The 112,711-nt window shown below is 75.3% G+C and carries 108 protein-coding genes (2 of these 108 running past the window's edge); 59 read left to right on the plus strand and 49 right to left on the minus strand.

The features are described 5' to 3' along the window. Nucleotides 1–550, plus strand: partial view of a glycosyltransferase gene (locus tag M3673_RS15295; RefSeq protein WP_308196158.1) — the 3' portion only. Its footprint begins 1,139 nt before the window's first position; the window shows 550 of its 1,689 coding nt (coding positions 1,140–1,689); its start codon lies off the left edge, out of view; the stop codon is at nt 548–550. Between the two features lie 237 nt (nt 551–787). Here the strand turns inward: M3673_RS15295 and M3673_RS15300 are convergent, their stop codons facing one another. Genes M3673_RS15300 through M3673_RS15320 form a run of 5 tightly spaced genes read right to left on the minus strand, consistent with a single transcriptional unit; the run spans nt 788 to nt 5,322 of the window. Beyond that, nucleotides 788–1,600 carry a galactosyltransferase-related protein gene (locus tag M3673_RS15300; RefSeq protein ID WP_251534664.1) on the minus strand — a complete coding sequence of 271 codons (813 nt, stop codon included), beginning with the start codon at nt 1,598–1,600 and terminating at the stop codon, nt 788–790. Beyond that, nucleotides 1,597–2,625 (minus strand): glycosyltransferase, encoded by a 1,029-nt coding sequence (locus M3673_RS19715; protein ID WP_251534666.1) that lies wholly within the window; start codon nt 2,623–2,625, stop codon nt 1,597–1,599. The genes M3673_RS15300 and M3673_RS19715 overlap by 4 nt, the downstream gene beginning before the upstream one ends. Beyond that, nucleotides 2,622–3,701 (minus strand): glycosyltransferase, encoded by a 1,080-nt coding sequence (locus M3673_RS15310; RefSeq protein ID WP_056863024.1) that lies wholly within the window; start codon nt 3,699–3,701, stop codon nt 2,622–2,624. Before M3673_RS15310 ends, M3673_RS19715 begins: the two co-directional genes overlap by 4 nt. Next, on the minus strand, nt 3,698–4,876 hold the full coding sequence (locus M3673_RS15315; protein WP_251534667.1) for a glycosyltransferase family 1 protein: 1,179 nt from the start codon (nt 4,874–4,876) through the stop codon (nt 3,698–3,700). Before M3673_RS15315 ends, M3673_RS15310 begins: the two co-directional genes overlap by 4 nt. Then, nucleotides 4,873–5,322 carry an SRPBCC family protein gene (locus tag M3673_RS15320; RefSeq protein ID WP_056903106.1) on the minus strand — a complete coding sequence of 150 codons (450 nt, stop codon included), beginning with the start codon at nt 5,320–5,322 and terminating at the stop codon, nt 4,873–4,875. The genes M3673_RS15315 and M3673_RS15320 overlap by 4 nt, the downstream gene beginning before the upstream one ends. A gap of 229 nt (nt 5,323–5,551) precedes the next feature. Between M3673_RS15320 and M3673_RS15325 the strand changes: the two genes are divergently transcribed. After that, complete coding sequence (locus M3673_RS15325; RefSeq protein WP_056903107.1) at nt 5,552–6,574, plus strand: SDR family oxidoreductase; 1,023 nt, start codon at nt 5,552–5,554, stop codon at nt 6,572–6,574. Continuing rightward, nucleotides 6,571–7,083: a hypothetical protein gene (locus M3673_RS15330; protein ID WP_227489588.1), complete on the plus strand. Its 513-nt coding sequence runs from the start codon at nt 6,571–6,573 to the stop codon at nt 7,081–7,083. Before M3673_RS15325 ends, M3673_RS15330 begins: the two co-directional genes overlap by 4 nt. A gap of 145 nt (nt 7,084–7,228) precedes the next feature. Here M3673_RS15330 and M3673_RS15335 read toward each other — a convergent pair whose 3' ends face one another. From M3673_RS15335 to M3673_RS15355, 5 genes are all read right to left on the minus strand, one after another. Continuing rightward, nucleotides 7,229–8,116, minus strand: coding sequence for a CoA ester lyase (locus tag M3673_RS15335; protein ID WP_251534669.1), 888 nt, complete (start codon nt 8,114–8,116; stop codon nt 7,229–7,231). Then, on the minus strand, nt 8,113–9,420 hold the full coding sequence (locus tag M3673_RS15340) for a CaiB/BaiF CoA-transferase family protein (RefSeq protein ID WP_251534672.1): 1,308 nt from the start codon (nt 9,418–9,420) through the stop codon (nt 8,113–8,115). Before M3673_RS15340 ends, M3673_RS15335 begins: the two co-directional genes overlap by 4 nt. Nucleotides 9,421–9,518: 98 nt before the next feature. Beyond that, on the minus strand, nt 9,519–10,502 hold the full coding sequence (locus M3673_RS15345) for a LysR substrate-binding domain-containing protein (RefSeq protein WP_251534674.1): 984 nt from the start codon (nt 10,500–10,502) through the stop codon (nt 9,519–9,521). 1 nt (nt 10,503) lies between these two features. Then, nucleotides 10,504–11,874 carry a GntP family permease gene (locus M3673_RS15350; RefSeq protein WP_193666343.1) on the minus strand — a complete coding sequence of 457 codons (1,371 nt, stop codon included), beginning with the start codon at nt 11,872–11,874 and terminating at the stop codon, nt 10,504–10,506. A gap of 188 nt (nt 11,875–12,062) precedes the next feature. Beyond that, nucleotides 12,063–13,082, minus strand: coding sequence for an AraC family transcriptional regulator (locus tag M3673_RS15355; RefSeq protein ID WP_251534676.1), 1,020 nt, complete (start codon nt 13,080–13,082; stop codon nt 12,063–12,065). Between the two features lie 69 nt (nt 13,083–13,151). On the opposite strand from M3673_RS15355, the gene M3673_RS15360 reads away from it, so the two are divergent. Together M3673_RS15360 and M3673_RS15365 are read left to right on the plus strand one after the other, a co-directional pair. Then, nucleotides 13,152–14,750: an NAD(P)/FAD-dependent oxidoreductase gene (locus M3673_RS15360; protein ID WP_251534678.1), complete on the plus strand. Its 1,599-nt coding sequence runs from the start codon at nt 13,152–13,154 to the stop codon at nt 14,748–14,750. 11 nt (nt 14,751–14,761) lie between these two features. Continuing rightward, nucleotides 14,762–15,796: a zinc-binding dehydrogenase gene (locus tag M3673_RS15365; RefSeq protein WP_251535278.1), complete on the plus strand. Its 1,035-nt coding sequence runs from the start codon at nt 14,762–14,764 to the stop codon at nt 15,794–15,796. Nucleotides 15,797–16,181: 385 nt separating this feature from the next. On the opposite strand, the gene M3673_RS15370 is transcribed toward M3673_RS15365, so the two are convergent. The 3 genes from M3673_RS15370 to M3673_RS15380 all read right to left on the minus strand — a co-directional run bounded on the left by M3673_RS15370 (nt 16,182) and on the right by M3673_RS15380 (nt 20,556). Further along, entirely contained in the window at nt 16,182–16,550 is a 369-nt protein-coding gene (locus tag M3673_RS15370) for a response regulator (RefSeq protein WP_228941306.1), read from the minus strand. Between the two features lie 31 nt (nt 16,551–16,581). Further along, nucleotides 16,582–17,991 carry a pyruvoyl-dependent arginine decarboxylase gene (locus tag M3673_RS15375; protein ID WP_251534680.1) on the minus strand — a complete coding sequence of 470 codons (1,410 nt, stop codon included), beginning with the start codon at nt 17,989–17,991 and terminating at the stop codon, nt 16,582–16,584. Between the two features lie 405 nt (nt 17,992–18,396). Further along, nucleotides 18,397–20,556 carry an ATP-binding protein gene (locus M3673_RS15380; RefSeq protein ID WP_251534682.1) on the minus strand — a complete coding sequence of 720 codons (2,160 nt, stop codon included), beginning with the start codon at nt 20,554–20,556 and terminating at the stop codon, nt 18,397–18,399. Between the two features lie 158 nt (nt 20,557–20,714). On the opposite strand from M3673_RS15380, the gene M3673_RS15385 reads away from it, so the two are divergent. Both M3673_RS15385 and M3673_RS15390 read left to right on the plus strand, forming a co-directional pair. Then, nucleotides 20,715–20,882 carry a hypothetical protein gene (locus M3673_RS15385; RefSeq protein ID WP_193666348.1) on the plus strand — a complete coding sequence of 56 codons (168 nt, stop codon included), beginning with the start codon at nt 20,715–20,717 and terminating at the stop codon, nt 20,880–20,882. A 380-nt stretch (nt 20,883–21,262) separates the two neighbouring features. Beyond that, nucleotides 21,263–22,051: a siderophore-interacting protein gene (locus M3673_RS15390; protein ID WP_251534684.1), complete on the plus strand. Its 789-nt coding sequence runs from the start codon at nt 21,263–21,265 to the stop codon at nt 22,049–22,051. Nucleotides 22,052–22,169: 118 nt separating this feature from the next. Here M3673_RS15390 and mftR read toward each other — a convergent pair whose 3' ends face one another. Further along, a complete protein-coding gene (mftR, locus tag M3673_RS15395; RefSeq protein ID WP_251534685.1) occupies nt 22,170–22,769 on the minus strand; it encodes a mycofactocin system transcriptional regulator in 600 nt (199 codons plus the stop codon). 188 nt (nt 22,770–22,957) lie between these two features. Here mftR and mftA point away from each other — a divergent pair, with 188 nt between their 5' ends. The 15 genes from mftA (at nt 22,958) to M3673_RS15470 (ending at nt 38,676) form a co-directional block, all read left to right on the plus strand. Beyond that, nucleotides 22,958–23,077: a mycofactocin precursor MftA gene (mftA, locus tag M3673_RS15400; protein WP_082502570.1), complete on the plus strand. Its 120-nt coding sequence runs from the start codon at nt 22,958–22,960 to the stop codon at nt 23,075–23,077. Continuing rightward, the gene (mftB, locus tag M3673_RS15405) at nt 23,062–23,352 is read left to right on the plus strand and encodes a mycofactocin biosynthesis chaperone MftB (protein ID WP_056863032.1); all 291 of its coding nucleotides are present in this window, start codon (nt 23,062–23,064) and stop codon (nt 23,350–23,352) included. Before mftA ends, mftB begins: the two co-directional genes overlap by 16 nt. Then, complete coding sequence (gene mftC / locus M3673_RS15410; protein ID WP_251534687.1) at nt 23,349–24,773, plus strand: mycofactocin radical SAM maturase; 1,425 nt, start codon at nt 23,349–23,351, stop codon at nt 24,771–24,773. Before mftB ends, mftC begins: the two co-directional genes overlap by 4 nt. Nucleotides 24,774–24,782: 9 nt before the next feature. Further along, nucleotides 24,783–26,072, plus strand: coding sequence for a pre-mycofactocin synthase MftD (gene mftD, locus M3673_RS15415; protein ID WP_251534688.1), 1,290 nt, complete (start codon nt 24,783–24,785; stop codon nt 26,070–26,072). Between the two features lie 8 nt (nt 26,073–26,080). Next, nucleotides 26,081–26,842: a mycofactocin biosynthesis peptidyl-dipeptidase MftE gene (gene mftE, locus M3673_RS15420; protein ID WP_251534690.1), complete on the plus strand. Its 762-nt coding sequence runs from the start codon at nt 26,081–26,083 to the stop codon at nt 26,840–26,842. Then, a complete protein-coding gene (locus M3673_RS15425; protein WP_251534692.1) occupies nt 26,839–27,612 on the plus strand; it encodes a mycofactocin-coupled SDR family oxidoreductase in 774 nt (257 codons plus the stop codon). The genes mftE and M3673_RS15425 overlap by 4 nt, the downstream gene beginning before the upstream one ends. 13 nt (nt 27,613–27,625) lie before the next feature. Further along, a complete protein-coding gene (gene mftF / locus M3673_RS15430; RefSeq protein WP_251534694.1) occupies nt 27,626–29,077 on the plus strand; it encodes a mycofactocin biosynthesis glycosyltransferase MftF in 1,452 nt (483 codons plus the stop codon). 166 nt (nt 29,078–29,243) lie between these two features. Further along, nucleotides 29,244–30,122 (plus strand): 3-hydroxyacyl-CoA dehydrogenase family protein, encoded by an 879-nt coding sequence (locus M3673_RS15435; protein WP_251534696.1) that lies wholly within the window; start codon nt 29,244–29,246, stop codon nt 30,120–30,122. Nucleotides 30,123–30,185: 63 nt separating this feature from the next. Next, nucleotides 30,186–31,331, plus strand: a complete 1,146-nt coding sequence (locus M3673_RS15440) for a thiolase family protein (protein ID WP_251534698.1) — start codon at nt 30,186–30,188, stop codon at nt 31,329–31,331. 52 nt (nt 31,332–31,383) lie between these two features. Beyond that, nucleotides 31,384–32,571 carry an acyl-CoA dehydrogenase family protein gene (locus M3673_RS15445; RefSeq protein ID WP_251534700.1) on the plus strand — a complete coding sequence of 396 codons (1,188 nt, stop codon included), beginning with the start codon at nt 31,384–31,386 and terminating at the stop codon, nt 32,569–32,571. A gap of 10 nt (nt 32,572–32,581) precedes the next feature. Then, nucleotides 32,582–34,102, plus strand: coding sequence for an AMP-binding protein (locus tag M3673_RS15450; protein WP_056863038.1), 1,521 nt, complete (start codon nt 32,582–32,584; stop codon nt 34,100–34,102). Then, nucleotides 34,099–34,956: a nuclear transport factor 2 family protein gene (locus M3673_RS15455; RefSeq protein ID WP_251534702.1), complete on the plus strand. Its 858-nt coding sequence runs from the start codon at nt 34,099–34,101 to the stop codon at nt 34,954–34,956. The genes M3673_RS15450 and M3673_RS15455 overlap by 4 nt, the downstream gene beginning before the upstream one ends. Beyond that, nucleotides 34,956–35,720: a crotonase/enoyl-CoA hydratase family protein gene (locus M3673_RS15460; RefSeq protein WP_251534704.1), complete on the plus strand. Its 765-nt coding sequence runs from the start codon at nt 34,956–34,958 to the stop codon at nt 35,718–35,720. Before M3673_RS15455 ends, M3673_RS15460 begins: the two co-directional genes overlap by 1 nt. A 239-nt stretch (nt 35,721–35,959) precedes the next feature. After that, nucleotides 35,960–37,441, plus strand: a complete 1,482-nt coding sequence (locus tag M3673_RS15465) for an aldehyde dehydrogenase family protein (protein ID WP_251534706.1) — start codon at nt 35,960–35,962, stop codon at nt 37,439–37,441. A gap of 98 nt (nt 37,442–37,539) precedes the next feature. Then, entirely contained in the window at nt 37,540–38,676 is a 1,137-nt protein-coding gene (locus M3673_RS15470; protein WP_056903115.1) for an NDMA-dependent alcohol dehydrogenase, read from the plus strand. An 87-nt stretch (nt 38,677–38,763) separates the two neighbouring features. Here the strand turns inward: M3673_RS15470 and M3673_RS15475 are convergent, their stop codons facing one another. From M3673_RS15475 to M3673_RS15485, 3 genes are read right to left on the minus strand one after another with little or no spacing between them, the layout of a single operon-like run. Next, on the minus strand, nt 38,764–39,546 hold the full coding sequence (locus tag M3673_RS15475; RefSeq protein WP_251534708.1) for an SDR family oxidoreductase: 783 nt from the start codon (nt 39,544–39,546) through the stop codon (nt 38,764–38,766). Then, nucleotides 39,543–41,261 carry a class I adenylate-forming enzyme family protein gene (locus M3673_RS15480; protein ID WP_251534710.1) on the minus strand — a complete coding sequence of 573 codons (1,719 nt, stop codon included), beginning with the start codon at nt 41,259–41,261 and terminating at the stop codon, nt 39,543–39,545. The genes M3673_RS15475 and M3673_RS15480 overlap by 4 nt, the downstream gene beginning before the upstream one ends. 4 nt (nt 41,262–41,265) lie before the next feature. Further along, nucleotides 41,266–42,240: an enoyl-CoA hydratase-related protein gene (locus M3673_RS15485; RefSeq protein ID WP_251534712.1), complete on the minus strand. Its 975-nt coding sequence runs from the start codon at nt 42,238–42,240 to the stop codon at nt 41,266–41,268. 194 nt (nt 42,241–42,434) lie between these two features. On the opposite strand from M3673_RS15485, the gene M3673_RS15490 reads away from it, so the two are divergent. Beyond that, nucleotides 42,435–44,081 (plus strand): NAD(P)/FAD-dependent oxidoreductase, encoded by a 1,647-nt coding sequence (locus tag M3673_RS15490; protein ID WP_251534714.1) that lies wholly within the window; start codon nt 42,435–42,437, stop codon nt 44,079–44,081. Here the strand turns inward: M3673_RS15490 and M3673_RS15495 are convergent. From M3673_RS15495 to M3673_RS15505, 3 genes are read right to left on the minus strand one after another with little or no spacing between them, the layout of a single operon-like run. Next, nucleotides 44,072–45,037 carry an alpha/beta hydrolase gene (locus M3673_RS15495; protein WP_251534716.1) on the minus strand — a complete coding sequence of 322 codons (966 nt, stop codon included), beginning with the start codon at nt 45,035–45,037 and terminating at the stop codon, nt 44,072–44,074. The genes M3673_RS15490 and M3673_RS15495 overlap by 10 nt on opposite strands. A gap of 2 nt (nt 45,038–45,039) precedes the next feature. Then, nucleotides 45,040–45,762 (minus strand): TetR/AcrR family transcriptional regulator, encoded by a 723-nt coding sequence (locus M3673_RS15500; protein ID WP_251534718.1) that lies wholly within the window; start codon nt 45,760–45,762, stop codon nt 45,040–45,042. A gap of 32 nt (nt 45,763–45,794) precedes the next feature. Then, nucleotides 45,795–46,556 (minus strand): SDR family NAD(P)-dependent oxidoreductase, encoded by a 762-nt coding sequence (locus tag M3673_RS15505; RefSeq protein ID WP_056863047.1) that lies wholly within the window; start codon nt 46,554–46,556, stop codon nt 45,795–45,797. 190 nt (nt 46,557–46,746) lie between these two features. Between M3673_RS15505 and M3673_RS15510 the strand changes: the two genes are divergently transcribed. From M3673_RS15510 to M3673_RS15520, 3 genes are read left to right on the plus strand one after another with little or no spacing between them, the layout of a single operon-like run. Beyond that, nucleotides 46,747–47,904: a substrate-binding domain-containing protein gene (locus M3673_RS15510; RefSeq protein ID WP_056863048.1), complete on the plus strand. Its 1,158-nt coding sequence runs from the start codon at nt 46,747–46,749 to the stop codon at nt 47,902–47,904. Further along, complete coding sequence (locus M3673_RS15515; RefSeq protein WP_251534720.1) at nt 47,901–49,601, plus strand: sugar ABC transporter ATP-binding protein; 1,701 nt, start codon at nt 47,901–47,903, stop codon at nt 49,599–49,601. Before M3673_RS15510 ends, M3673_RS15515 begins: the two co-directional genes overlap by 4 nt. Then, nucleotides 49,598–50,611 (plus strand): ABC transporter permease, encoded by a 1,014-nt coding sequence (locus M3673_RS15520; protein ID WP_251534722.1) that lies wholly within the window; start codon nt 49,598–49,600, stop codon nt 50,609–50,611. Before M3673_RS15515 ends, M3673_RS15520 begins: the two co-directional genes overlap by 4 nt. Nucleotides 50,612–50,791: 180 nt before the next feature. On the opposite strand, the gene M3673_RS15525 is transcribed toward M3673_RS15520, so the two are convergent. From M3673_RS15525 to M3673_RS15535, 3 genes are all read right to left on the minus strand, one after another. Then, complete coding sequence (locus M3673_RS15525) at nt 50,792–51,604, minus strand: vWA domain-containing protein (protein WP_251534724.1); 813 nt, start codon at nt 51,602–51,604, stop codon at nt 50,792–50,794. A 146-nt stretch (nt 51,605–51,750) separates the two neighbouring features. Further along, a complete protein-coding gene (locus M3673_RS15530; RefSeq protein WP_251534727.1) occupies nt 51,751–52,725 on the minus strand; it encodes a MoxR family ATPase in 975 nt (324 codons plus the stop codon). A gap of 7 nt (nt 52,726–52,732) precedes the next feature. Then, a complete protein-coding gene (locus M3673_RS15535) occupies nt 52,733–53,845 on the minus strand; it encodes an NDMA-dependent alcohol dehydrogenase (protein WP_056863050.1) in 1,113 nt (370 codons plus the stop codon). 279 nt (nt 53,846–54,124) lie between these two features. Between M3673_RS15535 and M3673_RS15540 the strand changes: the two genes are divergently transcribed. Continuing rightward, on the plus strand, nt 54,125–55,810 hold the full coding sequence (locus M3673_RS15540) for a sigma-54-dependent Fis family transcriptional regulator (RefSeq protein ID WP_251534729.1): 1,686 nt from the start codon (nt 54,125–54,127) through the stop codon (nt 55,808–55,810). Nucleotides 55,811–55,853: 43 nt separating this feature from the next. Here M3673_RS15540 and M3673_RS15545 read toward each other — a convergent pair whose 3' ends face one another. The 3 genes from M3673_RS15545 to M3673_RS15555 all read right to left on the minus strand — a co-directional run bounded on the left by M3673_RS15545 (nt 55,854) and on the right by M3673_RS15555 (nt 59,914). After that, nucleotides 55,854–57,164, minus strand: coding sequence for a hypothetical protein (locus M3673_RS15545; RefSeq protein ID WP_251534731.1), 1,311 nt, complete (start codon nt 57,162–57,164; stop codon nt 55,854–55,856). 14 nt (nt 57,165–57,178) lie between these two features. Then, nucleotides 57,179–58,300, minus strand: a complete 1,122-nt coding sequence (locus M3673_RS15550; RefSeq protein ID WP_251534733.1) for an SPFH domain-containing protein — start codon at nt 58,298–58,300, stop codon at nt 57,179–57,181. Nucleotides 58,301–58,438: 138 nt separating this feature from the next. After that, nucleotides 58,439–59,914: a YdiU family protein gene (locus tag M3673_RS15555; protein WP_251534734.1), complete on the minus strand. Its 1,476-nt coding sequence runs from the start codon at nt 59,912–59,914 to the stop codon at nt 58,439–58,441. Between the two features lie 121 nt (nt 59,915–60,035). Here M3673_RS15555 and M3673_RS15560 point away from each other — a divergent pair, with 121 nt between their 5' ends. From M3673_RS15560 to M3673_RS15590, 7 genes are all read left to right on the plus strand, one after another. Further along, complete coding sequence (locus tag M3673_RS15560) at nt 60,036–60,929, plus strand: aldo/keto reductase (RefSeq protein WP_056863053.1); 894 nt, start codon at nt 60,036–60,038, stop codon at nt 60,927–60,929. 82 nt (nt 60,930–61,011) lie between these two features. After that, nucleotides 61,012–63,051 (plus strand): alpha-amylase family protein, encoded by a 2,040-nt coding sequence (locus M3673_RS15565; protein WP_251534736.1) that lies wholly within the window; start codon nt 61,012–61,014, stop codon nt 63,049–63,051. Beyond that, on the plus strand, nt 63,048–64,148 hold the full coding sequence (locus M3673_RS15570) for a PLP-dependent cysteine synthase family protein (protein WP_251535279.1): 1,101 nt from the start codon (nt 63,048–63,050) through the stop codon (nt 64,146–64,148). The genes M3673_RS15565 and M3673_RS15570 overlap by 4 nt, the downstream gene beginning before the upstream one ends. A 56-nt stretch (nt 64,149–64,204) precedes the next feature. After that, a complete protein-coding gene (locus tag M3673_RS15575) occupies nt 64,205–65,284 on the plus strand; it encodes a hypothetical protein (RefSeq protein ID WP_251534738.1) in 1,080 nt (359 codons plus the stop codon). Nucleotides 65,285–65,340: 56 nt separating this feature from the next. After that, nucleotides 65,341–65,697: a hypothetical protein gene (locus M3673_RS15580; protein ID WP_193666371.1), complete on the plus strand. Its 357-nt coding sequence runs from the start codon at nt 65,341–65,343 to the stop codon at nt 65,695–65,697. Next, entirely contained in the window at nt 65,697–66,638 is a 942-nt protein-coding gene (locus M3673_RS15585; protein ID WP_251534740.1) for a hypothetical protein, read from the plus strand. Before M3673_RS15580 ends, M3673_RS15585 begins: the two co-directional genes overlap by 1 nt. A 1-nt stretch (nt 66,639) precedes the next feature. Beyond that, a complete protein-coding gene (locus M3673_RS15590; protein ID WP_193666373.1) occupies nt 66,640–67,164 on the plus strand; it encodes a hypothetical protein in 525 nt (174 codons plus the stop codon). Nucleotides 67,165–67,234: 70 nt separating this feature from the next. Here the strand turns inward: M3673_RS15590 and M3673_RS15595 are convergent, their stop codons facing one another. Continuing rightward, complete coding sequence (locus tag M3673_RS15595; protein ID WP_251534742.1) at nt 67,235–68,440, minus strand: homogentisate 1,2-dioxygenase; 1,206 nt, start codon at nt 68,438–68,440, stop codon at nt 67,235–67,237. 354 nt (nt 68,441–68,794) lie between these two features. On the opposite strand from M3673_RS15595, the gene M3673_RS15600 reads away from it, so the two are divergent. After that, entirely contained in the window at nt 68,795–69,208 is a 414-nt protein-coding gene (locus M3673_RS15600) for an STAS domain-containing protein (protein WP_193666375.1), read from the plus strand. A gap of 22 nt (nt 69,209–69,230) precedes the next feature. Here the strand turns inward: M3673_RS15600 and M3673_RS15605 are convergent, their stop codons facing one another. Then, the gene (locus tag M3673_RS15605) at nt 69,231–70,265 is read right to left on the minus strand and encodes a PIG-L deacetylase family protein (RefSeq protein WP_251534745.1); all 1,035 of its coding nucleotides are present in this window, start codon (nt 70,263–70,265) and stop codon (nt 69,231–69,233) included. Nucleotides 70,266–70,608: 343 nt separating this feature from the next. Between M3673_RS15605 and M3673_RS15610 the strand changes: the two genes are divergently transcribed. From M3673_RS15610 to M3673_RS15625, 4 genes are all read left to right on the plus strand, one after another. Beyond that, entirely contained in the window at nt 70,609–71,853 is a 1,245-nt protein-coding gene (locus M3673_RS15610) for a GAF domain-containing sensor histidine kinase (protein WP_251534747.1), read from the plus strand. Nucleotides 71,854–72,014: 161 nt separating this feature from the next. Then, on the plus strand, nt 72,015–72,434 hold the full coding sequence (locus M3673_RS15615; RefSeq protein WP_251534749.1) for a hypothetical protein: 420 nt from the start codon (nt 72,015–72,017) through the stop codon (nt 72,432–72,434). 113 nt (nt 72,435–72,547) lie between these two features. After that, nucleotides 72,548–73,759, plus strand: a complete 1,212-nt coding sequence (locus tag M3673_RS19720; protein ID WP_251534751.1) for an ATP-binding protein — start codon at nt 72,548–72,550, stop codon at nt 73,757–73,759. Then, nucleotides 73,756–74,451, plus strand: a complete 696-nt coding sequence (locus M3673_RS15625) for a response regulator transcription factor (protein ID WP_251534753.1) — start codon at nt 73,756–73,758, stop codon at nt 74,449–74,451. The genes M3673_RS19720 and M3673_RS15625 overlap by 4 nt, the downstream gene beginning before the upstream one ends. Nucleotides 74,452–74,539: 88 nt before the next feature. Here M3673_RS15625 and M3673_RS15630 read toward each other — a convergent pair whose 3' ends face one another. Beyond that, a complete protein-coding gene (locus M3673_RS15630; RefSeq protein ID WP_251534755.1) occupies nt 74,540–74,956 on the minus strand; it encodes a VOC family protein in 417 nt (138 codons plus the stop codon). Nucleotides 74,957–75,105: 149 nt separating this feature from the next. Here M3673_RS15630 and M3673_RS15635 point away from each other — a divergent pair, with 149 nt between their 5' ends. Beyond that, complete coding sequence (locus M3673_RS15635) at nt 75,106–76,161, plus strand: SMP-30/gluconolactonase/LRE family protein (protein ID WP_251534757.1); 1,056 nt, start codon at nt 75,106–75,108, stop codon at nt 76,159–76,161. Nucleotides 76,162–76,304: 143 nt separating this feature from the next. Beyond that, nucleotides 76,305–76,457 carry a hypothetical protein gene (locus M3673_RS15640; RefSeq protein WP_251534759.1) on the plus strand — a complete coding sequence of 51 codons (153 nt, stop codon included), beginning with the start codon at nt 76,305–76,307 and terminating at the stop codon, nt 76,455–76,457. Nucleotides 76,458–76,545: 88 nt separating this feature from the next. Here M3673_RS15640 and rraA read toward each other — a convergent pair whose 3' ends face one another. Continuing rightward, nucleotides 76,546–77,052, minus strand: a complete 507-nt coding sequence (gene rraA / locus M3673_RS15645; protein WP_251534761.1) for a ribonuclease E activity regulator RraA — start codon at nt 77,050–77,052, stop codon at nt 76,546–76,548. Between the two features lie 113 nt (nt 77,053–77,165). On the opposite strand from rraA, the gene mmuM reads away from it, so the two are divergent. Then, nucleotides 77,166–78,182, plus strand: coding sequence for a homocysteine S-methyltransferase (gene mmuM / locus M3673_RS15650; RefSeq protein WP_251534764.1), 1,017 nt, complete (start codon nt 77,166–77,168; stop codon nt 78,180–78,182). A gap of 39 nt (nt 78,183–78,221) precedes the next feature. Here mmuM and M3673_RS15655 read toward each other — a convergent pair whose 3' ends face one another. Then, a complete protein-coding gene (locus tag M3673_RS15655) occupies nt 78,222–78,917 on the minus strand; it encodes an SDR family oxidoreductase (protein ID WP_251534766.1) in 696 nt (231 codons plus the stop codon). Between the two features lie 244 nt (nt 78,918–79,161). Here M3673_RS15655 and M3673_RS15660 point away from each other — a divergent pair, with 244 nt between their 5' ends. After that, nucleotides 79,162–80,139: an iron-containing redox enzyme family protein gene (locus M3673_RS15660; RefSeq protein WP_251534768.1), complete on the plus strand. Its 978-nt coding sequence runs from the start codon at nt 79,162–79,164 to the stop codon at nt 80,137–80,139. Further along, entirely contained in the window at nt 80,136–80,444 is a 309-nt protein-coding gene (locus tag M3673_RS19725) for a CDGSH iron-sulfur domain-containing protein (RefSeq protein WP_251534770.1), read from the plus strand. Before M3673_RS15660 ends, M3673_RS19725 begins: the two co-directional genes overlap by 4 nt. A gap of 33 nt (nt 80,445–80,477) precedes the next feature. Here M3673_RS19725 and M3673_RS15670 read toward each other — a convergent pair whose 3' ends face one another. From M3673_RS15670 to M3673_RS15685, 4 genes are all read right to left on the minus strand, one after another. Next, nucleotides 80,478–81,164, minus strand: coding sequence for a methyltransferase (locus tag M3673_RS15670; RefSeq protein WP_251534772.1), 687 nt, complete (start codon nt 81,162–81,164; stop codon nt 80,478–80,480). Further along, nucleotides 81,161–82,849, minus strand: a complete 1,689-nt coding sequence (locus M3673_RS15675; protein ID WP_251534774.1) for an NAD(P)/FAD-dependent oxidoreductase — start codon at nt 82,847–82,849, stop codon at nt 81,161–81,163. Before M3673_RS15675 ends, M3673_RS15670 begins: the two co-directional genes overlap by 4 nt. Next, entirely contained in the window at nt 82,846–83,280 is a 435-nt protein-coding gene (locus M3673_RS15680) for an SRPBCC family protein (protein ID WP_251534776.1), read from the minus strand. Before M3673_RS15680 ends, M3673_RS15675 begins: the two co-directional genes overlap by 4 nt. Nucleotides 83,281–83,446: 166 nt before the next feature. Then, complete coding sequence (locus tag M3673_RS15685; RefSeq protein ID WP_193666387.1) at nt 83,447–83,803, minus strand: helix-turn-helix domain-containing protein; 357 nt, start codon at nt 83,801–83,803, stop codon at nt 83,447–83,449. A gap of 155 nt (nt 83,804–83,958) precedes the next feature. On the opposite strand from M3673_RS15685, the gene M3673_RS15690 reads away from it, so the two are divergent. Continuing rightward, a complete protein-coding gene (locus M3673_RS15690) occupies nt 83,959–84,834 on the plus strand; it encodes an NAD(P)H-binding protein (RefSeq protein ID WP_251534778.1) in 876 nt (291 codons plus the stop codon). A 193-nt stretch (nt 84,835–85,027) separates the two neighbouring features. Next, nucleotides 85,028–87,304, plus strand: a complete 2,277-nt coding sequence (locus M3673_RS15695; RefSeq protein WP_251534780.1) for a SpoIIE family protein phosphatase — start codon at nt 85,028–85,030, stop codon at nt 87,302–87,304. A gap of 59 nt (nt 87,305–87,363) precedes the next feature. On the opposite strand, the gene M3673_RS15700 is transcribed toward M3673_RS15695, so the two are convergent. The 7 genes from M3673_RS15700 to M3673_RS15730 form a co-directional block, all read right to left on the minus strand. Then, entirely contained in the window at nt 87,364–87,831 is a 468-nt protein-coding gene (locus M3673_RS15700) for a hypothetical protein (RefSeq protein ID WP_251534782.1), read from the minus strand. Nucleotides 87,832–87,841: 10 nt separating this feature from the next. Next, a complete protein-coding gene (locus M3673_RS15705) occupies nt 87,842–89,164 on the minus strand; it encodes an NAD(P)/FAD-dependent oxidoreductase (protein WP_251534784.1) in 1,323 nt (440 codons plus the stop codon). 1 nt (nt 89,165) lies between these two features. Beyond that, nucleotides 89,166–90,158 carry a DICT sensory domain-containing protein gene (locus M3673_RS15710; protein ID WP_251534786.1) on the minus strand — a complete coding sequence of 331 codons (993 nt, stop codon included), beginning with the start codon at nt 90,156–90,158 and terminating at the stop codon, nt 89,166–89,168. Nucleotides 90,159–90,363: 205 nt separating this feature from the next. Beyond that, on the minus strand, nt 90,364–90,969 hold the full coding sequence (locus tag M3673_RS15715; RefSeq protein WP_193666392.1) for a class F sortase: 606 nt from the start codon (nt 90,967–90,969) through the stop codon (nt 90,364–90,366). 3 nt (nt 90,970–90,972) lie between these two features. Then, the gene (locus M3673_RS15720; protein ID WP_251534788.1) at nt 90,973–92,280 is read right to left on the minus strand and encodes a hypothetical protein; all 1,308 of its coding nucleotides are present in this window, start codon (nt 92,278–92,280) and stop codon (nt 90,973–90,975) included. A 187-nt stretch (nt 92,281–92,467) separates the two neighbouring features. Then, the gene (locus M3673_RS15725) at nt 92,468–93,214 is read right to left on the minus strand and encodes an IclR family transcriptional regulator (RefSeq protein WP_193666394.1); all 747 of its coding nucleotides are present in this window, start codon (nt 93,212–93,214) and stop codon (nt 92,468–92,470) included. Nucleotides 93,215–93,268: 54 nt separating this feature from the next. Beyond that, nucleotides 93,269–94,669: an aromatic acid/H+ symport family MFS transporter gene (locus M3673_RS15730; protein ID WP_251534790.1), complete on the minus strand. Its 1,401-nt coding sequence runs from the start codon at nt 94,667–94,669 to the stop codon at nt 93,269–93,271. Between the two features lie 103 nt (nt 94,670–94,772). On the opposite strand from M3673_RS15730, the gene pcaH reads away from it, so the two are divergent. The 5 genes from pcaH to M3673_RS15755 all read left to right on the plus strand — a co-directional run bounded on the left by pcaH (nt 94,773) and on the right by M3673_RS15755 (nt 99,611). Continuing rightward, nucleotides 94,773–95,585 (plus strand): protocatechuate 3,4-dioxygenase subunit beta, encoded by an 813-nt coding sequence (gene pcaH, locus M3673_RS15735; protein WP_251534793.1) that lies wholly within the window; start codon nt 94,773–94,775, stop codon nt 95,583–95,585. Then, nucleotides 95,585–96,175 carry a protocatechuate 3,4-dioxygenase subunit alpha gene (pcaG, locus tag M3673_RS15740; RefSeq protein ID WP_251534795.1) on the plus strand — a complete coding sequence of 197 codons (591 nt, stop codon included), beginning with the start codon at nt 95,585–95,587 and terminating at the stop codon, nt 96,173–96,175. The genes pcaH and pcaG overlap by 1 nt, the downstream gene beginning before the upstream one ends. Nucleotides 96,176–96,179: 4 nt before the next feature. Further along, complete coding sequence (locus M3673_RS15745) at nt 96,180–97,388, plus strand: lyase family protein (protein ID WP_251534797.1); 1,209 nt, start codon at nt 96,180–96,182, stop codon at nt 97,386–97,388. Further along, nucleotides 97,385–98,761 (plus strand): 4-carboxymuconolactone decarboxylase, encoded by a 1,377-nt coding sequence (gene pcaC / locus M3673_RS15750; RefSeq protein ID WP_251534799.1) that lies wholly within the window; start codon nt 97,385–97,387, stop codon nt 98,759–98,761. Before M3673_RS15745 ends, pcaC begins: the two co-directional genes overlap by 4 nt. A gap of 190 nt (nt 98,762–98,951) precedes the next feature. Then, nucleotides 98,952–99,611 (plus strand): SCO family protein, encoded by a 660-nt coding sequence (locus tag M3673_RS15755; RefSeq protein WP_162242264.1) that lies wholly within the window; start codon nt 98,952–98,954, stop codon nt 99,609–99,611. Between the two features lie 135 nt (nt 99,612–99,746). Here the strand turns inward: M3673_RS15755 and M3673_RS15760 are convergent, their stop codons facing one another. From M3673_RS15760 to M3673_RS15770, 3 genes are read right to left on the minus strand one after another with little or no spacing between them, the layout of a single operon-like run. Beyond that, nucleotides 99,747–100,007, minus strand: a complete 261-nt coding sequence (locus tag M3673_RS15760; RefSeq protein WP_251534801.1) for a hypothetical protein — start codon at nt 100,005–100,007, stop codon at nt 99,747–99,749. A gap of 49 nt (nt 100,008–100,056) precedes the next feature. Continuing rightward, complete coding sequence (locus M3673_RS15765; RefSeq protein WP_251534803.1) at nt 100,057–100,647, minus strand: TlpA family protein disulfide reductase; 591 nt, start codon at nt 100,645–100,647, stop codon at nt 100,057–100,059. Further along, nucleotides 100,647–101,207 (minus strand): TlpA family protein disulfide reductase, encoded by a 561-nt coding sequence (locus M3673_RS15770; protein ID WP_056863083.1) that lies wholly within the window; start codon nt 101,205–101,207, stop codon nt 100,647–100,649. Before M3673_RS15770 ends, M3673_RS15765 begins: the two co-directional genes overlap by 1 nt. Nucleotides 101,208–101,469: 262 nt before the next feature. Between M3673_RS15770 and M3673_RS15775 the strand changes: the two genes are divergently transcribed. Further along, the gene (locus M3673_RS15775; protein ID WP_193666402.1) at nt 101,470–102,279 is read left to right on the plus strand and encodes an IclR family transcriptional regulator C-terminal domain-containing protein; all 810 of its coding nucleotides are present in this window, start codon (nt 101,470–101,472) and stop codon (nt 102,277–102,279) included. Between the two features lie 66 nt (nt 102,280–102,345). On the opposite strand, the gene M3673_RS15780 is transcribed toward M3673_RS15775, so the two are convergent. Beyond that, the gene (locus M3673_RS15780) at nt 102,346–102,849 is read right to left on the minus strand and encodes a VOC family protein (protein WP_056903146.1); all 504 of its coding nucleotides are present in this window, start codon (nt 102,847–102,849) and stop codon (nt 102,346–102,348) included. A gap of 78 nt (nt 102,850–102,927) precedes the next feature. After that, nucleotides 102,928–103,719, minus strand: coding sequence for a pirin-like bicupin family protein (locus tag M3673_RS15785; RefSeq protein ID WP_251534804.1), 792 nt, complete (start codon nt 103,717–103,719; stop codon nt 102,928–102,930). A 91-nt stretch (nt 103,720–103,810) separates the two neighbouring features. Here M3673_RS15785 and M3673_RS15790 point away from each other — a divergent pair, with 91 nt between their 5' ends. From M3673_RS15790 to M3673_RS15815, 6 genes are all read left to right on the plus strand, one after another. Next, nucleotides 103,811–104,332 carry a MarR family winged helix-turn-helix transcriptional regulator gene (locus M3673_RS15790; protein WP_251534806.1) on the plus strand — a complete coding sequence of 174 codons (522 nt, stop codon included), beginning with the start codon at nt 103,811–103,813 and terminating at the stop codon, nt 104,330–104,332. A gap of 71 nt (nt 104,333–104,403) precedes the next feature. Next, nucleotides 104,404–105,654, plus strand: a complete 1,251-nt coding sequence (locus M3673_RS15795) for a thiolase family protein (RefSeq protein ID WP_251534808.1) — start codon at nt 104,404–104,406, stop codon at nt 105,652–105,654. Next, nucleotides 105,651–106,367 (plus strand): 3-oxoacid CoA-transferase subunit A, encoded by a 717-nt coding sequence (locus M3673_RS15800; RefSeq protein WP_251534810.1) that lies wholly within the window; start codon nt 105,651–105,653, stop codon nt 106,365–106,367. The genes M3673_RS15795 and M3673_RS15800 overlap by 4 nt, the downstream gene beginning before the upstream one ends. Next, nucleotides 106,364–107,041, plus strand: a complete 678-nt coding sequence (locus M3673_RS15805; protein ID WP_251534812.1) for a 3-oxoacid CoA-transferase subunit B — start codon at nt 106,364–106,366, stop codon at nt 107,039–107,041. Before M3673_RS15800 ends, M3673_RS15805 begins: the two co-directional genes overlap by 4 nt. 94 nt (nt 107,042–107,135) lie before the next feature. Beyond that, nucleotides 107,136–107,594 carry an STAS domain-containing protein gene (locus tag M3673_RS15810; protein ID WP_193666408.1) on the plus strand — a complete coding sequence of 153 codons (459 nt, stop codon included), beginning with the start codon at nt 107,136–107,138 and terminating at the stop codon, nt 107,592–107,594. A 68-nt stretch (nt 107,595–107,662) separates the two neighbouring features. Then, nucleotides 107,663–111,553, plus strand: coding sequence for a SpoIIE family protein phosphatase (locus tag M3673_RS15815; RefSeq protein ID WP_251534814.1), 3,891 nt, complete (start codon nt 107,663–107,665; stop codon nt 111,551–111,553). A gap of 42 nt (nt 111,554–111,595) precedes the next feature. On the opposite strand, the gene M3673_RS15820 is transcribed toward M3673_RS15815, so the two are convergent. Next, entirely contained in the window at nt 111,596–111,943 is a 348-nt protein-coding gene (locus tag M3673_RS15820) for a hypothetical protein (protein WP_193666410.1), read from the minus strand. 109 nt (nt 111,944–112,052) lie between these two features. On the opposite strand from M3673_RS15820, the gene M3673_RS15825 reads away from it, so the two are divergent. Beyond that, nucleotides 112,053–112,280, plus strand: a complete 228-nt coding sequence (locus M3673_RS15825; protein ID WP_251534816.1) for a hypothetical protein — start codon at nt 112,053–112,055, stop codon at nt 112,278–112,280. Between the two features lie 52 nt (nt 112,281–112,332). Here M3673_RS15825 and M3673_RS15830 read toward each other — a convergent pair whose 3' ends face one another. Next, on the minus strand, nt 112,333–112,711 hold the 3' end of the coding sequence (locus M3673_RS15830; RefSeq protein WP_251534818.1) for a 4-hydroxybenzoate 3-monooxygenase. The gene runs 821 nt beyond the window's last position; 379 of the gene's 1,200 nt are visible here — the last part of the coding sequence; the start codon falls outside the window, past its right edge; the stop codon is at nt 112,333–112,335.

Raw genomic sequence — 112,711 nt, forward strand, 5'->3', positions numbered from 1 at the left:
GCGCCGCCTCGACGGCCCCGGCGCCACGACCACCGGCCTGCGCCTCGGCCCGCCTGACCCGGTGGTCGTCGTGGCCGAGGGCCTCGACCCCACCGGCGTCGCCGTCTGCGTCGACAGCCTGCTCGCCGCGCTCCCGCGGGCCCGGGTGCACCTCTCCCGCGCCGACCACGCCCGGCTGGGCGGCGCCGACGACCGGCTGCGGCTGGGCCGCCCCGACCTGCGCACCGCCTCCCGCCTGCTCGAGGTACGCCGACCCGTGCGCGGCCCCGCCGCGGGCTGGCGCGCGGTGCTCGACGCCGTCGGCGGCGTCGACGCCCCCGGGGTGGTCCGGGTGGGCGGGGAGGTCGGGTCGGGCGGGGGCACCGGCGACGGTGCCGCGGAGTGGCTGCGGCTCACCGACCTGCGCACGGTGCGTCGCCGGCGGCGCTGGGCCCGCGCCGGCGCCGAGGGCGTCGACGCGCTCTTCGGCGAGACCACCCTGACCGGCCTCGACCTGCGGCCGGTCGCGCCCGACGCCTCGTTCGAGTCCTACCTCGGCGGCTGGGGCTGACCGAGCGGCCGGTCACCGCCGGCCGGCACGCGTCGGTGGTGCTGGGACGGTCGCCGGCGCGGTCTCTCCTCAACCGTCGTGGCCAGGTGGTTTCGAGACGGTCGCTGGCGCTCCCTCCTCAACCACCGTGGCCAGGTGGTTTCGAGACGGTCGCTGGCGCTCTCTCTGCAACCACCGTGGCTGGGTGGTTTCCTGACGGTCGCCGGCGCCCCCGCCTCGACCACCGGGCGGTGCGGGTCAGGCGCGGGCCCAGCCGCCGTCGACCCGGCGGACCAGGCCGCGGGCCTCGAAGGCCTCGAGCCAGCCCTCCATGGGCCAGCGACCCCAGCGGCGGGCGAAGAGCGCGCCGTTGCGCAGGATGTCGTCGACGTGCTGCACCGGGGGGTCGGTGGTGGGGTGGTGCTGGTGGTAGGCGCGGGCGCCGCCGACCCAGCCGAGCCCGACGCCTGCGGCGGCGACCTGGTGACCGAAGTCGGTGTCCTCGCCGCCGTAGCCGACGTACTCCTCGCAGAACGCGCCGGCGCGGCTCCACGCCTCGCGCGAGAGCGCGAACGACAGCGACCAGAAGAGGTCGGGCCGCCCGCCCACGTGCTCCTCGCCGGGCGCGGGGTCGGGGCGTGCGGGGTGGGGGTCGTCGAGCGCGGGCAGCCGGGAGAGGTCGTAGCCGCCGGGGGAGGGCGGGAGGTAGGTGACCGGGCCCGACCAGATCGCGTCGGGGCGGCGCAGCGCGACGTCGGCGTAGGACGCGACGAGGTCGTGGCCGGCCAGGCAGTCGACGTCGAGCGCGACCACGACGTCGGCGCCGGAGCGGAAGGCGTCCTCGATGCCGCGGTTGCGGGCCCGGGCGAGCGGCAGACCGACCGCGTCGCGACCGACGCGCTCCACGCGGCGGCGCAGGCCGTCGACCGTGGCGGGCTCGAGCGACGGGTCGTCCATGGCGACGACGAGGTAGTCGTCGGGCACCCGGCCGCCCGCCGCCAGCGAGCGGTGCTGGGCGGCGAGGTGGTCGCCCCGGCCGTGGGCGATGGTCGTGACGGCGACCCGGGTCACGCGGGAGCCCCCGTCACGAGGTCGGCGAAGCGCTCGGCGGTGTCGGGCGGGCACCAGCCGGCCCACGCCTCGCCGTCGAGGGCGGCCACGGCCTCCAGGCGCGCGGCCCAGCCGTCGGCGGGCAGGTGGGGCTCGACGACGACCGGCCAGGGTCCGGCGGCGAGGGCCTCGCCGGTGCAGCGCTGCTCGTCGTGGGGGCGGTCCTGGGGCACGACCACGGCCGGGCGGCGCAGCGTGGCCACCTCCGCCACCGCGTTCTGCCCGGCGTGGGTGACCACCACGTCGGCCTCCGCCAGCAGCGCGGTCGGGTCGGGCACCCAGGCGCCGTGGGCCCCGCCGAGCACGGTCCAGCGCCAGCCGGGCGTCTGGGCACGGGCGAGGTCGAGCACGTCGGCGCCGACGGTGTCACCGCCGGCGCCCAGCAGCACCACGACGGAGCGCTCGCGCCCCGGCGTACGACGCTCGGGTGCCTCGGCGGCCGGCGGGGCCGTGAGGCGGGAGAGCCCGCCGACGGCGTGGAGCCGCTCGAGCACGGTGTCGGGCCCGTCGCGGAGCATGCCGGGTCCGCCCGGCGCCCCGGTGGCGACGGCGGGCCAGAAGCCGACCAGCTGGTCGCACACGTCGAGGCCGAGCAGGTGGGCGGCGTCGCCGCGGCGCCCGGGCAGGACGACGCCGGTGACGGGCACGCCGTGCAGCCGGGCCAGCAGCGCGACCTCGACGGAGACGTCGACGACCACGCGGTCGGGCACGGCCTCTTCGATCCACCGCGAGACCTGGGCCGAGCGGCGGCGCAGGCCGCCGTCGTGGCGCGGCACCCAGTGCAGGCGGCCGCCGGCGCTCACGTCGAGGGCCTGGGAGCCCTCGTCGTCGCGGTCGAGGCGCACCCACGGCCCGGGCCACGCCTCGGGCGCCGGCAGCGACGACAGGCCGGTGACCTCGACGCCGCGGTCGTGCAGCACCCGGGCGAGGCCGGTGGCGCGGTGGAGGTGGCCCTTGCCGTGGTGGTGGACGTAGTAGCCGATCACGCGGCGTCCCGGAGCCGGCCGAGCGAGCGGTAGAGCCGCTCGTACTCGTCGACCATGCGCCGCAGCGAGCAGTGCTGCACGGCGTGGCGCCGCACCGCGCCCCGGTCGCGCCCGAGCGCGGCGGTCACCGCGACGGCGAGCGCCTCGACGTCGCCCCCGGGGGCGAGGGCGCCGGCCTCGTCGGCGACGACCTCGCGCAGCGCGCCGCGGTCGTAGGCCGCCACGGGGGTGCCGCAGGCCATCGCCTCGGCGGCGACCAGGCCGTAGGGCTCGTCCCAGGCGGGGGTGACCAGCGCGACCGAGGCCCGGCCGAGCAGGCGGGTGAGCGCCTTGTGGTCGAGGTGGCCCACGTGCACCGCCTGGCGACCCAGGCGCGGGGCGATCTCGCGCTCGAAGTAGGCCTCGTCGGGCACGGGTCCGGCGAGCACCAGCGGGATGCCGGCCAGCCGGCAGGCGTCGATGGCCTCGTGGGGCGCCTTCTCGGCGACCAGCCGGCCCGACCACACCGCCGGCCCGCCGCCGGGGCCGGGGGTCCAGCGGTCGACGTCGACGCCGTTGAGGATCGGCACCGCCGGGGCCAGGTGGGCCCAGGCGCGCGAGGTGTGCTCGGAGACCGCGGCGAAGGAGCTGCTGGCCGGCGACAGCGCCACGGCCGACTCCAGCCACGGCACGGGCGGGGTGTGCAGGGTGGTCACCAGGGGCACGTCGACGGTGTGGGCCATCGCCACGGGCAGGTGGTGGAGGCTGTTGTTGTGCACGACGTCGAAGCGGGTCGAGGCGTCGCGGGCGAGGTCGAGCATCAGCCCGAGGTAGGCGTGGTGCTCGGCCATCCACCGCCGCGGCGGGGCGTTGACGTCGGCCTCGGCCGCCGGCGACGGCACGAAGCGGGGCACGTCGAGCTCGGTGACGTCGAGCGCGGGGTCGCTGCCGGGGGCCGCGAAGAGCGACACCTCGTGGCCGCGGCGCAGCAGCTCGCGGGCCAGCTGGTGGGTCATCGCCTCCAACCCGCCCGCGAAGGGCTCGCCGATCGGGTACAGGCTCGAGGCGACCAGGCAGATGCGGAGCCGGTCCCTCACGAGACCCCTCGTGCGGCGGCGACCAGCGAGCGGTAGAGCTCCAGGTGGGTGGCGGCGCCGGCGTCGCGCTGACGACGGCGCTCCTCGATGGTGGCCCCGAAGCGCGGGCGCTCGTCGTGGGCGCGGCGCACCGCGGCGGCCAGCGAGTCGGCGTCGACGCCGTGCTCGTCGGCGGCGTAGGACAGCACCGGGCCCTGCTCGGCGAAGTAGCCGCAGGTCGGGGCGAGCACGGTCGTGCCGAGGTCGCGGCAGGCCTCCAGCCAGCCCGAGTGGGTGCCGAAGCGGTAGGGCAGGACGGAGGCGTCGAGGGAGCCCAGGTGGCGCCACAATGCGTCGTCGGGGAGGTAGTCGTGGACCTCGAGGTCGACCAGCCCGGCGCGGGCGGCGTCCTGCACGTAGGCCGCGAGCGCCGCGTCGTGGCGCACGAAGCCGGGATCCATGACGTCGTGGTGGGCGTTGACCTGGAGCACGGCGTCGGGCAGCGCGGCCACGGTCTCGACCAGGGTCGGCAGCACCGCCATCGGGTCCATGCTCGCGCGCAGGCTCTTGAGGTGCAGCCCGATCCGGAAGGCGCCGGTGCGCCGGCGCGCGCGGCAGTCCTGGGCCACGCCCATGGTGTCGGTGTCGACGACGTGGGGGTGCGGCACCACCACGGCCTCCACGCCCCAGCGCGCGCGGATCTCCGCGGCGGCGCCAGGGGTGAGGGTGACGACCGCGTCGGCGGCTGGCACGAGCACGTCGAGCTGGGCGTCGTGGGCCGCGCGGTCGAGGTGGTGGGGGTTGCGCAGGTCGTGGGCGGTGTAGACGAGCGGCGTACGTCGTCTCCGCAGGGCCGCGACCAGGCGCTCCAGCTCGGCGGGCTCGCGCGCGTCGAAGCCGAACTGCAGGTGGTAGACGTCGAAGGCGTCGGGCGCGGCCCGCTCGACCCACTCCGGGTCGAGCATGACCGGGGGCCACCACCGCTCCTCCGCGACCCGCGAGGGGTCGTCGGGGTGCGGGTCGGGGAGCCGCTCGACGGCGTCGAGGCCGTCCTCGCGGTCGAGGTGGCGCACGTAGACGTGGCCCGACGGCACCGAGGCGACGCGCAGGGTGCGCGCGCCCGCCCGGTCCGGCGTGCCCGCTGCGCCCGGCGCCGGGGCGCCGGCGGAGGGGCGGGGGGCCACGTCGAGGGTCACGACAGGCGCTCCAGGCGCTCCTCGAGGCTGGAGGCGACCTTGTCGGCCAGGACCTTCAGGGCGGCCGGGAGCACCGGGGTGGCCAGCTTGGCGGCGCCCTGCGGCTCGAACTCCGCGTGGTAGGTCACCGCGGTGCCGGTCGTGCCGTCCTCGAGGGCGGTCGTGGCGAAGGTCAGGGTGTCGCGCAGCTGCACCGACCCGGCGTCGCCGGTGAGCACCAGGCGCTCCTGCTCGACGCGCTCCACGACGGTGTACTCCACCTCCTGCTCGGAGCCGAGGAAGGACGAGACGTTGTGGTAGGTCGTGCCGACCCCGCCGTCGCCGGAGGTGCGGGTGGTGCGCTGCGTGGGCGGGTCCCACTCCTCGGTGGAGGTGAAGTCGGAGAGGTAGTCCCAGACCCGCGGGAGGGGGGTGTGGGTGGTGACGGTGCGCTCGACGCTGGGCACGGCGGAGTCCTTCGGTTGTCGGACCTCCGTTCTACGGCCCCCCGCCTCCGGGGCGCTCCATCCCTGCGGGGGGAGCCGGTGGGGTGAGGCCGCCTCACCCCTTGGACCAGGTCTCGCGCGAGCCCCTGTCGGGCCCCGTCGCCGGCCGTCATGGTGGCAGGGCGGCCCCGCCGCCGGCGCCCGTCGGGCGCGGTCGCGGCGGGCGCGCAGAGCGACCAGGAGGTCGAGCATGAGCAGATCCACAGCACCCACCACCCCTCGCGTGGCCGTGGTCACCGGAGGCACCGCCGGCGTCGGACGCGCGGTGGTCCGCGAGCTCGCCGGGGCCGGCTACGACGTCGCCGTCCTCGCCCGCGGCGAGGCCGGGCTGGCCGCGACCGCCCGCGACGTCGAGGGCCTCGGGCGCCGCTGCCTGCCGCTGCAGGTCGACGTGGCCGACGGCGAGGCCGTCGAGGCCGCCACCGACCGGGTGGAGGCCGAGCTCGGCGAGATCGACGTGTGGGTCAACAACGCCTTCGTCGGCGCCCTGTCGTACTTCTGGGACACCACGCCCGAGGAGCACCGACGGCTCACCGACGTCACCTACCACGGCCAGGTGCACGGGCTGCGGGCCGCGCTGCGCGTGATGCGGCCCCGCGACCGCGGGTCGGTGGTCAACGTCTCCTCGGCGATGGCCTACCGCTCGATCCCGCTCCAGGCCGCCTACTGCGGCGCCAAGCACGCGGTGAAGGGCCTGACGGAGTCGGTGCACACCGAGCTGCTCGCCACGGGCAGCGCCGTGCGCGTCTCGCTGGTGACCCTGCCCGGCCTCAACACCCCGCAGTTCACCTGGAACCTCAACCGCATGGCCGGCCGTCCGATGCCGGTGCCGCCGATCCTCGAGCCCGAGGTGGCCGCCCGGGCCATCCGGCACGTCGCCGAGCACCCTCGCCGCAACGCCTGGGTCGGCATCGCCGCGGTCTACACCGTGCTGGGCAACCGCCTCGCCCCGGCGTTCATGGACCGCTACCTCGCCCGCACCGGCGTGGACTCCCAGCAGACCGAGCAGGAGACCCCGCGGCTGGGCTCCAACGTCTTCGAGCCCCGCGACGCCGAGCGCGACCAGGGCGCCCGGGGTCCCTTCTCCGACCAGTCGGGCCAGCGCGACCCGGTCTCGGCGATCGGCCGCCACCGACGCGCCCTCACCGGCGTCGTCGGAGCCGGCGTGCTCGCCGGGCTGACCGGTGGTGCGCTGCGGGCCGCGCGCCGGTGAGCGTCGTGCCGCCCGGTGCGGCGCTCCCGTCCACCGGCCCGCGGCGCCGTGCGCGCCCGGCCCGGCCCGTGGAGCTGGCCCGCGGCGCGTGGGGCCTGCTGCTGCTGGGTGCGCCGCGCACGGTGCTGCGCCCGATGGTGCCCGGCGGTCCCGCCCCGCTCGCGGTGGGCGTGGTGCGGGTGCTCGGCGCCCGGCAGCTGGCCCAGGCCGCCCTGTCGGGCAGCAGCCCCTCGCCGGAGGTGCTCGCCCTCGGTGCGTGGGTCGACGGGGTGCACGCCGCGACCTCGCTGGGGTTGGTCGGGGCGGAGCCGCGGTGCGCCCGCGCCGGCCTCGCCGACGCCGCCGTCGCCCTGGTGTGGTCGGGCTTCGGTCTGCGCAGCCTCCAGCAGGCCGGCGCCGCGCTCGACCGTCCGCCAGGCCTGCGTGACGCCCTCGCCGTGGCCGTGCTCTCCCGCGTGCCGGGTGGCGCGCCGCTGCTGGCCCGCGCCCGGGAGGCGCGCGCCGCCTGAGCGCCGCTCCGGCGTGGCCACCCCTCGCCCCTGCCGCCCGGTGGGGCCGACCCGGTCGACCGGTGGCCCGGCCGACCGGTCGGGCCGAGCCCACCCGGGGCCGCCGTCGGCGGTCCGGCGGTCCGGGACGTCCGGGACGTCCGGGCTAGGCGTCCTCCCCGGCGCGGGCCAACAGGCGCCGGGCGCGGAGCGCGACGGGGGTGTCGACCATGCGCCCGTCGAGCTGCACCGCGGTGGTGCCGGCCCGCTCGCCCTCGGCCAGGGCGGCCACGACGCGCCGGGCGTGGTCGACCTCTTGCGCGGTCGGGGAGAAGGCCTCGTGGAGCACCGGGACCTGCGCGGGGTGGATGCACAGCGCCCCGAGGTACCCGAAGGCCCGTGAGCGACGCGCGTCGCGGGCCAGCGCCGTGAGGTCGTGCACGACGGCCAGGCTGCCCAGCAGGCCGTAGGCCGCCAGCCCGTGGGCGCGGGCCGCGCACAGCAGCAGACCGTGGGCCCAGCGCAGGTCGAAGTCGGGGTCGGTGGGGTCGACCTCGAGCTCGGCGGAGAGGTCCTCGGTGCCGAGGGCCAGCGCCACCGTGCGCGCGCCCGCCGCGGCGACCTGCGCCACCGACAGCAGCCCGCGGGGGCTCTCGACGAGCAGCTGCACCTCGGTGCGTCGACCGGTGGTGCCGCGCGCGGCCTCGGCCCGGTCGAGCAGCCGGTCGACCTCCTCGACGTCGGAGGCCGCCTCCACCTTGGGCACGAGGACGGCGTCGGCCTCGGCCCCGACGGCGGCCGCCAGGTCGGTGCCGAGGTCCGCGCCGGCGTTGACCCGCACCACGACGTGCAGGCCGGGCCGGGCCTCGCGCAGGGCCGCGACCGCGGCGCCCAGGCCGGCGCGCGCGGCCGGGCGCTCGCCGGGGGGCACGCTGTCCTCCAGGTCGAGGACGACGGCGTCGGCGCCCGACGTCGCGGCCCTGGTCGCGCGCTCGGCGCGGTTGGCCGGCAGGAAGAGCTGGGTGCGCCGCCGCAGCGCGGCCTCGGCGCTCACACCGCCCCCGGGATCGACTCGTGGCCGCGGTCGGGGCCGTCGGTGACGCCGTCGGCGCGCAGGGCGGCGAGCGTGGCGGCGTCGAGCCCGAGGTCGTGGGCCAGCACCGCGTCGGTGTCGGCGCCGACGTCGGTGGGACCCGGGCGTCCGACGCCCGTGGGGGCCTCCTGGAAGCGGGGGAAGACCCCGGTCATCGCCACCGGCCCGAGGTCGGGGTCCTCGACGGTGGCGATCGAGCCGCGGTGGGCGACCTGCGGGTTGTCCATCATCGTGGCCACCGACTCCAGAGGCCCGACGGCGCAGCCGCCGGCGGTGAGCCCGGCCAGGGCCTCGGCGCGGTCGCGGGCGCCGCACCAGGCGGAGATGAGCGCGTCGAGCTCCTCCACGTGGGTGCGTCGCTCGGCGTTGGTGGTGAAGCGCGGGTCGGCCACGAGCTCCTCGCCGCCGATGGTGCGCAGCACGTGCACGGCCATCGCCTGGGTGCTGCCCGACAGGGCGATCCACAGCCCGTCGCGGCACTGGTAGCTGCCGCGCGGGGCGGCCGGTCCGTAGCGGTTGCCGGTGCGGCCGTGCTCGGTGCCGAGCTGCTGGTACTCCACGACGTTGATCTCCACCAGCTTCAGCGCCGCCTCGTAGATCGCCAGGTCGACGACGTCGCCGGCGCCGGTGAGGTGGCGGCGCTGGAGGGCGGCGAGCACGGCGGTCGCCCCGAGGTTGCCGGCCATGATGTCGGCGAGCGGGTAGGCGGGCAGCAGCGGCGGGCGGTCGGGGAAGCCCGACACCGAGGCCAGTCCGGCCAGGGCCTCGGCGAGCGTGCCGAAGCCGGGCTGCTCGGCGTAGGGCCCGTCCTGGCCGTAGGCCGTCACCCGGAGCACCACCAGCCGGGGGTTGGCGGTGCGCAGGACGTCGGGGCCCAGGCCCCAGCGCTCGAGGGTGCCGGGGCGGAAGTTCTCGACCAGCACGTCGAACTGCTCCACCCACTGCAGCAGCAGGTCCCGGCCCTCCGGGCGCCGCAGGTCGAGGGAGACGCTGCGCTTGCCGCGGCTCAGTGCCTTCCAGTAGAGACCCTGGCCGTCCTTCTGCGCCCCGAAGCGCCGCACGTGGTCGCCGGGGCCGGGCATCTCGACCTTGACGACGTCGGCGCCGTAGTCGGCGAGCAGGGTCGCGGCCAGCGGCGCGGCGATCATGGTGGAGAGGTCGAGCACCCGCAGCCCCTCGAGCAGGCTCGGCCCCGCCTGCGGCGAGGCCGGCACGCCGGCGGCGGGGGTGGGGTCGGGTGCGGACCCGGCGGTCGGGCTGGTCATGGGCGGGTGCTCCTTCCGGCCCGGCGGTCGGGCGGTGGTGGTGCGGACGTGGTGCGGGCGGTCGGCCCGGGTCGGGTCGGCGGGTCGGGTCGGGTCGGTCAGTCGGGTGGGCGGCTGTCGAGCAGGGTGATGCCGGGCCAGGCGTCGCGGTCGGCGAGGGCGTGCACGGCGTCGACGACCGCGTCGCGCACGGCCAGCACGGCCAGGCGCGGCTCGTAGAACTCCGCGGCCACGCAGACCGAGACGGTGCGGCGCAGCAGCGGCTCGACGACGGGGCGCAGCGCGAGCTCGGGCCCGGCGTAGTGCGCGGCGGCGGAGCGGGTCAGCACGGCGCTGACCGCACCGCCCTGCACGAGGCGGACCATGGCGGTGAGCGACTCCACGTCGGCGACCACGCGGGGCGCGAGGCCGTGCTCGGCGAACGCCCGGTCGACCAGGGCACGCAGGTTGCTGCGCTCCCCGGGGGCGACCAGCGCCCGCTCGCGCAGGTCGCGCACCCGCACCGGCTCGGTGGAGGCGTCGACCGACGCGGCGGTGGCCAGCAGCAGCGGCTCGTCGTAGACGGCCAGCTCCCCGGGGCGCGGGGAGGGGTCGTCGCGGAAGAGCACGGCGAGGTCGAGACGGCCGCGCCCCAGCAGCTCCTGGATGTAGCCGCTCATCGACTCGAACAGCTCCAGGCGGACGCCGGGGTGGCGCTCGGCGACCAGGGGCAGCAGCGCGGGCACGAGCGTGCCGGCGACGGTGGCGGGGAGCCCCACCGACACCGACCCGTGGATCTCGCGGCTCCCCGCGCCGAGCTGCTCGGCGAGCCGGTCGACCTGGCGCACGACCTGCTGGGCGCCGCGGTAGAGCTCGAGCCCGACGGCGGTCGCCTCCACCCCGCGGGGGCCCCGCTCGAGCAGCCGGCGGCCGACCTCGGCCTCGAGCTGGGTCATCCGGGCGCTCATCGCCGGCTGCGAGACGCCGGCGGCCGCGGCGGCGCGGGTGATGCTGCCGGTGTCGACGACCAGGATGAGGTCGCGCAGGGCGGCCACGTCGAGGCCGGGGGTGCGCCCGGGCCGGCGGGGGTCGGGGGCGTCCACGTCAGGCCGGCACCAGGAAGCCGAGCACGATGATGAGCGGCAGCGCGATCACCGAGGCGATGCCGGTGACGAGGGTGAGCGCCTTGAGGGCGCCCTGGGTGGAGACGCCGAGCAGGCTCTGGAACATCCAGAAGAAGTTGCTGTTGACCTGCAGCGCGAAGAGCGCGCCGGCGCCGATGGAGAGCCCGACCACCACCGGGGCCACGTCGAGGCTGCCCAGGATCGGCTCGATGATGCCGGCCGCGGCGATCGCGGCCACCGAGATCGAGCCGATCGCGAAGTGCAGCAGCGCCGCCACGAACCACGCCAGCAGCACGGTGAGGACCACCGGGGCCCCGGCCTCGGCCGAGAACAGGCCGCCCAGCACGTCGGCGAGGTCGGTCTCGCCGATCACCGCGCCCAGCGACCCGCCCACGCCGGTGATGAGCAGGATCTGTCCGGTGGTGCTGAGGCCGCGCTCGACGGCCTCCTCGGTGCGCTCGCGGCCCAGGCTGCGGCGCGCGAGGGCGTAGGCCATCACCAGCCCCACGAAGAGGGCGAAGACGGCGTTGCCGACGAAGGAGGTGAGGGGGGTGGCGAAGCCGGCGGCGTCGGCGACGGCGCCGAAGGCGATCATCAGCAGCGGCACGAGGATCGGCAGCAGCGAGACCCCCAGCGGCGGGGTGGTGGCGCGGGCGTCGGCGGCGGTGGCGTCCTGCTCGACGGCGGCCTGCCGCTCGGCCTCGAGCAGCGCCTCGGAGGGGTCCTCGTCGGTCTCCGGACGCCAGAGGCCACGGTCGAGCAGCAGCTTGAAGACCAGCGTGGTCAGCACGGCGGTGACCGGTCCGACGAGCAGGCCGAAGAGCAGCATCGTGCCGAGCGGGATGTCGAGCAGCCCGGCGATCGAGAGCGTGCCGAGGCCGGGGATGACGAAGACGTAGCCGACGAGGATGCCGGCCGTCAGCGAGGCCGCCAGCAGCGGCAGGCCGTTGCGTCCGACCTGCGGTGCGGCGGAGCGCGCCAGCGGCGAGGCCAGCACGAGCTGCACGTCGACGTAGATCGAGGGGAAGAGCGTGGTGAGCGCGGCGCTGATGGCGTAGGGCAGGCGGCGCGCGCCGAGCAGGCGGAGCAGCAGGGCCACGAGCCCCTGCAGCGCGCCGAGCGCGAACAGCAGCGCCCCCACGAGCACACCGAACCCGATGAGCAGACCGACCTCTGCCATGATGTCGCCGAAGCCGACCGCGATGGCCTCCACGGTGCCGGTCAGGCCGACGCCGGCGGCCAGGCCGAGGTAGAGCGAGCCGACGACGAGGGCGATCACCGGCTCGACCTTGAGCCAGATGATGAGGGCGAGCACGGCCCCGATGGCGATGCAGGCGTGGAGGATGGTCACGGTCGCGCTCCTTCGGTCCGGTGCCCGCCGTGTGGTGACGGTCACGCGGGTCGAGGCAACCACGGCGTCCGCCGCCGCCGGAAGGACGCTGGGGGAGGGGTGGGTATCAGCATCGCTGATGGCTCGTGCCCGGTCGACCGGCGAGAGCCGGGGCGAGCACGGGCGGCACGGGCGGGCACGGGCGGTGGCTACGACGCGGGGTCGAGCCCGTGGCGGCGCACGTCGCGGGGGGTGCGGCCCCACCAGCGGCGGCAGGCGCGCGTGAGCACGGCCTGCTCGGAGAGCCCGAGGAGGCCGGCGACCTGGGCGAGCGGGAGGTCGGTGGTGAGCAGGTAGCGCCGTGCCGCGGCCCGGCGGGCGTCGTCGAGGATCGCCGCGAAGGTCGTGCCCTCGGCGGCCAGGCGCCGCTGCAGGGTGCGGGGGTGCAGGTCGAGCAGGCGGGCCACCGCGCCGACCTCCGGGCTGGCCGTGCCGAGCAGCTGGTCGACCGCGCCGCGCACGCGCGGGGCCACGCGGTCGCCGTCCACGGGGGCCTGGCGGTCGAGGAAGTCGAGGGCCATCCGGCGCACGGACTCGTCGCGGCCGGCGAGCGGCAGGGCGCCCAGGCTGCTGGGCAGCCGCAGCAGCGCGGCGGGGCGGCCGAAGCGCACGCGCGCCCCGAAGAAGTCCTCGTACGCCGCCCGGGGCGCGACCGGTCGCCCCGGCAGGTCGACGGTGCGCAGCCCGTAGCCGCCCCCGGCGAGCGAGCGGATGCTGCGGTGCAGGGAGCCCAGGCTGAGGTCGGTGCCCTGGCGGGGCGGGTCGACCCCCGGCGGGGTGACGTCGTAGCGCAGCGCCTCGACGCCGCGCACGCCGTCGGGATCGGGCTCGAGGCTGATCCGCATGGCGGGGGCGTGGACGAAGAGGTAGCGCGAGGTGCACTCCATGGCCTCGGCCACGGTGGGGGAGTTCTCGATGGCCAGGGCCAGCGGGCCGAGCAGCGAGAGGTCCTGGCGGGCCGCCACCCGCAGCCCGAGGTCGGGCCGGTCGAGCTCGTGGGCGGCCAGCTCGAGCACCCCGGCCATGGCCAGGTCGGGCACCAGCAGGTCGTCGGCGTCGAGGGCGGCGGGGTCGAGGCGGGCCCGGCGGGCCAGGTCGTCCGCGTCGCCGCCCAGCTCCTCGACCACCGCGCGGAAGCCGCGCAGGCCGGCGGAGCGGATCACGGACATGTCGTCCAGGATCAAGGAACTGTCGCGTCAGATCAAGAACGCGCGCGCCGGGCGGCGCACCATGGAGGCATGAGCGACACCGACACCCGTCCCAGCACCGCCGCGGGCACTGACTCCGACACCGGCACCGCCGGCGCGCGCGAGCCGCTGCCCGCGCACGTCGACGTCGTGGTGGTCGGCGCCGGCCTCTCCGGCATCGGCGCGGGCTACCGCCTGCAGACCGAGGTGCCCGACCGCAGCTACCTCGTGCTCGAGTCGCGCGAGGCGATGGGCGGCACGTGGGACCTCTTCCGCTACCCCGGCATCCGCTCCGACTCCGACATGTTCACCCTGGGCTACCAGTTCAAGCCCTGGCGCGAGCCGAAGTCGATCGCCGACGGCCCCACGATCCTGCGCTACATCCGCGAGACCGCGGAGGAGTTCGGGATCGACGAGCACATCCGCTACGGCACCAAGGTGCTCGGCGCCGACTTCTCCACCGCCGAGGCCCGCTGGACGCTGACCCTGCTGCGCGAGGGCGTCGAGACCACGATGACCTGCGACTTCCTCTACTCCTGCGCGGGCTACTACGACTACGACGAGACCTACACCCCCGACCTGCCGGGCCTGTCGGACTTCGGCGGCACCGTGGTGCACCCGCAGTTCTGGCCCGAGGACCTCGACTACTCCGGGCAGCGCGTGGTCGTCATCGGCTCCGGGGCCACCGCGGTGACGCTGGTGCCCTCGATGCTGCGCGACTCCACCGGCGACGAGGGCGTCGACGGCTCCGGCGCCGCGGCCCACGTGACCATGCTGCAGCGCAGCCCCACCTGGATCTCCGCCGTGCCCAGCCGCGACACCAAGGCCGACTGGCTGCGCGAGCACCTGCCCGCCGACCTGGCCCACACCCTGATCCGCAGCAAGAACATCGCCTTCGGCACGGCCTTCTACCAGTTCTGCCGGCGCTACCCCGACCGCGCCCGCAAGCTCCTGACCGGCCTGGCCACCAAGGTCCTCGGCGACGAGCAGCTGGTCGCCGACCACTTCACGCCCTCCTACGACCCGTGGGACCAGCGGCTGTGCGCCATCCCGAGCGCCGACCTCTTCAAGGCGATCAAGGGCGGTGACGCCGAGGTCGTCACCGACACCATCGACCGCTTCGTGCCCGAGGGCGTGCGGCTCAGCTCGGGCCGCGTGCTCGAGGCCGACGTGGTCGTCACCGCCACCGGCCTGCAGCTGCTGGCCTTCGGCGGGATCAGCCCGAAGGTCGACGGCGAGACCGTGCCGCTCTCGGAGCAGTTCGTCTGGCAGGGCGCCATGATGACCGGCGTGCCGAACTTCGCCGTCTGCATCGGCTACACCAACGCCTCCTGGACCCTGCGCGCCGACCTGTCGCACCGGCTGGTAGGCAAGGTGCTGCGCTGGATGGACGACCGCGACCTCGCCGCCGTCGAGCCCCACCCCGACCGCGAGCTCACCGAGCGCCCGCTGCTCGACCTCGCCTCCGGCTACGTCCAGCGCTCCATCGGCGCCTTCCCGCGCCAGGGCGACAGCGGCCCGTGGCGGGTGCGGCAGAACTACGTGCTCGACTCGCTCACCACCCTGCGGGCCGACCTGCGCCGGACCCTGCGGACCACCCCGCGCTCCGCCGTACGCCGCGACGCGCAGCCGGTCGGAGCCGGCCGGTGAGCGCCCGCACGATGCGCGCCCAGCGCCTCGACACCCGCACCCTGACCTTCGAGGTCACCGACGTGCCCGTACCGACCCCCGGCCCGGGCGAGGTGCTGGTGAAGGTCGCGTTCTGCGGCATCTGCCACTCCGACCTCAGCCTGCTCGACGGCACCTTCCCCGCCATGGGGCCGCCGGTGATCACCCAGGGCCACGAGGCCTCGGGCACCATCGCCGAGCTCGGCGCCGGTGTCGAGGGCTGGGCCGTCGGCGACCGGGTCGTGCCCGCCGCGGGCCGCCCGTGCGGTCGCTGCGCCTTCTGCCGGCGCTCCGACTTCAGCAACTGCACCCAGCTCGCCCTCATGGCCTTCGCCTACGACGGCGCCTGGGCGGAGTACACCCTCGCCCAGGCCGGCGGGCTGACCCGAATCCCCGACAACGTCTCGATGGAGCAGGCCGCGATCCTCGCCGACGCCGTCTCCACGCCGTACGGCGCCGTCGTCCACACCGGCGACGTGCGCGTCGGGGAGTCGGTCGGGGTGTGGGGCGCCGGCGGCGTCGGCACCCACGTCGTGCAGCTGGCCCGCCTCGTCGGGGCCACCCCCATCGTGGCCGTCGACCTCGACGAGACCGTGCGCCAGCGCGCCCTCGACCTCGGCGCCGACCTCGCCCTGGACTCCCGCGACCCCGACCTGGCCGCGAAGATCGCCGAGGTCACCGGCGGGCAGATGCTCGACGTCGCCTTCGACGCGGTCGGCCTGAAGGTCACCTTCGACCAGGCCCTGGCCAGCCTCGGCTCGCGCGGGCGCCTGGTCGGCGTGGGCATGAGCGGCGAGGAGTGGTCGCTGGGCCCGAGCATGCTCTTCAACCTCAGCCGCAAGCAGGTGCGCGGCCACCTCGGCTACGACGTCACCGACATCGGGGTCCTCGCCCGGCTCGTCTCCACCGGACGGCTCGACCTGAGCCGCTCCATCAGCGGGATCGTGCCGCTGGAGGACGTCGCCGAGGGCATCCGGCTGCTCAAGGACCGCGAGGGCAGCCCCGTGCGGATCCTCGTGCAGCCCTAGCGTCCCCGTCCGCGCACCACCTCCGGTCCCGCCGATGTGGCTGCGCGTGGATCGCGCAATTGTGCGGTCGGTGTGCGTGGACCGCGCAATTGCGCGGTCGGTGTGCGTGGATCGCGCAATTGCGCGGGTCGTCGTTGGCCGGTCGGGTGGGTTTGCGCGGCTGGTGCAGCTTTGCGGGGTGACGGGCGGTCGAAGGAGCGCAAACCTCCAGGGGCGTCCGTAGCGCGCAGCACCTCGGGCCGGGTCGGGCACGGATCGCGCGATTGCGCGGCCGGGGTGCACGGATCGCGCGATTGCGCGGTTAGCGCGCGTGGATCGCGCAATTGCGCTAGCGGTGACCCCAGCCGGGGCCGCAGCCGCGCGGCCGAGGCGGCGCTGGGGCGGACTAGGGCGCGGGCCAGCCCAGCAGCTCGGCCACCTGGGCGGGCAGCTCGCGGGCGGCGAAGGGCTTGGCGATGACGCCCCGCACGCCGGGGGCGTCGTCGACCTGGGCCTTGGCCGTCAGCAGCACGACCGGGATGTGGCGGGTGGACTCGTCGGCGGCGAGGGCGGCCGTCGCCTCGAGGCCGTTCATGCCCGGCATCATCATGTCCATCAGGACGGCGTCGGGCTGGTGGGCGCGGGCGACCTCGACGGCCTCGGCACCGCTGGCGGCGGTGAGCACGCTCCAGCCGGCGATGATCTCCAGGGTCATCTGGACGACCTCGCGGATCGCCTCGTCGTCGTCGGTGACCAGGATCGTGGGGGCGGACACGCGGGTACCTCCGAGAGCAGGAGGAGCCAGGCTAGTCCCGCACGGCCGCCAGCGCGGGCCTTCCGCCACTTCTTTGCTTGGGGCCGTGGAAGGTGCCGGCGTAGTAGGTCTGCAGGTCCACCGGCTCGATGCTGACCTCGGCCAGCCGGGAGAGGAGCCGGCCCGCGTTGCCGCTGAGCCGGCGGTCGTCGTTGAACGCGCAGATGTCCCAGGCGGCCACGGCCCGCTCGGCCACCATCAGCGCCGCCATCTCCTCGATGATGGCGTGGAAGACCCGCGCACTGCGGTGGGTCGGCGCGACCAGGGTGAAGCCGAGGTAGTAGACCGCGCCGCGGGCGGCGTGGTCGGGGAAGCGCTCGGCCAGGAAGCCCGGGCTGATCCACGGGACGGTGTCGAGGTCGTCGGTCAGGGTGGCCATGCCCACCGCCTCGCCGGCCTCGTCCCAGGCCACCCACTTCTGCACGCGCGGGTCGACCATCTCGGCGTGGAATTCCTCCTCGTGCAGCAGCTGGCGCGCCGCGGCGAGGGTCTCGAGCTCGCTGAAGGTGTCGCGGTAGAGCTGGTAGTAGCGCTGGGAGGTCGCCTCGTCGACCTCCTTCTCGACCGTGATCGTCAGCCCCGGGCGCACGCGCCCGACCGGCCGCGTCGTCGGCGCCGCCGCGAAGGCCGCGGCCCGCGCCCGGCCCTCGGTCGGCTCGGGTCGGGCGGCGAGCGCCGTCGCGACCACGCCGTCGTGCCGGCCCGCCGGTGCAGCCGCGCCCGGGTCGACCCCAGGCGCGCCGGTGCCCGGGGTGCTGCCGCTCCCACCGCCGTCGTCAGTCGGAGCGGTCGGAGCGGTCGGGACGGTCGGGGCGACGCCGGACGGGCGGCCCGCGGGGGCCGAGGAGGCCGCGGGAGCGAGGGGACCGGTGACGGCGGCGGGGTCGAACCACGACGAGACGCGGTAGGCCGCGAGGACGACCGCGCACGCAGGCAGGTCGACGCAGGTCACCGACGCGACGGCCGTCTGCACCGCGCCGTAGTGGCCGCGGCGGGTCGCCTTCATGTCGGCCAGGCTGAGCTCGATCTGCTCCAGCACCGACTCCTCGGTAGGTCCGTGGTGCTCCACGAACAGCCCGGCTCCCTCGGCGTCGACGCACCACCCCAGCCCGGCCCAGCCGGTCTCGCCGGGCCGCTCGGCGTAGGCCTCGGCGCGCACGCAGAACAGCACGTCGCCGTGGCCCCCCGGCAGGTCGGCGCCGACCTGGCGCACGCGGGAGCCGGGCGGGATCACCGAGGAGAGGGTGACCAGGTTGAAGTCGGCGACGCCGGCGCCCTGGAGCGCGGCGTCGAAGGCCGACAGCGGGGTGCGGCCCGACCCCGAGCCCGTGCGCACCGTGATGTCGAGGGTCTGCGCCGCCTCGCCGGAGCGTCCTGCGCGCAGTGTCGTGTCGTGGCCCATGCGTCTCCCGTCCACCGCCGCGGGCCCCCGCCGCACGCGTCGACGACCCGCGTGCGCCACCGTCCCGGCCCGGGGCGACGTCGTGCCGTCATCGGAATTATGTACGCCGCGCTCTGCTGCGCACCGACCGGCCCCCGTCGATCGGCGCGCCGGCACCCCCCGGACGGGCCATGCCCCGTTGCCCGATCGGCCCCCGGGTGCCCGGCGGCCGCGACGTGACGGGGTCGGACGGGCACAGGGGCGCGCGACGTCGGGCGAGCGGGCCGGGCAGCCTGCCGCGGCGGGGGCCGGCGGGTCGGCGCGGGTCGGCCGCCGCGACCGTGCCCGTCCGACTCCGTGCCACCCCGCGCGCGGCGGCGGTCCGTCGGCGGACCGGGGGAGCGGCGGACCGGGGTGCGGGGAGGGTCAGCCGGCGGGCAGGGTGAAGAACACCGACGTGCCGACGCCGACCTCGCTCTCGATCCAGATCCGCCCGCCGTGGCGGGTGACGATCTGGCGGCTGATGGTCAGGCCGAGACCGGTGCCGCCCTTCTCACGGGTGTCGGAGGAGTCGACCTGCTCGAAGCGCTCGAAGACGCTGCTCAGCATGTCGGCGGGGATGCCGCGACCGTGGTCGCGCACCTCGAACAGCACCTGCGGCCCCGCGGCCACCGCGCCGGTCTCGGCCGCCCTGCTCGCGGCGGCGGTGTCCGTGGCGGTGGGGGTGGTGCCGGTGGCGGTGGTGGCGGGACCGGACTCGAGGGTGACCACGGAGCCGGGCTCGGAGAACTTGCAGGCGTTGCCGATGAGGTTGGTGAGGGTCTGCATCACCTGGTCGGCGTCGGCGTGCACGACGCCGTCGGCGCGACCGACCTCGATGCCGACGCCGAGCGACCCGGCCATGCCCTCGATCTGGCGGGCGGCGGCCTCGAGCAGGTCGCGGGCGGGTTGGGCGGTGTGGGAGCGGGTGGCCTCGCCGGTCTCGAGCCGCTCGAGGTCGAGCAGGTCGTTGATCAGCCGGGAGAGGCGCTCGCTGCTCTCCAGCGCGACGGTGACCATGCGGGTCGCGCCGGCCGACAGCGGACCGAGGTGGCCGTCGGCGACCATCTCCAGGGAGGCCCGGATGGAGGTCAGCGGGGTGCGCAGCTCGTGGCTGACGACGGAGAGGAACTCGTCCTTGATCCGGTCGACCTCACGGCGCTGGGTGACGTCGCGGAAGACGATGACCCCGCCCAGCACCTCGTCGTCGTCGATGAGCGGCGCCGCGGTCATGTCGGCGGGGAAGGTCGAGCCGTCGGCGCGGCGCAGCAGCTCTTCGTCGGCCACCTGCACCTGTCCGGTGCTCATCGCCGCGAAGACCGGGCACTCCTCCCACGGCACGAGGCGTCCCTCGACGGTGGTGGCGTGCAGCACCGGGTGGGCCGGTCGTCCCTCCAGCTCGGCCAGGGTGTAGCCGAGGGCCTCGCCGGCCGAGGGGTTGAGGAAGGTGATGCGTCCGTCGCGGTCGACGCCGTAGATGCCGTCGCCGACGGAGTCGAGGAGCAGCTCGTTCTGCCGGGCCAGCTGGCGCAGGTGCTCGGTCTGCTCGGCCACCCGCCGCTCGAGCCCGCGCCGCAGGGCGGCGTTGTCGGCGGTGAGCAGGACCTGCCGCACCCCGGCGGCGACGATCAGCACGAGCCACGCCACTGCCTGCGCGCCGTTGGGGTTGCGCGACTCCCCGAGGGTCACCTGCACCACGGCGGCGACGAGCAGCACCGCGAAGACCACCATCGTGCCGATCGACTCCGGCAGGCCCCGACCGGTGTCCTCGTCCTCGCTGGGCAGGGGGGCCCAGGCGGCCAGCCCGAAGAAGGCGTAGCCCGCGATCCAGCCGAGGTCGAGCACCGTGCCGAAGACGAAGCTGCCCTCGGCCGCGCGCACGGCGAAGGTCAGGTCGCCCACGGCGTAGAGCAGGAAGCCGGCGGCCACCAGGCCGAGCCCGAGGCGCTGCGAGCGCGAGACCCGCAGGAGCAGCAGCACCGCGACCGTGGCCAGCACGACGTCGAGCAGGGGCAGCAGCAGGGCGAGCGCCTGCGCGGCCGACCCGTCGCGCGCGGAGGAGTCGAGCAGCCGGGGGTAGACGAGGACGGAGACGATGAGCAGCATCGCGCCGCCCGCGACCAGTCCGTCGAGGAACATCACGACCAGCTCGGCACCGCGGCGTCGTGCGGTGGGGAAGGACAGCAGTCCGGCGGTGGCGATGAGCAGCGCCACCGCGAAGAGGCCGTCGCCCACGACGCTGGGGGAGGAGACGGGGTCCGACCCCATGGCCGCCGACCACGCGTTGCCGCTGATGGCCGTGACGCCGGCGATCGCCAGCAGCAGCCACGGTCGTCGGTCACGGGGCGTCGTACGCCGGGCGCGCAGCGCCGCGCTGGCCGAGCCGAGCACGCCTGCGGCGAGGAGCGCGACGGTCGTGACCGAGCCGCGCACGCCCATCGGCAGCCACGGCAGCAGCAGGAGGGTGGTCAGCACCAGCAGGCCCGCGACGACGACACGCGCGGTGTCGAAGTGCGTGCGCCCGAGCGCCGGCCCCCCCGAGTCCATGGCTCGACGCTATCAGCGCCGCCGCCCGGCGGGCGTGGTCCGATCGGGTCCGCCGGCGGTGGCCGTCCGGGTCCTCCCCGGGGGTGGTCCGGTCGCAGGTCCCGCCACGCCATCCTGGGCTCCGGGACGGCACCGTCGCCGGCCCGGGAGGGAGCACCATGATCACCAGCATCGTCTCGCGCGTCCTCGGACGCGGCCGCTCGACCGGCGCCACCGCCGGTCGTCCCGTCGGGGGCACCGCCACGGGCGGCAGCCGCTCGCAGGACGAGGCCATCGGCCGCGGCGTGCGCAGCGTCCTCGGCAAGCTCACCGGCCGCCGCCGCTGACCTGCCGCCGACCCGCGGCCGACCCGCGGCACCCGTCGAGCCCCCCGCCCCGGCCCTGCCGGAGCGGGGGGCTCGGTCCGCTCCGCCGGTCCGCTCGCGACCACGCCGGTCCCGATCTCGCCCGCTCGCGGCCTGACTCCCGTCGGTGCACGCCCTCGGCGCACCGGCTGGTCCCACCAGCCTCCTGCGTCCCACCGGTCGGCCCGGACCCGCACCTGTCGGCCGACGCGTGGGCCGACAGGTGCGGGTTTCGCCAGCCGGCCGGTGAAACCCGCAGACCCCTCCGGATCCCCAGCCTGCCCACAGCCGGTCCGAGGACCACTGCTGGGCAGGTGGGGTAGGCAGGAGGGGCAGCCCACGACCACCGACCCAGGAGCGCCATGGCGACCCGCCTCACCGTGACCAGCGCCGAGACCACCCCCAGCGGCCTGCGCCGTGTGTGGTTCCGCAGCGACGACCTCTCGGCCTTCGCCGACAGCCACCACACCGACCGCTACGTCAAGCTCGTCCTGCCCCGCCCGGGCGTCGCCTACCCCGCGCCGCTGGAGGAGCTCGACCTGCGGACCCTGCGCACCACGATGGCCCCCGAGGACCTGCCGGTCGTGCGCACCTACACCGCGCTCTTCCCCGACGTCGTCGCCGGCACGCTGGCCATCGACTTCGTGGTGCACGGCGACGAGGGCGTCGCGGGGCCGTGGGCCGCCTCGGCGGCGCCGGGCGACACGCTGGTGGTCAACGGCCCGGGCGGTGCCTGGTCGCCCGACCCCACCGCCGACTGGCACCTGCTCGTCGGCGACGAGTCGGCGCTGCCGGCGGTGACCGCCTCACTGGCGGTGCTGCCGCCCGACGCGGTCGTGCGGGTCGTGGTGCTCGTGGAGTCGCCCGCGCACCTTCCCCGGTTGGATCCCGGCGAGCGCGGCGAGCTGGTCGTGGCGCACCGCAGCGACGGCGGCACCCTCGAGGCCGCGGTGCGCTCCCTCGACTGGCCGCCCGGGCGGGTCAGCGCCTTCGTGCACGGCGAGGCGGGCGAGGTGATGCGCCGCCTGCGCCCCCACCTGCTCGGCGAGCGCGGCGTCGACCGCGCCGACCTGTCGATCTCCGGCTACTGGCGCCGGGGCCGCACCGAGGAGGGCTTCCGCGAGTGGAAGCAGGCCCAGCCGCGCGACTGACGCGGCCCGGCAGGGCCTGACACGCGGATCGCACGCACCGGCTGCGTGCGATCCGCACGTCACGCCTGCCCGGCGCCTGCCCGGTGCCGGGGTCGGGCGCCGGGGTCGGGCGGTGCGGTCAGGTGGTGGGGTCGAGGTGGTCGCGCAGGGTGAGCATCGCGGCGTCGACCAGGTCGGGCAGCGAGCGGGCGGGGTCGTCGAGCCACACGTCGTACGCCGCGAGCGCGAGGGCCAGGCTGACCTGGCCCACGGTCTGCGGGAGCAGGTCGCCGGGGCGGGCGCCGGTGCGCGCGGCGACGTGCTCGGCGATGACCTGGCGCCACTCGGCGTAGCGGAGCACGGAGTGCGCCTGGAGCGCCGGGGTCCGCAGGATCAGCCGCATCCGGTCGACGTGGGTGGGGTCGGCGGCGGGCGGGAACTCGTTGAAGGCGCGCACGGCACGGTGCACGCCACGCCACAGCGGCTCGTCGGCCGGGGCGTCGGCCAGCAGGTGTCGGAAGCGCGCGAGGGTGAGGTCGAAGCGGCCCCACGGGATGTCGTTCTTGGAGCGGTAGTAGCGGAACAGGGTCCGCCTCCCGACGCCGACCTCGTCGGCGATCGCGTCGAGCGTGGTGCCCTCGAAGCCGCGCTCGGCGAAGAGTCGGAAGGCGGCCTGCTCGATGGCCGCGTGGGTGGTGACGACCGGTCGCCCCTGACGGCGCGCGCTGTCGTCGACCACGGCCGCAAGGTACACCCGCGGACGAGCGGCGGCCCTGCGCGGCCGGGCGGCGGCGGCACCTGCCCGTTCGGAGGGTTCTGGGGCCGTGCCGGATTCGGGGCCCCCGACCCCTGGCGTTTTGGCCACGGGTGCCATTAGCGTCCGGTGTGACCTGCACCACGATCCGCAGCAGCACGAGAGGAGCACCCATGAACCCCGAGGACACCACGCCGGACACCACGCCCGAGGCCGCCGGCCCGGAGGCCGGCCTGACCGCGGAGAGCCTCATCGAGGAGGTCTCGATCGACGGCATGTGCGGCGTGTACTGATGCTCGACGAGGCCTGGACCCTGTCGCCCTCGGTGGCCCTGCGACCCGAGCCCTTCGGTGCGCTGGCCTACCACTTCGGCAACCGGAAGCTCACCTTCCTCAAGCGCCCGGAGCTGGTGGCAGTGGTCCGGGCCCTCGCCGACCACCCCGACGTCCGCACGACCCTCGAGGCCGTCGGCGTGCCCGAGCCGCAGCACGCGGCGTACGCCGGGGCCCTGCGCGGCCTGGCCGACTCCGACATGATCCGCCCGCGCGCCCAGGAGGCCGTCGCATGACCCTCGCCCCCGTCCGACCCGCCGCCCCGACCGCCGCCCCGACCGCCGCCCCGACCGCCGCCCCGAGCGCCGCCCCGAGCACTCGGGAGCGCCCCCTCGGCGGCACGCTGGTCGAGCAGTTCGAGCTCGGCCTCGACGCCCCCATCTGCCTGACCTGGGAGCTCACCTACGCCTGCAACCTCGAGTGCGCCCACTGCCTCTCGAGCAGCGGCCGGCGAGACCCCCGCGAGCTCACCACCGAGCAGGCCGAGGCGGTCATCGACGAGCTGCAGCGCATGCAGGTCTTCTACGTCAACGTCGGCGGCGGCGAGCCCACGATCCGCCCCGACTTCTGGCACCTGCTGCAGTACGCCGTGGACCACCAGGTCGGCGTGAAGTTCTCCACCAACGGCGTGCGCCTGACCCCGGAGAACGCACGGCTGCTGGCCTCGCCCGCCTTCGGCGGCTACGTCGACGTGCAGATCTCCCTCGACGGCGCGACCGCGGAGGTCAACGACCACGTGCGCGGCCCGGGCTCCTACGACACCGCGCTGACCGCGCTGGCCAACCTCCAGGACGCCGGCTTCACCGACGCCAAGATCTCGGTGGTCTGCACGCGGGAGAACATCGGCCAGCTCGACGAGTTCAAGGCCCTCGCCGACCGCTTCGGCGCGACGCTGCGCCTCACCCGGCTGCGCCCCAGCGGCCGCGGCGCCGACGTGTGGGACGAGCTGCACCCGCTGCCCCACCAGCAGCGCGAGCTCTACGACTGGCTGGTCGCCCACGGCGAGGACGTCCTCACCGGCGACTCCTTCTTCCACCTCGCCGCCTACGGCGAGTCGCTGCCCGGGCTCAACCTGTGCGGTGCCGGGCGCGTGGTGTGCCTCATCGACCCCGTCGGCGACGTCTACGCCTGCCCCTTCGCCATCCACGACGAGTTCCTCGCGGGCAACCTGCTCGCCGACGGCGGCTTCCAGAAGGTCTGGCAGACCTCCGAGCTCTTCCTCGGGCTGCGCGCGCCGCAGACCGGCGGGGCCTGCGCGAGCTGCCAGTTCTACGACACCTGCCGCGGCGGCTGCATGGCCGCGAAGTTCTTCACCGGCCTGCCCATGGACGGCCCCGACCCCGAGTGCGTGCAGGGCTACGGTGAGCAGGCGCTGGTCGCCCTCGACGCCGCCGGCGGGCGCCAGGTGCCGGCGTCGAGCCAGGACCACTCCAAGACCGCGCCGACGCGCAACCAGCCGGTGATGCTCACCCTCGGCCGGCGCCCCGACACCCTGACCCTGCCGTCGGCCCCGCCGGTCTCGGCCTGCGCGGAGAGCCCGCTCGCGGGCTTCGTGCCCCCGCCGCTCCAGCAGTCGGTCCAGCAGCCGGTCCAGCAGCCGGTCCAGCAGTCGGTCCAGCAGCCCGACCCGCAGTCGATCCCGCACACCGAGCAGTGAGGTAGCGCCATGACCAAGCCCGAGTGGCTCTCCAAGGTGGAGAACCCCTGGAAGCAGAACCCGTGGTTCGAGTCGGTGGCGGTGGCCCAGGAGCGGGCCCGCAAGCGCCTGCCCGCGCCGGTCTACGGCGCTCTCGTGGCCGGCTCCGAGCGTGGCCAGACCATCGCCGACAACCAGGCCGCCTTCGCCGAGATCGGCTTCGCCCCGCACGTCGCGGGCCACCAGCCCGAGCGCTCGATGGCCACCACCGTCATGGGGCAGCAGATCTCCCTGCCGGTGGTGATCAGCCCCACCGGGGTGCAGGCCGTCCACCCCGACGGCGAGGTCGCCGTGGCCCGGGCGGCGGCGTCGCGCGGCACGGTCATGGGGCTGTCGAACTTCGCCTCGAAGTCGGTGGAGGAGGTCTGCGCGGTCAACGACCAGACCTTCTTCCAGATGTACTGGACGGGCGACCGCGACGTGATGCTCCAGCGCATGCAGCGGGCCAAGAAGGCCGGCGCCAAGGGCCTCATCGCCACCCTCGACTGGTCGTTCTCGATGGGCCGCGACTGGGGCAGCCCCGAGATCCCCGAGAAGGTCGACCTGAGGACGATGGTGCGGATGGCGCCCCAGGTGGCGACCAAGGCGCGCTGGCTCTACCAGTTCGGCCGCACGGGCACGATCCCCGACCTCACCGCCCCCAACCTCGCCCCTCCCGGTCAGGCGAAGGGGCCGACGTTCTTCGGCGCCTACTACGAGTGGATGACCACCACCCCGCCCACCTGGGAGGACGTCGCCTGGATGCGCGAGCAGTGGACCCAGCTCAGCGGCATGCCGTTCATGCTCAAGGGCGTCTGCCGCGTCGACGACGCCCTGCGGGCCCGCGACTGCGGCGTCACGGCGATCTCGGTCTCCAACCACGGCGGCAACAACCTCGACGGCACCCCGGCCACCATCCGCGTGATCGGGCCGATCGCCGACGCCGTCGGCCACGACGTCGAGGTGCTCATGGACGGCGGCGTCCGGCGCGGCTCCGACGTGGTCAAGGCCCTGGCCCTGGGCGCCCGCGCGGTCATGATCGGGCGCGCCTACCTGTGGGGCCTGGCCGCCAACGGCGAGCAGGGCGTCGGCAACGTGCTCGACGTGCTGCGCTCGGGCATCGACTCCGCTCTGCTCGGCATGGGTCTGTCGTCGATCGACCAGCTCACCCCCGACCTGCTGGTCGTGCCCGACGGCTTCGTCCGCGCCCTCGGCGTGCCCGCCGACGCCCCGGCCCCCGGCGTGGCCCCCGACGCGGCCCCGGACCCGGTCCACCACTGAGGGCCCCGGTGGACCCGCACCCCGCGCCGGCCGGCGTCGCGACGCCGGTCGACCGCCGTGACCTGGCCGACGCCACCTGGCCCGACCTCCCGGCGACCCCGACGGTGCTCGTGCCGCTGGGGTCGCTGGAGCAGCACGGCCCGCACCTCCCGCTCGACACCGACGCTGCGATCGCCGACGCCGTCGCCCGCCGGGTGGCCGAGCTGCTCGACCCCGACGGGTCGGGCGACCTGTGGGTCGCGCCGCCGGTGGTCTACGCCGCGAGCGGGGAGCACCAGATGTTCGCCGGCACCGCCTCGATCGGCACCGACGCGCTCCACGCCCTGCTGGTCGAGCTCACCCGCTCGCTGCGCACGTGGGCCGGCCGGGTGGTCTTCGTCAACGCCCACGGCGGCAACCTCCAGGCCCTCGGGGCGGCGCTGCGCCAGCTGCGCGCGGAGGGCCACGACGTCACCTGGGCGCCCTGCGCGACCGAGGAGGTCGACGCCCACGCCGGCTTCATCGAGACCTCGCTGATGCTCCACCTGCGCCCCGCGGCGGTGCGCCTCGACCGCGCGGTGGCCGGCAACACGACGCCGGTGCACGAGCTGCTGCCCGCCCTGCGGAGCGGGGGCGTCGGCGCGGTCTCGGCCAACGGCGTGCTCGGCGACCCCGCGGGCGCGAGCGCCGCGGAGGGCGAGCGGGTGCTCGAGGCGATGGCGCGCGACGTGGTGCAGCGACTCGCCCGCGAGGGCACCGCCGCGGCGCAGCCCGCCGGGGCCCCCGCGTGAGGGTCGCCCTGGTCACCGGCGCGGCCCGCGGCATCGGCGCCGCGACCGTCGCGCGCCTGGCCGAGGACGGCTGGGCGGTGCTCGCGCTCGACGCGTGCGCCGGCCCCGAGGCGTCGCCGTACGCCCTGCCGACGCGGGCCGACCTCGACGCCGTGGTGGCGCCCTGGCCCGAGGCCGAGGCGTGCGTCGCCGACGTGCGCGACCGCGCCGCCCTCGCCGCCGCCGTCGCCCGGGTGCTGGAGCGCTGGGGCCGCCTCGACGCCGTGGTCGCGGCGGCGGCCGTGGTCGCGGGGGGACGAGCGCTGTGGGAGACCCCCGACGAGGAGCTCGACCTGCTCTGGGACGTCGACGCCCGCGGCGTGTGGCTCACCGCCGCCGTGAGCGTGCCCGCGATGCTGGCCGGGCCCGACCCGTCGGGCTGCCGGTTCGTGGCGGTCGCGTCGGCGGCCGGCACCCACGGCCTCTTCCGGATGGCGGGCTACAACGCGGTCAAGCACGCCGTGGTCGGCCTCGTGAAGGGCCTGGCCGCCGACCTCGTCGGCACCGGCGTCACCGCCGTGGCCGTCTCGCCGGGCTCCACCCGCACCCCCATGCTCGAGCAGACCGCCGCGCTCTACGACACCGACGTCGCCGCCCTCGCCGCCCACCAGCTGCTGCGCCGACCGCTGGAGCCCGAGGAGCTCGCCGCGACCATCGCCTTCTGCTGCTCGCCGGCCGGCGCCGTGCTCCACGGCGGCGTCGTCCACGCCGACGGCGGCTTCCCCGGATGAGGGTCCCGCGCCGATGAGTCCCGACGCGCCGACCCGCGCCGACGCCGCGGCTCCCCGCGCCGCCCGCACCCCCGACCGGCTGCCCGACGGCTTCCGGGTGGCCCTGCGCCCCGACGTACGCCGCCTCGACGGCGGACGGCTGCTCGTCGGGGGCTCGCCGATGCGCGCGATGCGGCTCTCGCCCGCGGCGCTCGCCGTGCTGGGCGACGGCGGCTTCGTGGTGACCGACGACCGCTCGGCCGCGCTGGCCGCGAGCCTGCTGCGCGCCGACGTCGCGGAGCCGGTGCTCGACCCCGCACCGGTCGCGGCCGACCTGCTCACCGTGGTGCTGCCCGTGCGTGACCGCTGCGACCAGCTCGACCGCGCGCTGGGCGCCCTGGGTCGGGCCTGCCGCGTGCTCGTCGTCGACGACGCCTCCCACGACCCCGCCGCCGTCGCCGCGGTCGCCCGCCGCCACGGCGTCGAGGTGCTCGCGCTCGCCGTCAACGTCGGACCCGGCGGCGCCCGCAACGCCGGTCTGGCCCACGTGCGCACGCCCTACGTCGCCTTCGTCGACTGCGACGTCACCGTCGGCACCGACCTGCTCCTGCGCCTGGCCCGGCACCTCCTCGACCCGACGGTCGCGCTGGTCGGCCCGCGGGTGGTCGGCCGGGCGCGCAGCACGCGGGTGCGGTGGTGGGAGAGCTACGACGAGGTCGCCTCCTCGCTCGGCCTCGGGGCCCGCGGCGGGGTCGTGCGCCCGGGTGCCGCGGTCGGCTGGCTGCCCGCCGCCTGCCTGGTCGGGCGGGTCGCCGACCTCGGCGAGGGCTTCGAGCCCGGGCTGCGGGTGGCCGAGGACGTCGACCTCGTCTGGCGCCTCGACGTCGCCGGTCGCACCGTGCGCTACGACGCGGGCGAGCGGGTCGACCACGACGCCCGGGCCACCGTGCGCGGCTGGCTGGGCCGCAAGGTGCTCTACGGCACCGGTGGGGCGCTGCTGGCCCAGCGCCACGGCGACCGCGGCGCGCCCGCGGTGCTCTCACCGGAGCTGGCGCTCGCCGCGGCGGCGCTGCTGCTGCGCCGCCGCTGGTCGGCCCCGGTGGCGGCCCTGGCCGTGGCCCGCGGCGCGCACGCCCTGGCCACCACGCTGCCCGAGGCGCCGGAGCGCCCGCGCCTGGCCGCCGGCCTCACCGCCCGCGGCCTGGGCTGGGCCGTGCGCCAGGAGACCGGCCTGCTGCTGCGGCACTGGTGGCCGCTCACCGTGGTCGGCGCCGCGCTGAGCCGCGACGTGCGCCGCGCCGTCGTCTCGGCCCTCGTGGTCGACCTGGCGGTCGGCGTGCGCGAGCACCCCCGCGCCGACCCGCGCCTGCTGCTGCTCGGCCGCCGCCTCGACGACCTCGCCTACGGCACCGGCCTGTGGCTGGGCGCTCTGCGCGCCCGCTCGCCGCGCTGCCTGCTGCCGCGCTCGCCGCGCTCGCGTCGCTGAGCCGCCCTTGCGACCGGACCGCAGTCCGTCAACAAGAACGTTGACGGTCGAGCGCGGGGCGCCGTACGGTCGGGGCGGTCCCCGACCGTCGGGACGACCGAGTGAAGCCGAGGACCACGATGACCCGACCTTCCCGTCCGTGCTGCGACCGTGTGAGGGGAGCCGGGTGGTGAGCACTCCGGTGCGGGCGGCGCTCCGGGGCGCGGTCGTCGGCGGCGGCACCATGGGGGTGGGCATCGCCTACGTGATGGCCACCCACGGCCTGCGCACCACGGTGGTCGAGCCCAGTGCCGAGCGCGTGAGGGCCCTGCGCGACGAGGTGGACGCCGCGCTGGCCGGCGGCGTCGCCCGCGGACGCCTCGACGAGGCGCGGGCCGACGCCGTCCGCGAGGGCCTCGTGGTCGTCGGGTCGGTCGAGGACCTCCCCGTGGGTCTGGACGTGATCGTGGAGAGCGTGCCCGAGCGGGCGGACCTCAAGGCGGCAGTGCTCGCCGCGGCCGAGGCGCTCGCTCCACGACTGCTCGCGACCAACACGAGCTCGATGTCGGTGGACGCCCTGGCTGCTCCCCTGGCGCATCCTGAGCGTTTCTGCGGCCTGCACTTCTTCAACCCGGTCTGGTCGATCGGGCTCGTCGAGGTGGTCCGGGGGGCTCGCACCGGCGCGGAGTCCCTCGCCCTCGCCCTCGACCTCGTCGGGGCGATGGGCAAGGAGAGCGCCGTCGTCAACGACTCGCCGGGCTTCGCCACCAGCCGGCTCGACCTGACGCTGGCGTTGGAGTCCATCCGGATGCTCGAGGAGGGTGTCGCCGCGGCCGAGGACATCGACCGGGCCGTGCGGCTGGCCTACCGCCACCCGGTCGGGCCGCTCACGCTCAGCGACATCGTCGGTCTCGACGTGCGCCTCGACATCAGCCGTCAGCTCGAGGTGTCCCTCGGCCCGCGGTTCGCGCCCCCGCGCCTGCTCGAGGAGATGGTCGCCGAGGGTCGGCTGGGCCGGAAGTCGGGGCGCGGGTTCTTCGACTGGTCCGAAGGAGAGCGCTCGTAGGCCTTGTGGAGCGTCAACGCATGTGTTGATACTGGTGTGACCGACACCACCTGAGGAGTGACCGTGCGCGACGCCGTGATCGTGGAAGCCATCCGTACCCCCGTCGGGAAGCGGGGCGGCGGCCTGTCCGCCGAGCACCCGGTCGACCTCTCGGCCGACCTGCTCGTCGCCCTCGCCGCCCGGACCGGACTCGACCCCGCCCTGGTCGACGACGTCCACTGGGGCTGTGTGCACCAGGTCGCCGAGCAGACCTACAACGTGGCGCGCAACGCGGTGATCGCTGCCGGGTGGCCCGAGTCGGTGCCCGGCACGACCCTCGACCGGCAGTGCGGCTCCTCCCAGCAGGCCGTGCACTCCGCCGCCGCCATGGTCGTCTCGGGGCAGGCCGACATCGTCGTCGCCGGCGGCGTCGAGGTGATGAGCCGCGTGCCGATGGGGGCCTCGGTGCTCGACAAGGACCCGTTCGGGGAGCGCTTCGCCGCCCGCTACGACGGGCGTCGACCCCACATGGGCCTCGGCGCCGAGGAGATCAACCGTCGCTGGTCGCTCACCCGCACCCAGCTCGACGAGTTCGCGCTGTCGTCGCACGAGAAGGCGGCCCACGCCCAGAAGAACGGCCTCTTCGAGAGCCAGATCGTCTCGGTGACCACTGCCGACGGAGTGACCGTCGAGCACGACGAGGGCATCCGGCCGGGCGGCTCGCTGGAGAAGCTCGCCGGCCTGCGGTCGGTCTTCGCCGAGGACGGCCTGCTCACCGCCGGCAACAGCTCCTCGATCAACGACGGCGCGGCGGCGCTGCTGGTCATGACCGGCGACAAGGCGCGAGAGCTCGGCATGACGCCGATCGCGCGGGTGCACACCGCCGTCGTCGCGGGCGACGACCCCATCATCAGTCTCACCGCCCTGATCCCCGCCACCCGCAAGGCCATGGACCGCTCGGGCCTCTCGCTCTCCGACATCGGCGTCTTCGAGGTCAGCGAGGCCTTCGCCTCGGTGCCGCTCGCCTGGCAGAAGGAGATCGGAGCCGACCCGGCCCTGATGAACCCCCACGGTGGTGCGATCTCCATCGGCCACCCGCTCGGCGCCAGTGGGGCTCGGCTGATGACCACGATGGTCCACCACATGCGCGAGGCCGGCGTGCGCTACGGCCTCCAGACGATGTGCGAGGGCGGCGGGCTCTCCAACGCCACGATCCTCGAGCTGCTCTGACCCGGTCGACCTGCCCCGCGCCGTCCACCACCCGCCACCACGAGGAGTCCCGATGCCCGACCTGAAGCTGAGCCACTCTCCGCTCATCCCGGAGACCGAGGAACGTCGGGCGTTGCGGGAGTCGGTGGCGGCCCTGGCCGGCAAGTACGGTCGTGCCTACTTCCAGGAGGCGGCAGCCCGGGGCGGCTTCCCCGACGAGCTCTACCGCGACCTCGGGCACGCCGGCTTCCTGGGCGTGAACATGCCCGAGGAGTGGGGCGGCGGGGGCGGGGGCCTGGCCGACCTGGCCGTCGTGATCGAGGAGTGCGCCGCCCAGGGCTGCCCGATGCAGATGATCGTCATCAGCTCGATCACCGCATCGATCATCGCCCGCCACGGATCCGAGGTGCTCAAGGAGAGGTGGCTGGAGGGGATCTGCAGCGGGGAGAAGAAGGTGGTCTTCGCGATCACGGAGCCCGACGCCGGCACCAACACCCACAACATCTCCACCACCGCGACGCCGTCGCCCGGCGGCGGGTGGACCCTCACGGGACAGAAGTACTGGACCTCCGGGGTCGACGAGGCCGACGCCGTCATGGTGGTGGCCCGCGATGCCGAGCCGGGCCCCGACGGCAAGCGCACGCTGTCGCTCTTCCTGATCCCGACGGACGCGCCCGGATTCAGCTACACCGTGATCGACTCGGCCCTGCGGGCGCCGGAGCGACAGTTCGTCACCTTCTACGACGACGTGCCCGTCGCCGCCGACTCGATCGTCGGTGACCAGGGCCGCGGTCTCCAGCAGGTCTTCGCCGGGCTCAACCCCGAGCGGGTCGCTGCTGCGGCGATCGCCTCCGGCATCGCGCTGTACGCCCTGCAGCGCGGAGCGCTCTACGCCAACCAGCGCACGGTGTGGAGCCAGCCCATCGGCGCCCACCAGGGCCTGTCGCACCCCCTCGCCAAGGCCTACATCGACGTGCAGCAGGCCCGGCTGATGAACTTCCGCGCCGCGGAGCTCTACGACACCGGTCAGGACGCCGCCTGCGCCGAGGCGGCCAACATCGCCAAGCTCGCCGCCGCCGACGCCTGCCTGCTCTCACTCGACCAGGCGATGCAGACCCACGGTGGCAACGGCCTGTCCAACGAGTACGGGCTCTCCGACCTGTGGTTCACCGCACGCATGCTCAAGACGGCTCCCGTGAGCCGCGAGATGGTCCTCAACTACGTCGCGCAGCACAGCCTCGGGCTGCCCAAGAGCTACTGAGGAGAGCGGCGTGACCTTCACCTTCGCGGAGGCGCTGGGCGACCTGGCGTCCCGCACCCCCGACGCCACGGCCATCCTCTTCGAGGAGCAGCGCCTCAGCTTCGCCGACCTCCACGGCCGGGGCACCCGGCTGGCCCACGTGCTCGACGGTCTCGGCGTCGCCGACCAGCGGCGCGTCGGGTTCCTGGGCAGGAACTCCCCGGCCTTCTTCGAGCTGGCCCTGGCCTGCAGCCTCCAGGACGCCGTGCTCGTCGGGCTCAACTGGCGACTCTCCCGCTCCGAGCTGGTCTCGATCACCGCCGACGCCGACCTGTCGCTGCTGGTGGTCTCGCCCGACCTCGTGCACCTGGTCGACGCCGACGCCGGGGTGCGCGTCGTGACCACGGGGTCCGAGCTCGACGCCCTCGTCGCCGCGGCCGACGACACCCCGGTCGAGACGCGCACGCGTGGGGAGAGCGTGCTGCTGCAGTTCTACAGCTCCGGCACGACCGGCCTGCCCAAGGGCACGCTCATCACCAACGACAACCTCGCCTTCACCCGGACCAGCGGACGCCTGCTCTACGGCATGGACGCCGACACGGTGAACCTGGTGCCCTCGCCGCTCTTCCACATCGGCGGCGCGGGCTACGGCTCGACCGCCCTGACCCAGGGCGGCACGACCGTGCTGGTGCCCGACTCGGACCCCCTCACGCTGCTGGGTGCGATCGAGCGTCACGGGGTGACCCACGCCTTCATGGTGCCTGCCGTGATCCAGGGCATCGTCGGCTCGCCGGCGCTGCGCACCTCCGACGTCTCCAGCCTGCGGCTGGTGGCCTACGGCGGGGCACCCATGAGCGAGGCGCTCCTGGAGTCGGCGATCGCGGCACTGCGCTGCGACTTCCTCGGTGTCTACGGGATGACCGAGACCTCGGGCACCGTGGTCGCGCTGGCTGCCACCGACCACGACCCGGGCGGCCCGCGCGCCCACCTGCTGCGCTCGATCGGCAAGGCCCTGCCGTGGGCCTGCGAGGTCGAGGTGCGTGACCCGGTGACACTCGAGGCGGCCGAGGTGGGCGCCGTGGGGGAGATCTGGGTCCGCTCGGGCCAGGTGACGCCCGGCTACTGGCGCCAGCCGGAGGCGACCGCGCAGGCGCTGACCGCCGACGGCTGGCTGCGCACCGGGGACGCCGCCTACCGGGACGCCGACGGCTTCCTCTTCCTCCACGACCGGATGAAGGACATGGTCATCACCGGCGGTGAGAACGTCTATCCCGCCGAGGTCGAGAACGTCCTGGCCCACCACCCGGCGGTGCTGGAGGTCGCGGTGATCGGCGTGCCGTCGCGGCGGTGGGGCGAGAGCGTCAAGGCGCTCGTCGTGCCCCGCCCCGGCGTCGAGGTCGACGCCGCCGACCTGATCGCCTTCGCCCGCGACCGCCTCGCCCACTACAAGTGCCCCCGCGCGGTCGAGACCATCGAGGTCCTTCCCCGCAACGCCTCGGGCAAGATCCTCAAGAAGGAGCTGCGCATGTCCCACGGAAGTCCCGTCTCGTGAGCGCCGAGGTGGCAGGTGTCGAGAAGGGCTCCGTCGGGGCCGTGCCCGACCGGGTCCTGCCGCTGGTGAGGCGGTGGACGGTGAGCTGGCTCAACGGCCACGACCCCGCTGCGTGCGAGGACCTGCTCGCCGAGGACTACCGGCTGCGTATCGGCACCTTCGAGGTCGACCGCCGTGACGACTACGTCGAGGCCACGGTCGGCCAGCTCGCGCAGTTCCCCGGGCTCGTGCTGACCGTGCACGACGTGCTGACCAACGGCCGCCAGGCCGCGGTGCACTTCACCGAGCACGGCGTCTCGCTGCGCCACGACGGCAACGCCGCGGCCTGGACAGGGGTCGTGCTCTTCGACTCCGACTCCGACTCCGACTCCGGGGTCAGGGGCAACGGCGCCGGCGGCGACCGGCTGATCCGCGCCTGGGCCGAGGAGGACTACGCCGCGCGGCGTCGACAGCTCGCCTCGGGCACGCCCGACCCGGTCGGCTCGCCGGCCGTGGCGCCGTGGGACACCCCCGCGGAGCCCGCCGACCCGGCCGCCGAGTCCGTCGTGCTGGCGTGGCTGGAGGCAGGGCTGCCAGCGGTCGAGGGCGTGGTCTGGGACGACGCGGACCTCGACGACGCCGGCCCTGCGCTGACGGTGCACGGCGGGGAGGTCGACGTGGTGGTGTCGGCGGGCTCGCGGGTCGCCTTCCACGGGCGTCTCGCCGGCGCGGCGGCCGACGGCTCGGGCGGCAGCGCCGTGATGGACGTGGCCGGCTTCGTCACCGTGGTCGGCGGGAAGGTGGCGAGCGGGGTCGTGGTCTCCGACCGGTTGGCGGCCCGCTCGGCGCTCAAGAAGTCGCGGCAGGCGGACTGATGGGGGCCGCGGTCGGTGTCGAGGACGTCGGGGCGGTGCGCGTGGTCACCCTCGACCGCCCCGCGGTGCGCAACGCCCTCGACCTCCCGACCGCGACCGCCCTGGCCGAGGCGCTCGACGGCCTCGACGGCGATCCGGGCCTGGCCGTGGGGGTGCTCACCGGCGCCGGCGGCCACTTCTGCGCCGGCATGGACCTCAAGGCATTCCTCGCCACCGGGCAGCGTCCGGAGGTGCCCGGCCGCGGTCTCGGCTTCACCCGTCGGCCGCCGGTCAAGCCGCTGGTGGCCGCCGTCGAGGGCACGGCCCTCGCGGGTGGCTTCGAGATCGTGCTGGCCTGCGACCTCGTCGTGGCCGCCCTGGACGCGCGTCTCGGCCTCCCCGAGGCCAGGCTGGGTCTGGTGGCGGGGGCGGGTGGCCTCCTGCGGCTCTCCGCACGCGTGCCCCGGGCGGTCGCGATGCGGTGCGCTCTCACGGGGGAGCCGTTCTCGGCGCAGGAGGCGGAGCGATGGGGCCTGGTCAACGAGGTGACGGCGCCCGGGGAGGCGCTCGACCGCGCCCTGGTCCTCGCGCGCCAGGTCGCGGCCAGCGCGCCGGGCTCGCTGCGGGCGAGCAAGGAGCTGCTCGACCGGCGGCTCGCGCCCTCGGCCGACGACGTGGCCCGTCAGGACGAGCTGCTCGAGGCGCTCGCCGCTTCCGACGACGCTCGCGAGGGTGCACGCGCCTTCGCCGAGAAGCGCCCACCCGTGTGGGGCCGGACGCCCTAGTGGGCGGCCCCCGAGGTGCTGCGGGCGGCGGTGCGCGCTGCGCGCCTGCCCTCCTCCGGCCGCCCCGAGGGCGCTGGGAAGGGAGGCCGCCCGCCCTTCCCGGACTTTTGTCAACACCAGGGTTGACGCCCGCACTTCAGGGTGGTGTGATCGACACCACAGCCCGGCGCACGACTCGGAGTGCCCCTGGCGACACGCAGCCATCCGGCCCGCCAGGCCCTTCGCGAAGGACGCTTTCCATGTCGCAGAGCACGCTCGCCAGCCCGACCCTCGAGGCGATGCTCGCCGGCCTCCGTGCCGACGAGGTCGTCGACGCCACAGCCCTCTACATCGACGGGCGGTGGGTCGCTTCCGACGCGCCCGGGCGCATCGAGGTGCGCAGCCCGGTCACCGAGCAGGTCATCGCCGAGGTCGCCGAGGGCGCCGTCGCCGACGTCGACAAGGCCGTCGCCGCCGCGCGGGCCGCCTTCCCCGCCTGGGCGGCCCTGGCCCCCTCCGAGCGGGCGGCCTACCTCACCCGGACCTCCGAGCTGCTCGTCGAGCGGATGGAGGCCCTCGCCGAGCTCGGGTCGCGGGACATCGGAGCCCCGCTCGAGGCGGTCAAGGCCGTGCAGCTGGGCCTGCCGATCTTCAACTTCGGCTACTACGCGGACTTGGCCACCTCCTACGACTTCGAGGGCACCGAGATCGGGAACTCCCTCATCGTGCGCGAGCCGGTGGGCGTGGTCGGCTGCATCACGCCGTGGAACTTCCCCCTGCACCAGGTGGCCCTCAAGGTGGCCGCGGCCTTCGCCGCCGGCTGCACCGTGGTGGTGAAGCCCACCGAGGTCACCCCGCTCCTGGTGGTGGCCCTGGCCGAGATCTTCGACGAGATCGGCCTTCCGGCCGGTGTCTTCAACATGGTCCACGGCAACGGGCCCGGGGTCGGCGAGGCTCTCGTCGCGCACCGCGACGTCGACATGATCTCCTTCACCGGCTCGACGCGAGCCGGCAAGCGGATCGCCGAGGTCGCCGCCGGCACGGTGAAGCGGGTCGCGCTCGAGCTCGGCGGCAAGTCGGCCAACGTCATCCTCGACGACGCCGACCTCGAGCAGGCCGTCACCGGGGGACTGGCCAACGCCTACCTCAACTGCGGCCAGGCCTGCACCGCGCTCACCCGGATGCTCGTGCCGGCCTCGCGTCTCGCCGAGGTCGAGGAGATCGCCACCCGTGTCGCCGCGACCTACACCACGGGCCCGTGGGACCAGGAGTCCAGCGTGCTCGGCCCGCTGGTCAACGCCACCCAGCACGAGAAGGTGCGGGGCTTCATCCAGACCGGCATCGACGAGGGCGCGCGCCTGGTGGTCGGGGGCCTGGAGAACGAGCACGAGAGCGGTTACTTCGTGGCGCCGACGATCTTCAGCGACGTCACCAACGACATGACCATCGCCCGGGAGGAGATCTTCGGCCCCGTGCTCTCGATCCTCCCCTACTCCGACGAGGAGGAGGCCGTCGCGATCGCCAACGACACCGACTACGGCCTCGCCGGCGCGGTGTGGTCCGGCGACGACGAGCGAGCGCTGCGCGTGGCCAAGCGGCTGCGAGCCGGCCAGATCGAGGTCAACGGCGGAGCGTTCAACCCCGCGGCTCCGTTCGGCGGCTACAAGCAGTCGGGCCTGGGCCGCGAGGCCGGCCCGGCGGGCATCGAGGAGTTCCTCGAGACCAAGGCCATCCAGCGCTGAGCGGGGCCGCACCGCGGCGCCGACCGGCACGACGTACCAGCCAGCACGACCCTCTCGGGACCACCCAGCACCGTCAGGACCGACCAAAGGACAAGCGCGTGAAGACCAAAGCAGCAGTGTTGTGGGGAGCCGACCAGGACTGGCAGGTCGAGGAGGTGGAGCTCGGCGACCCGGTCGCCAACGAGGTGCAGGTGCAGCTCGCCGCCTCCGGCCTGTGCCACTCCGACGAGCACGTGCGCGTCGGCGACATCCCGATGGTGGAGCCCGGCGCGTTCCCCTTCATCGGAGGGCACGAGGGCGCGGGGGTCGTGACCAAGGTCGGCCCCGGGGTCACCAGCGTCAAGGAGGGCGACCACGTCGTCCTCGGCTTCATCCCCTCCTGCGGGCAGTGCGCAGCCTGCGCCCGCGGTCACCAGAACCTCTGCGACCTCGGTGCGACGCTGCTCACCGGCCAGGCCATCGCCGACAGCACCAACCGCATCCAGGTGAAGGGGCAGAACGCCTCGCCGATGTGCCTGCTCGGCACCTTCTCGCCCTACGTCACCGTGCACGAGGCCTCGGCGATCAAGATCCTGCCCGACATCCCGCTCGACAAGGCCGCCCTCGTGGGCTGCGGTGTCACCACCGGATGGGGCTCCTCGGTCTACGCCGCCGACGTGCGGGCCGGCGAGACCGTGGTCGTGGTCGGCGTCGGCGGCATCGGCGCCAACGCCGTGCAGGGCGCCCGTGCTGCCGGCGCCCGTCACATCGTCGCGATCGACCCCGTGCCGTTCAAGCGTGAGATGGCGATGAAGCTCGGCGCCACCCACGCCTACGCCAGCATCGAGGAGGCGACGGCGCCGGTCACCGACCTGACGTGGGGTGCGATGGCCCAGAAGGCGATCATCTGCGTGGGCCGGATCCGCGGCGAGGACATCGCCGGCACCCTGTCGCTGGTCGGCAAGGGCGGCACGGCGGTCGTCACCGGCATGGGCTCCATGCTCGACACCGACGTCAGCCTCAGCCTCTTCGAGCTGACCCTGCTCCAGAAGCGGCTGCAGGGCGCGATCTTCGGCTCGGGCAACCCGCGCTTCGACATCCCCAACCTGCTGCGCCTCTACATGGAGGGCGAGCTCATGCTCGACGAGCTGATCACCACCCGCTACCGCCTGGAGGACATCAACCAGGGCTACGCCGACATGAACGCCGGCACCAACATCCGCGGCCTCATCGAGTACGGCCCCGCCGACTGGTGAGTCGGCCCCGGGTCCCGGGGGAAGCAGCGGCCCGGTCGTCCTCGGACGACCGGGCCGCTGTGCGTGTGCGTCGGGCCCGCCCCGGCCTCAGCCGTGGGGACCGCCGGCGACGTAGAGGACCTGGCCGGTGACGAAGCCGGATCGCACGTCGGCGAAGAACGACACCGCCTGGGCGATGTCGTCGGGCGCGCCGGCCCTCCCCACCGCGATCCCGGCCACCTGCTCGGAGACCAGGTCGTCGAAGGACACGCCGGCGCGCTCGGCCAGGGCCCGCGTCATCTCGGTGACGGTGAAGCCCGGCGCGACGGCGTTGACGGTCACGCCGTAGCGACCCAGCTCGAGGGCGAGGGTCTTGGTGAGACCCTGGAGCCCGGCCTTGGCCGCGGAGTAGTTGGCCTGGCCCACGGTGCCGAGGGCGGCGATCGAGGACAGGTTGACGATGCGGCCCCAGCCGCACGTGGTCATGTGGCGCTGGGCCTCCCTGCTCATCAGGAACGCGGAGCGCAGGTTGACGTCGACCACGGTGTCCCAGTCGTCGAGGCTCATCTTGAAGGCGAGGCCGTTGCGCAGGACCCCCGCGTTGTTGACCAGCACCAGCGGGGGACCGAGCTCCTCGGCCACCCGGGCCACGCCGGTGACGACGGTGTCCTCCCGCGACACGTCGGCCCCGACGGCCAGCGCTCGCCGGCCCCGTTCCCTCACACGAGTCACGGTCTGCGCGCACGCGGCCTCGTCGAGGTCGACGACAGCGACGTCGTGTCCGTCGTCGGCCAGACGCACGGCGATCTCGGCGCCGATGCCGCGGGCCGCCCCGGTCACGATCGCGACCGGGGGCCCTGCGGGCTCCTTGCCGGCCGCCTCGCGGGTCACGACGCGGCGCCGGTCGGCTGGAGCTCGGCGCGGGCGCGCTCGGCGAGCAGGAACTTGCGGGGCCGCCCGCTGGGGGTGACCGGCACCTCGTGGGCGCCGATGGCCACCACGTGCCGGGGGACCTTGAAGCGGGCCAGACGGGCGGTGCACAGGGCGAGGAGCTCGTCGACGTCGACGGCGCGGCCGGGGCGCAGGACGACGTAGGCGACGCCGACCTCGCCCATCCGCCGGTCGGGGAGCGGCACGACGTGGGCCTGGTTGACGGCCTCGTGCGAGGTCAGCACGTCCTCGATCTCCTTGGGCACGACCTGCTCTCCGCCGCAGCGGTAGCAGTCCTTGCTGCGTCCTACGAGCGTGAGGTAGTCGTCGGCGTCGAGGCGGCCCAGGTCGCCCGTGCGGAGCCAGCCGTCGGCGGTGAAGGCGGCGGCGTCCTCCTCGGGCTTGCGGTGGTAGCCGGGGGTGACCCCGGGCCCGCGCACCTGGAGCTCGCCGACCTGGTCGACCCCGAGCACCGCGCCGGTGGCGGGGTCGACGACGCGGTAGACCGCGAGCCGGCCGCCCAGGGCGGGGTCGCCGGCGACGCCGACGTCGCGCAGCCTGCCGTTGGTGCTGAGGCGGCGCTCACGGGGGTCGTCGGGCCGGGTGACGGTGGTCGAGGCGGTGGTCTCGCTCATCCCGTAGCCCGTGGTGAGCTCGAGGGGGCCGAGGACGGCCTCGATCCGGTGCCACAGTCCGGTGGGGGAGACGCCGCCGGAGGAGATCATGGAGCTCAACGACGACAGGTCGTGGACCGGCCCACCCGTCTCGACCTCGTCGAGCAGGGCCTGGGTCATCGTCGGGATGAGCAGCACGTCGTCGACGTGGTGGCGCTCGATCGCCGCCAGCGTCGCGGCAGGGGTGAACGTCAGCTGTGGCACGATCGAGCCGCCGACGAAGAGCGTCGCGAGCAGGCCCTCGACGTAGCCGTAGACGTGGTACATCGGCAGGGAGAACAGCACCCGGCGACCATCCTGGAAGGCCCGGCCGAAGGCACTGCCGTACGCCGTGCGCAGCAGCATGTCGTGGGTGAGCAGCACGCCCTTCGGGCTGCCGGTCGTGCCGGACGTGTAGAGCACGTCGGCGGGGGCGCCCGGACCGGTCGAGGTCACGGGCTCCCAGCCCTCGTCCGTGCCGCCGAGCTCCTCGACGGTGCGGGCTCCGGGGCGCGGCGTGCGTCCCTCCCCGGTCAGGACGAAGACCGCCCGCAGGTCGGGCAGGTCGGCCCCTCCTCCACCGGACTCCCAGCCGGGGGCGAGGTCGTCGAGCATGTCGAGGTAGTCGAGGTCTCGGAACGCGTCCATCGTGACCAGCGCCGAGGCACCCGACTGGCGCAGCACGTAGCCCAGCTCGTCGCGGCGGTTGAGGAAGTTCACCGGCACCGCGGTGGCCCCGGCGCGCGCGATGGCGTACTTGAGCGCCACGAACTCCGGGTGGTTGGCCATGACCAGGGCCACGAGGTCCCCGGGGCGTACCCCGGCGGCGACCAGGCCACGCGCCAGGCGACGTGACCAGTCCGCGACCTCGCGGTAGGTCCAGCTGCGGTGGTCGGTGACGACGTAGGGGCGGTCACCGAACTCCTCGACAGCGGCGTCGAGCTGCTCGTCGAGGCGTCGCGCGACCCAGGCCGGGTGCCGCCCCTCGAGCGCCTCCTGGCGCTCGGCCACGCTGGGGAGCATCGGCTCAGCCCTTCCCGTTCTGCGCGGCCGCGCCCTGGTCGGCGCGGGTGCGGAGGTGGTCGTCGTGCTGCTCGTCCTCGCGGCCGCCCTGCCGACCGCGCGAGGCCTGGTAGGCGTCCCAGTAGGTGCGGTGGTGGGAGAAGGGCTCATCGCGGTCCTCGACCGCGGCGCGCACCCCGTGGGCGTCCTGGAACCGCTTGAAGTCCGCCATCGCAGGCCCGGCGATGGCCATGGCGTCGGCGTCGTTGGCGGCCGCGATCGCCGAGGCGATGCCCATGGCGTCCCACCACCGGTTGGTGGCCTCCTTGTGGGAGTAGAGCATCTCCAGCGGCACGTGCGCGATGCGCTCGGCGTAGGCCATGGCCACGTCGAGCACCTCCTCGGCGGGCACGGCGCGGTTGGCGAGCCCGAGCTCGGCGGCCTCGGTGCCGGTCATGCTGTCGCCGGTGAACAACCACTCCTTGGTCTTGCGCATGCCCAGGTGGACCGGCCACAGACCGAACGTGTGGATCTCGCCCATGGTGCGGGCCTCGGGCTGCCCGAACTGCGCGTCGTCGGCGGTGAAGACGATGTCGAGCACGCCGGCGAGATCGAGCCCACCGGCGACACACGCCCCTCGCACGACCCCGACAGTGGCCTGGCGGATGCGCCACAGGCGCATCCACCTCTCGCGGGACTCGTGGAACTCGCGCCTGGAGAAGATCGGCGCACGCCGGTGGGGGCGGCTGTCCTCGGGACGCGAAGGCTCCCCGCTGCCCCACAGGTAGCCCCACTCGGTGAGGTCGTAGCCGGTGCAGAAGTTCTTGCCATTGCTCTTCACGACGAGCACGCGGGTGTCGTCGTCGCGGTCGAGGTCGTCCATGACGAGGTCCATGTCGTCGCGCATCTGCCGGCACAGGGCGTTGCCACGGTCGGGGCGGTTGAGGGTCATCGTCGCGATGCGGTCGGACTTCTCGTAGACGAGCGTCTCGAGCTCCATGGGTGGCCTTCCTGTCTGCTCGTCGTCGGCTCGGCCGACGCGGCGCTGGGTGATGCACGTCACTGCGGATCAACATAAGCGTTGACGCAGGGTGTCGCAAGGAGTCCCCCTGTCCCGTCAACAAGTGTGTTGACCGAGCGGATCGCGATGGCTACCGTCGGTGTTCCGGAGCACGACGAGCGAGGAGACCGGCTGTGGTGGACCCTGTGGTGGACGTGACCGAGGTCGACGTCGTGGTGGTGGGGGCCGGCTTCGCCGGTCTGCGTGCCCTGCACACGCTGCGCGGGGCGGGCCACTCGGTGGTGGTGCTCGAGGCGGGCGACGACATCGGCGGCGTCTGGCAGTGGAACCGCTACCCCGGTGCGCGCTGCGACGTGGAGAGCTACGACTACTCCTACGGTTTCTCCTCCGAGCTCGAGCAGGAGTGGCGCTGGAGCGAGCGCTACGCGACCCAGCCCGAGATCCTGCGCTACATCCACCACGTGGCCGAGCGCTTCGACCTGCGTCGAGACGTCCGCCTCGGCCAGCGGATGGTCGACTCCACCTGGGACGACGCGAGCGCCCGCTGGTCGGTGAGCACCGAGAGTGGCGGGGCCTGGAGGTCCCGCTTCCTGGTCATGGCCACGGGGCAGCTCTCGACCACCAAGACCCCGAGCCTGCCCGGCCAGGACGACTTCCGCGGCCAGGTGCTGCTCACCGCGCAGTGGCCCCGCGAGGGCGTCGACCTGTCCGGCAAGCGGGTCGGGGTGATCGGCACCGGGTCGTCCGGCATGCAGCTGATCCCCGTCGTCGCCCAGGAGGCCGCCCACCTCACGGTCTTCCAGCGCACCCCCAACTTCAGCGTGCCGGCCACCAACGGGCCGATCAGTGACGAGCGTGACGCCGAGGTCAAGGCGTCCTACGCCGAGCGCCGCGAGGCCTCGCGCAACTCGCCGAGCGGTCTCGGCACCATCCCCATCAGCAGGACCTCCGCGCTCGAGGTGAGCGACGCCGAGCGTCGCGAGCGCTACGAGGACTACTGGGCCACCGCCGGCTTCGGGTTCGCGCTCGTCTACTACGACATCCTGCGCGACCGGGCCGCCAACGACACCGCCGCCGACTTCATCCGGGAGAAGATCGCCGCCAAGATCGACGACCCCGTGCTGCGCGAGAAGCTGATGCCGCGCGACTTCCCCTTCGCCGCCAAGCGCCCCTCGGTCGACAGTGGCTACTTCGAGACCTTCAACCGCGACGACGTCACGCTCGCCGACATCCGGGAGGATCCGCTGCAGGCGATGACCCCGACCGGGCTCCGCACGGCGAGCGGTGCGGAGCACGACCTCGACGTCGTCGTCTTCGCCACCGGCTTCGACGCCCTCACGGGCTCCCTGCTGCGTCCGACCATCACCGGTCGGGGTGGGCTCACGTTGAAGGAGAAGTGGTCGGCCGGGCCGGTCACTCAGCTCGGGCTGTGCGTGCACGACTTCCCCAACCTGTTCATCGTCGCAGGTCCGGGCAGCCCCTCCCTGCTGAGCAACGTGCTGCTGTCGACCGAGCAGCACGTCGACTGGATCGCCGCGCTCCTCGCCCACCTGGAGTCCGTCGGCGCCGACGTCGTCGAGGCGACCGAGGCGGCCGAGCAGGCGTGGGTGGCCCACGTGAACGAGCGGGCCCAGGAGACGCTCTACCCGCTCGCCACGAGCTACTACAACGGTGACGAGGTCGAGGGGAAGCCTCGGGTCTTCATGCCCTACCCCGGTGGCGTGCGCGCCTACCGCAGGATCCTGGAGCGGGTGGTCGACGAGGGCTACTCCGGCTTCGAGCTCTCCTCGAGCCGCGAGCGGGAGCCGGCTCAGGCCTGAGCCGACCAGGTCGGACCAGCGCCGCCGGCGCAGGTCGCGGCCAGGAGCTCCGTCAGCTCGGCGGCCTGGCTGAGCGCCGCGTCCATCCACCAGAATCCGTGCGCCGCCCCGGCGTACGTCGTCTCCTCGACAGCGACGCCGGCCTCGGCGAGACGCGCGGCGTAGTGCAGCGCCTCGTCGCGCAGCGGGTCGAGCTCCGCGGTCACGATGGTGGTCGGCGGGAGGCCGCTGAGGTCCTCGGCCAGCACGGGCGCCGCGCGCGGGTCCCGGCCGGCCGCGGGCGAGGGCAGGTAGAGGTCCCAGAACCACGCCAGCTCCCGCGCGGTCATGAGCGGTCCGTCGGCGCGGCGGCGGTAGGAGGCGTAGGGCGTGTCGAGGGCGGGGTGCAGGCACGGGTAGACGAGCACCTGCGCCCGCACGGCCCCTGGGCTGTCGCGCAGCTCGAGCGCCGTCGCGGCGGCGAGGTTGCCACCCGCGCTGTCGCCGACCAGCACCAGCGCCTGTGCGGGGTCGCCCCCGACCGCGGCAGGGTCGGCGGCGAGGGCGCGCGCGGCCGCGACGCAGTCGAGCAGCGGGCCGGGGAAGCGGGTCTCCGGTGCCCGGCGGTAGTCGAGGGAGACCACGACGCAGCCGCTCGCGGCGGCCAGGGCCCGGCACGGACGGTCGGCGGCCTTGAGTCCGCCGAGCACGAACCCGCCACCGTGCAGGTAGAGCACCAGCGGGGGCTGCTCGTCGGGCGAGGGGTGGTAGACCCGGGCGGGCAGCAGGCCGGCGTCTCCGGGCAGCAGCACGTCGCGCACTCCGGCGACCGGGGTGGCCGGGTGCTGCAGGCGCAGCACTCCGTCGAGCAGCGCGCGGGCGTGCGGCACGCTCACGGTGTCGTAGGTCGGCACGGCCAGCTCGTCGAACTGGGCCACGAGGCGCGCCACGTCGGGGTGGGCGGTGGGCTCCGCCACGCTCACCTCACCTCCACGCCGTCCAGGAGCATGCTGGCGTAGGACTCCCCGATGGTGGCGGCGTCGACGGCGGAACGCTCGGGGTTGAACCAGCGGTTGGTCCAGCTGACCATCCCGATCAGTCCGTAGGCCATGACCCGCGGGTCGGTGACCGGACGCAGGGTGCCCTCCTCGACGCCCTGGGTGACGATCGCGGTGACGGCCTCCTCCCAGCGACGGTTGACCTTGCGCATCTCCTCGGCCCACTCGCGTCGCGCCTCGGCGACGTGGGCGAGGTTCTCCTGGAGGTAGACGTAGAGGAACGGGTAGTTCTCGGCGTAGCTGACCATGAGCGAGGTGATCAGCTCGCGCAGCTTCGCGGGCGCCGGCTGGTCGGAGTCGCGGATGCCCTCGGCGACCTTGAGGTTGGCCTTGACGACGTCGGTGACGACCTCGTCGAGGAGCTCCTCCTTGCTGCTGACGTAGTAGTACAGGCTGGCCCGCTCCGTGCCGACGGCCTCGGCGATGTCGGCCAGCGACGTGCCCTGGTAGCCGCGGACCTTGAAGACCTGTGCGGCGGCGTTGATGATCTCGGTCCGTCTGAGGCTGTAGCCGCCCTTCTTGCGTCCTCGCGCGGCGGCCCGGCGCCGGCCGATGCCGCTGTCGTCGGGGTCGGCGGCGGGAGGGTCGGCCGGAGGCGGGTCGCCCGCGCCGCTGGACAGGGGAGGGGTGCGGTCGTCGCTCACGTCGGGCACCCTAGTGCGCCGCGCCGTGGCGCTCACCCGATCACGTACCCACCGTCGACCACCACGGTCTGCCCCGTGACGTAGCCGGCGGCGCTGCTGGCCAGCCACACCAGCGTCGCGGCGACCTCCTCGGGGTCGCCCTGGCGACCCACCGCGACCCGCTCCAGCTGGGTGTCGACGTAGCCCGGTGCGTAGCCGTCGCTGATCTCGGTCTCGAAGAAGCCGGGCGCGATGGCGTTGACACGGATCCCCTTGCGGCGGGTCCACTGGTTTGCCAGGTCGCGGGTGAGACCGATGAGCGCGGCCTTGCTCGAGGCGTAGGCGGCCTGGGGGAGGGGCTGGGGGCGGAGTCCGATGACGCTGGAGATGTTGACGATGCTGCTCCCGGGGCGCATCACCCGGCCACAGGCCTGGGCCATCCAGTAGGCACCTTCGAGGTTGGTCGCGAGCACCTCGCGGAACTGCTCCGGTGTCTCCCGTGTGGCGGGGTGCGCCGTGCCCACGCCAGCGTTGTTGACCAGGACGTCGATGCGGCCCAGGTGCTCCATGGCGGTCTGCGCGAGTGTCGTGCAGGCCGTCGGGTCGGTCACGTCGGTCGCGACCGGCACCGCCCGGCGCCCCTCCGCCTCGACGAGGAGGGCGGTCTCGCGCAGCCGCTCCTCACGTCGACCGGCGAGCACGACGTCGGCGCCGGCCTGGGCGAGGGCCACGGCGAAGGCGACCCCCAGCCCTGAGGAGGCGCCCGTGACGACGGCGACCTGGCCGTCGAGCCGGAACCGGTCGAGAACGCTCATGCGGGTGCTCCTCCTTGTCGCCCGGCGGGCGTGGGTCGACGGTAGGACCGACGTCGACCCAGGTCAACACGTTCGTAGATTTAGTCAACACGGCAGTTGACAGTCGGATCGCAGGCTGTTGTGATGCACGACACATGACGCGCCGCCAGGCTCGTCGCCGTGCTTCTCGGGCCTTCGAAGGGACCCACCGATGACCAACCACCACGCACGACTGCGCGGCATGGCGGGGATCGCCGCCGCCGGGATGCTGATCCTCGGCGCCTGCGCCGCTCCCGAGGACTCCGCAGGAGCGCCGGAGGCCGCGGCGACGGCCGAGGCCGGGTCGGCCGCCGAGGCCGAGGTGAGCGCCGCCCAGGAGGTGGTGACCCCACTCCTGGAGACGCCCAGCACCATCAACCAGACCGAGCCGATCACCGGCGACACCTCCAGCGACAAGCCCTTCGTCGTCATCACCTGTGAGCTGCCCCAGTGCCAGCTGATCTCCGACGGCACCCTCGAGGCCGCCGAGGCCATGGGGTGGGAGACAGAGCTGCTGGCCTACAAGACCACCGACGGCGCCACGCTGACCTCGGCCATGAAGGAGGCGCTGACCTACGACCCCTTCGCCGTGGCCCCGATCGGCTTCAGCCAGACGTTGTGGCAGCCCCTCGTCCAGGACTTCGAGGACGCCGGCGTGATCATCACCCCGGTCGCCGTGGGCGACACCGAGCCGGGCGGCCCCGTCACGCAGGGCTCGGCCAGCCAGCTCGACTACGCGGCCTCCGGCAAGGCCATGGCCGCCTGGGTCACCGCCGACTCCGCGGCCGACGCCACCATCCTGCTCCAGGACGTGCCGGCCTTCGCGGTGCTCGCCGCCTACGGCGACGGCTTCCGCGAGGGCATCGCGGAGTACTGCTCGGGCTGCACCATCACCGAGCTGGAGAACGCCCCTGCCCAGCTGGCCTCCAACGGCATCGTCCCGTCGGTGGTCTCGGAGCTGCAGAAGAAGCCCGACATCGACTACGTCGTCTCGACCGACACCGCCTTCCTCGCCGCAGGCCTGCCCAGCGCCCTCGAGGCCGCCGGCATCAGCGGGGTCAAGGTGGTGGGCGGCTCGCCCGACATCAACAGCCTGCAGGGTGTCGTCAGCGGCGACATCGCGGCGGTGAGCGCCACCGCCGAGGATCAGTACGGGTGGACCGCGGTCGACATCGTCGCCCGCACCATGACCGGCATGGACGTGCCCGAGGCCGACGGAGGTCGCGTGCAGATGATCGCCGTGCAGGACAACGTCGGCACGCCCTCTCCCGCCGGGCTCGGGTTCCCCGAGGACTACCGCGAGCAGTACAAGGCGCTGTGGGGCAAGTGAGCACCGGGACCTCCTCCGCGACGGCCGGGACGGACTCCGCCCCGGCGCTCGACATCGTCGGTCTCACCAAGACCTTCGTCGGCGGTCACGCGCTGCGCGACGTCGACCTGCGCATCGGCGCGGGGGAGGTCCACGCCCTGCTGGGCGAGAACGGATCGGGCAAGTCCACGCTCATCAAGACCCTCTCGGGCTTCCACCGCCCCGATCCCGGGGCCTCCATCCGCATCGGCGGCGAGGAGCTGGTGACGGGCAGCGCGGCGTCGTCGTACGCCCTGGGTGCGCGCTTCGTGCACCAGGACCTCGGGCTGGTCGAGGACTGCTCGGTCAGCGACAACCTCGCCTTCGGCCCTGGCTTCCCGACGCGCTTCGGGACGATCCGCGGCCGCGCGGCCCGGGCACGGGCCGCCCGCGCGCTGGAGTCGGTGGGCGTGGAGGTCGACCCCGACCGTCACGTCGGCCGGCTCTCCCCGGCCCAGAAGACCGGCGTCGCCGTCGCCCGCGCCCTGCTCGACGACGAGTCCAGCCCTGTGCACCTGCTGGTGCTCGACGAGCCCACCGCACGACTGCCCGAGCACGAGGTCGAGGCCCTCCTCGGGATCGTCGGCCGGGTCTCGGCACGCGGCATCGGCGTCCTCTACGTCACCCATCGCCTCGACGAGGTCTTCGCCGTCGCCACGGCGGCCACCGTGCTCCGCGACGGGGTGCGGATGACGACCCAGCCGGTGGCCGGCCTGACCCGCGACTCCCTGCTGCACCACCTGCTGGGCGCTGCGCTCGAGGCCCAGGAGCGGCCGCCACTGCGGTCGGACCCGGCCTCCGAGCCGACCCTCAGCGTGACCGGCCTGGGCTCGGAGAGCCTGCACGGGATCGACCTGGAGGTCCGTCCCGGCGAGGTGGTCGGCATCGCCGGGATCACCGGCTCGGGGCGCGACTCGCTCCTGGGCACGGTCTTCGGGGCACGGCACCGCGACCACGGCGAGGTGAGGGTCGCGGGGCGACGGGTCGGGGCCGACCGACCCGACCGTGCGATGGCCGCCGGCGTGGCCTACGTGCCGGCCGAGCGGAAGCTCGAGGGCTGCTTCGTCGACCTGCCCGCCCGCGAGAACATCGGGTTCGGCAGCCTGCGCAGCCTGTGGCGCGGCGCCGGTCTGAGTCGACGCCGTGAGCGGGACCTGGCCACGGACTGGTTCGAGCGGCTCGACGTGCGGCCCCGGTCCGGCACCGAGCGGGCGATGTCGACCTTCAGCGGAGGCAACCAGCAGAAGATCGTCTACGGCAAGTGGTTCGAGCGTCGGCCGGCGCTCTTCCTGCTCGACGAGCCCACCCAGGGTGTCGACGTCGGCGCCAAGGCCGAGCTGCACCGCGCGCTCTTCGAGGCCGCGGAGCGGGGCGCGGCCGTGCTGGTCAGCTCCAGCGACACCGAGGAGCTGATCGCTCTCTGCGACCGGGTCCTCGTGCTCAGGGTGGGGGAGCTGGTCGAGGAGCTCGTCGGCGACGAGATCAGCGCCCACGCCCTGACCCGAGCCTGCCTCGGCATCGAGCCCGACCAGGCCTCCGACCTCATGGAGGTGATGGAGAGCGAAGGCGACCCGGCCGACCTCCGCCACCCCCACCTCACGACACACCCGCCCGACCACCCTGTCGACCACCGCTCCGACCGTGCGGCGGTCGGCAGCCTCGAAGGAGATCTGCGATGACCCGGCTCCCGCGCGGCCTCGGCCTCGAACGCTTCAGCGGCCTCTACCTGTGGGCCGTGCTCATCGTGGTCTTCTCGGTCTGGCAGCCGCTCTACTTCCCGACCATGGCGACGGTGCACTCGATCGCCGCCGACCGGTCGATCGCGGCGATGCTGGCCCTCGCGATCCTGGTGCCGCTGGCGTGCGGTGCCTTCGACCTCTCAGTCGGCGCCACGGCCAACATCTCGACCATCTCCGCGGTCATGCTGGTCAACGACGACTGGGCGTGGCCGACCGTGGTCGTGGTGTGCACGCTGCTCGGCACCCTCATCGGAGCCGTCAACGGCTTCATCGTGGTCAAGCTCAAGGTGAGCTCCTTCATCACCACGCTCGGCACCTCGTCGATGATCGCGGCCTTCCAGATCATCATCACCGACAACGCCCAGCCGCTCCCACCGATCAACGCCTCGTGGGCCGCGTTCACCCAGTCCACCATCCTGGGCTTCCAGGTGGTCGTGGTCTACATGCTGATCCTGGCCGTCCTGCTGTGGTGGGTGCTCCAGCACACCCCGGTGGGCCGCTACCTCTTCGCCATCGGCAGCAGTCCGGAGGCGGCACGCCTGTCCGGCGCGCGAGTGGACCTCTACACGTGGCTGGCCCTCATCGCCTCCGGCACCATCGCGGGTCTCACCGGGGCGATCTACGCCTCCCTCGCCGGGCCGTCGCTGACCTACGGCGCCTCGCTCCTGCTGCCCGCCTTCGCGGCGGTCTTCCTCGGGTCCACGCAGGTCATCCCGGGCCGCTTCAACGTCTGGGGCACGGTGCTCGCCATCTTCGTGCTGGCCACCGGGGTCAAGGGTCTCCAGCTGGCCACCAACGCCCAGTGGCTCGACCCGATGTTCAGCGGCGGTGCGCTCGTCGCCGCCGTCGCCGTCGCCCTCGGACGCCAGCGAGCGGCCGAGGAGAAGGCCCGTCGCAAGCTCGTCAGGGGGGAGGCCCCGAGGGACGCCCGTGTGGCTGCCGCTCCGTGAGGCCCGGTGGCGCTCACCGGAGGGCTGCCGTCAGTCGCGTGACGTTGTCGACGCAGCGCATCCGGGCGGATCTGAGCGACCACGCCTCGAGGCCCAGCCACGGGGTCAACAGCACGAGCAGCAGCCAGGCCGTGCCCGTCGAGGGCTTGCGGTCGCCGGGGCTGCCGGGCGAGGCGCGGTCTAGGGCCGGTCGTCGGCGAGGAGACGGTTGAGGGCGCGGGGCACGTCGAGCACGCCGCCGACGCTGGCGCAGCGCCCTCCGGCACCCAGGGCCAGGCGGCGGGCCTCCTCGTCGTCGTCGGCCGGGGCGAGGACGACCAGCTCGTCGAGCCGGCTGGCCGCGGGCACGGCGTCGTCGTCGGTGGTGCGGCAGTCGGAGAGCAGCAGGGTGACCCGGCGGCGGGCGGTGGCGCGCGAGAGCTGGAGCCGCGCGGCGTCGAGGGCGGCGGGCAGGGCGGTGGTGCCGTGGCCGCGCAGCGCGAGCACCGTGGCGATGGTCTCGGTGGCCGGGCGGCGCGCGGTGAGCGGGGCGAGGACGTCGACGCCGGAGGCGAAGGTCAGCACGGCGTGCTCGCGCGGAGCCATGCTGGCGCACGCCGCGGTCGTGACGGCGGCGGCGGTCAGGCGGGCGCCGTTCATGGACCCCGAGCGGTCGACCACGAGGCACAGCGCGAGGTCGGGGCGGGCCCAGTCGGAGGAGACCAGCTCGTCGAGGCGCGGCATGCGGCCCTCGGCGCGGGCGCCGACGACGGCCTCCATCGAGCGGTCGAGGTCGAGGTCGCCGCCCGCCACGGCGGGGCGCGTGCGCCGGCGGGCGACCCCGGCCGACCGGGGGAGACCACGACGGGTCTGGTCGAGCACGAGGCGGGGGGCCAGCCGGCGTACCTGGGCGCGCAGCGCCTCGTCGGTGGCCCGCGACATGTCGACCAGCAGGGTGAGGGTGAGGTCGGGGTCCTCGCGCAGCGCGGCGTCGAGGGCGTCCTGGTCGAGCACGCCGGTCTCGGGGGAGAGCTCGGCGAAGCGGGGGTTGCGGGCCAGCTCCGAGCGCCCGGTGGTGCGCTCGTTGCGCAGTCGCTCGCGGGGCTGCGGCTTGGAGGGGGCCGAGGGTGAGGGGGGCGAGCCCGCCGGGGTGGGCGGGCTCAGGGTTCCCCCGGCCCCGCCTCCCCGCTGTCGGGCGCGCCGTCGGGCGGGTCGGTCTCCGGGGGCGGCCCGAAGACACGGGTCCACAGCTCGGTGACGACCTGCTCGGGGGTGCGGCCGCAGCCCTCGTGCAGCCTGACCCGCCCCGTGAGCGAGGCCTTCGCGGCGGCCAGGCCGACGTGCCACTCGGTGGCCGGCACGCCGCGCAGGGCGGCCAGCTCGACGGTGATCCGGGCCACGTCGATCGCGCCGCGCACCGAGGAGCCCCACTCGAGGTCGGGGTGCTCGCGGGTGGCGCGCACCAGCTCGACGACCTTCGCCTCCCACTCCGGACCGGCGGCGCCGCCGGTGCTGCCGGCGCTGCCGGGGGCGCCGGTGTGCAGCGCCACGATGGCGCGCTCGGCCTCGGCGGGCTGGTAGCCCATCGAGATCCGGCAGGTGCGGTCGTAGAGGGCGCTGGAGACCCGCGCGGTGCCGATCGCGTCGAAGGGGTTCATGGCGGCGACCAGGCCGAAGCCGGGCGCGGCGACCACGCAGCCCAGGCGGGGCACGGTGATCTCCTTCTCCGACATCGCGGCCAGCAGGACGTTGAGGGTCTCCTCCGGGATCCGGTTGAGCTCCTCGACGTAGAGCAGGCCTCCCGAGCGCATCGCGGCCAGCAGCGGCCCGTCCTCGAAGATCTCCGGGCTGTAGCCGCGGGCCAGCACCAGCGCGGGGTCGAAGTGGCCGACCAGCCGCGCGGGGGTCAGCTCGGCGTTGCCCTCGACGAGCACGAAGGGGATGTCGCGCTCGCGCGCGACCTGGCGCAGCAGGGTCGACTTGCCGGTGCCGGGCGGTCCCTCGAGGAGCACGTGGGCGCCGCTGCGCAGCGCCGCCTGGAGCACCTGGGCCTCCTCGGAGCGGTCGACCGCGGCCACGGGCGCGACGGCGTCGGCCGTCGCGCCCGCGGTGACCGGGGTGGGGTGGTCGGGCACGGGCCGCTCAGTGCTCGTGCACGACGACGCCGCGCACGTTCTTGCCGGCCAGCAGGTCGTCGTAGCCCTCGTTGACCTGGTCGAGGCGGTAGGTGCGGGTGATGATCTCGTCGAGCTTGATGTCGCCGCTCTGGTAGAGCCCGAGGATCTTCGGGATGTCGGTCGTGGGGTTGCAGTCGCCGAAGAGGCTGCCCTTGAGGGTCTTGCGGTAGAGGGTCATGATCGAGCCCGGCAGCTCGATGTTCTGCTCGTCGAGCTTGTTGAGCCCGGTCAGCACGACCGTGCCGCCCTTGCCGACGGCGTTGAAGCCGCTGGCCACGATCTCGGAGGTCATCAGGCCCGGGGTGAGGATGGCGGAGTCGGCCATCTGGCCGCGGGTGAGGTCGGTGATGGTGTCCTGGGCCTCCTCGGCGCTGGCGAAGGCGTGGGTGGCGCCGAGCTCCATGGCCTTCTCGCGCTTGTTCTCGAGTGGGTCGACGACCACGATGTTCTTCGCGCCGCTGAGGCGCGCGCCCTGCACGGCGTTGATGCCGATGCCGCCGATGCCGAAGATCGCGACCGTGTCGCCGGCGCGCACGCCCGCGGTGTTGACCGCCGCGCCCCAGCCGGTCGGCACGCCGCAGCCCACCAGCACCGCCTTCTCCAGCGGCAGGTCGTCGTCGACCTTGACGCAGGAGTTCTGGTGGATCACGCCGTACTGGCTGAAGGTGCCGAGCATGCACATCGCGCCGTACTGCCCGCGCGGGCCGGTGATCGGGAAGCGCTCCCCGGGCAGGTAGCCCTCGAGGATGGTGGCGCCCATGTCGCAGATCGACTGCTGGCCGTTGGCGCAGTAGCGGCACGACCCGCAGTTGGGGATGAAGGAGCAGACCACGTGGTCGCCGGGCTGCACGCGCGTCACGCCCGGCCCGACCTCCTCGATGATCCCGGCGCCCTCGTGGCCCAGCACCATCGGCAGGCGCGCCTCGAGGTCGCCGTGGGCGATGTGCACGTCGGAGTGGCACAGCCCGGCGTGGGTGTAGCGGATCAGCACCTCACCGGCCTGGGGGCCGTCGAGGTCGAGCTCCTCGATCTCGATCGGCTTGCCGGGCTCGTAGACGACGGCGGCGATGGTCTTCATCGGTGGCTCCTCTGGGGTGTACGGCGGTCCGCCGGGCGTCCGCGGCGGCGCAGCGGCCGGGCGCGGGTCGTCGGGCGACGTGACGGGAGCCACACCATGGCAAGCCGGAGGCGGGGCGACTGTTCAGTCTCTGCACACTCCGTCGCACCCCGGGTCCGGCATCGGGGTGGCGCCACGCCGCCGCGGGGTCGGGCAACCGCGGACCAACCTCGACCGCGCAAGGTGTGACCTGCGACACACGTCGACCGCCCGTGACCGTCGGCGGGCCCGGGAGGACCGATGAGGCGCACCAGCGGCGCGGCTGCCGGCCCCGGCCTGCCCCCCGCGACCGGGGCGCCCGGTGTGCGCGAGGAGATCGCCTCCTCCTGGCGCCGTGTGCGCCTCACCGGTCTCGACCCCGCGGCGCCCGTGGACACCGACGCCGACGCGGGGGTGGAGACGGTCGCCGACGTCGGCAGCACGCTGCTGCGCGGCGCCGTGCCGGTGCTCGAGGACCTCGAGGAGGGGCTGCGCGGCAGCCGCTACTCCACCGTGCTCGTCGACCGCGACTGCCGCGTGGCCCGGCGCTGGTGCGACGACCCGCGGCTCGGCGAGGCCTTCGACTCCCTCGACGTGCGCGTCGGGGCCAGCCTGCTCGAGGAGCGCATCGGCACCAACGCGCTCGGCACCGCGATGGTCGCCCGCCACGGCGTCGCCGTGCACGGCAGCGAGCACTTCGTGGAGGCCCTGCAGGCCTTCAGCTGCTACGGCCACCCGATCCGTCACCCCCTGACCAAGCGGATCGAGGGCGTGCTGGACCTCACCGCGCTGCGCGAGCAGGCCAGCCCGCTGCTGGCGCCGCTGGTCTCGCGCGCCGTGCACGAGATCGAGCAGCGCCTCCTCGACGGCAGCCGGGCCTCGGAGAAGAGCCTGCTGGCGGCCTTCCAGGGCGCGGTGGGTCTGCGGCGTCGTCCGATCCTGGCCGTCGGCGAGGACATCGTGCTCTCCAACCACGCCGCCCAGGACCTGCTCAGCCCCGCCGACGTCGCCCTCCTGCGGGTGCTGGCCGACGAGCCCCAGCAGCGCGACCAGCAGGCCATCGAGCTGACCCTGGAGTCGGGCCAGCCGGTGAGCGTCGAGGTCACCCGCGTGAGCGGAGCCCGCCGCGGTGCGCTGCTGCGCGTCGACAAGGTGAGCGGTGCGCTGGCGCGGGCGGTGACCACCCGCAGCCGCACCCGTCGCGACCGGGTCGGCCCGCCCCGGCTCGTCGCGGGCGTCTCGGGCAGCGGCCGCACCACCCGCGCCCGCGCGCTGGCCGCCGACCACCTCCCCGTGCAGGTGATGCGACCCGCGACCGCGCTGCTGGAGGGCGCCGAGGAGTGGGCCCGACAGTTCGAGGCCGCCATGCGGCGGGGGTCGGGCACGGTCTGCGTCGACGGCATCGACCTGCTGCCCGACGCCCTGCTCGACGTCGTGACCGGGTGGGTCGACGCCCCCACCCGACCCGACCTCGTGCTGACCTCGGGCCCCGTCGCGGGGCTGCAGGGCGCGGCCGCCACGCTCGCGGGCATGGCCACCCGGCGCGAGGAGCTGGTGCCGCTGGCGGCACGCCGTCAGGACGTGCCGGAGCTCGCGGCCTCCATGCTGCGCGAGGTCGCGGGCGGGCGCCCCGTGCACCTGACACCACGCGTGGTCGAGGCCCTGTGCGCCCAGGCCTGGCCGGGCAACCTGCGCGAGCTCAAGGCCGTGGTGGTCCACCTGGCGCAGGCCCGCTCCACCGGCGGGCTGACCGTCGACGACCTGCCGGAGCAGTACCGCTCGGGTCCTCCCGCCGGCGCCCTCACCGCGCTGGAGCAGGCCGAGCGCGACGTCATCGTCACCGCGCTGCGCGACGCCGGCGGGGTCAAGGTGCGCGCCGCCGAGGCGCTCGGGCTCTCCCGCACCACGCTCTACGCGCGGATGCGGGCGCTGCGCATCAACGGTTGAGCCTGGATCGGGGCGCGGACCGGGGCGCGGACCGGGGCGCGGATCAGGGTCGGGTGCCGGGGGCGGGCGTCGGGGCGGTGCTGCTGTCGCCGGTGAGCACGAGGGCGGCGACGACGGCGCCGACGAGCAGCAGCGCCACCAGCACGGCGGCGAGGATCTTCGGCACGCTCCAGGGCCGGTCGCCTACGACCTCCCCGGTGGTGGCGTTGACCATCACCTGGTAGGTCGTGCCGCGGTAGAGGTAGCTGGCCAGCCAGAGCGGCATGAGCAGCAGCTTGAAGGTCGCCTGGGCGTAGGTGACGTCCATGTCGCTGACGCGCTGCTCGTCACCGCCGATGTCGCGGCGGCAGTCGTCCTCGATGACCTCGCGCATCTGGCCGCGGGCCTCCTTGGCGCCCGCCTGCGGGTCGACGTCGTAGCGCAGGGCGGAGTAGCCGGTGAGGTACTCCTGCTGGAAGGGGCGCGCGTCGGCCAGCGTCCAGGGCCCCATCTTCGCCAGCTTCCCCGGCTCCAGCCGCTCGCTGGCGACGACCAGGACGTCGTCGAAGCCGCGGGAGACGCGACCCGACGCGGGGTGCCACCGCGTCCGGCGCTCCTGGTAGGTCTCGGTCCTCGTGCCGCCCTTGCCGTCGGAGACCGTGCGGGTGCGGGTGACGTAGTAGTGCTCGCCGCGCTGGCCGGTGTAGTCGGTGACGGTCTGGGCGTCGAAGGTCCAGTGCGGCACGTAGGTGCCCTGGAGGCCGTGGGTCGAGCCGACCTCCTTCAGGGCCCCCGGGGCGAAGCGCCGCGAGCCGACCCACTCGCCGAAGGCCCGCTGGGCGCCCGACTCGTCGACGTGGAACGGGATGACCGCCTCGGGCGCCACGAGACCCTCGGGGTGCTCGACGACCACGAGGGCGCCGCTGCAGAACTGGCAGCGCCCGGCCAGGTCGACGGTCTCGGTGCGAGCGCCGCACCCGCCGCACTGGAGCACGTAGGCCCCGATCGAGGCCACCGTCGTGTCGCCGTTGTGCGCGCGCCACGCGTCGTAGGAGTGCTCGCGGATCGTGGCTCCGGTCGCGGCGATGGCGGTCTGCGCGCCGCACGAGCCGCAGCGCAGGGAGGTCGTGCCGGGGGCGAAGGCGACCTGCGCGCCGCAGCTGCCGCAGGTGGCGCTGAGCGTCGCCGCGCCCGGGGCCACCGGGTCGCTCGCGTCGACCGGGCCGACCGGGCCGACCGGGCCGACCGCGCCGGAGGGCGAGGTCGCGGGCGGCTCGGGCAGCGGCGGTGGCCCCGCGGCGGGCCCGCCGGGCAGCGGAGGGGGACCCGCCGGGTCGGCGGGCTGCTGGCCGGTGGGGGTCGGGTCGGTGGACACCGGGTCTCCTCGGCTCAGGCCTGGGGCGGCAGCGGCGGCGGCGTGGCGGCGAGGAGCGCGGACAGCGCCGGCACCTCGGCCGCTGCGGTCCAGGCGGTCATGCCCTGCTGCCAGACCAGGGTGGTTGCGGTGAGCTCGCCCGAGGCGACCCGGCCGGGCAGCTCGCCGGCGGGGACCGGTCCGACCTGCTGGCCGCCCACCGCCAGGAACCAGGGCTGGGCCGCCCCGGGCAGGGGCGGCGGACCCGGGGGAGCGGCCTGGGGAGCGGTCTGGGGAGTCGCCTGGGGGGTCAGGGCCTGGGCGATCTGCTGGCCCAGGGCGATGCCCATGCCCATGCCGAGGCCCTCGCCCGCGCCGCCGGGGTTGGTGGCGGCGTCGCCGATGGCGGTGGCGGCCTGGAACTTCGCGTACTGGTCGAGGCTGCCCAGCACCCCCATCTGCGTGCGCTTGTCGAGGGCGGCCTCGACCTCCGGGGGCAGCGAGATGTTCTCGATGACGAACTTCGGGATGCTCACGCCCATGTCGGCCAGGCTCGTGGTCAGCGTCCCGGCGAGGGTCGCGGCGATGGTCTGCTGCTGGGCGGCGAGGTCGAGCATCGGGAGCTGGGAGTTGGCCAGGGCCGTGCCGACCTGGCTGACGATGTTCTGCCGGAGGAACTCCGCGACCTCGTCGGTGCGGAAGTCGGGGTCGGTGCCGACGAGCTGGCGCAGCAGCGCGGCGGGGTCGACGACCTGGAGCGCGTAGGCCCCGAAGGCCCGCAGCCGCACCATCCCGAACTCGGCGTCGCGCACGGTCACCGGATTCTGGGTGCCCCACTTGAGGTCGGTGTAGAGCCGCGTGCCGACGAAGTAGACCTCGGCCTTGAAGGGGGACTCGAAGCCGTACTTCCAGCCCTTGAGGGTCGAGAGCACCGGCAGGTTCTGGGTGTCGAGGGTGTGGGTGCCGGGGGTGAAGACGTCGGCGATCTGGCCCTCGTCGACGAAGACGGCCACCTGGCCCTCGCGCACCATGAGCTTCGCGCCGTTCTTGATCTCGTTGCCCTGGCGCGGGAAGCGCCACACGATGGTGTCGCGGCCGTCGTCGAGGAACTCGACGATGTCGATGAACTGCCCGCGCACCTTGTCCATGAAGCCCATCGCCGTGTCGTCTCCTCAGCTCGCGCGCCGGCCCTGTGCCCGACCCGCCGAGCGTAGGGGGCCGGGGGCCGCCGCGCGGGCGAACTCCACAGGCGGTGTCGTGGGCGCAGGGTGGCCGCAGGGCGAGCGCCGTGCGGGCTAGGTGCCGCAGTAGGTGGTGTAGGCGCCGAAGTCGGGCGGTGCGGGGGCCGCGAAGGCCTCGAGGCCGGGGCGCTCGACGTAGGGCGACCGGACCGCGTCGAGCAGCCGCCCGAGCGGAGCGAGGTCGCCCGCGGTGGCGGCGTCGAGGGCCTCCTCGACCAGGTGGTTGCGCGGGACGTAGAGCGGGTTGACCCGGTCCATCGCGTCGGGGTCGGGCCCCAGCGCGCGCCACCGCTCGAGCCACGCGTCGAGCGCGGGCAGGTCGAGCACGACCCCGCGCACCGGCTCGGCGTCGCCGCGCGCCGCCGCCGACAGCGCCCGGTGGAAGGACGTGTGGTCGACCCGGCCGGCCTGCATGAGCGCCTGCAGGTCGGTGGCCAGCGCGAGCACCCTGTCGGGCGCCAGCCCCGCGGGCAGGCCGAGCTTGGCGCGCATCCCCTCGGTCCAGGCGGCGTCGTAGCGCGGGCGGAAGCCCCCGAGCGCCTCGACGGCCAGCGCCACGGCCTGCTCCTGGTCGTCGTGCAGCAGCGGCAGCATCGCCTCGGCGAGACGGGCGAGGTTCCACTCCGCGATCGGCGGCTGCTGGGCGTAGGCGTAGCGGCCGGCGTGGTCGATGGAGCTGAAGACGGTGGCGGGGTCGACGGCCTCCATGAAGGCGCAGGGGCCGTAGTCGATGCTCTCGCCGGAGAGGGTCATGTTGTCGGTGTTCATGACGCCGTGCACGAAGCCGAGCAGCATCCACCGCGCCACCAGGTCGGCCTGCGCGGCCACGACGGCCTGGAAGAGGGCGAGGTGGGGGTGCTCGGCGTCGGCGGCCGCCGGGTGGTGCCGCGCGATCGCGTGGTCGGCCAGACGCGCCAGCAGGTCGCGGTCGTCGCGGGCCCGGGCGAGCTGCACGCTGCCGACGCGCAGGTGGCTGGCCGCCGTGCGGGCCAGGACGGCGCCGGGCAGCACCCCGAGCTCACGGCGTACGCCGCGACCCGTGGCGACGACGGCCAGCGCGCGCGTCGTGGGCACGCCGAGCGCGTGCATGGCCTCGCTGACCACCAGCTCGCGCAGCATCGGGCCGACCGCGGCCAGGCCGTCGCCGCCACGGGCGAAGGGCGTGCGGCCGGAGCCCTTGAGGTGGAGGTCGACCAGGCGGCCGTCGGGGGCGGTGAGCTCGCCGAGCAGCAGCGCCCGGCCGTCGCCGAGGCCGGGGTTGAAGCCTCCGAACTGGTGCCCGGCGTAGGCCTGCGCGACGGGGTGGGCGCCCTCGGGCACCTCACCGCCGACGAGGAAGCGGACCCCCTCGGGCGTGCGCAGCCACTCCGGGTCGAGGCCGAGCTCGCGCGCGAGCTCCTCGCCCAGGTGCAGCAGCCGGGGCTCGGGCGCCTCCTCGGCCCGCCAGGGCCTGGCCAGCTCGGGCAGCGCGTCGGCGAAGACGTGGCCCAGGGCGGGCGCGGAGGTGCTCGTGACGCGTGTCGTGCTCATGCCTCGAGCCTACGAGGGCCCCCGGGAGGCCGGGCGCGCCGCGGATCGGGAGCCGTGCGACGACGGCGTGCTCACCCCTCCGGCGGTGCTGCGTGTCGGCGCGCGGCGGTAGACAGGACCCATGAGGACTCGAGAGATCGGCAACGACACCGTCGGACGCGTGCAGGTGGGGGCGATCGGCCTGGGCCTGATGACCTTCGACCAGACCGGCACCCAGCCGCGCCAGCAGCTGCTCGACACCGTGCAGGCGGCGGTCGACGCCGGGGTGACCCTCTTCGACACCGCCGACGCCTACGGCCCCGGCGACGAGCTGGGCCAGGACGCCCAGGGCGCCAACGAGCGCCTGGCCATCGGCCTGCTCGACGAGCTCGGGCTGCGCGAGCGGGTGCTGCTGGCCACCAAGGGCGGCCACGTGCGCACCGACGGGGGCGGCTGGGACGTCGACAGCTCCCGCCAGCACCTCCACGAGGCCGTCGACGCGAGCCTGGAGCGGCTCGGCGTCGAGCAGCTCGACCTGTGGCAGCACCACCGTCCCGACCCGGCCGTGCCCTACGAGGAGGTCGTGGCGACGCTGAAGGAGATCCACGACTCCGGCAAGGTGAAGCGGCTCGGGCTCTCCAACGCCGACCCCGAGCAGATCCGTCTCGCCCACTCCGTGCTCGGCGGCGCGCTGGTGAGCGTGCAGAACCAGTTCTCCCCGAAGTTCCGCAGCAGCGCCCCCGAGATCGAGGTCTGCGAGGAGCTGGGCCTGGCCTTCCTGCCGTGGAGCCCGCTGGGCGGTCTGGGGGACGCCAAGGAGCTGGCCGCCCACCACCCGGCCTTCGCCGAGGTCGCCGAGGCGCGCGGTGTCAGCCCGCAGCAGGTCGCGCTGGCGTGGGAGCTCGCGCAGTCGCCGGTCGTCATCCCGATCCCCGGGGCCAAGCGTCCCTCCTCGGTGACCGACTCCGCCGCGGCCGCCGACCTCGACCTCACCGCCGACGAGCTCGCCCGCCTCGACGCCGACCCCGAGGGCTGAGACCCGAGCCCGGCGGGGTCGCGGGCGGGGGCGCACGGGCGGGGGTCGCGGGCGCAGGAGGCCTGCGGGGAGAATGCGGCGCATGCCGCTGCTGCCCCGTCGCCACCGTCCCCCGACCCCCGCCGCGCCGCCGGCCGCAGCGGCGCCCGCGCCGGGCGGCGTGGGCGGCTCCGGTCGGGTCCCCGACGCGTCCGGCGGCGGGCAGGAGCCCTCGCGGCCGGCCGGTCGTCACGCCGGCCCGGCGACCGAGGAGGGCGCCCCGCGCGGCGCGACCGGCCCCGCAGCGATCGACCTCCGCGCCGAGGTGCTGGCCGCGCGGGTCGAGCGGTGGCGTCCCGACCTGGTCGAGGCCCTCGCCGAGGTCTACCCCGACCCCGAGGGCCTGGCCGACGACCTCGTCGCCCTGGCCGCGCAGCGCTACGCCGAGCGCAGCGACGAGCTGCACCACCTCGACCTGCGCCGCTCGCTGGCACCCGACTGGTTCCAGCGCCCCGAGATGCTCGGCTACGCCGCCTACGCCGACCGGTTCGCCGGTGACCTCGCGGGCGTCGCGGAGCGCATCGACTACCTGCGCGACCTGGGCGTGACCTACCTGCACCTGATGCCGCTGCTCGAGCCGCGGCCCGGCGACAGCGACGGCGGCTACGCCGTGCAGAGCTACCGCCGGGTGCGCTCCGACCTCGGCACGACCGGGGACCTCGCCGCCCTCACCGCCCGGCTGCGGGCCTCGGGGATCAGCCTGTGCCTCGACCTGGTGCTCAACCACGTCGCCCGCGAGCACGAGTGGGCCGAGCGGGCCCGGGCCGGCGACCCGGCCTACCGCGACTACTTCTACGTCCACGCCGACCGCAGCGTGCCCGACGCCTTCGAGCAGACGCTGCCCGAGGTCTTCCCCGACTTCGCCCCCGGCAGCTTCAGCTTCGACGCCGACCTCGACGGCTGGGTGATGACGACCTTCAACACCTTCCAGTGGGACGTCAACTGGTCCAACCCCGCGGTGCTGCGCGAGTACGCCGACATCATCATGACCCTGGCCAACGACGGCGTGGAGGTCTTCCGCCTCGACGCCATCGCCTTCCTGTGGAAGCAGCTCGGCACCACCTGCCAGAACCTCCCGCAGGTGCACGCCCTCACCCAGGCGCTGCGGGTGCTGGGCCGCATCGCCTGCCCCGCGGTGGTGTTCAAGGCCGAGGCCATCGTCGGCCCCGACGACCTGCCGGCCTACCTCGGCCAGGGCCGCCACCACGGCAAGGTCAGCGACCTGGCCTACCACAACGCGCTCATGGTGCACGTGTGGTCGATGCTGGCCACCAAGGACGCCGGGCTGGCCTCCCGCGCCCTCCAGCGGCTCCCCGCCACGCCCGCCTCCACCTCCTGGGTGACCTACGCCCGCTGCCACGACGACATCGGGTGGGCCATCGACGACGCCGACGCGGCCGCCGCCGGGCTCGACGGACACCTGCACCGCCGCTTCCTCTCGCAGTTCCACGCCGGCGACTTCCCCGGCTCGTGGGCGCGCGGCCTGGTCTTCCAGGACAACCCGCGCACCGGCGACCAGCGCATCTCCGGCTCCCTGGCCTCCCTGGCCGGCCTGGAGGCCGGTGACCCCCACGCCGTCGACCGGATCCTGGCGGTCCACGCGGTCGTGCTCGGCTTCGGTGGCCTGCCCGTGCTGTGGATGGGCGACGAGGTGGGCCTGCTCAACGACCACGACTGGGACGCCGACCCCGCCCACGCCGCCGACAACCGGTGGGTCCACCGTCCGGTGATGCCCTGGCCGGTCGAGGACCCCCACGGCCTGCGCGAGCGGCTGCGCCACCTGGTCGGCGTGCGCCGCGACCTGCCCCACCTGCACGCCGGCGTGCCCACCGAGGTGCTCGACCCGCCGGCCTCCGGCGTCTTCGCCACCCGGCGGGTCCACCCGCTCGGTGCGATGGTGATGCTGGCCAACGTCACCCCCGAGCCGCAGTGGGTCTCCCGCGGCCGGCTGACCTCACTGGTCGGCGGGCCGCCGGTCGACCGGATCACCGGGCGGGCGCTGGGCGAGGGGGCCGACCCGGGCGCCGACGGCGACGGCCTGGCGCTCGCGCCGTACGAGGTGCTGTGGGTGTGCGCCGGATGACGGCGGGTCAGGGCCCCGCGGGGCCGGAGGCCGGGGTGCACGACGAGCAGCGGCGCGCGTGGGTCAACCGGGCCGTCGCGACGATCCGCGCCGATGCCAACCGGTCGGCCGACACCCACCTGCTGCGGCTGCCGCTGCCCGAGGAGTGGGGCGTCGACGTCTACCTCAAGGACGAGTCGACCCACCCCACGGGCAGCCTCAAGCACCGCCTCGCCCGCAGCCTCTTCCTCCACGCGCTGGTCAACGGCTGGATCGGCCCGACCACCACCGTGGTCGAGGCCTCCTCGGGCTCCACCGCGATCTCGGAGGCCTACTTCGCCCAGCTCGTCGGGCTGCCCTTCGTGGCGGTCATGTCACGCACGACGAGCGTGGAGAAGATCAGCCTCATCGAGGGCTACGGCGGGCGCTGCCACCTCGTCGACGACCCCGCCGGCGTCTACGAGGTCTCCCAGCGGCTGGCCCGCGAGTGCGGCGGGCACTACATGGACCAGTTCACCTACGCCGAGCGCGCCACCGACTGGCGCGGCAACAACAACATCGCCGAGTCGGTGCTCGACCAGCTGCGCCTGGAGCGCCACCCCGTGCCGACCTGGATCGTCGTGGGCGCCGGCACCGGCGGCACGGCCTCGACCTTCGGCCGCTACGTGCGCTACCAGGGCCTGCCGACCCGGCTGTGCGTCGTCGACCCCGAGCACTCCGCCTTCCACCCCGCCTGGAGCAGCGGCGACCTCGGCCTCACCACCGACCGCGGCTCCCGCATCGAGGGCATCGGGCGCCAGCGGGTGGAGCCGAGCTTCCTGCCGGGGGTGGTCGACCACATGATCACCGTGCCCGACGCGGCCTCGGTGGCGACGATGCGCCACGTCGACCGGCTGCTCGCCCGCCGGCCCGGCCCCTCGACCGGCACCAACCTGTGGGGCGCCCTGCAGCTGGTCGACCGGATGCGTCGCGCCGGCGAGACCGGCAGCGTCGTCACCCTGCTCTGCGACGACGGCCACCGCTACGCCGACACCTACTACTCCGACGCCTGGCTGACCGAGCACGACCTCGACCCCGCACCCCACGTCGAGGAGGTCGCCCGGCTCTTCGGGGCGTGAGCGCGCGAGGCGGGTCGCGGTCGTTTCGGCCCGCCGCGAGGGGGTAGACCCCCTGCGTGGTCGACCAGCGCGAGACGAGGGCCCTCCGGGGCACCTCCCCGGCCCGGGCCGCCGCCGCGGCGACCCTGGCCGCCGGCCTCGCGCTCGCGGGTGCGGGCTGCTCCCCGGACGAGCAGACGATCGCCGCCGGCACCGTGGTCGCGGCCCCCGGGGTCGTGGACGGCGACGACGCCTCGGTCACGGTGCGCGTGCCCACCGGCGCGGTGCGGCTCGGTGTCGCGGACCCGGCCGGCGCGGTGGGCTCCGACCGGGCGGCCGACGGAGCCTCCCTCCTGGCCCTGGAGGTGGCCTTCGACCGGTCCGCCGTGCGCTCCGACGTGGCCGACCTGGCCCGCGTGCCGGGGGCGGGCAGCCCGGTGGAGCTCGCGGTCGAGGTGGCCGGCGAGCGCTACGACGTCGGGACGGTGGGCGACCCCGACGGCGCGGTCGCCGACGACGGGTCCGACGAGCGCCTGGGCGGTGACGTCCTGGTCGCCGTGGAGGGCGCGCCCGACCTGGACGACGTCACGGTCGTGGTCGGCTACGACGGCCTCGACCAGCGGGTCGCGCTCGTCGACGGCGCGCGCGAGCCCGGCCCGGCCGATCCCCTCTACGTCGCCGAGCGCGAGCCGCGCGGCCCCGTGACGTGCGACGTCGACCCGGCCCCCCGCGGGGTCGAGGTCGAGGGTCTCGCCTGCCGTGCCGAGCGCATGGTGTCGGTGCCCTACGTGCCCGGGGCCGGCTGGGCCGCGGAGGGGAACACCTGGGCGGTGGTGCCGCTGGTCGTCTCCGTGACCGGGGTGGCCACCACTGCGCCCGCCACGGCGGACCGCGGCGCCTACACCGTGACCGGCGCCGACCAGTCGGTCGCGCTCGGCGGCGCGCCCCCCGTCACCGAGCTCGACGTCACCAAGACCGGCGACGGGGCCTCCTACACCTCCCGGCTGGTCTTCTCCCTCGGGGCCGACACCCCGCTCGACCTCGACCTGCGCCGCACCTACGCCCTGCGGGCCGACTCCGGGGCGGTGCCCGCCCGGCGTGAGCTCGTGCTCGACGCGGCGCTCCGGCTGCCCGCGACCCTGCGCCCACCCGGGTGACCCGCCCCACCCCTCCTGACCCCTCGCAGCCCCCACCCCCCACGTGAAGGAGAACCATGACCGACCCACGGCTCGGCATCGACGGCGTCGACCTCCTGGAGCTCGACATCATCGCCAAGGAGAGGCTCCCCGACGCGGCCGCGGAGCTGGCCTCGGCCCGCGGGACCATCGCCCTCTTCTCCCAGGTCTCCTTCCGCCGCTCGGGCGGGGTCGGCATCGGGGCCGACGGGCCGGCCGCGGAGTGGAGCGCCCTGGCCGACCTCCTGGTCAGCGCCCTGACCCAGGGCGGCACCAACATCGACGACACCTCCGCCGCGATCCGGACGTTCCTCGACGACATCCTCGCGACCGACGACGGCGCACGCCAGCGCATGGACACCGCCCGCACGGAGATGGAAGGGATCGGCGGCTGATGACCGACCTGCGCGCCAAGGCCGAGCGGATCAAGGAGCTCGCCATCGAGAAGACCGCCGAGCTGGCCATGAAGGCCGCGGGCCCGGACGGCGGCGGCATCGCCTACGCCTTCGCCCACGACCAGGCCAGCGAGGAGTTCGCCGACGTCGACCAGGTCTTCGACGACTGGCTGGACCTGCCCGACCCGTCGTACCTCTCCTCCTTCGCCTCCAACCTCGCCGGGGCCCTGCCGCACCTCGCCGCCGAGGCCTACGTCGACGACGACTCCGCCGCCTCGCTCGGCGGGGGCGGGTCCAACGTCGCGATCACCCAGATCGAGCCCACCGGCGCGTTCATGTCCGGGTGGACCAGCGGCACGGCCACCAGCTTCGCCAGCTTCGCCGGCCTCTTCGGACCCGTCGTGTCCAACCTGTGGCTGTGCGGCAACGTGCTGGTCAACGCCCTCTACGCCGAGCAGGCGATCTGGGAGGAGGCCGACCGCAGCCTCCACGAGATCGCCGACGCGGCGATCAGCACGCTCGAGGACATCGCCAACAAGAGCGCTGCCGAGTACACCGCGACCCTGTCGGTGCTCGCCGCGGTGTCGGGCATCATCGCCGTGCCGTTCACCGCGGGTGGCAGCCTCGCGGCCGCCTACACGTTCGCGGCCATCTCCGGCGGGATCGGCCTGGCCGGGAGCTTCGCGCCGGAGGACGCCGAGGACCACCCCGGGATCGACGGGGGCAGTCCGGCGAGCGTGGTGTCCTCGGTGCGCGACCTGCTGACCCGGCTCAACGAGCACGTCACCGCCAAGGAGGGTGACGTCCGCTCGGCGCTGAGCGACACCGCCGGGCAGTTCTCCGCGGCCATGGGGGAGGACAACATGGTCTCCCCCGTCGTCCTGCCCCGTCCGACCGTGGCCGACTCGCCGTCCTTCGGTGGCCGGTCGGGAGGGGCCTGAGGTGGCGGGGCGCCTCGACAGCGCCGTCGAGTCCTCGGTGGTCACGGTCTCGACGCCCAACGAGAAGGTGCACGCGGAGCTGCGCGGGGAGCGGCACGTGAGCGTGCGGTTCGCCGCCGGTCACCTGGAGCAGGTGTCGCACGCCGTGCTCGAGCGCGAGCTGGCCTCACTGGCGCGGCTGGCCTTCGCCGCCGCGCTCGCCGAGCACGCCCGCCTCGGCGCGGTCGTCACCGGCCGCGTGCCCACGCGGCGCCCGCGGATCGGGCGACGGGAGAAGGAGTACGACCAGCGGCTCGCGGAGCTGGCCGCCGAGGGCGTCTCCGACGACGGCGAGGTCACGGTGACCTCGGTGGGCCAGCAGCACCACGCCGTGCGGCTGCGTCCGGGATGCCTCGACCGCCTCGACGCCGAGCAGCTGGCCCGCTCGTGCGCCCAGGCGGCGGAGCGCCTGCTCCTCGACACCGAGACCCGGGCCGCGCGGGCGCGGTGGGACGTCTACATGGGCACGCCGCTGCCCGGCACCTGAGCCGCCCGGCAGCCGCCTCGCGCGGCCGGGCCCGGGTCGGGTGTCGGGCGGGTGGGGGTGTCGAGGACGGTCACAGCCTGCGACCGGCCCAGCTCCAGGCGTAGGCGCCGTCGTCGACGGCCCGCCCGGCCTCGCCGAGCTCGAGGGGCCGGAAGGTGTCGACCATGACCGCGGTCTCGTCGAAGGCCTCGGCGCCGAGGGAGGCCTCGACGGCTGCGGGCTGGGGACCGTGGGCGTGGCCACCGGGGTGGAGGGTCACCGAGCCGACACCGATCCCCGAGCCCTTGCGGGCCTCGTAGTCGCCGGCGACGTAGAACATGACCTCGTCGCTGTCGACGTTGGAGTGGTAGTAGGGCACGGGCACGGCGAGCGGGTGGTAGTCGACCTTGCGGGGCAGGAAGGCGCACACCACGAAGCCGGCGCCCTCGAAGACCTGGTGCACCGGCGGGGGCTGGTGGACCTTGCCGGTGATCGGCATGTAGTCCTCGACGTTGAACGTGTAGGGATAGAGGCAGCCGTCCCAGCCGACGACGTCGAAGGGGTGGGTGGCGTAGGTCATCCGGGTGCCGACGATCCCGGCCGAGGTGCGGTGCCTGACGAGCACCTCGACGTCGGACGCCGGCTCGCCGGCGCCGGCGAGCAGCGGCTCGGTGGGGCCGTGGAGGTCGCGCTCGCAGTAGGGGGCGTGCTCGAGCAGCTGGCCGTAGCGCGAGAGGTAGCGCTTCGGCGGCGCGACGTGGCTGGCCGACTCGACCGCGTAGAGCCGGCTCGGCCCGGAGGCCGCGTCGGGGCGCCAGCGGTGGGTGGTGGCCCGGGGCACCACGACGAAGTCGCCGGCGCGGTAGGGCACGACGCCGAAGACGGTCTCGACCACCCCGCTGCCGGCCTCGACGAAGACGCACTCGTCGCCCAGCGCGTTGCGGTAGAGCGGGGAGTCGGCCGCGGCGACGACGTAGGACAGGTGGACGTCGGCGTTGCCGAGCACGAGCCGGCGCCCGGTGACCGCGTCGACGCCCGTGACGTCGGCGGGCACGAGGTCGGGCAGGCGCAGGTGGCGCGGCGTCAGCGGGTGGTTCGGGGTGAGGGCCTGGTCGGGGAGGTCCCAGACCTCGCTGGCCACGATCGCCGACGGCACGCCGCGGTGGTAGAGCAGCGAGGAGTCGGAGGAGAAGCCCTCCTCGCCCATCAGCTCCTCGGAGCGCAGCGCGCCGTGCTCGTCGCGGAGCTGGGTGTGCCGCTGGCGCGGCACCTCTCCGACCCGTCGGTAGTACGCCACAGCCAGCCACCTCACACCGAGAGGGGGACCTCGTCGTCCCCGCTGCGGCGATGCTGCTCGGCGCTCCCGACCGTGTCAATCGCACGGTCAATCGCAGGGTCGGCCGCGCGGTGACCGCGTGGGCGCTCGCGCGGCGGCCCGGAGTCGCACGGGCGCGCGGCATCCACCGACCGGTCGCTCGGCATGGCCCGCACGGGCCATGCCGAGCCGCCGACCATGGCCCGGTCGGGGGGTTTCGCGGCCGCGGCCTCACCCTGTCGGGTCGGCGTCGTTGCTCCGGGTGCCGGGCGGGGGGTCCGGACTCGGGGGAACGGACGACGAGGGGGTCGTGACGTGTGCAGGACGACGTGCTCGATGGAGCTCGTGGACGGTCCGACGGGGCGCGAGGGACGCCCGACGATGGCGCTGGTGGTCAGGGGCGACCTCGACGTGTCGGCCGGGCCGGCGGTCGGCGCGGTGGTGGAGCGGCTGCGCCGGTCGCGCCCGACGGTGGTGCTCGTCGACCTCGAGCAGGTCGACTTCGTCGACACCGCGGGCCTGCACTGGCTGCGCCGCGCGCTGCGCGCCGCGGTGGTCCACGGCGCCGACGTCGGGGTGCTCGCGGAGTCGCCGGCCGTACGCCGTCTGCTGCGGCTCGGGTCGGAGCCGCTCTGGCCCCCGCCGGCCGCGCCGCCCGCGCCGCCTGTGACGCGCACCCGCGGCGAGGCCACCAGGGCCGCCGGGCTCCGGCTCGTGCCGGCACTCGGCGCGACGACCGGACGCCGCTGAGCACCCTGCGCCGGGCGGCGGGTCAGCCGCCGACGACCTCGCTGGCGCGCAGCACCTCGAAGGGCTCGGCGTAGCGGGTGTGGGAGACCTGGCGCGACCAGTAGCGGGCGCTCGCCAGCACCAGGTCGGGCTCGAGGTAGTCGCGCGCCGACTGCGAGCGGTAGCACGCGAGCAGGTCGAGCTTGGCCTCGATGGTGTCCTCGACGGGCACGAAGCGCGTGGGCGCGAAGCCGTTGCGCGAGGACGGCGACTGGTAGCAGAACAGCTGCGGCACCCGACGGGCGGCGATCACGGCGGCGGCGTGCACGGCGCGGTGGTCCTGGTGGTTGTCGGCCGCGGAGTGGACGTAGACCGTCGTGGGGGCGACCGAGGCGATCACGGCCTCGATCAGCCCGATCATCTCGTGGGCCTCCTCCAGCCGGGTGTCGGGCAGGTCGGCCATCAGCAGCTCGGCCGACATCGCGGTGGCGGCGGCCACGGCCTCGCGCCGGCGCTCCTCGCGCGGACCGCCCACGGCGCCCCGGCTCAGGGTGAGCACCGACACCGGGTGCCCCTGCGCGGCGTGGCGCAGCAGGGTGGCCCCGCAGCCGATCTCGACGTCGTCGGGGTGGGCGCCGATGGCCAGGACGCGCTCGCCGCGGTGGTGGGACCGGGCCGGCAGCAGCTGCTCGAGCGCGGCGGGGTCGTCGGGGGCGACGACGTCGGAGAGGCCGTGGCGCAGCGCGGTGAGCAGACCGTGGGCGCCGGCCCCGGCGTCGGCCACGACGGCGACGCGGGTCTGGCGCGAGCGTCGGCGTACCCGCTCCAGCACGGCCACGGTGGCCTCGTCGAGCAGGTCGGACTCGACGAGGAGCAGCGCGGGCGCCCCCGCGGTCTCGAGGAGGTCCTCGGTCTCGGCAGGGTCGACGAGGAGCGGGAGGTGGCCGGCGCGCTCGAGGGTGGCGAGGAGCGCCCCGAGGTCGGTGCGCGCCCAGACCACCACCAGCCGCTCGGGGCCGTGCGCCTCGCGCACCACCCCGGCGGGCAGCGTCGTCGGCGCGTGCTCGTCGGTCTCCACGTCCCTCCCCAGGTCCGCCGCAGAGCCTAGACGGCCGCTCCCGGGCGATCGGAGCAGCCGGGCCGCTCGCCGGGACGGGCCGTGGTGACGAGCTCGCGATGGGAGAGGACGGAGGTCCTGCGGGCATAGAAGAAGGCGCCGGGGTCTCGGGTCCCCGGCGCCTTCGAGACCTACTGTAGCCAACGGGTGGTGGTCTGTCAGCAGTTTCGCGACAGTCCGATCGGACCACGTCAATCATCCGTTGGACCCTGGTCGGCCCGGCCCGCGCCTGGTTGCCTGGCGGGGCGGCGGCCCCCCACGCCCGATGCACGGGTGGTCGTCGTGTCTCGGGGGAGGGAGCGGCATGAGCGCAGCCGGGACGCACAGCGGACACGACCTGGACGATCCGCGCGAGCGCGCCCGCCTCAGGGCGCTGCGCGACTTCGGGCTGCCGGGCGGCGAGCACCCGGCCGCCGACGACCTGGTGGCGCTGGTGGCGGTGGCCGCGGCCGCGGCGGGTGTGCCGACGGCTGCGATCCACCTCCTCGCCGGTGACGAGCAGCGCGCCCTGGCCACGGTGGGCTTCGAGATGGTGGCCCTGCCCCGCCGCGACTCGATGTGCAGCCTCGTCGTCGACGAGCCCCGACCCGTCGTGGTCGCCGACGCCCGTGAGGACCCCCGCTTCAGCGACAACCCCTTCGTGCGCGAGGGCCGCGTCCGCTTCTACGCCGCCTTCCAGCTGCGCACCGACGCCGACGTGTCCATCGGCACGCTCTGCGTCTTCGACGACCGGCCCCACGTGCTCGGCGCCGAGCAGCGCAGCCTGCTGCAGGCGCTCGCCGACCGCGTCGTCGGGGTGCTGGAGCTCGACCGGAGGGTGCGTGAGCTCACCGGCGAGGTGCGCGAGCTGGAGGCGGTGCGCGCCGGGCTGCGCGCCGACAACGAGAGCCTGCGCGCCTTCGCGGGCCAGGTCAGCCACGACCTGCGCGCTCCGCTGGCGACGATGACGCTGTCGCTGGAGCTGCTCGGCGTCGGGATCTCGCAGGGCTGGGAGCCCTCCGACCTCGAGCCGGTGCTGGCCCGCGCCCTGCGTGGTGCGACCAGGATGCGCGGTGTGGTGGAGAACCTCTTCGTGCACGCCACCGGCGCACCCGCCTCGCCCCACCCCGTCGACCTGGGCTCCCTCGTCGAGGACGCCCGCGAGGACCTGGGCCCGGCCCTCGACGGGGTCGACGTGACCGCGCGGGCGCTGCCGGTCGTCGTCGCCGACGGCCCGCTGCTGCGCCTCGTGCTGCAGAACCTGCTGTCCAACGCGGCCAAGTTCGCCGTCGCCGAGCGCGGCGGCGAGGTGTCGGTGACCGCGTCGCGGCGCGACCGGTCGTGGCTCGTCGAGGTGGCCGACCACGGTCGCGGGGTGCCGGAGACCGAGCGCGAGCACGTCTTCGAGGCCTTCGTGCGGGTCGGCGAGCACGCCGAGCTCGCGCCCGGCACCGGGCTGGGGCTCGCCACCTGCCGTGCCATCATCGAGGCCCACGGCGGGCGCATCGGGCTGCGGGAGACCGCGGGCGGCGGGGCGACCGTGTGGTTCGAGCTGCCCGACCCGCGCTGAGGGGCCGGTCGGGCTCGGGACCTCCGACCCGTCGCGTCCCGGGTCGGCCGGTGGTCGTATGACCACTGGCGGATGGCGACTGCCTCCCCGCCGGTCGCACGCTGGGCGGGACCAGCCCGGTCGACCGGCCCGGCCGACCACCGCACCCACCAGGAGACATCATGACCCGCACGCCCCGCACCGCCACCCGCACCACCGCCCGCGCCCTCCTCGCCCTGGCCGTGCCGCTGACCCTCGCCGCGCCGCTGGTGGTGACCGCCTCGGCGAGCGCCAACGACGCCGACGTCATCCGCCGCGGCTCGTGCACCGGCAGCACCGACTGGAAGATCAAGGCCAAGCCCGACGACGGCCGGATCGAGGTCGAGGCCGAGATCGACAGCAACGTCAACGGTCAGACCTGGGGCTGGGTGCTCAGGCACGACGGCTCGGTGGCCGCGCGCGGCAGCTCGACCACCAAGGCGCCGAGCGGGTCCTTCAGCGTCGAGCGCCGCCTGGTGGACGCCACCGGCGCCGACGCCTTCACCTTCCGTGCGACCAACGCCGCCAGCGGCGAGGTCTGCGTCGCCAAGGTGTCGCTCTGAGCCGTCCCGAGACCCGTCGCGCGCCGCTGCCCCGCCCCCTCGGGCGCAGGTGGCGTGCGGCCGGACGCAGCCCGATCGCGTGGTTCCTCGCGGTCGGGCTGCTGGCGTGCGCGGTGATCGTCGGGGTCAGCCAGCACCTCGGCGACCGCGCCGCGCGGGCCGAGGCCCTGCAGGACGCCCGCGCGACCACCGAGCTCCTGGCCCGCTCCGTGGCCGGGCCCGCGGTGCCGCGCGGTCTCGTCGACGGGGTGCCCGGCGCGGTGGACCGCTTCGACCGCACGGCGCTCGCCCGCCTCGTCGGGGCCGGGGTGCGCCGGGTGAAGGTGTGGTCGGCCGACGGCACGGTGCTCTACTCCGATGACGTCCGGCTCATCGGGATGCGCATCGAGCTCGGCGAGGACGAGCAGCGCATCCTCGCCGAGGGGGGCACCGACGCCGAGGTCTCCGACCTCAGCGCGCCGGAGAACCGCTTCGAGGCACCCGACCGCGGTCTCATCGAGGTCTACACCCGCCTGGACTCCCCGGAGGGCGAGCCGCTGCTCTTCGAGACCTACTACTCCTCCGACCTCATCGCCACGCGAAGCGACGAGGTCGTGGCGCCCTTCCAGCGGATCAACCTGCTCGCCCTCGCCCTCGTCGTCGCGGTGGCCACGGGGCTGCTCTACCTGCTCAACCGCAGGATCCGCGTGGCCGGCCTGGAGCGCGAGCGGCTCATGGACCGGGCCGCCGCGGCCTCGGAGGCCGAGCGGCGGCGCATCGCCCGCGACCTGCACGACGGCGTGGTGCAGGACCTCGCGGCCACCGCCTTCGGCCTCTCGACGCTGGCCCGGCGCTCCGAGGGCACCCAGCGGCGCGAGCTGCTCGCCTCGGGGGCCGCCCTGCGGCGCAGCATGCGCGACCTGCGCTCGCTGCTCGTGGAGATCCACCCGCCCGGTCTCACCGCGACCACCCTGCCGTCGGCGCTGGCCGACCTCGTGGCGCCCCTCGCCGCGGCCGGGATCGCCGCTGACGTCGAGGTCGGCGACCTCGACGACGTCGACGAGGCCACCCTCGGACTGGTGTGGCGCGTGGCCCAGGAGGCGGTGCGCAACGCGCTGCGCCACGCCCGGGCCTCGACCGTGCGGGTCAGGGTCGGGTGCGACGATGCGACCGCGGTGCTCGAGGTCGTGGACGACGGCGCCGGCTTCCGCGCCGACGTCGCCCAGGCCGGCAGCCACTACGGGCTGCGCGGGCTGCGCAGTCTCGCCGAGGACCACGGTGGCCGACTCACGGTGGAGTCGTCGCCCGGGGCCGGCACCACCGTCCGACTGGAGGTACGACGATGACCCCGACCCCGACCCCGACCCCGACCCCGATCCGGCTCGTGCTCGTCGACGACCACGCGGTGCTGCGCGGTGCGCTCGAGCAGTTCCTCGCCGGCGAGGACGACATCGAGGTGGTCGGCTCGGCCCGCGACGGCGACGCCGCGGTCGAGGTGGTGGCCCGGACCCGACCCGACGTGGTGCTGATGGACCTGCAGATGCCCGGCACCGACGGCGTCACCGCCACCCGGGCCATCGTGGCGGCGGGCGGCTGCGACGTGCTGGTGCTGACGTCCTACTCCGACTCGGAGCGCATCCTGGCCGCCCTCGACGCCGGCGCGGTCGGCTACCTGCTCAAGGACGCCGAGCCCGAGGAGGTGGTGGAGGGCGTGCGGGCCGTCGCCCGCGGGGAGTCGCCGCTGCACCCCCGCGCGGCGCGCACCCTGCTCTCGGCGCGCCCGGCCACGCCCGAGGGCCACGGGCTGAGCCCGCGCGAGGTCGAGGTGCTGGCCCTCGTGCGGGCCGGCCTGGCCAACAAGCAGGTGGCGCGACGCCTCGGCATCTCCGAGGGCACGGTCAAGTCGCACCTCACCTCGATCTTCCACCGCATCGGCGTCGCCGACCGCACCTCGGCCGCGGTCTGGGCCGAGCGCCGCGGGATCGGCGACCGGGCCGACGGTCTGGGCGGTCCGGGCGGTCCGGGCGCGTCGACCTGACCGCAGGCGGCCCGCCGGGCGTGCGGAGGGCCCGGCGCGCCCGCCGTACGGCGAGCAGGGCCGGGCCCTCGACGTGGTGCGGGGCGGGTCAGGCCTTGGGGGCGAAGACCTCGAGGGCGATGTTGTCGGGGTCGCGGAACTCCAGGATCCAGCCGGCGCCGATGTCCTTGACGCCCTCGTGGGCCACGCCGAGGTCGTCGAGCACGCCCGCGGCGGCATCGATCGCGGCCCGGTCGGCGACGGCGAAGGCGACGTGGTCGAGGCCGGTCTTGTCCTCGTCGAAGTGGTCGTCGGCCACCGGACGCAGGCCCAGCAGGCTGTCGCCGAGCTGGTAGATGACGCCGCCGAAGAGGAACGAGAGCTGCTGCCGGGTCTCCTCGTCGGCGTCCGGGGGGAGCTCGAAGGCGACGGGGAGGCCGAAGACGTCGTCGTAGAACTTCCGCGACCGCTCGATGTCGGTGACGGTCAGGCGGACGTGGGCATAGGCGCTGGTCTGGATGGGCATGGCGCCACGGTGCCACCGCCCCGCCGCGCCGGGCTCACCCGAGTGGGGCCGGGCCCGAAGGGGGAGGTCCGGGGGCAGGGGCGTGGCTAGCGTCGAGGAGGTCCCGACCAGCCGCGTCCAGCCGGGCGCCCTCACCCTCGGAGCCACCGATGACCCTGCTCTCCCCGCCCCGCTCGTCCCCCCGCACCGGCCGCACCGGCCGCGCCGGCCGTCGACGCCCGCACCGGGGGCTGGCGCGGCGCGCCGCCGCGCTGGCCGCCACCGGTCTCGCCGCGACCGGTCTCGCGGCCTCCGCCCTGGTCGCCCCGACCGCGGCCGGCGCCGCGCAGGCCCCCGGCGACGGGCCCTTCCCGCAGCGCGTGGCGCTGCCCGACGGCTTCCAGCCCGAGGGCATCGCGGTGGGCCGCGGCTTCGCGGCGTACTTCGGCTCCCGTCTCGACGGCGACCTCTACCGCGCCAACCTGCGCACCGGCACCGGCCGCGTCATCAGCCAGGGTCCGGGCACGCCCTCGGTCGGTCTCAAGGTCGACGAGCAGAACCGGATCTTCGTCTCCGGCGGCACCGCCGGCGACGCGCGCGTGGTCAAGGCCGGCAGCGGCGAGGTGCTGGCCGGCTACCAGCTCGTCGACGTGCCCGCCGACTCCGACGCCGCCTTCATCAACGACGTCGTGCTCACCGACGACACGGCGTGGTTCACCGACTCCGAGAACGCCCAGCTCTTCGGGCTGCCGCTCGAGGGCGGCGACCTCCCCGAGGCCGACGAGGTCGTGCGGCTGCCGCTCGGCGGCGAGTGGGAGCAGGCCGAGGGCCTCAACGCCAACGGGATCACCGCCACCCCCGACGGCAAGGCGCTGCTTGTGGTCAACTCCGCCTCGGGCGGGCTCTTCCGCGTCGACCCCGCCACCGGGGACGCCACGCAGGTCAACCTCGGCGGCGCCGAGCTCACCAACGGCGACGGGATGCTGCTCGAGGGCCGCCGGCTCTACGTCGTGCAGAACCGGCTGAACCAGGTGGCCGTGCTGCGCGTCGCCGCCGGCGGGCGCAACGGCACGCTGCAGCGGACCCTCACCTCCGGGCAGTTCGACGTGCCGACCACCATCGCGCGGCTCGGCGACCGGCTCTACCTGCCCAACGCCCGCTTCTCCACCCCGCCGACCCCCACCACCGAGTACTGGGTGACCCGGGTGGCCGTGCCCCGCGGCTGAGCGCCCCGCACGGGGCGGGCGGCCGGCTGGGTCCGCCGTCCGCCCCGGGACCCCGTCCTGTGACCCGCCCCGTGATCCGTTCCGTGATCCGCCCCGTGGTCGGGAGGCTTCCGCACGGAGCCCGGATCGGGCACCGTGGGGAGATGCAGGAGACCGAGGAGGAGCGCCTCGCCCGCGAGGCCCGCGAGGAGCAGGTGCGCGCTGACGCCGCCCGCGCCCGGGCGCGGGCGGCCGAGCGCCGGGAGACGATGCAGTTCGTGCGGGAGCTCGACATGAGCGAGGAGCTCGACGACTGAGCGTGGCACCGGACGTCGTGCGGAGGGTGGATGCGCATCCACCGAGCGCATGACGTCCCGCGGGACGAGGCCTCGCGCCCCGTCCGGCTCAGGGCAGGACGACGATCCCGTCGTCGTCGCTGACCACGGTGGCGCCGGGGGCGAACGACACGCCGCCGAACTCCACCACCACGTCGCGCTCGCCCGCACCGTCCTTGGCGCTCTTGCGCGGGTTGGAGCCGAGGGCCTTGACCCCGAGGTCGAGCTCGCGCAGGGCGGCGACGTCGCGCACGGCACCGTGGATCACGACGCCCTCCCAGCCGTTGGCGACGGCCGAGGCGGCGATCAGGTCGCCCATCAGCGCGGTGTGCAGCGACCCGCCCCCGTCCACGACCAGCACCTTGCCGGCGCCGGGCTCGGCGAGGGCGGCCTTCACGAGGGCGTTGTCCTGGTGGCAGCGCAGCGTCACGGCGGTGCCGGCGAAGCGGGCGCGAGCGCCGTACTGGCGCAGCTGGAGGTCGCAGGACTGCAGCGCCTCACCGTGCTCGTCGACGAGGTCGGCGGTGGGGGTGGGCCCGGTGGTCGGCCCGGTGGGCGGCTGGGGAGTGGAGGTCACGCGGCCATCCCAGCACAGCGCGCCCAGCCCGCTCGGCGCCGCCGTCCGCCGCGGACCGCCCACCGCGGACCGCCCGTCGCCGCGCCGCGCCCGCGGCGGGGGACGATGGGCGCGTGACTCCCCGCCCCGCTGGTCCCGCCAGCCCTGCCGGTCCCGCCCGCCCTGCCAGCCCAGCCGGTCCTGCCGGCCTCGACGACCTCCCCCCGCAGTCCGCCGACCGCGCCGTCGTGCTCGACGGCGGGCTGTCGAACGCGCTCGAGGACCGCGGCGTCGACCTGTCGTCGCAGCTGTGGACCGCGACGGTGCTGCGCGGGTCGCCGGAGGAGGTCGAGGCCGTGCACGCGGCCTACTTCGCCGCCGGGGCCGAGGTCGCCACCACGGCCAGCTACCAGGTCAGCGAGCAGGGCGTCGTGGCCGCGGGCGGCACGCCCCAGGAGGCCCGGGCGCTGCTGGCGCGCAGCGTCGAGGTGGCCCGCCGGGCCCGCGACGCGGCGCAGGAGCTGCGCGCGGGGTCGGGCGGGCCGGGGCACCGGGGGGCAGAGCGCGGCCGGCTGCTGGTGGCGGCGTCCGTGGGCCCCTACGGCGCGGTGCTGGCCGACGGGTCGGAGTACCGCGGCGACTACGGGCTCAGCCCCAGCGCGCTGCGCGACTTCCACGCGCGGCGCCTCGACGCGCTCGCCGCCGCCGGCCCCGACCTGCTCGCGGTGGAGACGCTGCCCGACGTGCGCGAGGCCGAGGTGCTGGTGCCGCTCCTCGACGACCTGGGCCTGCCCGCGTGGGTGTCCTACTCCGTCGCCGGGGGACGCACGCGCGCGGGCCAGCCGCTCGAGGAGGCGTACGCCGTCCTGGCCGGCAGCACCAGCGTGGTGGCCGCCGGGCTCAACTGCTCCGCACCGGGCGAGGTGGCCGCGGCGGTGCGGGTGGCCGCCGAGGTGACCGGACTGCCCGGCGTGGTCTACCCCAACCGCGGGGAGACCTGGGACGCGGTGGCCAAGGCCTGGCGCGGCGAGCGCGACTGGGACGTCGCGCCCGCGGCCGGCTGGGTCGACGCCGGGGCCCGGCTCGTCGGCGGCTGCTGCCGCGTGGGACCCACCGACATCGAGCGGTTGGCCCGCGCCCTGGAGGCCTGACCGACCGCCCCGGCGCCCCCGGGAGGTCGCGCCGCGGCCTCAGCGGGCGACGAGCTCCTTGGCGCCGGCGTCCCAGACGACCTCGGTGGCGCCGGAGGCGAGGGCCTCGACCACGGTGTCGACCACGACCTGACCGGGCAGCGGGGCGGGCAGCTTCGGCGGCTCGCCGGCCAGCGAGCGCTCGGCCAGCCCGGTGTCGAGGTGGGGCGGGCGCACGTCGAGCACGGTGAAGGCGCGACGGTTCTCCCGGCGCAGCACGGTCAGCCAGGTGGAGAGGGCCGCCTTGGTGGCGGAGTACTCCGCCATCTGGTTGGTGGGCAGCTCGGCCAGGATCGCCGAGAGCACCGCGACCGTGCCGCCGTCCTCGAAGCGCCCGGCGGCCGCGCGCACCAGCGCCATCGGACCGAGGGTGTTGACGGCGAAGAGCTCCTCGACCACCGCCGGGTCGGCCTCGGTCGCGGGACCGAAGCCCGCGACCCCGGTGGCCACGACGAGCAGGTCGAGGCCGCCCATGGCGTCGGCCGCCGCCCCGACGACCTCGCGGCAGGCGTCGGTGTCGACCAGGTCGAGCACGAGCGGCTCGGTGCCGCAGTCCTGCGCCACCGGCGCGAGCCGCCCGGCGTCGCGACCGGCGACGCTCACGGTGGCGCCACGCTCCACGAGGGCGCGGGCGATGCCTGCGCCGAGCACCCCCGAGGCCCCGACGACCAGTGCGCGTGCTCCCGACAGCTCCATGGCTCCTCCTGCGTGCGGGCCCGGTCGGCGCGGGCCGTGGTGCAGCGGCTCGACGCGGGTCCCGGGCGGGTCCGAGGGGCCCCGACGAGGCCCTCCCCAGCGACGGTAGGGGGCCCGCCGGGCGATCACCCAGGACTCACACCCGCAGGGGTGGGAGCGACGTCGGTGGCCGTGGCTACCGTCGGAGGAGCGCCCCGCGCGGCCGCCCGCCCGGGTGACCACCGCCGACCAGGAGGGACCACCGATGCTGATCCCCCAGGCCCGAGGAACGCTGAGCGAGCGGGTCTTCCCGCAGCTCACCGGAGGCCTCGAGGACACCCCGAGTGCGGGTCTCGGCTGCGGCGGGGACGCCGACTCCCGCGACGACGCCGCGGTCACGCTGTGGGCGCTCCAGGAGCTGCACTACCGCGGCTTCGACGACGTCGACGACGCCCTCGAGTGGCACCCGGCGGTGCACGCGCTGCGCTGGGAGCTCGAGGCCGACCTCGAGGCGCGGCTGCGCGAGCGCCACGCCGACCTGGTGCCGCGACCCGAGGACCACACCGCCGAGGGCCTGGCCGAGCGGCTCTTCGCCATGGTCGAGGCCGACGACGGACCCTCGCTGGCCCGCCACGTCGAGACCACCGCGACCCGTGACGAGGTCGAGGAGCTGCTGCGCCACCGCTCGGTCTACCACCTCAAGGAGGCCGACCCCACGACCTGGGTCGTGCCGCGCCTGGAGGCCACGGTCAAGGCCGCGCTCATGGAGGTGCAGCTCGACGAGTACGGCGGCGGCGACCCCGCCCGCCTGCACCACCACCTCTTCGCCCGCGGCCTGGCCGCCTCGGGCATGAGCGCCGACTACGGCGCCACCCTCGACGAGGCGAGCGCCGCGGTGCTGGAGCAGAACGCCGCGCTGTCGATGCTCGGCCTGCACCGCCGCCTGCGCGGCGCCGCCCTGGGCCACCTCGCCGCCGTCGAGGCCAGCAGCTCCGGGCCGTCGCGACGCATGGCCCGCGGCCTGCAGCGCCTCGGCTTCGCCCCCGAGATGGTGGAGTACTACACCGAGCACGTCGAGGCCGACGCCGTGCACGAGCAGCTCGCCGTGCGCGCCATCTGCGGCGCCCTGGTCGAGCGCGAGCCCCACCTCGCCGGCGACGTGCTCCTCGGCGCCGCGATCTGCCTCGACCTCGAGGCCCGCACCGCCACCGACCTGCTCGCCCGCTGGGACCGCGCGGCGTGAGCGACCCGACCCCCCGCACCGCCCCGCCGCGGGTCGGCAGGAGCGGCGCCGGCGTACCCGTGGTGGGGGCGGGAGAGCGCGCAGCGGAGGCCGCCCCGGTGGTCGACGACGTCTCACGCCCCGACGTGGTGCTCTGCCCCGGGGGCCCGATGCTCGTGCGCGGGCGGCTCGTGGTGGAGGACGACCAGGGCGTGCGGCACACCACCCACCGTCCGGTCTCCGCGATCTGCCGCTGCAGCCGCTCGGCCACGCTGCCGTGGTGCGACGGCACGCACAAGGTGCTGCCCGCCAGGCTGCGTCCCTGACGGCAGCCCGACCGCGGCCTGCGCGGGGCGGGCTCAGGCGCGGTCGAGGCGCAGCAGGGCGCCACGACCGACGACGCGACGGTCGACCGGCACGAGGCCGTGGCGGGTGCCCCAGGCCGCCTCGACGACGTCGCACTGGGCGGTGTCGGCGAGCTGGAGCAGCACCGAGCCGCCGGGCAGCAGGTGGCGCTCGGCGACCTCCAGGCAGGTCCAGGCCAGGTCGAGGCCGTCGGCCCCGCCGTCGATGGCCAGCAGCGGGTCCGCGGGGAAGCGCCCGGTGTCGGCGGAGGGCAGGTAGGGCGGGTCGGCGATGACCAGCGCGAACCGCTCGTGGTCGGCCACGGCCTCGCGCAGGTCGCCCTCGCGGACCTCGGTGAGCTCGGCGGGTCGCTCCGCGGTGGCGTTGGCGGCGACGTTGTCGCGGGCGAAGGCGCAGGCCACGGGACTCGCGTCGACGCACACCAACGCGCGCCGCGACCCGGCCACCGCGGCCAGGCCGATGTGGCCGACCCCCGCGCACAGCTCGAGCACGGCCCCCTCGGCCCCGGGGGACCCGGTGACCCCGGCCGCGGTGCCGTCCCGCTCGGAGAGGAGCTCGGCGGCCCACTGCGACTGGGCCAGCGTCCACTCCCGCGGCTCGAGCACCCGGTCGTCGAAGGTCAGCACGAGCGGCCCGAACGCCGCCCGCCGTACCCCGTGGTCGGCGCCGGGGCCGGTCACGACGCGCCCCCGCCGGCCGTGCCGCGGCCGAGCGTGCCCCGCACCGAGCGGCCCACCGAGCGCGGCAGCGCCGTCAGCGCCGAGACCCGGGCGTGGGCCAGCGCGGCGCGGGCGGCGTTGCTGCCGGGGGCGCCGTGCACACCGCCGCCGGGGTGGGCGGCGGCCGAGCCGAGGTAGAGCCCGGCGACGCCGGTCTCGGCGCGGCCCCACTGGCCGGGCACGGGCCGGAAGAGCAGCATCTGGTGCAGCTGGGAGGTGCCCGCGCCGACGGCGCCGCCGACGAGGTTGGCGTTGCGCTGCTCCAGCTCGCGGGGGCCGAGCACGCGACGGGCCCTGACGAGGGACCCGAAGCCCGGGGCCAGCTCCTCGAAGCGCGCCTGCATGCGGTCGGCGAAGCGCTCGCGGTCGTCGGGGCCCCAGTCGCCGCCGACCGTGCCACCGGTGCTGCCCGGGCCGCTCGCCGCGCCGTCCGCGGCGTCGCCGCGGGTCTGCTGCGGCACGTGGGTGTAGGCCCACACCGCCTCGGTGCCGGCGGGGGAGCGGGTGGGGTCGGCGGTGGTCATCTGCCCGGCGAGCATGAAGGGGTGGGCGGGCACGTAGCCGGAGGCGACCTGCGCCGTGGCCCCGGCCATCTCGGCGCGCGACGCGGCCAGGTGCAGCGTGCCCGGGGCGTGCTCGGGGGCGCTGGCCCAGGGGATGGGGCCGTCGAGGGCCCAGTCGACCTTGACCGTGGCGGGGTCCATCTCGAAGCGGTCGAGCCCGCGGGCGACCCGGGCGGGCACGTCGGAGGGGTCGAGCAGGTGGCGGTAGAGCGCCTCGACGCCCACGTCGGCGACGACGGCGCGGCGCGCGGCGTACCGCTCGCCCGAGCGCAGCCGCACCCCGGTCGCGCGGCCGCGGTCGGTCTCGACGGCCACGACCTCGGCGTCGCAGCGCACCTCGCCGCCCAGCGACTCCAGGCGGCGCACCATCGCGGCGCTGAGCTCGCCGGCGCCGCCCTGCGGGGCGGGGAAGCCGACGGTCTGGCCCATCATCGTCAGCAGCAGGCCGAGCATGCCCGAGCCGGCCGCGTCGAGGGGGATGTCGGCGTGGCCGGCGTTGCCGGCCACCAGCGTGCGCAGCGCCTCGCCGCCCAGGCGTCCGTCGAGCATGGTCAGCGCGGGGCTCAGCAGGGTGCGCACGAAGTCGACGCCGCCGACGTGGCGCAGCCGGGTGAGCACCCCGAGTCCCCCGCGCACGGGCGGGAACGGCGTGAGCAGCGCGTCGATGAGCGCGGGGCCGATGGCGTCCCAGTCGGCGCACAGCCGCAGCCAGGCCTCGCCGTCGCCGGGGTGGGCGCGCTCGGCCAGGTCGGCGGTGATCCCGCGGTCGCGGTGCAGCAGCGCCCACGAGCCGTCGGGGAAGGGGTGGCCCTGCACCGCGGGCGGGTGCGACCAGGTCAGGCCGTGGCGCTCCAGGTCGAGCCCGAGCATGACCGGCGAGGCGCGCGCGAAGGGGTAGAAGGCGCTGAAGGTGTCGTGCACGAAGCCGTCGGCCAGCTCGTGGCTGCTGCGCACCGCGCCGCCGGCGTCGGGCTGCGCCTCGAGCACGAGCACCGACCAGCCGGCGTCGGCGAGCAGGTTGGCGGCGACCAGCCCGTTGGGGCCGGAGCCGATGACGAGGGCGTCGTACGTCGCTCCCGTCACGGGCGGTTCTCGCACACGTAGGCCAGCCGGCGCAGGGTCTCGGTGTTGCGCCAGGTCATCGGCGGGTCGTGGAGGAGGCTCGGCACGAGGCGGCCCGGTCCGCGGTCGACCCGCTCCTCGACCTCCACCGACGTGCCGGCGCCCGACGGCGTGAGGCGGAAGGTCACCCGCGCGCGGCCGAAGGGCCGGCCGTAGGCGAGCAGGGTCAGGGTGGTGCGCGGGTGCATCTCGACGACCTGGGTGCTGTCGTCGAGCAGCGCCGGCCAGGCGCCGACGGAGTGGTGCAGCCGCGCCCCGACCTCGGGCCAGTCGTCGTCGACCTCGCGCATCCGGGAGGCGCCCACCACGAAGAGGGGGTACATCCACCCGTCGCTGAGGACCTCCCAGACCGTCTCGGGGGTGGCGGCGAGGTCGCGCGAGGTGTGGCTCATGGCTCCCACCCTCCTCGCACCCCCCGCCGGGCACCACACCCGCGGGGGTCAGGCGGGTGGCCCGCGCGTCTTACCGACCGTTGCGACCACTACCTGACCGTCACGACAGTCGGCCAGTGGTCGCAACGGTCAGTAGGACGCAGGCGCGCGGCGGCGACCGCGGTCGTCAGGGGGCGAGCGGGGCCACGTGGTCGCGGATCCAGCCGAGCAGCGGCGTCATCAGCGCGACCGCCTGCTGGCCGGCGGGGGTGAGGGAGTACTCCACGTGCGGCGGCACGACCGGCAGGGCCTCGCGCCGCACCAGGCCGTCGGCCTCGAGGGTCTGCAGGGTCTGGATGAGCATCTTCTCGCTCACCCCGTCGATGCGGCGCTTGAGGGCGCTCCAGCGCAGCGTGCCCTCGCCCAGGGTGACCAGCACCAGCACGCCCCACTTGCTGGTGACGTGCTCGAAGACGGCGCGGGTCGCGGGGCACAGCGAGTCCACGGGCACCACGGCGGCGGGGGTGCGGGGGAGGGTGGTCACGTACCGACCTTACTCCGAGGTGAGTACCCCACGTCGAAGTGCGTACCCCACCGCGGGAAGGGTGTCGGGCCGGGCGCGGTTGGCAGGGGCGGGGCCGCCGACGGCGCGGCCCGCCGCGGCGACCGCCGCGGCAGCGACGTGTGGAGGAGACAGGGATGACGATCGTGGTGAGCGGGGCGACCGGGCAGCTGGGCCGGCGCGTGGTGGAGGAGTTGCTGGCGCGGGGCGTGGCCCCGGCCGACGTGGTGGCCGGCGGTCGCGACAAGGAGCGGCTCGCGGCGCTGGGCGAGGCGACCGGGGTGCGCACCGCACGGATGGACTACGACGACCCCGCGACCCTCGAGGCGGCCCTGTCGGCCGGCGACGTGTTCCTGCTCGTCTCCGGCAGCGAGCCCGGCGGGCGCGTGCCGCAGCACGCCGCGGCGATCGACGCGGCCGTCCACGCCGGCGTCGCGCACGTCGCCTACACCAGCGTCCTCGGCGCGGGCGCCACCCCGCTGTCGCTGGCCGCGGAGCACGAGGCCACCGAGGAGCTGCTGCGGGCCAGCGGGCTGCCGGTGACGCTGCTGCGCAACGGCTGGTACACCGAGAACTACGCCGCCACGCTCGAGCAGGCCCGCGCCACCGGCGTCGTCCTGACCAGCACCGGTGAGGGGCGCGTGGCCAGCGCGACCCGCGACGACTACGCCGCCGCCACCGCGCGCGTGCTCGCCGACGTGGCCGCCGGCGACGGCGCCGAGCACGTGGGTGCGGCCTACGAGCTCTCCGGCGACCACGCCTGGGACGCCGAGGAGCTGGTGGCCGCGCTCGGCGAGGTGCTCGGTCGCGAGGTCACGCTGCGGGCCGTCGACACCGACACCCACGTCGCCGCCCTGCGCTCCGCCGGGCTCGACGAGGGCACCGCAGGCTTCGTCGCCGGTCTCGACGCCGCCATCGCGCAGGGCGCGCTCGCCGCGACCCCCGGCGACCTGTCCCGCCTGGCCGGGCGCCCCACGACCCCGCTGGTCGACGCCCTGCGCGCGATGGCCTGAGCCCGGGAGGCGCGTCGCGCCCCGCCCGGACGGGCGAGGTCGGGGTGGGGCGGGCACGCGAACGGCGCGGAGCGCCTAGGCTCCCCAGCAGGACGCCGCGACGCGCCGGGCCCCCGGCGCGACCGGGCCGTGCCCGCCGTACCCGCAGTGACCGCCCGACCCCCCTCGCCCCCTCGTCGCCTGGAGCCCCGCGTTGACCGACGTCCGACCGTCGCACACCCCCGCCTACGGCGGTGTCGACCTCACGACGTGCGACCGGGAGCCGATCCACGTGCCCGGCGCGATCCAGCCCCACGGCGTGCTGCTGGCCCTGGAGCCGGACGACCTGACCGCGGTGGTGGTCTCCGCCAACTGCGAGCAGCTGCTCGGGGTGGCCTCGGGCGCCGCGCGCGGACGCACGCTGGCCGAGCTGCTCGGCGAGGCGGCGGCCGCGGCGATCGCGCCGCGGGCCGCGAGCCCCACCAAGGGCGAGCCGATGGTGCTGCGCCTGCCCGAGGACCTGCCGCTGGCCACAGGGGCGCGGGGCGCGCTGGCCGGTGCCGACGTCGACGTCACCGTGCACCGCTCCGGGGAGCGCGTGGTGGTCGAGCTCGAGCAGCTCGGCGGCCCGGGCGCGGGCACGCTGTCCTACCAGTCGGCGCGCGGCGCGATGGCCCGCCTGGCCAGCGCCGCGTCGGTGGCGGACCTGGCCGACCGGCTGGCCCACGAGGTGCGCGGGCTGAGCGGCTTCGACCGGGTCATGGTCTACCGCTTCGACCAGGACTGGAACGGCGAGGTCATCGCCGAGGACCGGCGCGAGGACCTCAACCCCTTCCTCGGCCTGCACTACCCCGCCACCGACATCCCGGCCCAGGCCCGGCGGCTCTACACCGTGAACTGGACGCGGCTCATCGCCGACGTCTCCTACACCCCGGTGCCGCTCGACCCGGTGCTCGACGAGGTCACCGGAGCCCCGCTCGACCTGTCGCACTCCACGCTGCGCAGCGTCTCGCCGATCCACGTCGAGTACCTCACCAACATGGGCGTGGGCGCCTCGATGTCGGTCTCGCTGGTCATCGACGACGAGCTGTGGGGCCTGGTGGCGTGCCACCACTACTCCGGGCCGCACCGGCCCAGCCACGACGCGCGCGCCGCGGTGGAGTTCCTGGGGCAGTTCGCCTCGCAGATGATCAACGACCGCGAGCGCGCCGACGGGCGCGAGGCCGCCATCGGGAGCCAGACCGAGCTCAACCGCTTCACCGCTGCCCTGACCGCCTCCGAGCTCAACCCGCTGGTGCAGCTCATGTCCGACCCGGCGCTGCTGCGGCTGGTCGGGGCCGGCGGTGCCGCGCTGTCGGTGGAGGGCGTGATCACCACGCTGGGCCGGGTGCCCGAGGAGCGGCACCTGCAGCGCATCGGCGCCCTGCTGCACCGCCCCGACGGCCGCGCCGTGCACACCCACCACCTCGGCGTGCTCGCCCCCGACCTCGAGGAGGTCTCCGACGTCGCCGCCGGCGCGATGGTGATCGGCAGCAGCGACCCCTCGAGCTGGCTGATGTGGCTGCGGCCCGAGCTCGAGGAGGTCGTCGACTGGGGCGGCGACCCCACCAACAAGCTGCTCTACGACGCCGAGGGCCCCGAGGTCCGCCTCAGCCCCCGCAAGTCCTTCGACAAGTGGCGCCAGGTCGTGCGCGGACGCAGCGAGCCCTGGACGGCCTGGCAGGTCGACACCGCCGAGGCCCTCAACGCCCACGTCACCGGGGTGCTGCTCGCCCGCTCCCGCGAGCAGATCGCCATGGCGGAGTCGCTGCAGCGCTCGGTCGTCGCCGAGGTCGCCCCCGACTTCGACGGCGTGGAGATCGCCGCGCGCTACCTGCCGGCCTCGACCTACCAGCTCGGCGGCGACTGGTGGGACGCCTTCGAGCTCGACGACGGCCGGGTGGCCTTCGTCGTCGGCGACGTCGCCGGCCACGGCGTGCAGGCCGCGACCGCGATGACCCAGGTGCGCACCGCGCTGCGGGCCTACCTCTTCGGCGGCGACACGCCCGCGGGCTGTCTCGACCGGCTCGACCGGCTGATGGACGGGCTCCTCGACCAGCGGGTCGCCACCGCCCTCGTCGGGGTGCTCGACCGCGCGAGCGGCGTGCTCCAGCTCTCCTCGGCCGGTCACCTCCCGCCGCTGCTGTGCGTCGACGGCGAGGCCCACGAGCTGTCGCTGCGGCAGCGCCCTCTGCTCGGCATCGGGGTGGGGCAGGCGGTCGTCGACGAGGTCGACCTCTCCGGCGGCGCCACGGTGCTCATGTACACCGACGGCCTGGTCGAGCGTCGTGGCCTCGACATCGCCGAGACCCTCGAGCAGCTGCGCGTCACCGCCTGCGTCGGACCCGGCGAGCGGATGCAGGAGTGGGTCGACGAGATCGTCGAGGCCGTCGCCGGCGTCAAGGACGACGACACCACCGTGCTCGCCATCCGGATGGGTCCGCAGGGCTGAGCCCTGACGCCCCGGAGCGGGGCACGAGCGGGGCACGGGCGGGGCCGTGGCGGGAGGCGTCAGGCCACGAGCACGGCGAGGGCCGCGGCGACGGCGGCCACGAGGGCCAGCACCGCGCGGGCGAGGTCGGCGCGCAGCAGCAGGCGCAGCAGCGCCGGGTCGGGTCTGACGGCGCCGGTGGGCCCGGGCCGGCCGAGCCGGCCGTGGGTGGGGGCGGCCAGCGTGGCGGTGACCGCGACGGCGCCGCCGGCCGCGGCGAGGGCGACCAGCTCGGCGGGGCCGGGCACGACGAGCGCGGCGACGACGCCGACGACCAGCAGGGCGCCGTAGACGAACCCGACGAGCGGGGCGATCACGCGCGAGTGCCGGGTGTGGGCGGTGGGCCAGCGCTCGGGCTGCTCGCGTCCGGTGGCCACCAGCACGGGGTAGACCAGCGCGCTGACGACCGCCTGGAAGCCGAGGTGGAGCCACGTGACGGCGACCAGCGCCGCCCGCACCACGTCGGGGTCGCCGAGCGGACCGCTCACGGGGTGGCGCTCACAGGTCGGCGAGCACGGTGCGGGCGGCGCGGTCGCCGCTGACCAGGGCGCCCTGGATGGAGGCGGTGTCGCGGTGGTCGCCGCAGACCACGACGCCGGAGTCGAGGGCCTGGCGGCGGCGCGCGGCCAGCGGCGCGGGCTGGGCGGGCAGGGCGTGCTCCACCTCGTGGCGCACCACCACGCGCCACGAGGAGGTGTCGACCCCCAGCAGGAGCCCGGCGTGGCGGCGGATCTCGCCGTCGGTGGCCGGCGCGGTGCCGCGCCGCAGGAGGGCCGAGCCCTGCACGAGGTGGCTCCCCTCCGGTGCGTACGTCGGGGCCGCTGCGGACACCACCGCGGTGTTGACCAGCGGGCCGGCGGGCACCTCGCGCGCGTCGACGTGGAGCATGCGGGCCTCGGTGGCGCTGCGCAGCCCGACCGGCTCGTCGGTGGCGAACCACGTGGTCACCACGCCGCGGGTGCGCACCGGCTCCAGCGCGGTGAGCCCGGCGGCGCCGACGCCGTCGGTGGCCACCACGACGCGGCGCGCCCGCACGGAGCCGGCCGGCCCCTCGACGAGCACCCCGCGGGGCCCGGCGGGGCCGACCCGCTCGACGCGGTGGTCGAGTCGCACCCGTGCGCCGAGCGGTGCGGCGAGCTGCTCGGGCAGCGCCTGCATGCCCTGCGCGGGCAGGCCGGGCACGCCGGTGAGGAAGGAGCGCAGCAGCAGCAGCGCGAAGGCCGAGGAGGTGGCGCCGGAGTCGTCGAGCACCACCCCGGACAGGAAGCGGTCGAGCACCCGGCGCAGCAGACCGTGCACGCCGGCCCGGTCGAGGGCGGTGCGCAGGTCGGTGTCGCCGCCGCTGGTGAGGTGGTGGGCCAGGTGGCGCCCGGCGGGGTGGCGCAGCAGCGGCGCGGCCCAGCGGGCCAGGGGCAGCACGTCGAGGGCGCGAGGAGCCACGTGGCGCAGCGTGGAGGGCAGCGTGCGGGTGGCGCGCAGCGGGTCGCCGAGCAGCAGCCGGCCCTCGTCGGTGCCGGCGACGACCCCGGCCCCGAAGGACTGCAGGCCCAGCGCCGGGGCGTCGACCCAGGCGCGCACGGCGGCGTAGGCGGGGTTGAGCAGCTGGAAGCCGCGGTCGCACCGGTGGCCGTCGACGACGTCGGTGCGGATCCGGCCGCCGACGGCGTCGCCGGCCTCCCAGACCTGCACGTCGAGGCCGGCGTCGGCGAGCACGCGGGCGCAGCGCAGGCCCGCGAGGCCGGCGCCGACGACCAGGACGTCGGTCTCGGTCGCGGCCGCGCCCGCCCCGGTCGCCTCGGCGGCGGTGCCGGCAGGGGTCACGTCAGCGGACCGCGTAGCGGTCGACGTAGGACACGACGCGGTTGAACATCGCCGTCACCGAGGCCAGGTCGGCCAGCGCGGGGTCGGGGGAGCTGGCCAGCTCGTAGAGCACGGGCCGGGCCTCCTCGACGCCGGCGGCCTGGGCCACGCGGGCGCAGACCCGGGCCGCGTCGCGCACCGGCCCGGGCTCGACGGTCCACAGCGACTCGAAGACCCGGTCGCGGTCGGGGGTGTCGTCCTGGCCGGGCAGCTCCCAGGCGGTGAGGGCGGCGGAGAGGTCGGGGGCGTCGCAGACGACGGTCCACTCGCGGCGCATGGGGGCGTCGTGGGGCAGGGTCACCGCCGTCGGCGTACGACGCGGCGGCTGCGGTCGGGCGGGACGCGTCGGGCGCCCCCCGGCGCCGGGCCGCGCCTCGGGCGCGCCGGCCGAGGCGGGCCCGGCCGACAGCGTGGTGGTGTCGCCGTCGGAGCTGCGGGTCACGGGCGGGCTGGTGAACTCGGCGAAGACGAAGGTCTGGCGGGCCACCCGCGCCAGCTCCTCCCAGCGCTGCTGGGAGTGGGCGTAGAACTTCTCGTGCTGGAAGGCGCCGAAGAGGTAGGGCCGGTCGGCGAGCGCGCAGAACTCGTCCTCGATGGCCCACGACAGCGCCAGCAGCGTCGACTTGCGCAGGCGGTAGCTGTTGAGCCGCGGGTGGAGCCGGCGCAGCTCGGCGTAGGCCGACGGGGTCGTCGGCTCGGCGTCGGACCAGGCCGCGGAGACCGCCTGCTCGACGGCGACGTCGAGGCGCACCCCCATCTGGCGGCGGCGGATCACGTCGAGCACGACCTCGACGTCGGCCGCGGAGTAGCGCCGGTGACCGCTGTCGCGGCGCTGCGGGTTGGGGAAGCCGTGGCGCTGCTCCCACATGCGCAGCGTCGCCGGGGCGACGCCCGTGCGCGAGGCCAGGTCACCGATCGTGAGGGTCTCGGGACCGGGGTTCGACGCGTCGTTCATGCCGGTACTGTAAACCTCCACAGGGTGTTGAGGAACGTGTGGACAACTGTTCACACCCCACCGGGCGGCCCCGGGTGCCCCTCGGACCAGACCAGTGACCGGGCCAGTGACCGGACCAGTGACGGCACGTGACCGTCCGCGAGGCCGGCCAGGGTCCGGGCCGGCGGCCGGTCCCGGTCGGTGCCGGGCTGTGCGGAGGGCCGGGTCAGACCGGCTCGCCGAGGGCGCGGCCGAAGACGACCACGTTGCTCTCGTAGGCCGCGCCGTCCCAGTCGGTGCACGAGATGAGCACCAGGCGGCCGTCGCGGCGGTCCTGGCCGAAGACCTGCTGGGCGTTGGCCGCGAGCTGGTCCTTGTCGTAGACCACGACGCGGGTCACCTCGTAGCGCATCCGGCCCCGCGGGGTGGTCACGTCGACCGCCGCGCCGCGCCGCACGTCGCCGAGGCGGTCCAGCGAGCCGCCGCCGGTGTGGACGGTGTGGCCCGCGATGACGGTCTGGCCGCTCTCGGCGCCCGGCTGGGCGGAGGCGTCCCACCAGCCGACGTCGAGCACGTCGGTGGGCGGGTCGAGCACGCGGTCGGTGGTGACGGCGATGGGCACGACGGGGGCGTCGATGCGCAGCGAGCGCACCTGCAGCCGCACGGGGTCGGCCGGGCCCAGGTCGGCGTACGACGGGCCGCTGTCGTCGGTGCCGCTGGGCAGCACCAGCCCACCGAGGACGAGCCCGACGCCCAGCACGAGCAGGGCCGTGGTGAGGGCTCCGAGACGGGCGGTGACGCCCGCCCCGGCTCCGCCGTCAGCGGTGCCCACGGCTCAGGCCCTCGTGGCGCGGCGCCAGCTCGCGACGCCCGCGGCGCCGGCCAGGGCCAGCAGCCCGCCGAGGGCGAGGGTGCCGCCGGCGCCCAGGCCCCCGTCGGGTCCGGCGGTGGCGCCGGCCTCGGCCACGCCGGCCGGCACCGAGGTGGGCACGTCGGTGGGCTGGGGCGTCGGGGTCGGGTCGGGGGTCTGCGGCGGCGCACCGACGCGGCCGTTGGGGCCGCAGGTGCTGCGGCCGACCTGGGCGCCGAGCACCTCGACGCCGAAGTCGCTGCTCACCGGGAGCACGGCCAGGTCGAGCGCGGTGACCTCGATGGCGCCGTCACTGGGGCGGACCTGCTTGTTGAGGGTGAGGTCGAGGACGTTCTCCTCCAGCGGCGCGAGCTGCTCGCCGAGGGTCGCGAGCGCCTCGTCGACCACCGCGGCCTGGTCGATCGCGTCGCCCAGCGGGCCGAGGGCGCCGTCGAGGGCGGTGGTGAGCTGCTCCTGCAGCGCCTGCTCCAGCAGCGCCGCGACCTCGCCGAGGTCGGTGACGACCTTGGTGTTGGGGGCGGGGCTGACCGGCAGCGAGACCAGGTCGACGCGCTGCCCCATCACGCGGGCGTAGGCGCTGACGTCGGTGAGGTCGGCGGTGCCGTCGGCGGTGCCGGGCGCGGCGGTGCAGCGGCTCTGGACGGCGCCGGCGTCGAGGAAGACCCCGAGGTCGGCGGCGTCGAGCACCTGACCGACGGCGTCCTGCAGCGCGGGGAAGGCCTGGTCGAGCACGGGGGCGAGGGCGTCCTGGAGTTGCAGGTCGAGGCCCTGCAGGAGGTCCGACTGCACCAGCTGGACGCCGGTGAGGTCGAGCGACGCGGCGTCGAGGGTGAGGTTCTGCCCCGGGGTCAGGCAGCTGCTGTCGCCGGCGGCGGCGACCGTGGCGCCGTCGCCCGCGAGCCCGGCGCAGGCCGCCGAGCGGCCGTCGCGGCCCACGATGCGGGTGGTGGCGTCCTGGGCGAGGGTGCCGGCGCCCACGAAGTCCTGGCCGGCCAGGGCCGTGATCGCCGGGGAGCTCGTGCCGGTGGCGCGCTCGCGGCGGCCGTCGTTGGTCACGGAGTAGGACCCCGAGTCGGTGGGGGTGCTGGCCACCGTGACCTCGAGTGCCGTCGCGCTGGCCTGGGCGACCGGTCCGGCCGCCATCGCCGGGCTGGCGGCCAGCGTGGCGACCGCCGCGGCGGCCGTCGTCGCGGCCACCCGGGTGGCGGTGCGGGCGGTGGTGCGGGCGCGACCGGTCCGGCCGGGCGTACGACGTGCTGCGGGTGCTGACATGTCCGAGAAACCCCTCCCAAGGCGTGCGGCCACGCGCGTGACCACGCTCACTCAACGGGACCGACCGGTGATGGTTACGCCGCCCGGGCGGGTCTCACCCCTGTGGTCGCCGCGGGGCGGGACGTCATGCGAGCGGTGGGTGCGCCTCCACGGGCGCGTGACGTCCCGGCGGCCGACCCGCCTGCGCTCAGCCCAGCGACCGGCCGATGCCGCGGGCGGCGACCTCGAGGGCGGCCACGAGACGGGCCCGGTCGCGGCGCAGCGACGGCACGACGATGCCGACGGCGGCCACGACCTCGTCCCCGCGGCGCACGGGCACGCCGACCGAGCACGCGCCGAGGCTCATCTCCTCCGAGGTGGTGGCGTAGCCCTCGGCGACGACCCGGTCGAGCTGGCGGCGCAGGGTGCCGGGGGCGACCACGGTGTAGGGCGTCACCCGGGTCAGCCGCGCGAGCGCCTGGGCCTGCACGTCGGCGGGCGCGTGGGCCAGCAGCACCTTGCCGACCCCGGTGGCGTGCAGCGGCAGCCGTGACCCGACGGTGCTGACCACCGGCACGGAGGCGTGTCCGCGCAGGCGGTCGAGGTAGAGCACCTCCAGGCCGTCGCGCACCGCGAGGTGCAGGGTCGAGCGGGTGGCGGCGTGCAGGTCCTGCAGGAAGGGCGAGGCGATCTCGACCAGCCCGGCCTGGTGCGGGGCGAGCAGGCCGAGGTCCCAGAGGCGACGGCCGACGACGTACTCCCCGCTCTCGACGCGGGCCAGTGCCCCCCACCCGACCAGCTCGGCCACCAGGCGGTGGGCCGTGGGCACGGGCAGGCCGGCGCGCTGCGCCAGCGTGGTCAGCGAGAGCCGACGGTGGTCGTCGTCGAAGGCCTCCAGCAGCGCCAGCACCTTGCTGGCCACGCTGGCCCCGGGGGCGGAGGAGTTGCCGGCCATGGTCGCGATCCTGCCACCGGGCGCCGGTCGGTGGACCCCGGCCGGCGCCACTCCTCAGGCCGCGGTCGCCGAGGCCCGCACGTGGGCGGGCACGGTGGCCAGGGCGACGACGGCGAGCACGGCCGCGACGGCGAAGGCGTAGAAGCCCCACGGGTAGGCCACGCCGGCGGTGACCAGCGCGCCGCCGAGCGAGGGCCCGACGATGGCGCCGACGCGACCGACCCCGGCCGACATGCCCAGGGCGGTGCCGCGCACCTGCGGCGGGTAGAGGTGGCCGACGAAGGCGTAGACCAGCACCTGGGCGCTGAAGACGAAGACGCCCGCCAGCAGCACGCCGACGTAGACCAGCAGCGAGCTCTCGATGCGGATGCTCAGCAGCGCGAGGAAGACCGCCGCGAGCCCGAACCACACCAGCACGGTGCGCTTGTTGCCGCGTGCGTCGGCGATCTGCCCGGCGACCAGCAGCCCGATCACGGCGCCCACGTTGAGCACCAGGATGAGACCGGTGCCGGCCTGGATGGAGTAGCCGGCCTCGCCCATGATCTTGGGCAGCCACGTGTTGAGCCCGTAGACCAGCAGCAGACCCATGAACGAGGCCACCCACAGCCCCAGGCTGATGCGCAGGTAGACCCCGCGCACCACGTCGGAGGTGCGCGCCGCGCGCGCCACGGGCGCGCCGGGGGTGACGGAGCCGTGGCGGTCGGCGTCGCCGGTGCCGCGGGTGGTGGCGCCGGTGGTGCTGCTCGAGGTGGGTCCCGCGGTCGCGCGCTCGTCGCGGGCACGGAGGTAGGCCTCCGACTCGGGCAGGCGGGCCCACATGACCGGGAGCGTGAGCAGGCCGGCGACGCCGCCGACGACGAACATCGCCTCCCAGCCGTAGGCGTCGACCAGCCACAGCCCCAGCAGGGCGGTGAGCACGGCGCCGACGTGGTAGCCGGTCATCATGCGGGTCACGGCACTGCCGCCGCGGCCGGGCCGCGCGTGCTCGGACATGAAGGCCAGGGCGGTCGGCAGGCAGGCGCCGAGACCCAGACCGGCCAGGAAGCGCAGCACGGTGAACTCGGTGACGGTGCGGGCCAGCGGGAGCACCAGCGTGAGCACGGAGAAGACCGCGATGCTCGTGAGGAGGGCGCGGCGGCGCCCGAAGCGGTCGGTGAGCGGGCCGACCGCGACCGCGCCGATGCCGACCCCGACCAGGCCGAGGGTGGAGGCCCAGGTGAGCGAGGCGTCGGTGAACCCCAGGGCCCCGGTCGCGGACAGCACCGGGATGACGACCCCGAGCACCACGAGGTCGAAGCCGTCGAAGGCGACCGCGACCCAGCAGAGGGCCACCGGCCACCACGCGGCGGGGCTCGCCGACCCGGCGGGGCCGGAGGGGGCGCCGGCGGCCCCGGGGGAGGTGGTCCCGGAGGCGGTGCCGGGCCGCGCGGGGGTGGGGGAGGGGGAGGAGGACATGGCCTCACCGTGACAGCGCTCACATCGCGCCGACCACCGGCCGCTTCCGGTCAGCGGAAAGGCGGCGGCAGTGGTGTGACCGGCGTCGCCCTACGGTGCGGGGGTGAGCACACCCATCACCCCGGAGCCAGCCCCCGAGCCCGTCCCCGAGCCCGGGAGCCAGGCCGAGGTCAGCGCCGAGATCGCCGCGCTCGACGGCACCCCCGGGCGCCAGCCGCGCCTGGACTACCCGCCCTACCGGTCCTCCGCCCTGCGCCACCCCACCCAAGCGCTGCACCCGGTCGACCCCGAGGGGCTCGAGCTGTGGGCCCCGGTCTTCGGGCGGCGCGACGTCGACCCGCTCGAGGCCGACCTCACCGTCGGCGGGCGCGGCGAGCCGATCGGCGAGCGGATGGTCGTCACCGGCCGCGTGGTCGACGGCGAGGGTCGCCCCGTGCGCCACCAGCTCGTCGAGGTCTGGCAGGCCAACGCCGGGGGGCGCTACGCGCACCAGCGCGACCAGCACCCCGCACCCCTCGACCCCCACTTCACCGGGGTCGGTCGCTGCCTCACCGACGCCGAGGGCACCTACCGCTTCACCACCATCAAGCCCGGGCCCTACCCGTGGCGCAACCACCGCAACGCCTGGCGACCCGCCCACATCCACTTCTCGCTCTTCGGCACCGACTTCACCCAGCGCCTGGTCACGCAGATGTACTTCCCCGGCGACCCGCTCTTCGCCCTCGACCCGATCTACCAGGCCGTCACCGACCCCGCCGACCGCGCCCGGCTCGTCGCGACCTACGACCACGACCTCACCCAGCCCGAGTGGGCCACCGGCTACCGCTGGGACATCGTGCTCACCGGCTCCCACCGCACCCCGCGCGAGGACGACGTCGAGCCCGACCACGCCGAGCACCGAGCAGGAGACGCCTGATGAGCACCCCCGCCGCTCCCACGCCCGCTCCCACGCCCGCCCCCACGCCCGCTCCCACCCCCGGGCAGACCGTGGGGCCCTTCTTCCACGACGCCCTGCCCTTCCCCCGCGACCGCGAGCTCGTGCCGCCCGGCTCGCCCGGCTCGGTGGTGCTCCGCGGCCGCGTGCTCGACGGCGCCGGAGAGCCCGTGCCCGACGCGCTGGTCGAGCTGTGGCAGACCGCCCCCGACGGCACGGTCGTGCAGCAGCCCGGCTCGCTGCGCCGCGACGGCGTCACCTTCACCGGCTGGGGCCGCTGCGCCACCGACGGCGAGGGGCGCTGGTCCTTCGTGACGCTGCGCCCGGGCACGCCGTACGTCGCCCTGACGCTGCTCGCCCGCGGCCTGCTCGACCGGCTCCAGACCCGCGCCTACCTCCCCGACGCGCCCGACGACGACCTCCTGCTCGCGCTCGGTCCGCGCGCCGCGACCCTGCGCTGCACCGACGACGGCGACGGGCTGTTGATCGACCTGCGGCTGCAGGGCGAGCACGAGACCGTCTTCCTCGACCACTCCGCGCGGGCGGCCCCCGGCGTCGGTGGGACACACTGACGCCGTGGCCGACCTCTTCTGGCCCGGCGACCACCGGGCCCGCGACGTCCTCTCCGACGAGGCCTTCCTGGCCGCGATGCTCGACGTCGAGCAGGCCTGGCTCGCCGCGCTCGTCGCCGCCGACGTGGCGCCGGTGCGCGCCCGCGCCGACCTCGGCGGCCTCGTCGGCCCCGGCGACCTCCCCGGCCTCGCCGAGCGGGCCGAGGCCGGCGGCAACCCGGTGCTCCCGCTGCTGGCGCTGCTGCGCTCCCGCCTCGGCGCCGAGACCGACGCCGCGCACTGGCTGCACCGCGGCCTGACCAGCCAGGACGTCGTCGACACCGCGCTGGTGCTGCTGGCCCGCGCCGCCCTCGACGACGTGGCCGCCCACCTCGGCGCGCAGGTCACGACCCTGGTCGCGCTGGTGGAGGAGCACCGCACCACCGCGATGACCGCCCGCACGCTGACCCAGCACGCCGTGCCCACGACCTTCGGCCTCGTCGCCGCCGGCTGGCTCGGCGGCGTGCTCGACGCCCACGACGAGGTCGCCGCCCTCGGCGGGCGGACGCTGCCCGCGCAGCTCGGCGGCGCCGCCGGCACCCTCGCCGCCCTCGGCGAGCTGCTCCCGCCCGGCCACGACCCCCTCGCGCTCACCACCGAGGTCGCCGCGGCCCTCGGCCTCGCGCCGGCCGTGCCGTGGCACGGCGTGCGCAGCCCGCTGACCCGCGTCGGCGACGCCGCCGTGCGCTGCACCGACGCCTGGGGCCACGTCGCGCGCGACGTGCTCACCCTGGCCCGCCCCGAGATCGCCGAGCTCTCCGAGGGCGCCGGGGGCGGGTCCTCGACCATGCCCCACAAGGCCAACCCCGTGCTGGCCGTGCTCGTGCGGCGCGCCGCGCTCACCACCCCCCAGCTCGCGGCCACCCTCCACCTCGCCGCCGCCGACCAGGTCGACCAGCGCTCCGACGGCGCCTGGCACGCCGAGTGGGCCACCCTGCGCGACCTGCTGCGCCGCACCTGCACCGCCGCCTCCCAGACCGCCGACCTGCTCGCCGGCCTCCGGGTGCACCCCGCGCGGATGGCGGCCACGCTGGGGGCCGCGGGCTCCGACGTACGCGCGGAGCAGCGGAGCATGGCCGCCCTCACCGGGCGCGACCCCCGACCGACCTACCTCGGCGCCACCGACGCCCTCGTCGACGCCGTCCTCCACCGAGCCCGTGAGGTGACCCCGTGACCCCCGACCCGCCCCCCGACCCGACCCCCGACCCGACTCCCGACCCGCGTCCTGCCCCGGCCGCGGCGGGCGTCTCGCCCGGCGACCCGCCGGTCGTGCCCGCGGTCACCGGGGTGCGCCTCAGCGGGGCCGCCCACCGCGCCGACCTCCCCCTGCTCGTGCTCGGACCCTCGCTCGGGACCTCGGCGGCCACGCTGTGGACCCGTTGCGCGGCCGCCGGCCTCACCGAGGTCTTCGACGTCCTGGCCTGGGACCTGCCCGGCCACGGCCACAACACCGCCGTGCCCGCGCGTGCCTTCGACCTGGCCGGGCTGGCCGCCGGCGTGCTCGTGCTGGTCGACGAGGTGATGACCCAGCGCGGTGACCCGCCCGGCTCGTCCTTCGCCTACGCCGGCGACTCCGTCGGCGGCGCCGTCGGCCTCCAGCTGCTCCTCGACGCCCCCGACCGCGTCGACGCCGCCGTGCTGCTGTGCACCGGCGCGCGCATCGGCACCGCCGCCTCCTGGACCGAGCGGATGGCCACGGTCACCGACTCGGGCACGCCCGCGCTGGTGAGCGGGTCGGCGCAGCGGTGGTTCGGGCCCGGGTTCCTCGATCGCGAGCCCGAGGCCGGCTCCGCACTGCTGCACGCGCTCTCGGCGGCTCGCGACGAGGGCTACGTCGCCGTCTGCGGCGCCCTGGCGGCCTTCGACGTGCGCGACCGCCTCGGCGAGATCACCGCCCCCGTCCTCGCCGTCGCCGGCAGCCACGACGTCGCCACCCCGCCGGAGTCGCTGCGTGCGATCGCCGACGGCGTCGTCCGCGGCTCCTACGTCGAGATGCCCGACGTCGCCCACCTCGCCCCCGCCGAGGCCCCCGAGGTCGTGGCCCGGCTGGTGCGGGCGCACCTGCTCGGCGGGTCGCTCGACGAGGCGCTCGCCGGCCCCGGAGCCGTCGGCGGCGCGGGTGGTGGCGTGGGTGGCGCGGGTGGTGCGGCGCCCGCGGCGTACGACGGTGACGACCCGCGCGTCGCCGCCGGCCTCGTCACCCGCCGCGAGGTGCTCGGCGACGTCCACGTCGACCGCGCCCGGGCCGCCACGACCGACTTCACCCGCGACTTCCAGGACTTCATCACCGCCTACGCCTGGGACGGCGTCTGGAACCGCCCCGGCCTCGACCGCCGCAGCCGCTCCCTGGTCACCCTCACCGCCCTCGTCGCCCGCGGCCACCACGAGGAGCTCGCGATGCACGTGCGCGCCGCCCGCACCAACGGCGTCACCGTCGAGGAGATCCGCGAGGTCCTGCTCCAGACCGCCATCTACTGCGGCGTCCCCGACGCCAACGCCGCCTTCCGCGTCGCCCAGCAGGTGCTGGCCGACCTCGGGGAGGCCTGAGCGGCGGCTTGGCGGGTTTCACCAGCCGGCTGGCGAAACCCGCACCTGTCGGCCGGTGCGTGGGCCGACAGGTGCGGGTCCGGGCCGACAGGTGTGGCTGACGTGGCGGCTGTGGCCCAGCCGACACCGGTCGCGACCGGCCGCCACCGGCCCGGCGGGGCCTGCGGGAGGCCCTCGTACCATCGATCCCGTGCGCATCCGATCCGCCCGACCGACCAGTCCGAGCCCGCGACGGCGGCGTACGGCGGGGGCGCTGGCCGCCCTCACCGTGACCGCGCTGGTCGCCTCGGGCTGCTCGCAGGAGCAGCAGGTCGACTTCACCGGCCGCGTGGTCGACCCGCCCTTCGAGGTCGCCGACACCACCCTCGAGACGACCGACGGTCAGCCGTTCACGCTGGCCACCGACGCCGACAAGCCGCTGACGCTGCTCTTCTTCGGCTACACCTCCTGCCCCGACATCTGCCCGCAGGTGCTCAACTCCCTGGCCTCGGGGCTGCTCAAGCTCGACGAGGAGCAGCGCAGCGAGGTCGACGTGGTCTTCGTCAGCACCGACCCGAAGAAGGACACCCCGGCGGTCATCGACGACTACCTCGGCAACTTCGACCCCTCCTTCACCGGCCTCACCGGAGACCTCGATGCCGTCAACCAGCTCGGGGAGTCGGTCGGCGTCTACGTCGACGACGGCGAGGCCCTGCCCGGCGGCGGCTACGACCCTAACGCCCACGGCACCTACGTCATCGCCGTCGACCAGGACGGCGAGGCCCCGGCGATCTGGGGCCGCGAGACCTCGCCCAGCCAGTTCGCCGACGACATCGGCTTCCTGCTCACCGGCGAGGTCCGCCAGGGCTGACCCGGCCCGTACGCCGCACCGCGCCGGCCGCCCGCCCGCGCCCGCCCGCGCACGACCGCCCGCGCCCGACCGAGGCGGTCCGACCGTCCGAGGCGGCCTGCCCGGCCCCGACGTCCGGCGCCGCCTGGATGAGCCTCAGCCCGGCGAGGACGGGCTCGCGGCCGGTCGGCGCCGCCGCGGGGAGTGACGCCGCAGCAGCAGCCCGGTGACGACGGTGAGGCCCACGACGGCCGACAGGATGCCCGCACTGCCGAGCGGACCGTAGGCAGCGGCGAGCAGCGCGGCGATCCAGGCCACGCTGGCGAGGGTGGCTCCGGCCACGACTCCGGCCAGGGCGAGCACGGCCGGCGAGGTCCGTGTCCTCGCCGCTCGGGGGCGGGTGCGGGGCGTGGCCATGGCGGCCAGGCTAGCGGCGCTCCACGCAGGATGGTCGCGTCTCAGTGCCTCAGCGCCCGGGCACGTGGTCGAGTCCCTCGAGCACCTCGGCGCGCGAGTGGAACGGCCCGACGTGGACGGCCACCACCTCGCCGTCCGCGACCATCGCCGAGGCGGGCAGCCAGACCAGCGACGCCCGGCCGTCGAGGGAGCGCAGGAAGGACAGGTCGGCGTCCTGCCAGCTGTCGAAGGCGACACCGAGGTCGGCGATCAGGTCCTCGCCGTCGTCGGCGGAGACGTCGCGCGAGAGCCCCACGACCTGCAGGTCGCCGGCGGCGTCGACCCGGTCGAGCAGCGGCATCTCCTCGCGGCAGGGGCCGCAGCTGCTGGCCCAGACGTTGACCAGGGTGGGCTCGTCGAGGTCGGGGGCCGTCGCCGGTGCCGCGCCCAGGGGCGCCTCGGTCGGCAGCGTCACCGCGATCGGGTCGACGGCGATCCAGCCCGACTGCGGGAGGTCGGCGGGGCGGGTGTCGGGGGAGGTGTCGACGTAGGTGGTGGAGCAGCCGGCGAGCAGGAGCGCGGCGCCGACCGTGACGAGCGCGGCGAGGGCGGCGGGCCGGGGCCGCCGGCCGGTCCTGACGGCACGGGCGGGGCGCGGCATCAGCGCGCGGGCACGTAGTCGAGGCCGTCGAGCACCTCGGCGCGGTCGCGGAACTCGCCGAGGTGCACGGCCACGACCTCGCCGTCGACCACCATGGCGGAGGCGGGCACGCTGTTGAGCGGCATCCGGCCGTCGAGGGCCACGGCGAACTCCGCGTCGGCGTCGAGCCAGCTGTCGAAGGTGACGTCGAGGTCGTCGATCATGGTCTGGCCCTGGGCGGCGGTGACGTCGCGGGAGAGGCCGAGCACCTGGAGGTCGCCGGAGCGCGACACCTCGTCGAGCAGCGGCATCTCGGCCTGGCAGGGCTCGCACCAGCTGGCCCAGACGTTGACCAGGGTGGGCTCGGTGAGGTCGGCGCTGGTGGCGTCGGTGCCGCCGAGGGGCTGGTCGGTGGGCAGCTCGGCTGCGATCGGGTCGACGCGGGTCCAGCCGGCCGCGACCGGGGCGTCCTCGTCGGCGCCGTCGGGGGTGGAGTCGACGTAGGTGGTCGAGCAGCCGGCGAGGGTCCAGACCGCGGCGGCGGTGAGGGCGGCGAGGGGGCGGAGCAGGCGGCGCGGCACGCCTCCACGGTACCGGGCCGCGCGCGCCCGGCCCCGCCCGCGCGCCCGGCTCAGGTGGGCGCGGGCCCCGTCGAGCGGCGTACGACGAGCGGGGTGGGCAGTCTGACCTCGCGAGGCCCGTTCCGGGGCCGGGGAAGTGCAGGCGCCGGCGTGCTGGGGGGAGGGGCACGACCGTGCCCCTCCCCCTAGCACGCGAGCAGGTCGCCCCGGGCCGGGTACGGTGCGGTCCGCGACGCTGCCGTCCCGCCCTATGCTCGCCGCCATGAGCGAGCCCGTCCCCGACCCCGCTGTCGCCGCGCCGGCGGGTCGGCGGCGCGGTCCGGGCGAGGACTTCGTGCAGTCCCTGGCGCGGGGGCTGGACGTGATCACGGCCTTCGACGCCGACCACGGCTCGATGACGCTCAGCCAGGTGGCGGCCCGCACCGGGCTGAGCCGGGCCACCGTGCGACGGCTGCTGCTGACCCTGGTCGAGCTCGGCTACGTGCGCCTCACCGGCACCAGCTTCGCCCTCACCCCGCAGGTGCTGCGTCTCGGCACGGCCTACCTGTCGGGCATGGGGCTGCCCCAGGTCGCCCAGCCGCACCTCGAGCGGCTCTCGGCGCGGGTGGGGGAGTCGACGTCGGCGGCCGTGCTCGACGGCGCGGAGATCGTCTACGTCGCGCGGGTCGCGACCCGGCGGCTGATGACGGTGGGGATCACCGTCGGCACCCGCTTCCCGGCCCACGCGACGTCGATGGGGCGGGTGCTGCTGGCGGCCCTGCCCGACGAGGCGGTCGCGGCCCACCTCGGCGCTGCGGCCCTCACCCCGCTCACGCCGCACACCGTGACCGAGGCGAGCGTCCTGCGGGACCGGGTCGAGGAGGCCCGCCGGCAGGGCTGGGCGCTGGTGGACCAGGAGCTCGAGCTCGGCCTGCGCTCCCTCGCCGTGCCGCTGCGCGACGCGCACGGTGCTGTGGTGGCGGCCCTCAACATCTCCACCTCGGCCACCGGCCCCGACCCGCTGACCCACCTCGAGGCCCTGCGGGAGACCGCCGCGGCCGCGGCGGCCGACCTCGCCCTCACGGCGGGCTGAGCGGCCGGCTGAGGCGCTTGCGCAGCGGCGTTGAGGCGGGCTCGTAGCCGGCCGGGCGCCGGTGGGTCAGAGGACGTGCTCGCCGTACATCTCGCCGAGCGGGTCGGCGATGAGCTCGATGCGCGCGCCGTCGGGGTCGCGGAAGTAGATCGAGACCCCGGAGTGGACCTCGTGCTCCACGCCGGCCTCGGTGAGCCGGGCCCGGAGCGCCTCCCAGCGCTCGGGCTCCACCGAGATGGCCAGGTGGTGCAGGCCGCCGAGCACCTCGGCGTAGGGGCCGACGTCGAGACCGGGGAAGTCGAAGAACGCCAGCAGGTTGGAGTTGCCGATGTCGAAGAAGAAGTGCGAGGAGCCGGCGTAGTCGCGGTTCTCGATCAGCTCGGTCAGCGGGAAGCCGAGGACGTCCTGGTAGAAGCGGACGGTGCGCTCGACGTCGCTGCTGATCAGGGCCGTGTGGTGCAGACCCCGTGCGGTGGAGGCGGGTCGCTCGGCGGCCGGACGCAGGTGGGTGTCGCGGATCCGGGTGCGCTCGGCCTCGATGGCGACGAGGTCGCGGTCCTGCTCGCTCACGGGGGGCTCCTTCTCTCGGTGCGGTGCTGGTGGTGGTGCGGGGGAGGTGCGGGGAGGGCGGGAACGGCCCGGACGGGGTCAGGCTGCGATCGTGGCGTGCATCTCCCACACCAGGATCTCGGCCGCCTCGGTGGCGGTCACCTTCTGGCCGCCCGTGGCGGTGAAGCGCACGGCGTCGCCGGTCGCGAGCGGGCCGGCGCCCTCGAGCACCACCTCGCCGCGCGGCACGAAGAGGTGCAGGAAGGGCGCGTCGGGCAGCTCGACGCTCTGGCCGGGCTGGAGCCGGGCGGCGTGCAGGGCGGCGTAGCGGTTGCGGATGCGGATGGCCGAGGCGCCGTCGTGCTGCTTCATCCCGGAGGCGACCGGCACCAGGCTGCCGCTCATCAGCTCGGCGTCGATCTCGAGCTGCTCGTAGCCGGGCACGACGCCCGACTCGTCCGGCACGACCCACATCTGCACGAAGTGCACCGGGTCGGTGTGGGCCTGCCCCTCGAGACGCCAGGAGTCGTTCTTCTCCGAGTGCAGGATGCCCCGCCCGGCGCTCATGCGCTGGGCCAGGCCGGGGTAGATGATGCCAGAGTGACCGGTCGAGTCCTGGTGCACCAGCGAGCCCTGCATCACCCAGGTGACGATCTCCATGTCGCGGTGCGGGTGGGTGTCGAAGCCCGTGCCCGCGTCGACCACGTCGTCGTTGTTGACCAGCAGCAGCCCGTGGTGGGTGTTGGCCGGGTCGTGGTGGTGGCCGAAGGAGAACGAGTGCTTGGAGTCGAGCCAGCCGAAGCTGCTCGCGAAGCGGTCGGAGGAGCGCCGGACGTCGAGGCCCGCGTCGAGCCGGACGGCGCTGCTGCGGGGGGTGCTGCGGTCGCTCATGGGGGGTCCTTCCGGGGACGATGGGTAGATGATACGTCAACTACCAGAGGAGAACCTAGGTGATATGTCAACTATTCCGTAGGGTGTCCCCATGACCCCCTCTGCCGCCGGCGCCGACGCCGCCGCCGTTGATGCCGCCGACGCCGCCGATGCCGACGCTCCGTGGCTCGACGACCGCGAGCAGGCGGTCTGGCGCCAGTGGATCCAGGTGTCGGGCCGCCTGCCCGCCGCGCTGCACCGCGACCTCCAGCGGAGCAGCGACCTCTCCCTGCCCGACTTCGACGTGCTGGTGCGGCTGACCGAGAGCGACGAGGGTCGCATGCGCGTCTCGGCGCTGGCCACCTCGCTGCAGTGGGAGCGCAGCAGGCTCTCGCACCACGTCGGCCGGATGGGGCGCCGCGGGCTGGTCGAGCGCGAGGACTGCGTCGACGACGCGCGCGGCGCGTTCATCGCGGTCACCGAGGCCGGTCGCGCCGCCATCGAGCGCGCCGCCCCCGACCACGTGCGCACGGTGCGCTCGCTCGTCTTCGACGCCCTGAGCGAGGACGAGGTCGCTGCCTTCGGCGCGGTCATGACCCGGATCCTCTCGTGCCTGGACGCCGTGGAGGGGTAGTCTGTTCGCAGAGCGAATGAATGTTCGGCATGCGAACACGTCGGACGTCGCGCTCGGAACAGGAGCCCGCCATGCCGTCCTCGCCCGCCCCGGCCTCCGGGGCCGCCACCTCCCACCTCTACGCCGCGGCCCGCACGCCCTTCGGTCGCTTCGGTGGCGCGCTGGCCCAGGTGCGCCCCGACGACCTGGCCGCGACCGCGCTGCGCGGCGTGCTCGACCGGCTGCCCGACCTCGACCCCGCGCACATCGACGACGTGCTGTGGGGCAACGCCAACGGCGCCGGTGAGGACAACCGCAACGTCGGGCGGATGGCCGTCCTGCTCGCGGGCCTGCCCGTCTCCGTGCCGGCCACCACCGTCAACCGCCTCTGCGGCTCCAGCCTCGACGCCGCGATGCAGGGCTCGCGCACCGTGGAGACCGGCGACGCCGACGTCGTGGTCGTCGGCGGCGTGGAGTCGATGACCCGGGCGCCCTGGGTGCTGCCCAAGCCCTCGCGCGCCTTCCCCGCCGGCAACGTCACCGCCGTCTCGACCACCCTGGGCTGGCGCCTGGTCAACGAGCGGATGCCCGCCGAGTGGACCGTCTCGCTCGGGGAGAGCAACGAGATGCTCGCCGAGGAGCGCGGCATCGACCGGGCCCGTCAGGACGCCTGGGCCGCCCGCTCGCACGTGCTGGCCGACGAGGCGTGGGCCGCGGGGCGCTACGACGACCTCGTCGTGGCGGTGCCCGGCGTCGACCTGGCCCGCGACGAGGGCATCCGCCCGGGCTCGACCGCGGAGTCGCTGGCGGGCCTCACGCCATCCTTCCGCAGCGTCGAGGCGGGCGGCACGATCACCGCCGGCAACGCCTCGCCGCTCAACGACGGCGCCTCGGCCCTCGTGCTCGGCTCGGCGTCGGCCGCCGACCTGTTCGGCGCCGAGCCCCTCGCGCGGGTCGCGGGCCGCGGGGTCCACGCGCTCGAGCCGCAGCGCTTCGGCTACGCCCCGGTCGAGGCCGCGCAGAAGGCCCTCGACCGCGCGGGCGTCGCCTGGGCCGACGTCGGGGCCGTGGAGCTCAACGAGGCCTTCGCCGTGCAGTCGATCGCCTGCGTCGACGCCTGGCTCGCGCGCGGCCTGCGCGACGCCGAGGTGGTCAACGCCTGGGGCGGCGCGATCGCGATCGGCCATCCCCTCGGCGCCAGCGGTGCGCGCATCCTCGGCACGCTCGCGCACCGCCTGCGCGCCAGCGGCGAGCGCTGGGGCGTCGCGGCGATCTGCATCGGCGTCGGGCAGGGCCTGGCCGTGGTGCTGGAGAACGAGCACGCCGGGACGGGCCGGGCGTGAGCGCGACGACCTTCCACGAGACCCACGACGAGGCCGTCGCCGGGGTCGAGGACGGGTCGACGGTGCTCATCGGCGGCTTCGGCATGGCCGGCATGCCCGTCGACCTCGTCGACGCCCTCATCCGGCAGGGCGCCTCCGACCTGGTCGTGGTGTCCAACAACGCGGGCAACGGCGACACCGGCCTGGCCGCGCTGCTGGCCGCCGGACGGGTGCGCAGGATGGTCTGCTCCTTCCCCCGCCAGTCCGACTCGTGGGTCTTCGACGGGCTCTACCGCTCCGGGCGCATCGAGCTCGAGGTCGTGCCCCAGGGCACCCTGGCCGAGCGGATGCGGGCCGCCGGCGCCGGCATCGGGGCCTTCTTCTGCCCCACCGCCGTCGGCACGCCCCTGGCCGAGGGCAGGGAGACCCGCGAGATCGAGGGCCGCACCTACGTGCTCGAGCACCCGATCAGGGGCGACTACGCGCTGATCGGCGCCCACGTGGCCGACGCGATGGGCAACCTGGTCTACCGCAAGACCGCGCGCAACTTCGGCCCGGTCATGGCCACCGCGGCCCGCACCACCATCGCCCAGGTCTCCCGCGTGGTGCCCGTCGGCGGGCTCGACCCCGAGCACGTCGTCACCCCCGGCATCTACGTCGACCGCGTCGTCGCCGCCCCCGGGTCGGGCCCCGGCGTCGCGGCCGGCGACCTCCAGCAGCAGGAGCAGGCATGACCCTCGAGCACACCGACCGCGGCCCGCTGGGCAGGGCGGAGATGGCGGCCGTCGTGGCCCGCGACATCCCGCCCGGCTCCTACGTCAACCTCGGCATCGGCCAGCCCACCCTGGTCGCCGACCACCTGCCGGAGGGCTCCGGCGTGGTGCTCCACACCGAGAACGGCATGCTCCACATGGGCCCGGCCGCCACCGGCGGACCCCACGACCCGATCGACCCCGACCTCACCAACGCCGGCAAGGTCCCCGTCACCGAGCTGCCCGGCGCCTCCTACTTCCACCACGCCGACTCCTTCGCCATGATGCGCGGCGGCCACCTCGACGTGTGCGTCCTCGGCGCCTTCCAGGTCGCCGCCGGCGGCGACCTGGCCAACTGGCACACCGGGGCGCCCGACGCCATCCCCGCGGTCGGCGGGGCCATGGACCTCGCGATCGGCGCCAAGCAGGTGCTGGTGATGATGAGCCTCTTCGCGAAGGACGGCTCGCCCAAGCTGGTCGAGGCCTGCACCTACCCCCTCACCGGTGCCGGCTGCGTCGACCGGGTCTACACCGACCTCGCGACCTTCCGCGTCGGCACCGGCCCCGACGGGCGCGGGGTCGAGGTGCTCGAGACCTGGGGCACGACGTACGACGAGCTGGCCGCGCGGCTCGACGTACCGCTGGTCCGGGCCTGACCGGCCCGGACCGGGCCCTCGCGTCGGGCACCCGAAAGGGTGGACTTCGCCGGGAGGGGGTCCGATCGGCGGCGCGGTCTGGGACCATCGGCCAATGCCCATCTCCGGGGACGTGCCCCAGCGCGCGTCTGCGACCGCCTCCACGCCCGTCGACGGCACCCTCGGTCTCAGCGAGTCCAGCCACCCGCCGGCCACCGTGCTCGCCGTGGTCGGCGAGGTCGACGTCCGCACCGTCGGCTCCCTGCGCACCCGACTCACCGACCTCCTCGTCGAGGGCAGCCCGCGCCTCGTGGTCGACCTCAGCGGCGTCACCTTCATGGACTCCTCGGGCCTCGGTGCGCTGGTCAGCGCCCAGAAGCGGGCCCGGGTCTTCCGGGGCACGCTCGTGCTCGTCGTGGTCAACGACGCGATCCTGCGGGTGCTGCGGCTGACCGCGCTCGACCGGGTCTTCACCGTGCACGCGACCCTCGAGGAGGCCCTGGCCTCCGCCCGCGAGGACGCACGCGAGCCGGTCGCGCCCGAGAGGGTCGCGGAGCCGGAGCCGCGGGGGTGACCCCAGAGGGGTCCGGGGCGACGCCGCCCGCCCGAGTGGCTGCGGCGGCCCTGCCGCCGGCCTGGTCGATGCGTGACGTGCTCGCTGCCGGGGGACAGGTCGGCCGCGACCTGCTCGACGTCGACTGGGCGACCACGTCGGTGGGAGAGCCCGACGCCTGGCCGCTCAGCCTGCGCAACGCGGTGAGGATCCTGCTCACCTCGCGCTTCTCGATGTGGATGGCCTGGGGCGCCGACCTCACCTTCTTCTGCAACGACGCCTACCGCCGCGACACCCTCGGGGAGAAGTACCCCTGGGCGCTGGGTCGCCCCGCCGCGCAGGTGTGGTCGGAGATCTGGGCCGACATCGAGTCACGCATCGACCACGTGATGACCGAGGGCGAGGCCACCTGGGACGAGGCCCTCCAGCTCTTCCTGCAGCGCAGCGGCTACGTCGAGGAGAGCTACCACACGTTCTCCTACAGCCCGCTGGCCGACGACGACGGAGTCATCGCCGGCATGCTCTGCGTGGTCGCCGAGGTCACCGAGCAGGTGGTCGCGGAGCGCCGGATGACCACCCTGCGCGACCTGGGCGTCCGCTCGGGCGCCGCCCGCACCGTGGCGGCCGCCGTGGCCGAGGCCTGCGCCCACCTCGAGAGGGGCGCCGCGTCGCTGCCCTTCGTGGCGGTCTACCTCTTCGACGGCGACGGCCGCACCGCGGTGCGCGCCGGCACCGCCGGCATCTCCACCGACCACGCCGCCGCGCCGCCGGCGCTGCTGGTCGACGACGACGCCTCCCCCTGGCCCGCCGCCGCGGCCTGGCGCGGGGAGACCTCGGTGGTCGACCTCGACCCCGCGGTCGACCCCACCTGGGCCGACCTGCCCACCGGCGCCTGGGCCGAGCCGCCGCTGCGCGCCCTGGTGGTGCCCGTGACCGCGCAGGGCGCGAGCGGCCACCCCTACGGCCTGCTGGTCGTCGGGCTCAACCGCTACCGCCCCCTCGACGAGGGCTACGCCGGCTTCGTGGAGCTCGTGGCCGCCCACCTGTCCTCCGCGATCAGCGACGCACGGACGATCGAGGCCGAGAAGGAGCGCGCGGAGGGCCTCGCGCGCCTCGACCAGGCCAAGACCGACTTCCTCACCAACGTCAGCCACGAGCTGCGCACGCCGCTGACCCTGCTGCTCGGCCCGGCCGAGGACGCCCTGGCCGACACCGAGACACCGCTCGGGCCCCCGCACCGCGACCGTCTCGAGGTCGTGGCCCGCAACGGCCAGCGGATGCTGCAGCTGGTCAACACCCTCCTCGACTTCTCCCGGCTCGAGGCCGGGCACACCACCGGACGCTTCGAGCGCGTCGACCTGGTGCGCGAGACCACCGAGCTGGTGGGGATGTTCGCGTCCGTCACGGCCCGGGCGGGCCTCGCGCTGCGCGTGAGCGGCGAGGTGTCGTCGCCGACCTACGTGGACCGCGAGCACTGGGCCACGATCGTGCTCAACCTGCTCAGCAACGCCGTCAAGTTCACCTTCGACGGTGCGGTGACCGTGACCCTGGTCGAGGCCGACGGCCGGGTCGAGCTGCGGGTCGCCGACACCGGCGAGGGCATCGCCGCCCAGGAGCTCAAGCGGCTCTTCGACCGCTTCCACCGGGTGCGCGGCGCGCGCTCGCGCTCCCACGAGGGGTCGGGGGTCGGGCTCGCGCTCGTCGCCGAGCTGGCCGCGCTCCACGGCGGCAGCGTGGCGGTGGCCTCGGAGGTCGGCGTCGGCACCACCTTCACCGTCACCCTGCCGACGGGCTCGGGCCACCTCCCGCTCGACCAGGTCGCCCACGAGCCCTCCGGTGGCGACCACGCCGTGGCCGGCACCCAGGCCCGCGGCAAGGTCGCCGAGACCATGCGGTGGCTGGCCGAACCGGCCGCGGCCGTCCCGGGTCAGGGCGACGGAACGCCCTCCGACACCGACCCCCGGGACGCCCGGGACCCCGGGGCCGGCGGCGTCGAGGCTCAGGACGGCGTCGCGCGGGTGCTCGTGGTCGACGACAACGCCGACATGCGCGGCTACGTCGGCGACCTGCTGCGCGGCGCGGCGTACGACGTGAGCGTGGCCGTCGACGGTGTCGACGCCCTCGAGCAGATGACCCGCGAGCGGCCCGACCTCGTGCTGACCGACGTGATGATGCCCCGCCTCGACGGCTTCGGGCTGCTGCGCGCGATGCAGGCCGAGCCGCTGCTCGCCACGGTGCCGGTGGTGATGCTCTCGGCGCGCGGCGGCGAGGAGGCGACGCTGGAGGGCCTCGAGGCCGGTGCCGACGACTACCTGGTCAAGCCCTTCTCCGCGCGCGAGCTGCTCGCGCGGGTGCGGGTCAACCTCGAGCTCGACCGCGCCGAGCGGGTGCGCGACGCGCTGCTGCGCAGCGAGGAGCTGCTCGACCAGGCACAGGGCCTGGCGCGGATCGGCAGCTGGGAGATCGACCTCGAGCGCGACACGATCATGGCCTCGCGCACCTTCCTCGAGCTCATGGAGCACACCCAGGAGGACTTTGACCGGCTCGGCACGGCCGCGGTGATCGGCACCCTGGTGCACCCCGACGACCTCGCGCGGGTCACCGCCGAGCTGGCCGGGGCCGTGCCCGGTCACCTCATCGAGTACGAGACCAGGATCGTGCTCCCCTCCGGCGGCGAGCGGCTCTTCCTGCTGCGGGGACGCGCCGAGGAGCCCGGCGAGGGCACCCGCGTGCTGCGGGGCTCCTTCCAGGACATCACCGAGCAGCGCGCCACCCAGCGACGCCTCGTGGCCGCCGAGGCCGAGACCCGGGCCGCCGCCCGCGAGCGCCTCATCGCCGACGAGCTCCAGCGCAGCCTGCTGCCCGACGACACCTTCGCCGTCGAGGCCCTCGACCTCGCCGCCTTCTACCGCTCCGGCACCGAGGGCACCCACGTCGGCGGCGACTGGTACGACGTCGTCGACCTCGGCGCCGGCCGCACCGCCCTGGTCGTCGGCGACGTGATGGGCCGCGGGGTGCGCGCGGCCGCGGTCATGGGCCAGCTGCGCGCGGCGGTGCGGGCCTTCGCCCGGATGGGCCTGGCCCCCGCCGACGTGCTCGAGCAGCTCGACGGCCTCGTGCAGGACCTCGCCGGCGAGCAGATCGTCACCTGCGTCTACTCCGTCTTCGACGCCTCCGACCAGACCCTCTCGTGGGCCAACGCCGGGCACCTCCCGGTCGTGCTGGCCCACCCCGACGGGAGGTCGCTGCTGCTCGAGGCCAGCGGCCCGCCCCTCGGGGCCGGCTTCTTCGGCGCCGAGACCCGCGTCGAGCAGGCCCACGCCGGCAGCACCCTCGTGCTCTACACCGACGGCCTGGTCGAGCGCCGCGACGGCGACCTCGACGCGACCATCGGCCACCTCGCCGAGCACGTGGTCGGGCACGTGGTCGAGCGGGTGGCCGCCGGTGGACCGCAGGCCGGGTCGGCGCCGGCCGGGGCTGCCCCGGGCGGCCCGACCGAGCTCGCCGACGGCCTGGCCGCGCGCTTCGCCGGCGACGCCGCCGACGACGACATCGCGGTCGTGGTGGCGCGGGTCGTCGGCTCGCCGTACGTCGACGTGCTCCAGCAGCGCTTCGCCCACCGCGACGTCGCCCCGGCCCAGGCCCGTCACGCCGTCGCCGAGCGGCTGCGGGCGTGGGGTGTGCCCGCCGAGCGGGTCGACGACCTCGTCCTGGCCACCAGCGAGCTGGTCACCAACGCGCTGGTCCACGCCCGACCGCCCATCGACCTGCGGCTGCAGCGCACGGAGCACGAGCTGCTGCTCGAGGTCTCCGACCACACCGTGCTCCGCCCGCGGCGCCGGCGCCCCGACGACGCCGACGAGCACGGTCGCGGGCTCAACATCGTCGAGGCCGTCTCCGACGACTGGGGCACCCGGATCACCCCGGTCGGCAAGGCCGTGTGGTGCTCGGTGCGCTGGGCGGGCCCGGAGGAGCCCTAGGGGCGCTCGGCCGGTCGCTCGGCCGGTCGCTCAGTCGGTCGCTCAGTCGGGGTGGACCTGCACCACGATCCGCCCGGGCTCGTCGGCGCGGTCGCCCCACACGGTGATCCTGACCGCGCCGGGCTCGACGCCGGCCGACTCGAAGCCGCGGTTGTAGACGTCGCGCACCGAGAGCTGCCCCTCGGTGGCGAGGGTGAAGGTGCCGAGGTCGACCGTGGCGTCGCCCGGCGCGGCGCCGGCGAAGTCGACCACCAGCGGGCTGCTCACCACCACCGCGACGCAATCGTCGGAGGCCGCGCACGAGAGCCCCTCGAAGGTGGTGGGGGGCGTGAACTGCTCGCTGCCCACCACCAGGACCACGGAGCTCGGGACGTCGATCGGCTCGCTCATGCCGCCCATCGTGCCCGGCCCCGCCGACAGCCCGGGCCCGCCCCGTCGTACGTCGGCCGCGCCCGGTGAGCACGCGTCCCGACCCGGGCGCCCGCGCTAGGTTCGGTGCATGAGCCACGGCGAGGACGAGCAGGCCGACCGCCCCGACGACGCGACCGCGCCCGGAGCCGGGCACGACCCCGACCGGGTCGAGACCCGCGCCGAGCTGCTCCCCGAGGAGCAGGAGGCCGGCAGCGACGACCCCGAGGCGCAGGCCGCGGCGATCCTCGCCGACTCCGACGAGCGCACCGAGGCCCCCGAGGAGACCCGGCACGACGCCACCTCGACCCCCGACTGAGTCCGAGCGTCACCGCCGGTCGGCGTCCGGTCGGCGTCCGGTCGGTCGCGGGTCAGCCCGTCGGCCAGCCGGTGTAGCACTCGGCGAGGTGGGTCGAGGCGGCGCGGGAGGAGGCGAGGGTCTCGAGCTCGGCGAGCTGGCGGCGCTCGTCGAAGGCGCTGGCGCCGGGCAGGCGGTGCAGCAGGGTGGTCATCCAGTAGGAGAAGTGCTGGGTGCGCCAGACCCGCTCGAGGGCGCGGGCGGAGTAGGCGTCGAGGGCGTCGGCGTCGTGGCCCAGGAGGGTCCGCTCGAGGGCCTCGGCGAGCACGCGGACGTCGGCCAGTGCCAGGTTGAGCCCCTTGGCCCCGGTCGGTGGCACGGTGTGGGCGGCGTCGCCGGCGAGCACGAGGGCGCCCCAGCGCATCGGCTCCTGCACGAAGCTGCGGAAGGGC

It is taken from the genome of Nocardioides sp. P86, from assembly GCF_023712465.1.
In the GTDB taxonomy this organism is placed as follows: domain Bacteria; phylum Actinomycetota; class Actinomycetes; order Propionibacteriales; family Nocardioidaceae; genus Nocardioides; species Nocardioides kribbensis.

What these genes read in the sequence shown, in the direction of transcription:
- M3673_RS15570 (WP_251535279.1), top strand. Translation starts at nt 63,048, where the DNA reads ATGACGGCGGGTCAGGGCCCCGCGGGGCCGGAGGCCGGGGTGCACGAC.
- M3673_RS15805 (WP_251534812.1), top strand. Translation starts at nt 106,364, where the DNA reads ATGACCCTCGAGCACACCGACCGCGGCCCGCTGGGCAGGGCGGAGATG.
- M3673_RS15390 (WP_251534684.1), top strand. Translation starts at nt 21,263, where the DNA reads ATGGCGACCCGCCTCACCGTGACCAGCGCCGAGACCACCCCCAGCGGC.
- M3673_RS15690 (WP_251534778.1), top strand. Translation starts at nt 83,959, where the DNA reads ATGACGATCGTGGTGAGCGGGGCGACCGGGCAGCTGGGCCGGCGCGTG.
- M3673_RS15520 (WP_251534722.1), top strand. Translation starts at nt 49,598, where the DNA reads ATGACCCGGCTCCCGCGCGGCCTCGGCCTCGAACGCTTCAGCGGCCTC.
- M3673_RS15485 (WP_251534712.1), bottom strand. Translation starts at nt 42,240, where the DNA reads ATGGAGCTCGAGACGCTCGTCTACGAGAAGTCCGACCGCATCGCGACG.
- M3673_RS15615 (WP_251534749.1), top strand. Translation starts at nt 72,015, where the DNA reads ATGACCCGCACGCCCCGCACCGCCACCCGCACCACCGCCCGCGCCCTC.
- M3673_RS15625 (WP_251534753.1), top strand. Translation starts at nt 73,756, where the DNA reads ATGACCCCGACCCCGACCCCGACCCCGACCCCGATCCGGCTCGTGCTC.
- M3673_RS15365 (WP_251535278.1), top strand. Translation starts at nt 14,762, where the DNA reads ATGCGCGCCCAGCGCCTCGACACCCGCACCCTGACCTTCGAGGTCACC.
- M3673_RS15630 (WP_251534755.1), bottom strand. Translation starts at nt 74,956, where the DNA reads ATGCCCATCCAGACCAGCGCCTATGCCCACGTCCGCCTGACCGTCACC.
- M3673_RS15795 (WP_251534808.1), top strand. Translation starts at nt 104,404, where the DNA reads ATGCCGTCCTCGCCCGCCCCGGCCTCCGGGGCCGCCACCTCCCACCTC.
- M3673_RS15825 (WP_251534816.1), top strand. Translation starts at nt 112,053, where the DNA reads ATGAGCCACGGCGAGGACGAGCAGGCCGACCGCCCCGACGACGCGACC.
- M3673_RS15815 (WP_251534814.1), top strand. Translation starts at nt 107,663, where the DNA reads ATGCGTGACGTGCTCGCTGCCGGGGGACAGGTCGGCCGCGACCTGCTC.
- M3673_RS15360 (WP_251534678.1), top strand. Translation starts at nt 13,152, where the DNA reads ATGAGCGACACCGACACCCGTCCCAGCACCGCCGCGGGCACTGACTCC.
- M3673_RS15610 (WP_251534747.1), top strand. Translation starts at nt 70,609, where the DNA reads ATGAGCGCAGCCGGGACGCACAGCGGACACGACCTGGACGATCCGCGC.
- mftA (WP_082502570.1), top strand. Translation starts at nt 22,958, where the DNA reads ATGAACCCCGAGGACACCACGCCGGACACCACGCCCGAGGCCGCCGGC.
- M3673_RS15640 (WP_251534759.1), top strand. Translation starts at nt 76,305, where the DNA reads ATGCAGGAGACCGAGGAGGAGCGCCTCGCCCGCGAGGCCCGCGAGGAG.
- M3673_RS15730 (WP_251534790.1), bottom strand. Translation starts at nt 94,669, where the DNA reads ATGTCCTCCTCCCCCTCCCCCACCCCCGCGCGGCCCGGCACCGCCTCC.
- M3673_RS15355 (WP_251534676.1), bottom strand. Translation starts at nt 13,082, where the DNA reads ATGTCCGTGATCCGCTCCGCCGGCCTGCGCGGCTTCCGCGCGGTGGTC.
- M3673_RS15565 (WP_251534736.1), top strand. Translation starts at nt 61,012, where the DNA reads ATGCCGCTGCTGCCCCGTCGCCACCGTCCCCCGACCCCCGCCGCGCCG.
- M3673_RS15540 (WP_251534729.1), top strand. Translation starts at nt 54,125, where the DNA reads ATGAGGCGCACCAGCGGCGCGGCTGCCGGCCCCGGCCTGCCCCCCGCG.
- M3673_RS15585 (WP_251534740.1), top strand. Translation starts at nt 65,697, where the DNA reads ATGACCGACCTGCGCGCCAAGGCCGAGCGGATCAAGGAGCTCGCCATC.
- M3673_RS15725 (WP_193666394.1), bottom strand. Translation starts at nt 93,214, where the DNA reads ATGGCCGGCAACTCCTCCGCCCCCGGGGCCAGCGTGGCCAGCAAGGTG.
- mftF (WP_251534694.1), top strand. Translation starts at nt 27,626, where the DNA reads ATGAGTCCCGACGCGCCGACCCGCGCCGACGCCGCGGCTCCCCGCGCC.
- M3673_RS15820 (WP_193666410.1), bottom strand. Translation starts at nt 111,943, where the DNA reads ATGAGCGAGCCGATCGACGTCCCGAGCTCCGTGGTCCTGGTGGTGGGC.
- M3673_RS15445 (WP_251534700.1), top strand. Translation starts at nt 31,384, where the DNA reads ATGCCCGACCTGAAGCTGAGCCACTCTCCGCTCATCCCGGAGACCGAG.
- pcaG (WP_251534795.1), top strand. Translation starts at nt 95,585, where the DNA reads ATGAGCACCCCCGCCGCTCCCACGCCCGCTCCCACGCCCGCCCCCACG.
- M3673_RS15375 (WP_251534680.1), bottom strand. Translation starts at nt 17,991, where the DNA reads ATGGGCCACGACACGACACTGCGCGCAGGACGCTCCGGCGAGGCGGCG.
- M3673_RS15600 (WP_193666375.1), top strand. Translation starts at nt 68,795, where the DNA reads ATGGAGCTCGTGGACGGTCCGACGGGGCGCGAGGGACGCCCGACGATG.
- M3673_RS15710 (WP_251534786.1), bottom strand. Translation starts at nt 90,158, where the DNA reads ATGAACGACGCGTCGAACCCCGGTCCCGAGACCCTCACGATCGGTGAC.
- M3673_RS15550 (WP_251534733.1), bottom strand. Translation starts at nt 58,300, where the DNA reads ATGGGCTTCATGGACAAGGTGCGCGGGCAGTTCATCGACATCGTCGAG.
- M3673_RS15505 (WP_056863047.1), bottom strand. Translation starts at nt 46,556, where the DNA reads ATGAGCGTTCTCGACCGGTTCCGGCTCGACGGCCAGGTCGCCGTCGTC.
- M3673_RS15760 (WP_251534801.1), bottom strand. Translation starts at nt 100,007, where the DNA reads ATGGCCACGCCCCGCACCCGCCCCCGAGCGGCGAGGACACGGACCTCG.
- mftD (WP_251534688.1), top strand. Translation starts at nt 24,783, where the DNA reads ATGACCAAGCCCGAGTGGCTCTCCAAGGTGGAGAACCCCTGGAAGCAG.
- M3673_RS15580 (WP_193666371.1), top strand. Translation starts at nt 65,341, where the DNA reads ATGACCGACCCACGGCTCGGCATCGACGGCGTCGACCTCCTGGAGCTC.
- M3673_RS15340 (WP_251534672.1), bottom strand. Translation starts at nt 9,420, where the DNA reads ATGACCAGCCCGACCGCCGGGTCCGCACCCGACCCCACCCCCGCCGCC.
- M3673_RS15775 (WP_193666402.1), top strand. Translation starts at nt 101,470, where the DNA reads ATGAGCGAGCCCGTCCCCGACCCCGCTGTCGCCGCGCCGGCGGGTCGG.
- M3673_RS15790 (WP_251534806.1), top strand. Translation starts at nt 103,811, where the DNA reads ATGACCCCCTCTGCCGCCGGCGCCGACGCCGCCGCCGTTGATGCCGCC.
- mftC (WP_251534687.1), top strand. Translation starts at nt 23,349, where the DNA reads ATGACCCTCGCCCCCGTCCGACCCGCCGCCCCGACCGCCGCCCCGACC.
- M3673_RS15465 (WP_251534706.1), top strand. Translation starts at nt 35,960, where the DNA reads ATGTCGCAGAGCACGCTCGCCAGCCCGACCCTCGAGGCGATGCTCGCC.
- M3673_RS15380 (WP_251534682.1), bottom strand. Translation starts at nt 20,556, where the DNA reads ATGGACTCGGGGGGGCCGGCGCTCGGGCGCACGCACTTCGACACCGCG.
- M3673_RS15385 (WP_193666348.1), top strand. Translation starts at nt 20,715, where the DNA reads ATGATCACCAGCATCGTCTCGCGCGTCCTCGGACGCGGCCGCTCGACC.
- M3673_RS15460 (WP_251534704.1), top strand. Translation starts at nt 34,956, where the DNA reads ATGGGGGCCGCGGTCGGTGTCGAGGACGTCGGGGCGGTGCGCGTGGTC.
- M3673_RS15635 (WP_251534757.1), top strand. Translation starts at nt 75,106, where the DNA reads ATGACCCTGCTCTCCCCGCCCCGCTCGTCCCCCCGCACCGGCCGCACC.
- M3673_RS15535 (WP_056863050.1), bottom strand. Translation starts at nt 53,845, where the DNA reads ATGAAGACCATCGCCGCCGTCGTCTACGAGCCCGGCAAGCCGATCGAG.
- M3673_RS15555 (WP_251534734.1), bottom strand. Translation starts at nt 59,914, where the DNA reads ATGAGCACGACACGCGTCACGAGCACCTCCGCGCCCGCCCTGGGCCAC.
- M3673_RS15680 (WP_251534776.1), bottom strand. Translation starts at nt 83,280, where the DNA reads ATGAGCCACACCTCGCGCGACCTCGCCGCCACCCCCGAGACGGTCTGG.
- M3673_RS15325 (WP_056903107.1), top strand. Translation starts at nt 5,552, where the DNA reads ATGAGCAGATCCACAGCACCCACCACCCCTCGCGTGGCCGTGGTCACC.
- M3673_RS15810 (WP_193666408.1), top strand. Translation starts at nt 107,136, where the DNA reads ATGCCCATCTCCGGGGACGTGCCCCAGCGCGCGTCTGCGACCGCCTCC.
- M3673_RS15785 (WP_251534804.1), bottom strand. Translation starts at nt 103,719, where the DNA reads ATGAGCGACCGCAGCACCCCCCGCAGCAGCGCCGTCCGGCTCGACGCG.
- M3673_RS15765 (WP_251534803.1), bottom strand. Translation starts at nt 100,647, where the DNA reads ATGCCGCGCCCCGCCCGTGCCGTCAGGACCGGCCGGCGGCCCCGGCCC.
- M3673_RS15510 (WP_056863048.1), top strand. Translation starts at nt 46,747, where the DNA reads ATGACCAACCACCACGCACGACTGCGCGGCATGGCGGGGATCGCCGCC.
- M3673_RS15655 (WP_251534766.1), bottom strand. Translation starts at nt 78,917, where the DNA reads ATGGAGCTGTCGGGAGCACGCGCACTGGTCGTCGGGGCCTCGGGGGTG.
- M3673_RS15560 (WP_056863053.1), top strand. Translation starts at nt 60,036, where the DNA reads ATGAGGACTCGAGAGATCGGCAACGACACCGTCGGACGCGTGCAGGTG.
- M3673_RS15480 (WP_251534710.1), bottom strand. Translation starts at nt 41,261, where the DNA reads ATGCTCCCCAGCGTGGCCGAGCGCCAGGAGGCGCTCGAGGGGCGGCAC.
- M3673_RS15720 (WP_251534788.1), bottom strand. Translation starts at nt 92,280, where the DNA reads ATGTCAGCACCCGCAGCACGTCGTACGCCCGGCCGGACCGGTCGCGCC.
- M3673_RS15660 (WP_251534768.1), top strand. Translation starts at nt 79,162, where the DNA reads ATGCTGATCCCCCAGGCCCGAGGAACGCTGAGCGAGCGGGTCTTCCCG.